The sequence below is a fragment of the Streptomyces sp. NPDC101191 genome (genome assembly GCF_044767915.1).
GTDB lineage: Bacteria > Actinomycetota > Actinomycetes > Streptomycetales > Streptomycetaceae > Streptomyces.
The window spans coordinates 953,176-1,064,312 of sequence record NZ_JBIWOU010000001.1 but is presented as its reverse complement, the minus strand read 5'-3'; the positions used below and the strand labels follow the sequence as shown (position 1 = coordinate 1,064,312).

Below are 111,137 nucleotides of genomic sequence, written 5' to 3'. Positions count from 1 at the left end.
CTCGGCGGGCGCGAGCAGCGGGAGTGACGGCCGGGTCGCCCGCGGGTGCTCGAAGGCGTCGTACAGCGAGTCGATCTCGGGCCGCAGCGCCTCACGCCCGCCGACGGCCCGCCACAGCCACTGCTCCTCCTGGTTGCCGATGTGTGCCAGGTCCCACACCAAGGGGGACATCAACGGCGAGTGCTGGGCGGTCAGTTCGGGCTCCTCCACGCAGGAGGTGAGCAGCTCCGTCCGGTCCCGCGCGGCGCCCAGCGCCGTCACCACCCGCAGCCGCAGCGCGTGCTCGTCGACGGGTTTCTCGTCGGGCGCGGTCTCCTGAGTGGTCATGAGGCCACCTCCTGCAGCTCGTCGGCCGGGCAGCAGCCCCGCGTCACGTACCGTTCGTGGAAGGCGGCGACCGCGGCCACCACCGAGGGCGAGGCCCCGATCCGGGGCAGCGCCTCCAGCGCCGCCGGGAACACCTCCAGTGCCGCCCTGTGCAGCGCCGGGTCCGTCAGTCCCTCCCGGGCGGCGATCCGCCACAGCGGATTGCGCGGTGCCGGATCCTGACCGGCGAGCGCCGCCAGCGGCTCGACGGCCCGGTGGGCCACCTCGGCGGCCAGGGGGTCCTCGAAGAGGGCGGTGGTCACCGCGATCGGCACCATCCACCCGTCGGGGCCGGACTGCGCGTCGATCATCCGCAGCTCCAGGTGTCCGCGCGGCCGGACCGGTGGGAAGAGGGTCGTCAGGTGATACCGCAGATCGTCGGCGTCCGCCCGGCGCGGCCCGCCCTTCCGCAGCCAGTCCCGGAAGGTCAGGGCCTCCGGCACCGCCCAGGGCCCGCTCGGCATCCGGACGCACATCACCGGCGTGTCCAGGACGTGCGCCGCCCAGGCGGCGCGCGGCTCCCCGTACGGCGCTCCGTCGGCGGCACCGTCCGGCGACGGGGCGAGCGCCCGCGAGGGGTCGAGCTCCTCCCACAGCAACTGCCGCGTCGAGCGCCAGCCGGTCCGGCGCCCGCCGTGCACGGGGGAGTTGGCGAACGCCGCCACCAGCACCGCGCCCAGCAGGTGCGCCAGGCGCCAGCGCCGCCGGTAGCCCAGCGGTCCCGGCCCTTCCAGACCCGCGTCGAGGCAGACCTGCACGGAGGCCGACTCGCACATCATCGCCCGCCCGGCGGGGCCGGTCCTGCCGAGGACCAGCTCCATGGCGTCGTAGCGGGGTTCGTGCAGCACCCGCGCGCGGCGCGCGTGCCAGGGATCGACCCCGTAGCCGCTGAGGCCGAGTCCGAGCGGGGCGAGCGCCCCCCGCACCGCCCGCAGATCGGCGGCGAGCGAGTCCAGGCACTCCATGAGGGAGGCGGCGGGCGGCGAGCTGAGCTCCAGCTGCCCACCGGGTTCGAAGGTGAGGGCCGACACCAGCGGCAGGGCCCGTACGGTGTCGATCGCCGCGGCCAGCCGGTGCGGCGGGACGGGAACGCGCGGGTCACGCAGCTCGTGGACGAGCCACTCCAGCTCGGCCCCGACCGTCCGCGGCGGTCCCGTCTTGAAACAGATACATCGCAGCAGATCCTCGGCATCCCCCTCGGTCAGCGGGGGACCGCCCCGGGGTATGCCGCTCGACGACGGTGTCGTCATCGCTCCACCTCCTGGGAAAGCGCTGATTCCACCTAAAGCCACCCGGCACGGGCGTGCAAGAGCGCCTCCGGCATCCCAGGAGGCAGCGCCGGGAAAACCCGTTGCCGCCCCGGAAGCCGGTCGATCATGCTTTCGGCCCATGAGCGCACGACTGCGGGCCCTCGCCCGACAGAACGAGGAGATCGTGGCCGCGGGCCACTACACCGCGCCGGACGGACGGACCGTCCCCCTCGCCGGACAGCTGGCCGCGGCCCTCGCCGGCACCCGGCTGCACGGCCCCGAACCGGTGCCCGTCACCCCCGGCACCGACCGGACGCCGACCCTGCAGGTCACCGGCGAGAGCAGCCTCGCCGCCGCCCGCCGGATGGTCCGCGCCGACGCCGCCACCCCCGTGGCCGTGCTCAACTTCGCCTCCGCCCGCAATCCCGGGGGCGGCTACCTGAACGGCGCCCAGGCGCAGGAGGAGGCCCTGTGCCGTTCCTCCGCCCTCTACGCCACGCTGCTGCGCGCACCGGAGTACTACGAGCACCACCGGGCCGAACGGGACGCCTTCTATACCGACCGGGTCATCCACTCGCCCGGCGTGCCCGTCTTCCGCGACGACGGCGGACGCCTGCTCGACGAGCCCTTCACGGTCGGCTTCCTCACCTCACCCGCGCCCAACGCTGGTGTGATCCGGCGCCGCACCCCGGAGCTCGCCGACCGGGTCCCCGCGGCCCTCGCCTCACGTGCCGAACGGGTCCTGGAGACCGCCGCCGCGCACGGCTACCGCCGGATCGTCCTCGGCGCCTGGGGCTGCGGCGTCTTCCAGAACGACCCCGCCGAGGTCGCGGGCACCTTCAAGGCGCAGCTCACCGGCGCAGGCCGGTTCGCCGGCCATTTCGGCGAGGTCGTCTTCGCGATCCTCGACCGCACGCGCGACCGGGCCACCCTGGGCGCCTTCCGGAGCGTCCTCGACCCGTCCTGAACACCCAGGGCGCTCGCGGACCACGCCGGGCTCGCGTCCGATACGAACGACGAGGCGGGCGTGCAGGCGTCGCGAGCGCGCCGGGGCCGCACGGAGACGGCCGAGGCCGTGCCTTCCGGATCATGGCGGCTGCCGCCCGAAGGGCAGAGCCTCGGACCAGCCGTACCGCTCGACCGGCCCTGGGACCAGCCGTACGGCTCGACCGGCCTTAGGCCCAGCCGTACCGCTCGACCAGCCTTAGGCCCAGCCGTACCGCTCGACCAGCCTGGCGACCACCCGGTCGAAGCGCGGCCGGTCGAGCGCGCAGGCCTCGCGCCGCATCCCCGACTCGTGCACCCGCAGCACCCGGTCCAGGTCCACCCACGACTCGCGGCCCTCGGCGTCCCAGGACCCCGCGCCGATCGCCACCCATTCGCGATCGTGGTCGTGCCGCTTGCTCGACAGCTGTACGGCGAGCAGCGTTCCCCCCGGCTCGCGGGCCACGACGAGCACCGGGCGGTCCTTGCCCCGTCCGTCGTTCTCCTCGAAGGGCACCCAGGTCCACACGATCTCCCCCGGATCGGGGTCCCCGTCGTGCGAGGGTGCGTAGGAGGTGCGGACCGGCCCGATCGCGTGGGGGTCCGCCTCGGTCGTCGTGTACGTCGGCATCGTCATCCCGGCACCGTAGCGTCCGCGCGTTCCGACACGCCCGGCCTGACGTGCAGGTTTCGTACCCCCGTGCGAGTCTGGGAAGAAGTTCTCCGACCACGGGAGGCACGATCGTGGGCAAGAAACAGACCCGGGTCAACAAGGGCGCCCGAACGGGCGGCCACGAACACCGAGCGGCGGTCGAGACCAAGACGAGCACGCAGTCGGCCATGCCCGGGGCGCCGCGCCCGGCCATCGACGTCGCGTCGCACCGCAAGGAACGCAGGTTCGGGCACAACTGACAGGCGGATGTCCGTAGTCGGGACGGTGCGTGGATGATGTACCTCCATTCACGCTCGTCCCTGGGGGGAACATGCGCACCGCCCGTCTCGCCGCGGCCCTCGGCATCGCCCTGATCGCCGGACTCACCGCCTGCACGTCCTCCCCGGACCCGCAGGCCGCGGCGACGCCCACCGTCACCTCGGACACCGTCCCGACGGCCACCACCACCCCGACGGAGACCTCGGGCCGCGGCGGAGGCCTTCCCGACATGATCGGCGGCAGCGTCGCCGGCGCGTACAGCCAACTGACCGGAGGCCTGCGGGTCGAGGACGTCTCCGGCAAGGGCCGGAGCGTCCCCGTGGACTCACCGGCGGCCGCCGACTGGAAGATCTGCACCCAGGAGCTCGCCCCCGACGGCACCGCCGTCCTGGGCGCGGTGAAGAAGGACGAGGACTGCTGACCGGTCCCACCCGCCCCACCGCGGCAGGCGAACGAACGGGGCCCGGCGCCAGGACGGCACCGGGCCCCGACTTCCGTCCGGGAGCGGGCGCGAGGCCGGGCACCGGGCCCCCGCCTTCTGTCCGGGAGCGGGCGCGAGGCCGGGCACGGGGCTTCGCCTTCTGTCCGGGAGCGGGCGCGAGGCCCGGCACCGGGGCGCGCCTTCTGCCCGGGAGCGAGCGCGAGGCCCCGCACAGGGCCCCGCCTTCCGTCCGGGAGCGGGCGCGAGGCCGGGCACAGGGCCCCGCGCCCTGTCAGGGACTACGCGTCGTCGCCGATCGTGATCTCCTCCGTACGCTGCGCGGGCACCACCTCCGCCGCCGCAGGCCCGGAGGGCGCCGGAGCGTCCGGCTTCATGTTGGCGAGGAGCTGACGGGCGAGCCCGAGTCCCGTCCCGCCCATGGTGAGCGCCTTGGCGAACATCTCCGACATGCCGTCGGCCCCGTTGAGCAGCACCATCTGGTCGACGTTGCCGAACGCGGACGCGCCCGCCTCCACGATCTCCGGCCACTTCTCGGCCAGCTGCTGCGCGACCACCGCCTCCTGGTTCTCGGCGAGGGCCGCCGCCCGCGCCTTGATCCCCTCGGCCTCCGCGAGCCCCTTGGCGCGCGTCGCCTCGGCCACCGCGAGCCCCTTCGCGTGGGCCGCGGCGGCCTCCGCCTCACCCGTCACCCGGGTGGCCGACGCCGCGGCCGCACTCGCCAACTCGGTCTGCTTGGCCTCGGCCTCGGCCGCCAGGATGCGGGCGTCGCGGTCGGCCGCCGCCAGCGTCCGCTTCTCGTAGGCGAGGGCGTCGGCGGGCTTGCGGACCTCCGTCTGGAGCTGCTGCTCCTTGAAGTGGGACTCCAGCTCGGCGACCCGCGTCTCCTGGACCACCACCTCCTGGCGGGCCCCCGCGTCGGCCAGCGGACCGGCCTGCCGGGCCTTCGCGGACGCCTGGTCCCGTTCGGCCTGATAGCCCGCCTGCAGGATCTCGCTGTCCCTGGTCGCCTCCGACATGCGCGCCGCGGCCTGCTGCTCCGCCTCGGTCGCCCGCCGGTTGGCCTCCGCCTGCGCGATGCGCGCGTCCCGCTGCACGGCCGCCGCGTGCGGCGCGGCCAGGTTCTTGATGTAGCCGGTCGGGTCCTCGATCTCGTGGATCTGCAGCGAGTCCACGATCAGCCCCAGTTTCTCCATCTCCGTGCCACAGGCGGAGCGGGCCTGACCGGTCAGCTTCTCCCGGTCACGGATCATGTCCTCGACCGTCAACCCGCCGACGATGGCGCGGAGATGACCGGCGAAGACGATGTGCACCCGCTCCGACATCAGCTTCTGCTGGTCGAGGAAGCGGCGGGCGGCGTTGGCGATCGACACGAAGTCGTCGCCCACCTTGAAGATGACGACACCCCGCACCTTCAGCGGAATGCCCTGGTGCGTCACGCATTCCACGGACAGCTGCGTCTCGTTGAGGTCGAGCGAGAGCTTCCGCACCGCCTGGACACCGGGCATGACGAGCGTGCCCCGTCCCGTGACGATCCGGAACCCCATCCCCTCGCCGAGGCCCTCCGTCCGGTGGTTCGAACCCGAGATGATCAGCGCCTCGTTGGGTTCCGCGACGCGCCACATCAGTTTGAACAGAGCGATCAGGAAGGCGACGGCGCCGGCGACGGCGCCCGCCAGTATCCAGAGGCTCATGGGCTGGTCCCCCTTCACCGGACCCGTGCGGTTCCGGTGAAGGGAGTGTGCGCCCGGGGCGGGCGCCGCTCAATGGATCGGTCAACTGTCGTACGCGGCTGTGACATACACGGTGCGTGGAGGGAGATGTTCCATGACCATCACGACCGTCCCCGTCTCGATCCGGTCCCTCCCCGAGGCCGAGTAGGCGAGGAAGTGTTCGGCGCCGCCCCGGATGCGGACGATCACCTCACCGACGAGGCCGGGCCCGACGGTGCCGGTCACCCGGCCGAGCAGTCCCACCATCGAAGCGTCGTCCATGAACCAAAAGGTACGTCAGATCCAGCCGTCCAGAGCGGTCATGAACCCGTCGAAGTCGTCCCGCTGGACGGTGTGCCCCGCGCCCGGCACCGAACGCAGCTCGAAGCCGTGCTCCTTCAGCCGCAGGGCGTGCCCGGCGGGGACCAGCAGGCTCGGCTCGGCCAGCACGACGAGCGAGGGCACCGCGGGCCGACGCGGCCCGAGGTCCCGCCCGGCGAAGGGCACCAGGCCGTGGGCCGAGCGCTCGTCCCAGACCCGTACGGTGTCGAGCTCGACGTCCAGATCCTCCTCGGTCCAGCGCGGGTTGAACAGGCGCACCTGCTCCCGGGTCAGCAGCTTCGCCTCGGTGAACATCTCCGGGCGGTAGCCGTGCCGGCCGCCCGGCAGCTGCCAGGCCGGGTCCACGTACACCGCCCGCCGCGGGGCGAGCCGCTCCACCGCCAGGGCGAGCGCGAGCGCGCCGAGCGAGTGCCCGATCGCCAACTCCGCCCCAGCGGGCAGGGATGCGACGAGATCGTCCGCGTGGTCCCGCGGGGCGTACCCCGCGGGACCCGTCGCCCGTCCGCTCGCTCCGTGCCCCCGCAGGTCGACCGCCACCGCCCGGTAGCCGCGCTCGGCGAGCGCCGGCCCCACCCGCCGCCAGGTGCGGTGGTCGGACATCAAGCCGTGGACCAGGAGCGCGACACGCTCCCCGGCTCCCCAGGTCCTGGTGTGCAGCTGCACGGGCGGTGCCTCTCTGCCAGGTGCGGGCGCGCGGCGGCGCTCAGCGCACGGTACGGATGGGGCGCACGGCGAGCGCCCCGAGCACCGACAGTACGGCGGCGACGAGGAACAGCGCCGTGTATCCGCCGCTCAGCGAGACGATCGTCGAGGCGACGAACGGGGCCACGATCTGCGGGCCGGCGTTGGCGATGTTCAGCACACCCATGTCGCGCGCCGCGTCCTCGGCCTTCGGCAGCACCATCGTCACCAGGGCGGTGTCCACCGCCATGTAGCAGCCGAAGCCGAGGCCGTTGACCACGGAGAAGGCCAGCATCGCGGTCCAGCTGTCCGAGACGGCCGGGATCAGCAGGGCGACGGCGGCCAGCACGGCGGACGCGCCCACGAAGAACTTGCGCCGGTCGAAGCGGTCGGAGAGCCAGCCGCCGAGGACGGTGGAGACCACCATCGCGACCGAGTTGAGCGGCATCAGGACCGCGACCGCCTCCTCGGCGCCGAGGCCGGCGGGCAGGTCGGTGTGGTCCTTGAGGATGTAGAGCTGGAAGCCCCCGACGGCGAAGTAGCCGAGGACGAGCAGCGCGCGGCCGATGAACGCCCACCGGAAGTCGTGGTTCTTCAGGGCGCTGCCGAAGGCCGCCAGCTGCGCCCTGACCGGCATCGGGGCCTTGGGGGCCATGCGCTGCTCACGGGCGCAGGAGGTGAAGAGGACGGCGGTGGCCGCGACGATCGCGCCGAAGACGAGGTATCCGGTGCGGTAGGCGTCCGAGAAGGCCGCGCCGACCAGGGCGCCGATCGTGGAGCCGACGGGCAGGCCCAGGCCGACCGCGGCCGAGGCCTTGCCGCGCGCGGCGAACGGGACCCGGTCGGGCACCACGGAGGTGATGGCGGCCTGGTAGAAGTTCATCACGGCCTGGCCGAGGCACCAGGCGATCGTCACCAGCAGGATCGTGTGCACGCTGCCGAGCAGCAGCATGACGGGCAGGGCGAGCAGCCCGCCCGCGAGGATCCACGGGTTGCGCCGCCCCGTGCGGTCGGAGAGCGCACCGGCAACCGGGTTGAAGACCGTCGCGAAGATGGCCGATACACCGGAGACCAGACCGAAGTTGGCCACCTTGTCCGCCGGCGCGATCTCCTCGATCTGGAGCGCGAGCAGCATGCCGGGGACACCTATGTACAGCGCGTACATCGCCGTGTTCCCGGCGAGCAGCAGGGGGAGCAGCCCCCGGGTCGGCCGGGGAGCGGCGGGGGAAGCGGTACCGGATTCCTCGGCGGTGCCGGGGGATGTGCCGGGGGAGGAAAGGGCCACGGTGCCCTCCTGGAGTGATCGCCCGATACGGGGGCGAGGAGCGGAAGGATGAACGAGGGGTTACACGTGTCAGTGACTCGTGTAAATCTTGTGTAGCACTGGAATCCGGCCATCCGCCAGACCCTGCGCCGGATCGTTCTGGAAAGATGCCGGATCGATGAGTCAGTCACCCAAGCACTCCGCCGGACGCTCCGTCCCCACCAGCGCCGACGTGGCGCGGCTCGCGGGGGTCTCCCGGGCCACCGTGAGCTACGTCCTGAACAACACCGCGGCCGTGAGGATCAGCGAGCCCACCCGCCGCCGGGTCCGGGAGGCGGCCGAAGAACTCGGTTACGTCCCGCACGCCGCCGCCCGCAGTCTCCGCGCCGGGCACAGCCGGATGGTCCTGCTGCCCACCGCCCACGTGCCGATCGGCCCGCTGTACAGCCGCTTCTTCAACGACCTCCAGTGGGCGCTGCGCCGCCTGGACTACACGGTCGTGCAGTACGGCAGCGTCGGCCTCGACGCCGACGAGGCGGCCCGGGCCTGGGCCGAACTGCGTCCGGTCGCGGTGGTCTCGCTCGGACAGGTCGAGCTGACCCCGTCCGGGGTGGAACTGCTCAAGCGCTCCGGCGCCAGGGCCGTCATCACGGTGGGCCCCCAGCAGGTGCCCGGCGCCCACGCCCTCGTCATGGACCAGTCGAGGGTCGGCCGGGTGGCCGGGGCCCACCTGGTCGAGCGCGGCCGCCGCGCCCTCGGGGTCGTGATGCCGGAGGAGCCCGGCCTGGAGATGTTCTCGGGCCCCCGCCTGGAGGGCGTACGGGCCGCGGCCGAGGAGGTCGGCGCCACCGTCGTACCTCTGCCCCTGGCGTACGAGGAGGAGGCGGCGAACGAGCTCGCCGGGCGCTGGCGCGAGCTGGGTCTCGACGGGGTCTTCGGCTACAACGACGAGTACGCCATGCTTCTGATGCGGGCGCTCCAGGACGCCGGGGTCCGGATCCCCGGGGAGACCGCCGTGGTCGGCTCGGACGACCTCGTCCTCGGCCGGCTGCTGCGGCCCCGGCTCAGCACGGTGCACATCGACATGGTCGTCGGCCGCGAGCTCGCCGAACTCGTCGACCGGGCGGTCCGCGAACCGGACGCCGCGCCGGAACCCCAGGAGCTGCTCGCCTCCCGGGTGGTGCACCGCGAGTCCAGCTGAGCGCGTCCGTCCCGGTCCGCCCGGCCGCCGGCGGGCCCTTCGCCTCCAGGCGGGTGCGGGCCGGCTTCTCGCATCGGGCGGGCGCGGGCCGGCTTCTCGCCTCCGGTCGGGCGCGCCCAGGCTCCGGGCCGCCTGCCGAGCGCGCGGGCGCCTCGGCTCCCGGCGGGTGCGTACGCCCCCGGGGGGCCGGCCGGGCGCGTACGGTCCGGGCGTCCCGCCTGCCGTGTACGGCCTGGGCGTCCCCCTGCTTCGTACGGCCCGGGGGCCCGCCTCCCGCGTACGGCCTGGGGGCCCGCCTCCCGCGTACGGCCTGGGGGCCCGCCTCCCGCGTACGGCCCGGGGGCCCGCCTCCCGCGTACGGCCCGGGGGCCCGCCTCCCGCGTACGGCCCGGGGGCCCGCCTCCCGCGTACGGCCCGGGGGTCCGGCCGGGCGCGTCGGGGTCCGCCGTCTTAGCGTCGGTGCATGAGTACACACCCGAAGCGGTTCGAGATCCTGCTGGTGTCCGAGCACGTGGAGGACCGCGGTGACGCCTCCGTGGAGGACAGCGCCGTCCGCTCGGCCGTCGTCGAGGCGACCGGGCGCACCGGCGAGACGGGGTATCCCATCTACGAGGGGCACGGCCTGGTGGCCGACATCGATCCCGACACGCGGACGGTGGAGGCCCTGCTCGTCGACGGCCGGGAGCTCGACTACGGCCTGACCGCGCTGATCAGGGGTCCGGAGACGACCCAAGGGGGCCGTTGACAGGAGCCGGAGAGGGGCGGAGACTCGGGCCGGCAGGAACGAAGAAAGGTTCACCAGGCGAACGCCGACTTCGTTCCCGCATCCGATGCCCGTACGCGAAGGTCACGTGGGAGAGAACCGATGAGCATCCGCGACGTCTACATCGTCGACGCCGTCCGCACCCCGATCGGCAAGTTCGGCGGGGCGCTCTCCTCGGTGCGCCCCGACGACCTGGCCGCCCACGTGGTGCGCGCCCTGGTCGACCGTACCCCCGACCTCGACCCCGCCCGGGTCGACGACGTGTACTTCGGCGACGCCAACGGCGCCGGCGAGGACAACCGCGACGTCGCCCGGATGGCCGTACTCCTCGCCGGGCTGCCCACGTCCGTGCCGGGCGTCACCGTCAACCGCCTGTGCGGTTCCGGCCTGGAGGCCGTCATCCAGGCCGCCCGCGCGATCGCCCTCGGCGACGCGTCCGTCGCCATCGCCGGCGGCGTCGAGTCGATGTCCCGCGCCCCCTGGGTGCTGCAGAAGCCGGAGCGCGCCTACCCCGCAGGGCACCAGCAGCTGCACTCCACGACGCTCGGCTGGCGCATGACCAACCCGCGGATGCCGGCGGAGTGGACCGTCTCGCTGGGGGAGGGCGCCGAACTCGTCGCCGACAAGCACGCCATCAGCCGCGAGCGGCAGGACGCCTTCGCCCTCGCGAGCCACCGCAAGGCCGCCGAGGCCTGGGCCAAGGGCCTGTACGACGGAGAGGTCGTCCCGTACGAGGGCGTCGAGCTCGCGCGCGACGAGTGCATCCGTGACAGCACCTCGCCCGAGGCGCTGGCCAAGCTCAAGCCCGCCTTCCGCACCGACGGCGGCACGGTCACGCCCGGCAACGCCTCCCCGCTCAACGACGGCGCCGCGGCCCTTCTCCTCGTCGACGAGGAGGGGCTCCGCGAGACCGGCCGCGAACCGCTCGCCCGGATCCGGGCCTCCGCCGTCACCGGCATCGAGCCGCAGCTCTTCGGGCTCGGCCCCGTGGAGGCCGTGCGGCGAGCCCTGGACAAGGCGGGCCGGGACTTCTCCGACCTGACGACCTTCGAGCTGAACGAGGCCTTCGCCGCGCAGGCCCTCGGCTGCCTCGCGGAATGGCCGGAACTCGACCCCGCCGTGGTCAACCCGCGCGGTGGCGCCATCGCGATCGGCCACCCGCTCGGCGCCTCCGGCGCCCGGCTCGCCGGCGCGGTCGCCCACCAGCTCGCGGCGGCCGGCTCCGGCACGGGCCTCGCCGCCCTCTGCATCGGCGTGGGACAGGGCCTGGCGCTCGTCCTGGAGCGCTGACCCGGTCCGCCGACCCGTCACCCGGACGCGCGAAGGACGGCCCGGACGGACATGCGAAGGGGCGGCCCGGACGCACCGGGCCGCCCCTTCGCCGCGCTCACTGGCCCTGCTGGGCCTGCGCCTCGGAGATCGACTTGCGCACCTCGTCCATGTCGAGGCCGCGGGCCTGACCGATGACGTCCTCGAGCGCCGCCTCCGGCAGGGCGCCGGGCTGCGCGAAGATCGCGACCTTGTCGCGGACGATCATCAGGGTCGGGATCGAACGGATCTCGAACGCCGCCGCCAGCTCCTGCTGTGCCTCGGTGTCCACCTTGGCGAACACCAGGTCGTCGTGGCGCTCGGAGGCCGCCTCGTAGACGGGACCGAACTGACGGCACGGACCGCACCAGGAAGCCCAGAAGTCGATCAGAACGAAGTCGTTCTCACTCACGATCTGGTCGAAGTTGTCCTTGGTGAGCTCTACGGTGCTCATTCTTCCTACCTCTCCGGGGCGGTCTCCTGGCGGTTTCCTCACGGTCCCCTCGGGGCCCGCCACGCACAACGGTGTATCGAGCCGCGCTATTCCAGGTCACGACCCCCAGACTGGAACCCATGACACTCGACTACGACGTGGTGGTTCTGGGCGCGGGTCCGGTCGGCGAGAACGTGGTGGACCGGGTCCGCGCGGCCGGACTCGACGTGGCGGTGGTGGAGGCGGAACTGGTCGGCGGCGAGTGCTCGTACTGGGCCTGCATGCCGAGCAAGTCGCTGCTGCGGCCCGCCATCGCCCGGTCCGAGGCGCGCAGGGTCGCCGGACTGCGCGGCCACGCCTTTCACCCGCTCGACGCCCACGACGTGCTCGCCCACCGCGACGCCGTCGTCGGCGACTGGAAGGACGACGGCCAGGCCGCCTGGGTCGCGTCCACCGGCGCCGACCTCTACCGCGGCCACGGCCGTCTGCACGGGCCGCGCCGGGTCGTCGTGGAGGGACCGGAGGGCGATCGTCACGTCCTCACCGCCCGGCACGCCGTCGCCGTCTGCACCGGCAGTCGCGCCGTCCTCCCCGATCTGCCGGGGCTGCCCGGCGCCCACCCGTGGACCAGCCGGGAGGCCACGAGTTCCGGCCGGGTGCCCGAGCGCCTGGTCGTCGTCGGCGGGGGAGTGGTCGGCGTGGAGATGGCGACCGCCTGGCAGGCGCTGGGCTCCCAGGTCACCCTGCTCGTACGGGGCGAGGGACTGCTGCCCCGGATGGAGCCCTTCGCCGGCGAGCACGTCGCCGCCGCCCTCGCCGAGCGCGGCGCCGACATCCGCACCGGCGTCTCGGTCGCCGCGGTGGTCCGCGACGGGGGCACCGGCCCGGTCACCGTGGTCCTGGAGGGCGGCGACCACGTCGAGGGCGACGAGGTGCTGTTCGCGACCGGCCGCCGGCCGCGCACCGAGGACATCGGCCTGGAGAGCGTCGGCCTGGAACCGGGCTCCTGGCTGTCGGTCGACGACAGCCTGCGGGTCCTCGGGCACGACTGGCTCTACGCGGTGGGGGACGTCAACCACCGTGCCCTGCTCACCCACCAGGGCAAGTACCAGGCGCGGATCGCGGGCGCCGCCATCGCCGTCCGGGCCACCGGGGACGGGGCGGTGGACACGACGCCCTGGGGGCCGCACAGCGCCACCGCCGACCACGCCGCCGTCCCCCAGGTCGTCTTCACCGACCCCGAGGCCGCCGCCGTCGGGCTCACCCTGGCCGCCGCCGAGGCCGCGGGGCGCCGGGTCAGGGCCGTGGATCTCGACCTGACCTCGGTCGCCGGTGCCGAGCTGTACGCGCAGGGGTACGCCGGGCACGCCCGCATGGTCGTCGACCTGGAGCGCGAGACCGTCGTCGGCGCCACCTTCGTCGGACCCGGCCTCGGCGAACTCCTCCACTCGGCCACGGTGGCCGTCACCGGCGAGGTTCCCCTCGCCCGCCTCTGGCACGCCGTTCCCTCCTACCCGACCCTGAGCGAGGCCTGGCTGCGGCTCCTGGAGGCGTACCGGGACGGGGCGGACCCGGCATGAGCCCGGGCGACCGGGCCAACGAGTACGACGCGTCCTGCGCGCGCTGCGGGGGACCGGTCCCGGCGGGGGCCGGGCTGCTGCGGCACGGGCCGAAGGCCTGGGAGGTCTACCACCCGGAGCACGCTCCCGAGCCGGGACCGCCGCCCCGGGGCGACCATCCGGGCTGGCACCGGCGGCGACTGCTGTCCCTGGACATCGGCGCCACCGGCAACCGGCCGGCCGTCGACCGGATCCGGTCCGCGGCCCTGCGGGGGAGCGACGGGACGGTGTGGGACGGGGTCTGGAACCCGGAACCCGAGGTCCAGGAGGCGGGTCCGGGATCCCGGGTCGGGCCGCCGGGTCCGGGGTCCCAGGCCCAGGAGCGGGGCACGGGAGCCGAGGTCCGGTATGCGGGTCGGGGGCCTGAGGCCCAGCGGTCGCGTCCGGGATCCGAGGCCCGGCCGTCGGGCACGGGATCCGAGGCTCGGCAGTCGGTTCCGGGATCCGAGGCCGAGGAGTCGGGCGCCCGGGCCCGGACGCGGGCTCCGGCCGGTGGCCCCGGCGGGGCCCCGCACAGCGACCCCGCCGCGTCCCTCGACGAACTGGCCACCCTCGCCGCCGACCACCTCGCCGCCGGGGAGCTGCTCGTCGTCTGGTTCGCCCCGTACGTCCTGACGATGCTCCACGCCGAGCTCCTCCGGCACGAACTCCCCTCGCTCGCCGCGCGGTTGCCCGCCGGGGTGGCCCCGGTCTGCGACCCGCTCGTGCTGGACCGGCACGTCGACCGGTACCGCCCGGGCAGTCGCTCCCTGCGGGCCGTGGCCGAGTGGTACGGCGTCCCGCACGCGAGCCCGGGCGATCCCGCCTCGGACGCCGGGGCGGCCCTCCTGGTCGCCCGGGCCGTCGCCGAGTGTCACCCGCCGCTGGCCAGGCTGTCCCGGCCGGCGCTGCACACCGAGCAGGTCCTCTGGTACGCGGAACAGACGAGCCGTCATCCCGGCGCGCTCGCCTGGCCGTTCGCACCGTCCGAGCCACTGCCGTGGGAGCCGCCGCCGACGGACTGAGCGGCAGTCAGGAGGCGGGGGTGAGCCGGGGGACCAGCAGTTCGGCCGCCGCGCGGGCCGCGTCGAGGGCGCTCCTGGTGTCCCGGCCGAGCGGGTCCTCGCCCAGGACCACGCGGGTGCTCAACCCGTCGAGGAGCGCGAGGAGTTCGGAGGCGCGGGCGGTGACGTCCGTCGGTGCGAAGTGCTTCCGGTCGACGCCCTGGGCGAGCAGCGCCTCCAGATCCTCCTGCCAGCCGCGGTCGAGTTCGGCCTGCGCCGTGCGCAGTTCCTCGTTGGCCGGAATGCGCGCCCAGAGTTCGATCCAGAGGGTCCAGCGCGGGTCGCGCGGACCCCGCGGCAGGTAGAGCCGGAGGAACAGGTCGAGCCGGCGGGGCGCGGTGGTCCGGCGGGCGAGCAGCTGCCGCCGCTCCTCGGCGAGGGCCTCCTCGCTCCACCGCAGGGCGGCGAGGAGGAGCAGGTCCTTGCTGCCGAAGTAGTACAGGATGTGGCCGCCGCTGGTCCCGAGGCGCTCGGCGAGCGCCGACATGGTGAGCGAGGCCAGGCCGTCCTCGGCGATCGCGGTCATGGCCTCCTCGAGCATCCGCTCCCGCGTGATGCTGCCGTCCCGCCGCCGTCCCGCCCGCGCCGCCGCTGCCACCGCTGCCCTCCTCGTGTCGACTCCGTCCACGGGGTCGACCCTAATCGCAACCGGGCCGGGTCTTGACGTGGCCGGATCCCTGCCCCCATCTTGAATGTCATTCAAGAACTTAGAACGGCGTTCAAGATCGGTGCGCACCCGGCGGCCGATCGGTATCCACGAGGGGAGTGCGGTGTGCTCGGACACGAGGCGGCGCCCGCGACAGCGGCCACGGCGGGCCGCGACGAGGTCTTCCAGGTCGAGGGCCACGGCATCGACCCCATCCCCGACAGCGAGCGGCACGGCGGGGCCAAGGACCTCTTCTGGCTCTGGTTCGGCTCGAACCTGACCTTCACCTACGTCATCAACGGCGCCCTCGCGGTCTCCTTCGGCCTCTCCTTCTGGCAGGCCACCGGCGTCGTCGTGCTCGGCGGACTCTCCTTCTTCGCCATCAGCGCCGCCGGGCTCAGCGGCGTCCGCACCGGCACCGCCACCCTCGTCATCTCCCGCGCCGCCTTCGGCGTCCGCGGCAACTGGCCGGCCGGCCTGCTCAACTGGGTCGTCAGCATCGGCTACACCATCGTCAACACCGTGGTCGGCACGCTGGCCCTCGAAGCCTTCCTCGCCGACCTCGGCTGGAGCGGCGGGCCCCTGCCCCGCGCCGTCGCCCTCGGTGTCACCCTCGCCCTGACCTTCACCGTCGCGCTGTGGGGACACGCCACCGTCCAGTGGGCCGAGCGCTGGATGGCCTACGTCCTCGCGGCCGGCTTCGCCGCCCTGCTCGCCTTCGTCCTGCCGGGCGCCGACACCGGCGCCCCGGCCGCCGCGCCCGGGGCGTCCGGCTGGAGCCTGGCCCTCGTCGTCATGCTGGCCGGCCCCTTCTCGTACGTGCCGATGCCCGCCGACTACACCCGCTACCTGCCCCGCACCACCTCCCTGAAGGCGCTCACCTGGAGCGGCGGCCTCGGCGGCCTGGTGTCCTCCGTCGCCCTCGGCATCGCGGGCGTGGCCGCCGCGACCCAGGCCGACATGACGGACGCCGTCGCCGGCACGGAGGGGCTGCTGCCCGGCTGGTTCCAGCCGCTGTTCCTCGCGCTCGTCCTCGGCGGCTCGGTCACCAACTCGATCATCACGCTCTACTCGTCCAGCCTGAACCTCCAGGTCCTCGGCATCCCCTGGAGCCGCGCCCGCGCCATCGTCATCAGCGCCGCCGTCACCGCCGCGGGCTCCCTCGGCGCCCTTTTCCTCGCCGACTTCACCACCTCGCTGCTTTCCTTCCTCTCCCTCCTGATCATCGTGTTCGCCCCGTGGGGAGGCGTCTTCCTCGCCGACATGGTGCTGCGCCGCTGCGCCTACGACTCCGCCGCGCTGCACGCCGGCGAGCACGGCACCTACTGGTACCGGGCCGGCTGGCACCCGGCCGGACTCACCGCGCTGCTCGCCGGAATGCTCTTCGCCGCGCTGACCTGCGACTCCGAGCTCTGGACCGGCCCGCTGGTCGCCCCGCTCGGCGGCGCCGACCTGTCCCTGCTCGGCGCCGTCGTCTCCGCCGCCGTCCACGTCCTCCTCGCCCGCCGCACCGTGCGGCCCTTCGCGGCCGCCTGACCGCGCCGCGCGCCGCGCGACCCGTCGCACCGGCCTGACGCCCGCGCCGGACGGCAGCATCGTGGCCGCCTCCCGCGCCGGACAGCAGCGTCGTGGCCGCCTCCCGCGCCGGACGGCCGCGTCACGGCCGCCTCCCGCGGCCATGTCACGCCGGTGCGGCCGGTCGCGCCCGCCCGAACGCCCGCCTCCCCTCGTACCGCAGGAGAAAGACCCCCATGAACCGCCCCGCCCCCGCCGACCTCCTCCTCACCCGCGCCCGCGTGCACACCGTCGACCCCGAGCTGCCCGAGGCCGAGGCGCTCGCCGTGCGTGACGGCCGGATCGTCTGGGTCGGCGCCGCCGCCGAGGCCGAGGCCTGGGCCGGCCCCGGGACCCGGGTCCTCGACGCCGGCGGCCGCCTCGTGCTGCCCGGCTTCGTCGACGCCCACAACCATGTGCGCCTCGGCTCGGACGACGCCTGCGTCCAGCTCGCCGGCGCCCGCGACCTGGATGAGATCCACGCCCGGATCCGCACCTGGCGCACCCGCCACCCTGAAGCGCCGTGGATCGAGGCCGAGGCCTTCGACTACTCCGCCGTCCCCGGCGGCCGGATGCCCACCGCCGCCGACCTCGACCCCGTCACCGGCGACACCCCCGCGATCGTGCTGAGCTACGACGTGCACACCGCGTGGCTCAACACCGCGGCCCTGCGCGCCCTCGACGTCCGCGCCGACCGTACGGACCTGCCCTTCGGCACCGCCGTCACCAACCCCACCAGCGGCGAACCCACCGGATTCGTCAAGGACTTCGCCGTCAAGGGGCTTTCGCGCGAGGGCCACCGGGCGCTGCGCGAGCTGGGTGTGCCGTGGGCCTCGGCCGACCGTCAGTACGGGCGGCTCGCCAAGAGCCTCGACGACGCCATCGGCTACGGCATCACCACCGTCGTCGAACCCCAGAACTCCCTCGACGACCTCGCCCTGTTCCGGCGCGCCCGCGAGGAGGGACGGCTCCGCTCGCGAATCGTCGCCGCCCTGTTCCACCCGCGCGGCACCGATGACGCCGACCTGGACGAATTCGCCGCGGCCGCAGGGGAGTTCGCCGACGACCGGCTGCGCGTCGGACCACTCAAGCTCTACATCGACGACGTCGTCGAACCGCGCACCGCGGCCCTCCTCGAACCGTACGCGGGCTGCGGCCACCACCGCGGCGACACCTTCTACCCGCCCGAGGAGTTCGCCGAGCTGCTCACCCGCCTCGACGCCCGCGGCTTCCAGTGCTTCGTGCACGCCACCGGCGACCGCGGCATCCGCACCGTCCTCGACGCCGTCGAGCGGGCCCGCGCCGTCAACGGACCCCGCGACGCCCGCCACCAGATCGTGCACGTCGAATGCCTCGACCCCGCCGACACCCCGCGCTTCGCCGAACTCGGCGTCACCGCCTGCATGCAGCCCCGGCACGCCGCCCCCGACATCGCGGGCCCCGGCCAGGACTGGGCCGAGAACATCGGCCCCGAGCGCTGGCACAAGGCCTGGCCGCTGCGCAGCCTGCACCGCGCCGGCGCCCTGCTCGCCCTGTCCAGCGACTGGAACGTCGCCGAGATGGACCCCATGATCGGCATCCACGCCGCCGTCACGCGCCGCCCGCCCGGCGGCGGGGAGGCCTGGACGTCCGAGGAGACCATCGACGTGGTCACCGCGGTCGAGGGCTACACGATGGGTTCGGCGCGCGCCAACTTCCTGGAACACGAGCGGGGTTCGCTCACCGTCGGCAAGCTCGCCGACTTCGTCGTCCTCTCCCGGGACATCCTGCGCATCGACCCCGACGCGATCCCCGGCACGGTCGCCGAGACCGTCGTCGTGGGCGGCGAGGTGGTGCACACCGCCGGACGGTAGGGATGCGCGGGAGCCGCCGAAACGGAATGGCGGGCTCGGATTTCATGATCGTAATGTCGGCGTCATGACCGACACCACCCACCCCGAGTCCGCCACCGCCGCGACCCCGGCCGCGCCCTTCGCCCCCGTCCTCACCCGCCACGCCGAGGCCGAGACCTGCGCCGATCCCAGCAGCGTCATGACCCTGCTCGCCGACTCGCACCAGACGGCCGGCGGGTTCACCAGCTACCGCTCGACCTTCGCCGAAGGAGCCGTGGGAGCCCCCGCCCACTTCCACACGAAGGCGACCGAGCTCTTCTTCGTCATCGGCGGCTCCCTGCGGGTCCTGGTCGGCGAGGAGATCACCGTCCTGAACGCGGGCGACTTCCTCGCCGTGCCGCCGCACACCCCGCACGCCTTCGCCGCCGCTCCCGGCTGCGAGGCGGACGTCCTGTTCGTCTTCACCCCGGGCATGGGCCGCTTCGACTACCTGCGCCTGCTCGGCCGGGTCATGCGCGGCGAGGCCGACTTCAAGAAGATCGCCGACTCGGCCGAGCACTTCGACAACCACTACGTCGACAGCCCCGTCTGGCGCGCCGCCCTGGAGGCCTCGGCGTGATCGACGCCGCCACCCACGTGCGCGTCGCCCGCCCCCCCCCGGGACCTCGCCGCCGCCGAGCGCTTCTACGTGGCGGGCCTCGGCCTGGAGGTCCGGTGGCGCAGCACCGACCGGGTGTCCGGTGAGCACGACCTGCTGATGGTCGGCCCGGCCGGCGGCGGCTGGCACTTCGAGCTGACGCACGATCCGGAAGACCCCGTGGAGCCGACGCCGACCGTCGACGACCTCTTCGTCGTCTACCTCGGCCGTCCGATCGAGGAGGCCCTGGTCGACCGCCTGACCGCGCACGGCGGCACCCGCGTAGCGGCACACAATCCCTACTGGGACGAGCACGGCGTCACCGTCGCCGACCCCGACGGCTACCGCCTCGTTCTCTGTTCGCGCACCTGGGAGTAGACCCGCGGTCGCCGTCCGCCGGACTGGTGGGCCCGCGGTCTCCGTCCGCTGGACTGGTAGACCCGCGGTCTCCGTCCGCCGGACTGGGTAGACCCGCGGTCTCCGTCCGCCGGTCTGGGTAGGCCTCCGCGCGCCGCCCGGCCGTGACGCGGCGCCGCCGGTACCTTCGGGCGGCATGGCGGACCCCCTCTACTACGTCGACCACTCGGACCTGCGCGAGGGAAGGCTCGCCGAGGTCAGGAGCGCGATGCGCGACCTCGCCGCGTTCGTCGAGGCCAACGAGCCCCGGCTGCTCGCGTACCGCTTCTTCGTCGACGAGCCCGGCGCGACCATGACCCTTCTGGCCGTCCACCCGGACTCGGCGTCCCTGGAGTTCCACCTGGAGCTCGGCGGACCGCGGTTCCGCGCCTTCGCCGAACTCATCCGCATGCGCTCCATCGACCTCTACGGCCGGCCGAGCCCGGCGGCCGTGGCCCGGCTCCGGCAGAAGGCGGAGATGCTCGGCGGAGGCACCGTCACCGTCCACTCGCCGGAGGCCGGGTTCGGTCGGCTGCGGCCCCCCGACCAGGTGAAGTGACCGGACTGCGCGTCGGCGGGACGGCCGGCCGCGGCCGGCCGTCCCGCCCTGGCCTCGGCGTCCGGGACGGCCGGTGGCCCTCGCCACCGGCCGTCACGGACGATCTTCGCCGCCCGGGGCGCTCAGAGCCGGTCGAGGATCTTCCGGAGCTGCGCGATCTCGGCGTCCTGCGTCCGCACGACGTCGTCGGCCACCTGCTTCGCGGCCCCGTCTGCGCCGTCCTTCTGCTCGGTCCTCGCCATCGCCACCGCGCCCTCGTGGTGGGCGATCATCAGCTCGGCGAACCTGCGGTCGAAGGCCTTGCCCTTCGTGGCGGCGAGGTCCTTCATCTCCGTGTCGGACATCATCCCGGGCATGCCGTGGCCGCCGTGCCCCGCGGACTCCGGCCTGCCCCAGGCCTTGAGCCAGGACCGCATCTTCCGGATCTCGGGGTCCTGGGCCTTCTCGATCGCGGCGACGAGCCGCTTGATCTCGGGGTCCGCGGCGCGGCCGTCGGCGAGCTCCGCCATCTCCAGGGCCTGCTCGTGGTGCGGGATCATCATCTGCGCGAACATCACGTCCGCGTCGTTGAAGGCCCCGGCGGAGGCGCCGGCCGAGGGGGTGGCGGAGGCCTGGCTGCCGTGCTCCGTGCCGCTCGTGGAGTCACCGGAGGCGCCGGAGCCGCCGCAGGCGGCGAGCAGGAGCGCGGCGGTGGCCAGGGCGCCGGTGAGCGCGAGCCGGCGGGTGGTGCGGCGGGCGGTGGGCGTGCCGAAGGTACGCATGGGTGTCACACCTCGTGTGCTGTCGTTGCGGATCGTGGATCGGGTTCGGTCGAGCGCGTCTGCGGGCGGCACGAGGCGCCCGCGGTGGCGTGTCGGCCTAGATCCGCAGAATCGACAGCTGGGCGAGGTCGGGGGGACGGGGCGGAGGGGCGTGGGGGCCCAGGGCCGGCAGCAGTCCGGCGAGCAGCGCGGCGGTCCGGTCCGGACGGCGTGCGAGGGCGGCCCGGACGAGCGCGAGGAGCAGCCAGGCCCCCAGGACGGCCACGCAGAGCGTGGTCATGTCCGTTCCGGTGCCGTCGGGGTCATGCGAGGTCGACTTCCCGTGGCCGCCGCCGTGGTGCCGCTCCGGGGCGGAGGCGCCGTCGGTGGTCTCGGCAGGGAGACCGTCGGCGAGGCCGGTGGCGGCGGCGACATGCGCCATCCCGTCCGTACCGCTCCCCGACGAGCCCTCCGGGTGGCCGACCGAGTGCATCACGAAGACGCCGAGGGCGAGCACGACGACGAGCAGGAGGTGCGCCAGGGCGCCTCCCGCTCGTGTACGGCTCTGCCGCTCTCGTCCCACGTGCATGGGCCGAGACTATCCGAATACCCCCGGCGGGTACGCGAGGCGCCCCGGCCCGGCGCGCCTCGCGCCCGTCCTCGAGGGTCTACTCGACCGTGTCGCCGGTCATGGCTGCGGCCAGCCGCAGATGCGGCGCGGCCTCGTCGGCCCGGCCCTGGCGCTCCAGGGTGCGGCCGAGCATCAACCGCGCGTAGTGCTCGACGGGGTCGCGCTCCAGGACGGCGCGCAGCTCCTCCTCGGCGCGGGTCAGCTGGGCCGAGTGGTAGTACGCGCGGGCCAGCAGCAGCCGCTGGGCCGCCTGGTCCGGGTGCTCGGCGACCAGGCCGCGCAGGATGCGGGCGGCCGTCAGGTACTCCTTCGACTCGAAGAACAGCTGCGCGCGGCTCCATCGGTCGGCCGCCGTGCCGAACTCGTAGTACGTCTCGTCGCTCACTGCTCACTCTCTCCGTGGTCGAGGTGGTCGAGGTGGTCGTTCGTCCTTCGCCCGGCTCAACACCCGATGCTTGTTGAACATTCCACCAATATTGCGGCGCGGGTCCGCCTCGTACCGACCCCCGACAGGAATAGGTTGAGGGTCATGAGCAATCTTGATCGCCAGGCCACGCTCCAGGTCTGCGGCGGCCGGGGTTTCGTCGTCGCCGAACCGGTACGGGAACTCCTCAGCCCCCGCCACGTCCAGCTCGGCGAATCGACCGAGGTCCGCCGGCTGCTCCCCAACCTCGGCCGTCGCATGGTCGGCGCATGGGCCTTCGTCGACCACTACGGCCCCGACGACATCGCCGACGAGCCCGGCATGCAGGTCCCGCCCCACCCGCACATGGGTCTGCAGACCGTCAGCTGGCTGCACGAGGGCGAGGTCCTGCACCGCGACTCGACCGGCAGCCTGCAGACCATCCGGCCGCGCGAACTCGGCCTGATGACCTCGGGCCGGGCCATCTCCCACTCCGAGGAGAGCCCCGCGTCGCACGCCCGCTACCTGCACGGGGCCCAGTTGTGGGTCGCGCTCCCCGACGCCCACCGCCACGTCGAGCCGCACTTCCAGCACCACGCCGAGCTCCCGCGGGTCACCGCCCCCGGTCTGACCGCCACGGTCATCCTCGGCGCGCTCGACGGCGCGGTCTCCCCGGGCACGGCCTACACGCCCCTCACCGGCGCCGACCTCGCCCTGACCGCAGGCACCGAACTGCGCCTCCCGCTCGACCCCGACTTCGAGTACGCGGTCCTCGCCATGTCCGGCGAGGCCCACGTCGACGACGTCCCCGTGCTCCCCGGCTCCATGCTCTACCTGGGCTGCGGCCGCACCGAACTCCCCCTGCGCGCGACCTCGGACGCCGGTCTGATGCTCCTCGGCGGCGAGCCGTTCGAGGAGGAACTGGTCATGTGGTGGAACTTCGTGGGCCGCACGGACGAGGAGATCCGCCAGGCGCGGGAGGACTGGATGACCGGCTCCCGCTTCGGGGAGGTCAAGGGGTACGACGGCGCCCGCCTGGACGCGCCCGAGGTCCCGGCGACCCAGCTGAAGGCCCGGGGGCGGGTGCGCTGACCTGGCGTTTCCGTTGAGCGTCGCGCGCGAACCCTTGACGAGGGCGCGGGGCCGACTCGGTGTCTTCACTGCGCGGTGTGCCGCAGGCTCTCGTCACTTCGCGCGCGGCGCGCTCGCCGGACTCGATGGCGCCTTCGACGTATCCGGCGTGCTCGCTGGCCGTCTCGGTTCCGGCCCAGTGGAGGGCGCCGACCGGTTGGGCCGGCATGGGGAAGTATCCGTCGGTGGTTCCCGGGGGCGCCAGCGCCGCGTAACCGCCCCGACGTGTTCGTCGAGGTGCCACGACTTCTCGTGCCGGCTCGCGGGGGCGAGAACCTCGGGACCGAGATGCGGGACAAGCCGGCGCAGGCGCCCGGTCGGCCGCCGCCCGGGCCCTCAGGACGGGATGTTCTGTTCCGCCCAGACCACCTTGCCGGTCACGGTGCGGCCGGAACCCCAGCGTCGACAGAGCATGTTGACGAGCTGGAGGCCGCGGCCGCCCTCGTCGCTCAGGTCCGCGTGCTGGATCTGCGGCAGGTCGGGGCCGGTGTCCGCGACCTCCACGACGAGGCGTTCGCCGCGCAGCAGGCGCAGCGCGCCGGGCCCGTTGCCGTAGCGGAGGGCGTTGCCGACGAGCTCGGAGACGACGAGTTCGCACACGTCCGCCAGCTCGTCGAGGTCCCAGACGGCGAGCTGGTCCCTGACCAGGTGCCGGGCCGCGGACGCGGCGCGCCCGTCCTGCGGCAGCGGCCAGACGCACAGGTCGTCGCCGACCCCCGGAGCGGTCGTCGCGGTGAGGAGCACGGCCTCGTCGAACCTGGCGGCACCGGCCGGCGCGCACCGCACCAGGGCATCGCCCGCGAGGTCCTCCGGGGACAGTCCGCGGGCCACCGAGCGCAGCAGTTCCAGTTGCTCGCTCACGTCCGCCTGCCGGGACTTGATGAGGCCGTCCGTGTACATGACCAGGCTGCCGTCCTCCGGCACCTTGAAGCGCACGGCGTCGTACGGGATCACTCCCGCACCGAGTGGCGCGCCGATCGGTACGTCCACGAACTCGGCGGAGCCCCGCCCGTCGACGAGCAGCGGCGGCAGGTGCCCCGCGAGGGCCATGGTGTACGTCGAGTCCGCGGGATCGTGCACCGCGCACAGGAACGTGGCGACCTGCTCGTCCTCCAGATCGCGGGTGGCCAGGTCGAGCCGGGCCAGGACCCGCTCCGGAGCCATGTCCAGTGTCATCAGGGTGCGGGCGACCGCGCGGAGACGGCCCATCGTGGCGGCCGCCGGGAGCCCGTGCCCCATCACGTCGCCCACCATGAGAGCCGTCCGCCCGCCGGGCAGCGCCATGACGTCGTACCAGTCCCCTCCCGCCCCGTGGTGGGCCGCCGAGGGCGCGTACTCGGCGTGCACCCGCAGCCCGGGTGTGACCGGGGTGACGCGCGGCAGCAGGGTGCGCTGCAGCGTCACCACGTGCTCGCGCTCCCGCCCGTACAGCCGGGCGTTGTCGAGGAACACGGCGGCCTGCGAGGCCAGCTGCTCCGCCAGCGCCTGATCCGTACGGGAGAACGGCGGGGATCCCGGGCCGCGCACGAAGTCGACGGTGCCGAGCAACAGCCCGCGGGCGATGAGCGGCACCGCGAGGTAGCTGTGGACTCCGGAGGCGCGCATTTTCGCCGCGGCGCTCTCCGTCGGCGCCACTCTCAGGTAGTCGTCCTCGCCCATCCGGCTCACCAGGACCGGCCTGCCCTGCCGCAGGCAGAAGCGGTGGAGCAGCGTCTCGTGATGCTTCTCGTCCCGGACGAAAGTCTCACCCACCGGAGTCGGCTCCAGGGAGGACAGCTCCTCGACGGCGGACAGCGCGGTGGCCCGCATCCGGGGCAGGCCCGTACCCGTCCACCGCGCACCCTCGTCGCCCCGCAGGACGCTCTCCAGGATGTCCACGGCGGCGCCGTCGGCGAAGCCCGGCACGGTGAACTCGGCGAGCTCCTGGGCCGTCCGCTCCAGATCCAGCGTCGTGCCGATACGGGAGGCGGCGGAATTCAGCCAGGCGAGCCGGCCGCGGGTCGTGAGCCGGTCCAGGGGGAACCCTTCGGCCGCGCCCCTGCGGAGCCGGCCGCGCGCCCCCGTCCAGCGGTGCGCCCCGCCGCTCCTCGTGGTGGAGACGCGCCTGGTCAGGCGCCGTCGCCCGTTGCCGCCGCGCACTCGTTCGGCCTCCAGACAGGAACTCGACGCCTCATGATGCACAGCATGCACTGGAATAAGCCGCGGCGCACCGGTCATGCGGAATCGGATGCGCCGCCGGCCGGACCAGCGCGCCCGGGGAACGGGTGCCGACGCGGGGCGCCCGGACGGCCCAGGAGGCGCGGCAAAGGCGCCGGGTGCCGCTACGGCCCAGAGGCGACGCCAGGGCACCGGCCCCGTACGGCCCAGCAGACGGGGGAGGGGCGCCGGGCCCCGTACGGGACGGGACACGCGGCGAGGGGCGCCGGGCCCCGTACGGGACGGGACACGCGGCGAGGGGCGCCGGGCCCCGTACGGGACGGGAGACGCGGCGAGGGGCGCCGCGCCGGGCCCCGTACCGCCCGGGAGACGCGGCGAGGGCACCGGGCCCCGTACGGGGCCCGGTGCCCTCGCCCGCACAACGGCGCGGCCGGTGCCGCGGCGGGCCGTCAGGTCCCGTCGGCGGGGTCGGGGGCCTTCGTGTGGCGGAGCAGCGCCGCGGCCGCCAGGGCGACCACCGCCGCGCAGCACAGGACCACCAGGGCCTGCGCCCACGCGAACCGTCCGCCGAGACTGCTGTGCAGCACGTCGACCGTGCGGGCGCCGGCGAGGACATGGAGGGCGATGAGCCCGATCGTGCCCGCCGCCGTCGCGGCCCAGGCGCTCGCGCTGTCCCGTACCGCGAGCCAGACCGCACACACCAGACAGAAGACGGTCACCACGACCGACAGGACGGCGGTGTTGCCGCCGGCGCGCAGGCCCGCCACGTCCGTCGGCAGGTGCACGAGCGCGCACGCGAACAGCGCGGCCGCCGCCGGCCAGCGCAGCGCCGAGCGCAGGGCCGGGGACGAGACGTGGCTGCCCGGACCCGTCGCGAGCGCGTGGTCCAGGGGCGATCTGGTCGACGTCCCCGGGGTGCGGCGCCGCTTCGGCGCCGGCCGGCCCGCGGGGACGGGCCCCGCGTCCACGCCGGGCGCCCGGGCCGTGCCCTCGCCGTCCCCGTCACCACGCCAGCGCCTGCCGTCGGCGCCGATGATGCCGACGAGCTCGACGACGTCCTCGATCGGCCGGCCCACGGCCGCGGCGCGCAGGGTGGTCTCGGCCTGGTGCAGGTCGTACCCGGACTCGTTGAGCAGAATCACCAGTTCCCGCACCTCGTCGAGCGGACGGGACACGGCCGCGGCGCGCAGCGCCACGTCGGCGGGGCTGGACATCTCGCCGGACGCCTTGAGCCGCGCCACGAGCGCGGCGACCTCGGTCACCGGGCGCTCGGTCGCCGCCGTCCACAGCAGCGTGCGGATCGCCTCGTCGCCGTTCTCGTCCTCGTCCTGTCCCTCGGGGTCCGTGGCGGGCGGTTCGTCGAGCGGCCCGGGTGACGGGGCCGGTTCCGCCGCCGGTGCCTCGGCCACGGCGGTCGCCTGTGACGCGGCCGCGTCGGACCCCCATGCGGCCGGGGATATGGACGTGAGGTCGGGGAAGGGGGACTCCGCCCGGGCCGGGAGGGGGTGGGGGAGCGGGTCGGGCCCTGGAGCGGTGTCCGGGGTCCCCGTGTCGTCGTCCGCCGGTTTGCTGTCGAAGCGGTCGGGGGTCATGACTGGTACTCCGTTCGTGGACACCCCGGAAGGCGTCCACAGTGCCGTGATTCGCGACGCGCCGGTAAGCGCGTTCTTGAACCACTAGGCGGCAGGGGACCGGGCTGCGCCATCCGGGAACGCGCCGGCTGCGCCGTCGGAGCGAAAATCGGTGGGAACGGCGACGTTGCGTGACGCGGGGGGCCTCCGTGTACGAGCCACCCGGTCCGCCCCGCGCCCTCCCCGCCAGGGCACGGAACAGGGCGGGCGGGGGCGGGGGGAGGCGGTGGGGTGTACGGGGCGAGAGGGCTACCACGTACCCGCCGGGAACGTGGGGATCCCGCCCGCCGGGACCGGGGTCAGGACACCGGAGGCGACGACCAGACCGCCCGGCCGACTTCCGGTGCCGGGGGCCAGGGGCGTCGCGGGCGCCCCCTGGCCGGTCCGGTCCGCGGGGGCCGGCCCCGTGTCCGCGGGCAGTTCGGCGAGGAGGGTGAGCAGGAGCAGCCCCGAACGGTTGGAGAGGATGTCCGCGGCTCGGACCAGCCGGGGGAAGTGCTGCGCGGGCAAGGACAGGGCCACACAGGCGGGTTGCGCGCCCAGGGTGAGCGGGACCGCCGCGCAGACCTCCCGGTCCGAGTACTCCAGCAGGTCGAACTGGCTGGCCTGGGGACCGTGTCCGTCGAGGACCCGGAACAGCACGTCGGGGCTGGTGATGGTCCGCCGGGTGAGCCGGACCGGGCGGTGCCGGGCCAGGTGGTCCATCCGTTCGGCGAAGTCGAGCTGGGCCATGAGGCTCTTGCCGACCGCGCTGGCGTGCGCGGCGAGCCTGAAGTCGACGTACGGGACCACAGCGGGGGTCGTCGGCCCGTCGGCGCAGTGCTGCACGTCGACCTCGCCATGGGTGTAGCGGCTGACGTAGACGGCGGCGCCGGTGGTGTCCCGGAGGTCGTCCAGGAGCCGCGCGAGGGCGTCGTGGCGCAGCACCCGGTCGCCGGCGGGAGCGGGGGAGAAGAGCGGGCCGACGGTGAAGGAGCCGTCGGCGAGCCGGGCGAGCAGCAGATGCCGGCACAGCCAGCCCAGGAGCGGGCCGAGCGGCACGCGGTCCAGTCCGGCCGCGCGCCCGATCTCACCCGGGCTCAGGGGGCGTTGGGCGGCGCGGACGGCGTGCAGCACGTCCAGGACCCGCATCGCCGCCGCCCATCGGTCGGGGACGTGGGGCGCGGCCGGTGTCCGCTCGGCGAGCGCCGTGACGGAGGAGTGCCGCATCGGCAGCGCGGAGAAGGCGGCGCTCCGGCCGGGCGGCAGCTCGCGCACCCCGGCCCGGGGAACGGGGGCAGGGCTGCCGGGCTCCGACGGCGTGGCGGCGAAGGCCTGTCGGGGGCGGCGGACGGTCGGGGGCAGCGGGACCATCCAGGCGCCCGGGCGGGAAGGCACCGGCTGGTGGGCGATCGCGAACACCTCCTTGGCGAGCGCGCCGTCGGCGGTCGGGACGGACCCGAGGTCCTCGTGCTCCCGGTGGCGCACCCGGCGCCGGACCCCCGCCAGCACGCGTCGTACACGGGGCGTCAGGAGGGGCCCGCTGTCTCCCGGTGCGTGAGCGGCGGCCGCGGCTGCGAACGGACCCGGCACCGGGGTGGCCGGGGTCCCGGCGCGGGCGGGGTCCGGCGGTGTGGGGCGGGCCGGATCCGTGGCCGGGACCGAAGGCGTGGCCGCGGGGTGGGTCGGATCCCGGGGTGTGGTCGTGGCGCGGGCCGGGGACGTCGCCGCGGCCGCCGGCCGGCCCTCCGCCTCGTCCAGCCTCCGGAGCCAGAGCGCGGCGTCGTGGAACTCCCCGCGCCGGGCGTGGTCGAGGAACAGGCAGGAAGCGGCGAGTGTCACCTCGGCCCCGGCGGCGAGCTGCCACCAGAAGGTCGCGCCCTCGCCGTCGCCGGCGAGGTGCAGGACGCAGGCGAAGACCAGGGCTCCTTCCGGGTCGGCGCCGAGGTGTTCGGTGAAGACCGCGAGCCGGGCACCGGCCTCGCGGGCGAGCACGACGCCCGCGCACAGGGCTTCGAGTTCCCGGCGGGCGTCGTCCGCGTCGGGGAGGGTCTCGTCGCCGTCGGCGCCCGCCGCGTCGTGCGGTCGCGGCGCGGGTCCGGTCAGGGCCAGGAGCCGGGCCCGGGACGCCGCCGCGTCGGAGCGGGGGCGAGGCGTGCCGGCCGATGCCGTGGCGAGGACGTCTTCCACGGACCGGAGGACCCCGTGGGTCTCGCTCATGAGCTGGCCTTCCCGTCTCCGGTGGGTGTGATCGGAATGCGAAGCTCCCGGGCCAGCCGGCGCTTCGCGCGGTTCAGGTGGGAGCGGATCGTGGCCGCGTCGATGTCGAGGATCTCGGCGGCCTCGGCGGTGGTCCGGCCGAGGAGGTAGCAGTGCCTGACCGCCTCACGCTGACGCTCCGGCAGCCGGCCGATGGCGTCGTGCAGGGCGAGGTTCTCGACCAGCGCGTCGAACGGGTCGATCCCGCCGGACCGTTCGTCCAGCAGGCCGCCCAGGACGTCGTCGTCGACCGGTATGGGGGTGCGCCGCCGCCGGCGCCCCTGGTCGATGATCCGTTTGCGCAGGACCGTCCAGGCGTACGCGGCGGGCTTCTCCATCACCGACACCCGCGGCCACTGCCGCATCAGATCCTGGAACGTCGTGTCCACCGCGGCCAAGGCAGCCGCCTCGGAGCGCAGGTCGACGTGGGCGTACGCGAAGAAGTCGTCGTGCCAGCGCGCGTGGAACCCCCAGTAGCTCTCGTGGAGCGCGGGGGGCCAGCCCGCCATCGGGGCGGGACACCGTGGCAGGTGTACCGCCCCGTCGGATTCCTCCGTCTCCTCCGTCCCGACCTCGCTCACCCGGTCACCTCGGACCGCGTGTCGTCCGCCGCGCCGGTGCGGCGCAGGGCTCCGGAGCTGATGTCGGAGAGGGCCGTGCGCACCGCGGCCGTCAGCAGCCGCCGTCCGCAGCGGACGACGTCTCCCCCGAACACCCGCATGACCACCGCGGCACCGACCAGCCACTCCGTCGTGCTGTGCTGCACCAGCTCTCCTCCTGTCGCGCGTGAGCACCGCCCGCAGCCCCCCTTCTCCGCGGCACTGGAGGCGAGCGCCTCCACAGGTATCAGCGACGCCCGGAGCCCCAGCGTGCACAGGAAAAACAAAGAAATATAACTGTCGGTAATCGCCTCCGGTCGATCAGTTTCGATCGCAGAGCTGCGGGCGTTGTCAGACCCCCCTCGTAACGTCGGCAGTACAGGGCTCGGGAGTCGCCCGGCCCCTCGGCGTAAGGAGCGGTCATGGGTGAGATCAGCGTGGACCGGCGGCACCTCGACCGCCTGCTCGCGGACACCGCGAGTGCGTTCGGCCACCCCTATCAGCAGGCGTTCGCCGAGCTGGCGGTCTCCCACCGCGGCCGGCCGGCCGCGACGATCGTGCCGCTGTTGCGCGCGGCGGCCGAGCGGGCGCTGCTGGGCTTCACCGCGACCGACCTCGCCGACCAGGCCGAGGCCATCAGCAGCGGAGCCCCGTACGAGCTGCGGATCCGCGTCACCGGACGCTAGGTCCTGTCGTCAAACTCCCGTCGTTGCCCGGAGGGGGGCAGGCGGGAGTTTGACGACAGGGCCTAGGTCCGTCCGGAACGGGCTCCTGGCCGGTGCCCCGGCAGTCCGGGCAGTCCATGCCCAGGCCGCACTCGGGGCACTGCCGGCTGTCGAGGAAGCCGAGGCCCTCGCAGGTCGGGCACGAGCCCCAGCCCTCGCACCTGCCGCACAGCCGGTGGCCGGGTGTCAGCGTCTCCTGCGTGGCCGCCCGGGGCGGGCGGACCCAGCGGGGGTGGATCCACACGACGGGGGTCATGCCCGAGATCCGCAGCGCGGTGCCCGCGGCGCCGACGCTCGCCTCGAACAGCTCGCGCTCGCCTGCCGGGCGCGTGGCCTTCAGGAAGGGATGCCCGCCGAATCCCTCACCCGGCTCGGTGCGCCAGCCCGCCGCGCGCAGGGCGTCGGCTGCCACCGGCGCCGCGGTCCCGTACGGGACGTCGGACAGGAGCAGGGACATCGCGAAGCGCTTGCCCGTCCTGCCGCTGACGGAGTAGCGGTCGTCGGTGCGTTCCTCGGAGCACGGCTCCCGGCCGGGAGCGACGGCGGCCGCGACCGCCCGCAACTCCTCCCGCAGCCGCTCGACCGTCCGCGCGAACTTCTCGGCGGCGCCCTCGATCTCCTCGCTCACGGCCACCTCCCCGCCCCCACTGTACGGACGCGCGGCGACGCCGGTACGGGATCGGGGCGAGCCGGGGGCCGCCCGGTGCATGACGGACCCTCAGCGGAGGGGGACGTGGGGCTCGAAGGGCGTCGAGGAGTCGCGCGGGAGGGATCCTGCCTCAGCGGGCGGACTTCAACGCCTGTTGATCGATGCCCAGTTCGCGTACGAGCGCGTCGTCGACCCAGTCCAGCATCGTCGTGCGGTTGAGCGATCCCTGGTACGACGTGGTCTGTACGGCCAGTCCGTCGAGCAGGGCAGTGAGCCGCCAGGCCGCGTCGGCAGGGTGCTCGCACACGAACTCGCCGGCCGCGACCCCCTCCGCGACGACCTCGGTCAGGGCGGCCTTCCACTGCTGGTCGAGGTCACGGGTGACCTTGCGCAGCGCGGGCTCGCGCAGGGCGGCGGCCCAGCCCTCGATCCACAGGCGCCAGCCCTTGGCCTGGCCGGTCGGCGCGTACCAGCGGACCGCCGCGCGCAGGCGCCGGGTGGCGCTGGTGCGGGGCTTGTTCAGGATCCCGCGCAGCTCGGCGAGGTCGCCCTCGGCCGCGTGCGCGAAGGCCTCGGCGACGAGGAGTTCCTTGGTGGAGAAGTGGTAGAGCACCAGGGAGCTGCTGACACCGAGCGCCGAGGCGACGTCCGCGATGCGCACGTTGCCTACTCCCCGGGCCTCGATCTGCTCGACGGCGACGCGCAGGATCTCCGCGCGGCGTTCCTCCACGCTCAACCGGACTCTGGCCACACCCGCACCCTACACAGCCACCCCGTGACGCTGCCGTGCGGCCGGGTCGGCGGAGGTACCGCCGACGGCGACGACCGCGGGTCGACGAGCGCGTCAGGGCTCATGCGTACCAGCCGAAGCGCTCGGCGATCACCGGCAGCCGGTCCGCGACCACCGCGTGGGCCGCGGCACGCGGCGTGGTTCCGTCCCGCTCGGCCCGGGAGAGGACCTGCCCGACGAGGGCGCGCATGGAGCGCCGGATGTGGGCGAAGGCCTCGGCCGCGTCGGCGCCGATGTCGCCGAACAGCGTCCACCACCACCAGGCGTTCGTCGCGGAGTTGACGACGACGTCCGGCAGGACGGCGATGCCGCGGGCCGCGAGGAGCTCCTCCGCCTCGGGAAGCACCGGCATGTTGGCCGCCTCGACGATCCAACGCGCCGTGACGGCTGCCTGGTTGGCGGCGTCGATCGCGTAGGACACGGCCGCCGGGACCAGGACGTCGGCAGGCACGGTCAGCCAGGCGTCGCCCGGCAGTTCGGCGTCGCCCGGCCGCAGCGCGGACCGGTCCACCGTGCCGTAGGAGTCGCGGGCGGCGAGCAGCGCCTCGACGTCCAGGCCCTCGGGGCAGGCGACGGTCCCCTTCACGTCGGCGATCGCGACGATCCTCAGCCCGGCCCGGGCGAGGAACCGTGCGGTCGCCCCGCCCATCGTGCCGAGGCCCTGGATCGCCACCCGCGTCCCCGCGTGCGTGACCCCGGCCCGGTCGAGAGCGGTCAGGACGGACTCGGCGACGCCGCAGCCGCCCGCCAGTTCGTCGAGCCCGATGCCCTCCACCTCCACGGCGAAGGCGTCCGCGAGGCGGCGGCGGGCCGTGGTCTCGTCGTCGAGCAGCGGGTAGACGGCCTGGATCGAGGAGACCAGACCGGCCTCCGCCGCCGCCCGGTCGACGAGGTCCTGGGTGAGCCCGAGGTCCTCGCCGGTGGTCCAGAACCGTTCGATGTACGGGCGCATCGCGCGCAGGTAGCGCACCAGCACGCCGTACGCCTCGGGGGCGCGGGGGTCGCAGTCGATGCCGCCCTTGGCGCCGCCGAGCGGCACGTACCGGGCCCGCGGGTCGTAGTGCAGGGCCTCCTTCATCGTCATCCCGCGGGCGAGCCCGGCGACCTCGTCGAGGGTGCAGCCCGCGCGCATCCGCAGCCCGCCGCTGGCCACGCCGCGCACCAGCCGGTCGATCACCAGATGGCCCCGGCGGCCGGTGACATGGTCGGTCCACGTGAGCGAGACGAGCGGGGCGGCGGGGGTGCCGGCGATCGGGGGTGTCGTCATCTCGGGGACTCCTCGGGGACGGTGACGATGGTGGGTCCTGGGGTGACCAGCGCTTCGGCCAGGGCGGCGGCGAGCTCGGCGGGCGAGCGGACCACGACGCCCCGCCCGCCGTAGGCGCGGGCGAGTCCGGGCAGGTCGACCGCCGGCAGGTCGACGCCCGTGGGGGCGTCCCCGCGCGCGGCCATCTCCTCGCGGATCTCGCCGTACCCGCCGTTGTCGAAGACCACGACGGGCAGCGGCAGTCCCGAAGCGGCGGCGGTGGCCAGCTCCTGCACCGAGAACTGCAGCCCGCCGTCGCCGCTGAGGGCGACGACCTGCCGCCCGGGGCACGCGGTCGTCGCGCCGATCGCGGCCGGCAGGGCGTAGCCGAGGGTGCCGAAGCCGGTCGGATGCAGATAGCGGCCCTCGGGGCCGACCGGGAGATGGGGGAGCGCTCCGTAGTAGCAGCACTGGGCGCTGTCGGAGGTGATGACGGCGTCCTCGGCGAGGACCCGGCGCATCGCGCGCAGGTACGGCAGCCAGCGCGCGTCCCGCGTCCGGGTCTCGTCGTCGCGGGTGGTGCGCAGGTCCGTGACGAGGGCGCCGAGGTCGGCCTCGTCGTCGGCCTCGGCGGTGTCACGGGCCCGCCCCCGGCACGCGGTGAGGAGCGCGGCGAGGGTGAGGCGCGCGTCGCCGACCAGCGGAAGGTCGGCCGGCGGCTGCGCGTACATCTGGGCCGGGTCGAGGTCCACACGGATCAGCGTGCCCTCCAGGGACGGCAGCGGACCCCACACGTCGGACTCCGCGAGGTCGGTGCCGACCGCGAGCACGACGTCGCGGTCCGCCAGCCACTTCTGTACGGCCGGACTGTGCAGCGACACGCCCAGCGACAGCGGATGGCGCTCGTCGACCACGCCCTTGCCGTTGGCCGTGGTCACCACCGGTGCGCCCAGCGCTCCCGCCAGCGCCCGGCACTCCGCGGCCGCCGTCCGCGCTCCGCCGCCGAGGACGAGGGCGGGGCGCCGCGCCCCGAGGAGTGCGTCCGCCGCCGCCCGGACACATGCCGGATCGGGTGCGGCGGGGCCGGTGGGCGGGGCGGGCCGCACCGGCCCGGCCGGCTCCGCGGACTCCAGGAGGTCGAGCGGCACCTCGATGTGCACGGGCCGGGGCCGGCCGGTGCGGAAGAGGGTGAAGGCCCGGGCCACCGCAGCGCCGATCTCGTCCACGGACGCCACGCGGTGGCTGAAGGCGGCGACGCCCCGCAGGGCCTCGGTCTGGCTGCGCATCTCGTGCAGCAGGCCGGTGGACTGCCGGGGGTGCCGCAGCGGCATGCCGGGTGAGACGACGAGCAGCGGCACGCTGTCGGAGTAGGCCTGGCCGACCGCCGCCGCGATGTTCAGCAGGGCGGGTCCGGTGGTGGTGATCGCGACGCCGGGCCGCCCGGACACCCGGGCGTACGCGTCGGCCGCGTATCCCGCGCCCTGCTCGTGACGGGGCGTCACATGGCTTATGCCGTATGCCGGGAGATGCCGGTAGATCTCCAGGTTGTGCGTCCCGGGGATCCCGAACGCGTCGGTGACCCCGTGCGCGGCGAGGGCGCGGACGAGGGCCTCGCCGCCGGTGAGACTGCCGGCGCCGGGGCCGCGTGACGGGCCCGCGGGGGCCGGGAGCGACGGCGCGAGACCGGACGGAGCCCGGCCGGCTACCGGGTGGCCCGGCGTGCGGTGGCCGGGTGAGGCGGGGGCGGTCGTGGGGTGGCCAGGTGTTGGGTGGGCGGTCGTGGGGTGGCCGGGTGTGGAGTGCGCGGTCGTGGGGTGGCCGGGTGCGGGGCGGCCGGCCGGAGGGCGTCCCGTCATCACAACCCCCGCACGAAGCCGAGCCGCATGGAGTGCGAGGGGCCATCGCCGGTCTCCGCCGGTTCGGCGTTCCGCCTCCCCTGCTCGGACGGGGCGCTCGCGGGAGCGCCCCGAGCCGCCGAGGGTCCGCACCGCCGCCCGGGGGCCGTGCGCGGCCGCCTCCTCGGCCCGCTGCTCGGCCGTGAACGGGATCGGCCCGGTGGGGAGGTCGGACATGGTGCTCCTGGTACGACGAGATACTGACTGAACCGTCAGTCAGTATCGGCGCGAGTGGGTGAGGCTGTCAACGGATCGGGGCCGCCCCGCCGGGCAGGGGTGCGAACGCCGTGGTCCACGGCACGGGTGCGGTTCCCGTAGGGTCGGAAGATGGCCAAGTACTTCGACGTCCACCCGCAGTCGCCGCAGCCGCGCACCATCGGCACCGTGGTCGACAGCCTCCGGGCCGACGCCCTCATCGCGTACCCCACGGACTCCTGCTTCGCGCTGGGCTGCCGGATCGGCAACCACGACGGACTGGAGCGGATCCGGTCCATCCGACGCCTCGACGACCGGCACCACTTCACGCTGGTCTGCGAGAACTTCGCGCAGCTGGGACAGTTCGTCCACGTCGACAACGACGTGTTCCGCGCCGTGAAGGCGGCGACCCCGGGCAGCTACACCTTCATCCTCCCCGCCACCAAGGAGGTGCCGCGCCGCCTCATGCACCCCAAGAAGAAGACGGTCGGCGTGCGGATCCCGGACCACGCCGTGACCCGGGCGCTGCTCGCGGGGCTGGGCGAGCCGCTGGTGTCCAGCACCCTGCTGCTGCCCGACGAGGCCGAGCCGCTGACCCAGGGCTGGGAGATCAAGGAGCGGCTCGACCACGTCCTCGACGCCGTCGTGGACTCGGGCGACTGCGGCACCGAGCCCACCACCGTCGTCGACTTCTCCAGCGGCGAGGCGGAGATCGTCCGGCGCGGGGCCGGTGACCCCGCGCGCTTCGAGTGACCGGGCGCCCCGGGCGTGCCGGTCAGCCGACCGGCAGCGACAGGCTCGGGAAGGCGAAGCGGTACGGGTGACGGTACTCGGCCTCGCCGCCGAGGATCAGGTCGGCCGCGCGGGCGACGCCGGCGGCCCGGGCCGTGCGGACCAGGAGGTCCGCCATGGCGCCGGGGTCGACCTCGCCGGGGCCGCCCGCGTCCACGCACCAGGGGGACTCGCCGGCGGGGCGCCCGCCGACGGGGTCCGGCGGGAGCGACTCCCGGGCGGTCCAGCCCAGCGCCGCCGCGTGCTCGCCGCGGGCCGCCTCGGCGACCTGGTACTCGGTGAACTCCAGGTGGAGCCGCGTGCCGGAGTCGATGCAGAACAGCATCGGGGCGCCGGCCCCGGCGATCCGCCCGTACAGCGGCAGGGAATGGGTGATGCCGAGCGCCCGCGTCTCCGCCGGGAGGGTGCGCAGGAAGGCCGCGAGGGTCAGGTGCAGGTCGTCCCAGTCGCGCGGGCCCTCGTGACGGGGCTGGTCGACGGAGAGCCCGGAGTCCTCCCAGGTCCCCAGGAATCCGGTGCCCACGCTTTGGTACCAGGCCTCCCACGTCGCGCTCGGCTCCAGGACCAGCTCCGGGCCGGCGGCGCCCGCGCGCAGCTCCAGGGTGGTGGCGCCGTGGCGCCAGCGGAGGAAGGGCCTGCCCCAGCGGGGATCGGCCCGCGGGCCGGGCGGCCGGGTGTGGCCGTGCGCGCCGAGGAAGCCCGCCTCGCCCAGCGCCGCCCGCAGCACGTCCGCGACCCTGCGGAACTCCACCGCCTGTGCGAGCGGGTCCGCGTCCGGCCGGCCCAGCGGCACCACGAGCGTCGCGAGATCCACGTGGACCTCGGCCGGAAGCCCGACCCGGTCGGCGAGTTCGGGCAGGGCGGCCCTGGACGGATCGATCTCCCGGGCCGCCGCCGAGAGGGTGCGGGCGGCCGTCGTCAGGTCCTCGGTGCTGATCATGGTGCATTGCTATCAGCCCGGACCGACACCCGGACGTAGACCCGACCTGCTGCGATGCGGGCGGGCCGGGTTAGTGTGCCCCTGAGGCGCACTGGACGAACGAAGCCGAACGAACCGTACGAAGCGGAAGAAACGGAGGCCGACCATGAGCAGGAACCGTGCCGGCCGCCCGCCGGGCACCCGGACCAACGAAGACGGGCTGACCCAGCGGCAGCAGCAGATCCTCGACATCATCCGCTCCCACACGCGTCAGCACGGGTTCCCGCCCTCCATGCGCGAGATCGCGGCCGCGGCCGGTCTCCTCAGCACCTCCAGCGTCTCGCACCAGATCCGGGCCCTGGAGAAGAAGGGCGTCCTGCGGCAGGACCCCCAGCGCCCGCGTGCCTACGTGCTCGCCGACAACGGGGCCGGGACCGGGGGCGACGGTCCCGAGGGCGGGGCGAGGAGCCAGGCCGAGATCCTCGGCGAGCGGCAGGCCGTGGTCGTGCCCCTCGTCGGACGGATCGCGGCCGGTGTGCCCATCACCGCCGAGGAGCTGGTCGAGGACAATCTCGTCCTGCCCGCCCAGGTCGTCGGCGCGGGCCGGCTGTTCGCCGTGACCGTCGTGGGCGACTCGATGCGGGACGCCCACATCGAGGACGGCGACCTCGTGGTCGTCCGCGCGCAGGACACCGCGGACGACGGCGACATCGTCGCGGCCATGCTGGACGGCGAGGCGACGGTCAAGCGCCTCGCCCACGAGGGCCCGCACGTGTGGCTGAAGCCGGCCAACCCCTCGTACGAGCCGATCCCCGGCGACGAAGCGGTGATCCTCGGCAAGGTCGTGTCGGTGCTCCGCCGCCTCTGACGCCGCGGAGCGCGGCGGGCCCCGCTTGCCGGCCCGGCCGTCAGCTCAGCGCGTCCGCGCCGGGAACGACCACGCCGTAGAGGTCCCCGATGGTCGCGAGCGCGCCGCGGTGCAGCTGCTCGGCGGAGACCTCGCCGCCGACGGTGCCGAGCGGGCGGGTCGCGCAGGCGTCGCCGACGACCGTGGGACGGTTGCCGCGCAGGAACGCGCCGGCCGTCGTGAACGCCACGCACATGTGGGTCATGAACCCGGCGATCACGACGTCCTTGTGCCCGGCGGCGTCGAGGTGCTCGCCGAGGTCGGTGCCGACGAAGGCGTCGGGCGCGGTCTTGACGACGACGCGCTCGCCCTCGACGGGCGCCACCCGCGGGTGGATCTGTCCGATCTCGGCGCGGATGTCGTACGGCCCGCCCTCGCCGCCGTCGTTGATGACGTGGACGACCTGCGCGCCGGCGGCCCGGGCCCGGGCGAGCAGCCCGGCCGCCTCGTCGAGGGCGGCCTCCCAGCCGGTCAGCTCCATCACGCCCCGGGTGTAGGTGTTCTGGTAGTCGATCAGGATGAGCGTGGAGCCGGCGAGCGAGGCCGGCGTTCCGTCGAAGCCGCTGAGCTCGCGCAGGGTGGCCGACGGCGTGGTGGCAGGCATGGAGGTCCCTTCCCAGGGTGTGGTCCGGATGCGGATCGGGCACGGCGGGTGCCCGTGCGGGCATCGCCCGCGCAGGCACCCCGCCCGTGCCTCCACGCTACGAACCACCGCGGGATGGCGGCAATGTCATGTGAGTTGCAGATCCGGACATCGCCGCCGCGCGTCCAGGACGCCGAACCGGCTCAGCGGCCGGGCGCACGCTCCCCGACGGGATCGGGCAGCTGGTCCCTGGGGTCCCCCACCGGCTCGTCCCCCGGCCCGCCCTGCGCGGACGCGCCGCCCGTGCCGGAGCGGCGGCGACGGTCGGCCAGACCGGTCAGCAGTCCGGCGAGGGGCTCGGTGTAGCGGGCGGTGAGCGGGCCGATGACGACCAGGATGAGCACGTACGCCGTGGCCAGCGGGCCCAGCGACGGCTCGATGCCCGCCGTGACCGCCAGTCCCGCGATGACGATGGAGAACTCGCCGCGCGCCACGAGCGTGCCGCCCGCGCGCCAGCGGCCCTTGCGCGAGACGCCGGCGCGGCGCGCCGCCCAGTAGCCCGTCGCGATCTTCGTGCCGGCCGTGACGGTGGCGAGCACGAGCGCCGGGAGCAGTACCGGCGGGATGCTCGCGGGATCGGTGTGCAGCCCGAAGAAGACGAAGAACACGGCGGCGAACAGGTCCCGCAGCGGGCTGAGCAGGTTGTGCGCGCCCTCCGCGACCTCGCCGGACAGGGCGATGCCGACCAGGAACGCGCCGACCGCGGCGGACACCTGGAGCTGCTGCGCGACGCCCGCCACCAGCAGCGTCAGGCCGAGGACCACGAGGAGCAGCTTCTCCGGGTCGTCGCTGGAGACGAAGCGGGAGATCAGGCGTCCGTAGCGGACCGCGAGGAAGAGCACGAGACCGGCGACGCCGAGGGCGATGGCGAGGGTCACGCTGCCCGCGGCGAGCCCGACGCCGGCGAGGAGGGCGGTGACGATCGGCAGGTAGACGGCCATGGCCAGGTCCTCGAGGACCAGGATGCTCAGGATCACCGGGGTCTCGCGGTTGCCGAGGCGTCCGAGGTCGCCGAGCACCTTGGCGATGACGCCGGAGGAGGAGATCCAGGTGACGCCCGCGAGGACGACGGCGGCCACCGGACCCCAGCCGAGCAGCAGGGCCATGGCCGCGCCCGGCAGGGCGTTGAGCGCGGCGTCGACGAGACCGGCGGGGTACTGCGTCCGGAGATTGGTGACGAGATCGGTCGCCGTGTACTCGAGGCCCAGCATGAGCAGCAGCAGGATGACGCCGATCTCGGCGCCGATCGCGACGAACTCCTCGCTCGCGCCCAGCGGGAGGAGGCCGCCCTCGCCGAAGGCGAGACCGGCGAGGAGGTAGAGCGGGATGGGGGAGAACTTCAGCCGACCGGCGATACGGCCCAGGAGGCCCAGGCCGAGGATGATCGCACCGAACTCTATGAGGAAGACGGCGGACGAGTGCATGGATCACTCCCTTTCGAGGATCACGGCGGCGGCGTCGACCCCTTCGCGGGTGCCGATGACGATGAGGGTGTCGCCCCCGGCGAGGCGGAAGTCGGGGCCGGGGGAGGGTATGGCGTCGGCGCGGCGCAGCACGGCCACGATCGAGACGCCCGTCTCGGTCCGCATCCGGGTCTCGCCGAGGTGGCGGCCGTTCCAGTGGGACACGGCGGAGAGCGAGATCCGCTCGGCGACCAGTCCGAGGTCGGTCGTGGAGAGCAGGCTCGGGCTGTGGTGGGAGGGCATGAGGGCGTCGATCAGGGCCTCGGACTCCCCGGCCGTCAGGCGTACCGACAGGGAGCATTCCTCGGGATCGTCGCGGCGGTAGGCGCTCAGCACCCGGGTCCCGTCACGGCTCGCGACGACCGACAGCCGGCGGTCCTCACGGGTCGTCAGGTCGTAGCGGACGCCGATTCCGGGCAGCGGCGTACGGCTCATGCGCGCGGCGGGCATGACGGAACTCCTCGGGGCGGGGGCGGGCATGCGGAAAGGAGACGTCCTGCGGAGCAGGCGTCTTGGTAATTACTTTACCCAGGCAACAAATGGGCGGATTGAGGGGGTAGCCCGTCCGGATCCGGACAACTCGGCACCTCTCCGGGATCTTGCGCCCTCGTCACCGCCGTGGTCGTATGTGCTGTCCTTTTCAAGATCACGACATGGGGGTAGTGATGACCGGACGCATGGACCGCCGTTCCGTCATACGCGGCGTGGCCACGGCCGGAGCCGGCGTCGCCGCGGGCGCGCTGGTGACCGGCGGGGGGACCGCGTACGCGGCGGGGGCCGGCGGCGACCCGTACGTGGTCAACGTCATGAGCCACAACGCCGATCCGACCGGAGCGACTCCGAGCGACGCGGCGTTCCGCGCGGCCGCCGCCGAGCTGCTCTCGGCCGCCAACTGGCAGAAGAACCCGATCTCCGGCACGATCCTGAAGAAGGTCCTGCTGATCCCGCCGGGCAACTACCTGCTGACGGAGCCCGACTCGCTCCTGCCCAACGTCGACGGCCGCGGGGGCGGCGGTGTGATCGACGGCATCGCGATCACGGGCTACGGCAAGCGCACCTCGCGGATCGTGTACGCGCCCACGGCCAACGACACCACGCTGTGGACCAACTACCGCCGCTACAAGAACATCCGGATCTCCGGTCTCACGTTCACCAGCAACAACCCCACCTCCAGCTTCTGTTACTCCTACTCGGAGGACGGCGGCTACGGCGCGCAGGACACCTGGTACACCGACGTGGAGTGGCGGGGCGACTGGAAGCGGGGCATCGGCCTCGACGGCCCCCTCGACTCCCCGCCGCCGCCGGCGCAGCAGGTGCCGCAGTCCGACCTCAACAGCGAGATGGGCTGGGACCACTGCCAGATCGGAGGCACCTACTCCGAGGCGTTCCTCGTCATGGGGATGAACACGGCCGCCACCCAGCAGGACCAGTTCCTCAACTACTGGTTCCGCGACTGCAAGGTGGAGTTCAAGTCCGGGGTGTTCGTGAAGAACGTCCGCGGCGGCTCGATGAACTTCATCGGCGGCTCCTACATCCTCACCGACGCGAGCAAGCCCGGCACCTTCTTCCAGCTGACGTCCGACGCCTCCACGCGGTTCGACTCGGTGCTGCGCCTGTACGTCCAGGGCATCCGCTTCGAGGTGCAGAGCAAGAGCCACAAGGTGATCGACTCCCGCTGGACGAGGGGCAACATCACCTTCGTGTCCTGCGACGACACCGCCCAGCACTTCCAGAGCTGGGCACCGGACGCGGTGCCGCACCAGTACGCCTTCAACGTCGGCGGCAACAGCGGCCCGATGGTCCGCTACGTCGACTGCGCGCTGATGGGCTCGCACAAGGTGGAGACCGGGACCGCGCCGACCACCTCGGGCAAGGTGCTCTACGACGGCTGCCGCTTCATCGACATGAACGCTCCGACGGGCTCGGGCGGCTTCCTGCGCTGGACCGGCGTCGCGCCCCGGCACGAGATGCGGGACTGCCTGGCGGGACCGACCTACACGGCGGACGTGAAGTACCCGGCCTGACGCAGCGCCCGGCCCCGGTCCCGAGGCCCCGCCCGGCCCCGGTCCCGAGGCCCCGCCCGGTGTCCCTTTCGGGAGGCACCGGGCGGTACGCTGCCGCGCGTAGCGATGGCGAGCAAAGGGAACGATTCGGCTCATGGGGCGTCAGACGTACGGCAACATAGCGGGCTTGGCGGCGGCGACGACGGCGGTGCTGCTCGCCGCCACCGGCTGCTCCGTCCCGGACGGCGTCGGCGCGGCCTCGGGAGGCCCCGACGCCAAGGGGAGGACCCCGGCATCCTCCTCCGCCCCGCCCTCGCGCGGCGGCGGCGCGCCCGCGCCGGACGCCGACGGCAGGCTGCCGGGCCTGCCGGGCACCTCCCTGGCCCGTACCCAGCTCGCCGGCCTGAAGGTCGCCCCCCAGCGGTCGATGACCGGCTACAGCCGTGACAGGTTCCCGCACTGGGCCGAGCAGGGCGAGAACTGCAACACGCGCGAGGCCGTCCTCGAACGCGACGGGTCCGACGTCCGGCGGGACGGCGAGTGCCGTGCGGTCTCCGGCACCTGGGTCAGCGTCTACGACGGCCGGACCGTCACCAAGGCGTCCGGCCTGGACATCGACCACATGGTGCCGCTCGCCAACGCATGGCGCTCCGGCGCGGACGGCTGGACGCAGGAGAAGCGCAAGGCCTTCGCCAACGACCTGACCCATCCCCAGCTCCTGGCCGTCTCGGCCGTGACCAACCGTTCCAAGGGCGACCAGGGGCCGGACGAGTGGCAGCCGCCGTCCCGGACCTACTGGTGCACCTACGCGCGCGCCTGGACCTCGGTGAAGTCGACGTACGGCCTGACGGTCACGCCCGCGGAGAAGGCGGAGCTCGTGCGCATGCTGGACACCTGCGGCAACTGATGCGCGGGGCGGTTGCGCGGAGGGGCGGCACGGTGGAGACCCCCGTACCCCGCGTGCCGCCCCTCCTCCCCCGATAGAGAGCAGCTCGGTTCCCTCACCCGGGCCCGGGAGTTCCTCCCGCCCCCCGACGGGAGGACCATGGGGCCGTGCCGGTGAGAGACGGTGGGCGCCGCGGCTACGGGGGTGTGACCGCGGCGCCGGGAACGACGATAGCGACCGGTGGTGCGCCCCCTGCAGCCGTCCGTTTGGGGGGCTTGCGGCCCCCACCGGTCAGCCCCCGTCCAGACTGTCCTCCCGGACCCGCACGGCGAGGTCGATCTTCGTGTACGCGGGCCGGCCGGCCTGCCGGTACTTGGCCTTGACCCGGTCCAGGTAGTCCTTCGCGGTGTGCACCGTGATGCCCGCCCGCCGGGCCGTGGACTTGAGGGTGAGCCCGGAGGCGTAGTCGAGCAGGACCTGCCGTTCGCGCGGCGAGAGCCGCGGCGCGGCGGGGCCGTCGTCGTGCGCGCAGGCGAAGGCGAGCTCGGGGGAGTGGGCGCCGAGGCCGGCGGCGACGTCCTTGACGGCGGCGACCAGTGTCGGAAGGTCGTTGTCCTTGGTCAGATAGCCGTCCGCCCCGGCCCGCACCGCGTCGATGATCCGCTGGCGGTCGGGGACCGTGCTGATCATCAGGACCCGGCTGCCGGTGTCCAGCAGGCGCCGGATGTTGTCGGCGGGCGCCGATCCGTCGCGCAGGACCAGGTCGAGCAGGACCACGTCGGGCGCCTCGTACCGGGCCTCTCCGTAGGGGAGTTCGGTGCCCCGCCGGGAGGCGAGCAGCTCGTCGACCGTGGCGGCCGTCGCCGTCAGGTCCAGTTCCGGCACACCGCCCAGCCAGGCCCGCATGCCGTCCAGGAGCATCCGGTCGTCGTCGACCACGGCCACCGTGATCAGCCGGGCCATCTCAGCTCCACCCGTACGCCCTCACCGGGCGCGGTGTCGACCACCGCCCGGCCACCGATCTCCGTCATCCGGGCGTGCACCGAGCCGCGCAGGCCGAAGCCGGGCGCGTAGGCGTCGAGGTCGAAGCCGGGCCCCCGGTCGACCACGGTGACCACGGCGCCGCCGATTCCGTCACCGGCGCCGGTCGCGGTGAGATAGGCGTGCCCGGTGCCCGCGTGCCGCCGTACGTTGTTCAGGGCCTCGCGCGCGGCGTCGGCGAACGCGGCGGCGACCTCCGGCGGCACGGCGGGCAGGTCGTGGTACTGCGCGGTGACCCGCAGCCGCAGGGCCTCCACCGAGCTCACCGCCTCCTCCAGGGCGGCGCCCATCCCGGGGTGGTGGACCTCGTCGGCGGTCTGCTGGATTAGCCTGCGCAGATAGGCGGCCTCCCGGGCGCAACGCTCCCGGACCTCGGGGGCGTTGGCGTCGATGCCGCCGGCCGCGAGGGTCGTGAGCGTGGCGAGAACGGTGTCGTGCAGCGCCCGGTGGTGGTCGAGCCGTTCGGCGTAGCGCGCCTTCTGCGCCTCGGCGGCCAGCGCGCGGGAGTTGGCGTCGTCGAGGAGCCGGCCCTGGCGGCGCAGGTACCACCACATGATCGAGGTCATGACGGCGGAGGACAGCACGGAGTTGAGGTGTCCTCCGAGGACCGCCCGGCTCGCGCCCACCAGGTGGTACCCGAGCAGGTGGGTCGCGGCGAGCGCGGCGACCGCGGCCAAGGCCTGGGAGCGGGTGAGGGCGATGGCCGCCGCGCCGCTCGCCGAGCCGCCGAGGAGCATGGCCCAGCCGATCGCCGGCGTCTCGCGCACCCCGCCCCACGCGTACAGGGCGAAGGGCAGCGCGCAGCCGACGACGAGGACGTCCGCCCAGATCTGCCGCGGGTCGAACCAGCCGCGGCGCAGCGCCGTCCCGTAGACCAGCGCGCTCAGGCCGACCGCGGCCGCGATCCCCAGGTACTGCAGGGGGTGGGCGTGGGGACGCTGGGCGACGGCGAGGACGCCGACCGTCAGATGGCTCGCCCGGTAGAGCAGGGTGGTGAGGATCATGAAGGACCGGGCGCGCTGGAGCGCGGAGCCCGCTCCGCCCGTTCGCCTCCACGCGTGCAAGCGCCATGAGAGTAAGGACCGCACCGGCAAGCGCCTTTCTTCCGCCGTGTCACGACTGTCCCCGTCGCCCCGCATTCTGCCCGGGCGGGGAGCCGTCGTCAGGGCCTCTACCAGCCGTTTCGTCGGCGGAGTGAAGGAGGTGTGCGGGAGATGTGCGGGGGGTCCGTACCGAAGGGTAACAGGGTGCTTCCCAAGCCTTGTTGGGCGTGGCATGTCCATGGTTACCTCGGGTAAGTCCACGTCCGGAGTCGGAAGAAGGAACCCCCATGCCCTCTCCCCGCCTGTCCCGCCCCCACCCCCGCACCCGCCGCGGACGGGTCCGCGGGCGCGTCGGTGGATCCCTCGCCGCCGCACTCGCCGTGCTCGCCGCCCTCGGCGGCGGAGTCACCGCCGCACCGGCCGCGGCCGACGCCGGCGGCCTGCGCGAGGTCATGTTCGTCGGGAACAACTGGGACGGCACCGCCGAGGTCATCGCCTCCCGGGGCGACTTCGGGCGCATCGGGCGGGTGAACGTGATCCCCGACCGCGAGGAGCGGATGCGGGAGATCTACCTCGACCCCCTCAAGCTGGCGTTCTTCCTCGGCGTGCGCAGCGGCCCGGGCGAGGGGCACGACCAGTTCGTCGACGACATGTACGCCACCCCCGACGGCTCCGCCATGGTCGTCTCCCGGCCCAGCTTCGCCGACGTCGTCTCCGTCGACCTGCGCACCGGACGGATCAACTGGCGCTTCCCCGTGGCCGGTTACCGCTCCGACCACATGGCCGTGTCGCCCGACGGCACCCGCGTCGCCGTTTCCGCCTCCACCGCGAACACCGTGCACGTCCTCGACATCGTGTCCGGCCGGCAGCTGGGCTCCTTCAAGACCGGCGACAAGCCCCACGAGAACGTCTTCACCTCCGACGGGCTGCTCTGGAACATGTCCATCGGCGAGGTCACCACCGCCCTCGACGCCCCCTGGCTCGACTGGACCAAGGGCGACCGGAAGATCACCGTCGTCGACGCGAACACCTTCAGGACCGTCCGCGTCATCGACATGCGCGAACGCCTCGACGCCTTCGGCCGCGGCGACCTCTCCGACGCCGTACGGCCGCTCGTCTTCACCCCCGACGAGAAGAAGCTCTACTTCCAGGTCTCCTTCCTCAACGGCTTCCTGGAGTACGACATCGCCGCCGACCGGATCACCCGCCTCAAGGCCCTCCCCGGCAACCCGGCGACGAACCCCGACCGCACCACCTGGGTCAACGACTCACGCCACCACGGCCTGTCGATGAGCCCCGACGGCACCAAGCTGTGCGTCGCCGGCACCATGGACGACTACGCCACCGTCGTCGACCGGGCCACCCTCCAGGAGGGCCCGCTGGTCGAGGCGAGCAAGCCCTACTGGGCGACGGTCAGCGGTGACGGCCGGTCCTGTGTCATCTCCGAGAGCGGCGCCGACCGCGTCACCGCGATCGACTTCGCCACAGGGCGGCGGATCGCCACCGTCGGCGTCGGCGACCACCCCCAGCGTGTCCGGCTCGCCCACGTGCCCGCCGACTGGACCGGGCCGACCGCCCGTTGACCCTCCGCACGCCGTGACACGGCGAAGGGGCCTGCCGGATGCGATCCGGCAGGCCCCTCGTCATGCGGTGCGGGAGGTCCGGCACGTCCTGGACGCCGGCCGGTCACCGGTCAGGACCTGGTCACCTTCACCTCGTAGAGCGAGTAGCCCCATCCGGTGGCCCGCTGCACGCCGTGGATCCGCAGGTAGCGGGCCGACTGCGACGGGAACTCCGCCGTGTCGTAGCCGCCGTTCCCGGAGGCCGTGGACCACGCGGTCCGCCAGTTGTTGCCGTCGTCCGACAGCTCGATCCGGTACGCCCGCCCGTAGGCCTGCTCCCAGTCGAGGGTCACCCGGCCCACCCGGCGCACCGAGCCCAGGTCGACCTGCCACCACTGGTCGTCCGACCACTCGCTGGCCCAGCGGGTGCCGGTGTCGCCGTCCAGGGCGCGGCCGGGGGAGTAGTTCACGAACGGGTTCCACCACTCCGAGGTGCTGGCCGACGTCGGCTGCCCCGCGGCGATGTTGACGCCCATCTCGTGCTTCTCGGTGGACTTCCAGGTCGTCAGGTACGACTCCGCGCCGTTCGCCAGCTCGCCGACGACGCCGGGGCCGCCGGGGGTGAGCCGGATCTGTTCGATCCAGTCGGGGACGAGACCGTTGTGGGCGGCGCCGTCCGTGTTGAGGTCCCAGGTGCGCTGCCCGGTGACCTGGCGGTCGAGCACCGAGCCGCCGTCGAAGCTCTTGAACGGGTACTTCACGGCGTTCGGGGCGTCCGGTCCGACCGGGCCGGGCCAGCCGCCGACGCCGTTCATGTCGGTGCCGTAGCCGAGGCCGACGCCGTACTTCCGGCGCAGCTCGGCCTTCTGGGCGGCCTCGCCGATGAAGCCCTGGGCGTTGTGCATGTACTCGGCGACGAAGCCGCCGAGCCGGTAGACCCGCTCGGTCCAGTCCAGGTCCATCCAGCTGTGACTGGAGATGACGCCCGGGTACTCCTCGGCCTCCAGGATGTCGAGGGCGCGGCCGGCCGCCTTGACGCTCATGTGGTCGAGCTCCAGCATCATGCCGCGCTGCATCATGCCCTTCAGGGCGTGCTCGCCGAGCCGGGTCAGGCCTCGGGTGTTGCAGCGGGCGTCGGAGGCGTACGAGGGCACGCTCACGCCCGGCGGCAGCTTCTCCGTCATCGCGGGCAGGACGGTGGCCAGGCCGATCGGGTTGTCGTGCTGCGGGCCGGCGCACTTCTCGGTGGCCCAGAAGGTGCCCGTGGAGAGGAACTGGCCGACGTTCACCGCGACGCCGGTGGTGCCGCTGTCGAAGCGGACGCCGCACAGCGCGTTGTCGAACTTGTGGCAGAGGAACATGCTGCGCACGCCGAGGGAGTACAGCTCGTCGAGACCCCTGTCGATGTCCGCCTGGTTGCACTGGGCGACGTCGAGGATCATCTTGCAGCCGAACGGCTCCGAGGTCTCGACGCCGAGCACCACGGCGAGCTTGCCCTGCTCGACCACCGAACGGGCCTGCGCCGAGTCGGTGACGATGCGGAACCAGCCCTTCCCCGGGCCGCCGTACATGCGGTCCACGTAGTCCTGCAACTCGTAGGACTTGCGGGCCTCCAGACGGATGGCGTCCATCTCGTCGCAGCCGCGGTCGCGCGGCAGGATCGAGCAGATCAGGCCGTTGGTGACCAGGTCGTTGACGAGCACCCGCTGCCCGCCCCGCCAGGCCCGCTCGACCCACGCGTAGTAGTTCTGCTGGTGGCTCAGGGAGTTGTTGGCCGGCCAGTCCTTGAAGGTGGGCCAGCCCACCGGGTCGTGCTTGCCGTTGTCACCGCCCGTGAGGTGCTCGAAGAGGGCGCCCGAGCCGTCCGGGTAGTGCTCCGGGCAGTCCTTGAGGGCCTCGGGGGCGCCGCCCTCGGAGAAGGTCTGGCCGCAGATCATGCGGCCGCCGAACCCCTCGTTGGACATGAGGTGGTTGTGCGCGTCGACGAAGCCGCGCACCTTGCCGTCGGCGGTCGTCCCCTTGAAGGGGGCGCCCGTGACGTTGATCTGCGAGTCGGGCGCCGGCCGGGCGGTCGGCTCCCACCAGGAGCCGGCGTCGGCGGCGGGGACCGGGCCCGCGCCGAAGACGACGGTGGCCAGGGCGATGAACAGGGACACGACGGCGAACCGGCCGCCCGCCCCGCGCGTTGTTGGTCGATTCATGGTCAGCGATGCCTTCGGTCATGGGGGATACCGGGCTGCGAGCCGTCCTGGGTGTTTCTTGCGGTAACAGTGGGCTCGCCAGAGGATCGCGAGGAACTACCAGCGAGTCAAGGGTCCGGGTCAAATGACCTGTTGGCGGTACTCAGCCCTCGATGAGCGCGACGAGGTGGTCGGCGGTCGTGTCGAGCAGGTCCGCCGCGGCCCGCTCGTCGCCGAGCACAAGATACTGAAGGGTGAGCCCGTCGATGGTCGCCGCGAGCACCCGCGCGAGCAGCTCCACGGGCACCTTCGGCGTCACCTCGCGCAGCACGCAGACCTGCTCGATGAGGACCGCGGCCGACGCAACGTACTGCTCGTACTGCGCGCGGGCGAGATGCTCGAAGCCCTCCTCGCGCAGCGCGTACTGGGTGAGCTCGTAGGTCAGCATGTGCTCGGCGGGGTGGGCCTTCACGTGGTCCCAGTACGTGCCGAGCGCGCCGCGCACGGTCTCGCGCAGCGTCGCCCTCGGCTCGACCGCGGACATCACCCGGGCCACGTAGTTGCCGGTGATCGAGCCGATCGCGGCTTCCAGGAGGGCCTGCTTGGAGTCGAAGCAGTAGTGGAAGACGCTCAGCGACACCCCGGCCTCGGCGCAGATCGACCGGGTCGTGGTCCGTGCCACCCCGTCCCTGGCCATGACCAGGACCGCCGCCTCGACCAGCTGCCGGCGTCGTTCGGCCGACGGCATCCGCGCCATGCTTCCTCCTCGCGTCGGGGCCACAGGGTAACCGCCCCGCCTGGGCGGGCGGCCGCCACCGCTCCCGCCCGCACCGGGAAACGTCACCCCCGCGCCCCCCCCCGCGCTGAAGCCGCGCCGAAGCCGCGCCGACCCCCGCGCCGAAGCCACGCCGAAGCCGCGCCGACCCCCGCTGATCCTGCGCCACCCCTGCGCCGAGCCCATGCCGACCCCGTGCCGGCCCCGTGCCGGCCCCGTGCCGGCCCCGTGCCGGCCCCGTGCCGGACCCGTGTCGACCCCGCGCCGGACCCGCTCCGACCGCGCCCCGGCATCCCGTGACCGGGCGGCGGCTCCCTCCCGGCGGCCTGTGCGCACTCGGCCGGCCGGCTCGGCCGGCGGGTGCTTCCTGCCGCTGACGTGGGTCGCGGTGGCCCCGCCACCAGCGAGAACGGCACCGGCGGGGGGTGCGGCACGAGGCCGCCCGGTTGCCCCTCCGTGAACTGATGGCTGCACAGACCTTGTCAGTGCAATTTCACATTACTATTTTACTGCTCACGCGGCGGCGCACCATGACCGTCAACTCCCGTGTGAGCCAGGGGAGTTCGCCGCGCATCCCCCACTACTCCCGACCAGGAGCCCAGGTGTCCCAGCGCAGAATCGTGCGTACCTCCCTCCTCGCCACCGCCGTCGCGGTGACCCTCGTCGCGTCCGCCGGACAGGCCGCGACCCAGGCGGCGCAGCCCGTCGCGAAGCCGGCCGTGCCGACCGCGTTCGCGGCCCCCGGCCCCGCCGCGAACCCCTTCGACGAGGTCGAGCACATCGACAACGCCCGTCCGGCCGAGGCCCGTCCGGCGCCCGCCCCGGGCGGCCTCACCCAGGCCCGCGTCCCCGGTCCCACCAAGGCGACGCCCAGGAAGAGCCAGGCCGCGGCCGACGCGGCCCCCGCCCTCGCCTCCGGCGTCCCCTGCACCCTCGACGGCATCACGGGCCTCTCGCCCGAGCAGTTCGCCGACTTCCTCGCCGACCCCGCGGTCACCTCCGACGGCTGTCTGCGCACGCTCGTCTGGACCTGGGACGCCCGCCTCGCGCCGGTCATGTCCGACGCCCACGTCCAGGCGGTCGCCCGCCGCATCTCCACCCTGGCCGGCACGCACGACGGGCGTAACTCCTCGCACCTGGAGGAGATGTTCACCTATCTGCACGCGGTCGCCTACCACGACTTCTCCCGCCCCGAGATCGACATCACCGACGCCCCCACCGTCGACGTGATCCGCCGGGCCATCGCCGACTTCGGCGGCGCCGCCCGCACCTTCGACGTCACCGCCTCCAACGCCCGCACCCTGCGCGAGGCCCTCTACATCGGCAGTGCGCCCGGCCTGCGCCAGTACCAGCTGGGCCTGATCGTCAAGGTGCTCGCCACCATGGACGCGCAGCACACCGCCACCCACCAGGACCCCACCTGGGGCGGCGCCGCGCTCGCCGCGCTGTCCGTCAACTACCTGGGCGTCTACCCCGGCAACCAGGACACCGCCTTCCACGCCGCGGCCAAGGCCGACCCGGCGTACCGCGCCGCCTTCAAGGCCTTCGCGGGGCACACCCACCTCAAGGGCACCGCCAACGCGTGGGTGGCCCGTGACGCCCTCTCCGAATACGGCCGCTTCGGGCAGATAGCGGGCCTCCGGGACGGCGTCGTCGCAGACCTCGGCGCCCTCCTCGGTCAGGTCGAGTCCGGCTTCGGCTACGGCAGCGAGCAGTGGGCCAAGCTCGTCACCTGGCTCAACTTCTACGACGCCTGCGCGCCGTACGGCGTGTGCAAGGCCGACATCGAGAAGCGGCTCTTCCCCTCCACGTACACCTACGACAACGGCGGCATCAAGGTCCGCACGGCCCTCGACCGGGCCACCGTCGACCAGCTCTACTACGCGAGCAAGCAGGTCAAGTCCCAGTACCACCGGGTGCTCAGCACCGACCAGCCGCTCGCGGGCGACCCCAACACCACGCTCAACATCGTCCTCTACGCCTCGCGCGCCGACTACGAGAACTACCACCCGATCCTGACCGGGTACTCGACCAACAACGGCGGCATCTACATCGAGAACGGCGCCACCTTCTACACGTACCAGCGGCGCGTGCCCCAGGACTCCAGCCTGACCCTGGAGGAGCTCTTCCGGCACGAGTACACCCACTACCTCAACGGCCGCTTCGCCGTCCCCGGCTTCTTCGGCGAGGGCCCCTGGTACCAGGGCGACCGCACCACCGCCATGGACGAGGGCACGGCCGAGTTCTTCGACGGCGCCACCCGGGACAACGGCATCGCCGTACGCAAGTCCCTGGTCCGCGGGGTCATCAACGACACGGCCGGCGGCGGCCCGCGCATGAGCGTGCGTCAGCTCCTGCACGCCACCTACGACGGCGACGGCTTCCGCTTCTACAACTACGCGGGCACCTTCTTCGAGTTCCTGTGGACCGAGCGCCCGAGCCTGCTCCGCGAGATGTACGGGCGGCTGCGCGCCGACGACGTGGCCGGCTACGACGCCTGGCGCGAGCGGCTCAGCGCCGACCAGGGCCTCCAGGCCGCCTACGACCGCTTCCTGGACGCCCAGATCGCCCAGGTCGACCGGCTCTACGTGCCGAACACGAGCTTCACGCCCAACGACCGGCTCCGCGACACGACGGCCGCCCAGGTCCGCTCCGCCTTCTCGGCGGCGACCTACAGCAACCCGGACTGCGTGGAGAACGGCGACCCCGGCAAGAAGCGCTTCGTGTGCACCGGCCGCATCACCGCCAACCTGTCGAACGCCTCCAGCGAGGACCAGGTCTTCAAGGACATGTCCGAGACGGTCGACTACTTCATCCTCGACCGGGCGGGCGCGGCCTCCAACAACCTCGCCGACATGAACTGCTCCTTCGGCCCGGTGGAGATCTGGTCCACCCGGACCGCCGGGACGTCGAGCTACCGCTGCGAGGGCCCCCTCCGCAGCTGATCCGGCGGCCGTCGGGCCCAGTTGACGCGTGCCCAGGCCGGAAGGCCTGGGCACGCCCTGAAGAATGTGACATATTACTGCCGTGCCCAAGAGACACTCCCTGGACGCCGTGATCATCGGTGCCGGCGTCGTCGGAGCCGCCTGCGCGTACTACGCGGCCCGCTCCGGCCTCACCGTCGCCGTCGTCGACCGCGGTCCCGTCGCGGGCGGCACCACGGGCGCCGGGGAAGGCAATCTGCTCGTCTCCGACAAGGAGGCGGGCCCCGAGCTCGACCTCGCGCTGCTGTCCACGAGACTCTGGCGCGAGCTGTCCGGCGAACTCCCCCCGGACATCGAGTACGAGCCCAAGGGCGGTCTCGTCGTGGCGCCCGACGAGACCACCCTCAAGGCCCTCCGCGCCTTCGCGGAGGGCCAGCGGGCCGCCGGAGTCTCGGCCACCGAGGTCCCCGGCGACGCGCTGAACTCCCTCGAACCCCACCTCGCTCCCGGCCACGCCGGCGGCTTCCACTATCCGCAGGACGCCCAGGTCCAGCCCGCGAAGGCGGCCGCCCGGCTGCTCGCGGCCGCCCGGGCCGAGACGTACCTCGGCGAAGAGGTGACGGACATCCTCCGCGGCCCCGACGGGGCCGTCCGCGGCGTCCGCACGCCGCGGCGCGAACTCCTCGCCCCCGCCGTGGTCAACGCCGCCGGCACCTGGGGCGGCGACGTGGCCCGCCTCGCGGGCGCGCACCTCCCGGTCCTGCCGCGCCGCGGCTTCGTCCTGGTCACCGAACCGCTGCCGCGCCTGGTCCGCCACAAGGTGTACGCCGCCGACTACATCGCCGACGTGGCCAGCGACTCGGCGGCACTCCAGTCCTCCGCGGTCGTCGAGGGGACCCCGGCGGGGCCCGTCCTCATCGGTGCGACCCGCGAACGCGTGGGCTTCGACCGGAGCCTGTCCCTCGATGCCCTGCGCCGGCTCGCCTCGCAGGCGGCGGCCCTCTTCCCGGTCCTCGCCGACGTCGACGTGCTCCGCGCCTACCACGGCTTCCGCCCGTACCTCCCCGACCACCTCCCGGCCATCGGCCCCGACCCCCGCGTTCCCGGCCTGCACCACGCCTGCGGCCACGAGGGCGCGGGCATCGGGCTGGCCCCGGCGACCGGCGCCCTCGTCGCGGCCGGCCTCACCGGGACCGAACCACCCCTGGAGTCCGGCCCGTTCGACCCGTCCCGCGACTTCGGCACGCCGGACGACGCCCCCGCGGCCGGTACCGCCGCCACCGACGACACGGAGAGCGCGAAGTGAACCGCACGACCGGGGGTCCCGGAACGCCCGACGCGGGACCCGCGCACCGGAAGGAGCCACCCTTGCCCACCGTCACCTTCGACGGACGTGAACTCCCGCTCCGGGAGGGTCAGTCCGTCGCGGCCGTGCTCTGGTCGGCGGGCATCCTCGCCTGGCGCACCACCCGGGACAAGGGCGCGCCGCGCGGCGTGTTCTGCGGGATCGGACAGTGCTTCGACTGCCTCGTCACCGTCAACGGGCGCCCCAACCAGCGCGCCTGCGTCGTCCCGGCCCGCCCCGGCGACGCCGTCACCACCCAGGAGGGGACCGGCCGTGCCGCACTCGGCTGCTGATCTCGCGGTCGTCGGAGCGGGCCCGGCGGGCCTGGCCGCCGCCGTCACCGCCGCCGACCTCGGCCTGGACGTGGTCCTGCTCGACGCCGGTGCGCGCCCGGGCGGACAGTACTACCGTCACCCCGCGCCCGCACTCGACGCGACCGGCGCCCGGGGCCTCCACCACGACTGGACGGCCTTCGCCACCCGTGAACGCCGGCTGCGGGCCCACGAGAAGACGGGCCGCGTCACCTACCTGCCGGACCACCACGTCTGGACGATCACGTCCGCCGGGCCCGACCGGATCCTCCGCGCCCGCACCGCGGACGACAGGTCCGTCACGGTGACGGCCGGCGCGGTCCTCCTCGCGACCGGGGCGTACGAACGTCAGCTTCCCTTCCCCGGCTGGACCCTGCCGGGCGTGGTGAGCGCCGGGGGAGCGCAGGCCATGCTGAAGGGCGGACTCGTGCTCCCGGGCCGGCGGATCGTCGTCGCCGGCAGCGGCCCCCTGCTGCTCGCCGTCGCGGCCTCGCTGGCGAGCGCGGGCGCGCGGGTGCCCGCGGTGGTGGAGGCAGCGGCGTACGGCGGCTACGCCCGCCACACGGCCACCCTCCTGCGCAACCCGGCCAAGCTCGTCGAGGGCGCTCGCTACGGCGCCGCGCTCGCCCGGCACCACGTGCGGCTCCTCACCCGGCACGCCGTGGTCGAGGCCCACGGCACGGACCGGGTCGAGGCGGTCACCGTCGCCCGGCTCGACCGGGACTGGCGTCCGGTCCCCGGCACGGCCCGCCGTGTCCCGTGCGACGCGGTGGCCGTCGGCCACGGCCTGGTCCCGGAACTCTCCCTGGCGACGGCGCTGGGCTGCGCGACCCGGACGGCGCCGGACGGGACGGTGGCCCTCGCGCTGACCGACGGTCTGCGCACCTCCGTGCCGGGCATCTGGGCGGCCGGTGAGACCGGAGGGGTCGGCGGCGCCTCCCTCGCCCTGCTCGAAGGAGAGCTGGCGGCCCACGACATCGCCGCGGCCGCGGGCAGGCCCGTCCCCCGCCCGCCCGCCCTCGACACCCTGCGCTCGAGCGGAGCCCCGCGCCCCGCGCGGGCGGACGACGTCGCCGGCCGGGGGCGCCGTCGCACCCGGCTCCGCGCCTTCGCCGAGGCCATGGCCTCGGCGCACCGTCCGGGCGAGGGCTGGGCGGACTGGCTGCGGCCGACGACCGACGTCTGCCGCTGCGAGGAGGTACCGGCGGCCCGGATCAGGGAAGCCGTGGACGAGCTCGGTGCCCGGGATCCCCGCACCGTCAAACTCCTGACCCGCGCGGGCATGGGCTGGTGCCAGGGCCGGATGTGCGGCCCGGCCGTGGCCGCGCTGTGCGGTGGGGGCGCGACCCCCGACCGCAGGCCGCTCGCCTGCCCGGTCCCCCTGCGCCACCTGGCCGGGCTTCCTCCGCAGAACGGCTGACGGATTGCGCGCCGCACTCTTGTGGCCGTAGTCCGGGATTCAGTAAAATGTCACACACTACAAAGGAGTTGCTGATGAGCGTCCCCACCTGGACCCCCGCCCGCCCCTGGCGCGGCATCATGGTCGCCACCACCCTCCCCCTCCGCGAGGACCTCTCCGTCGACTACGACGCCTACGCGGAGCACGTGCGCTGGCTCATCGAGAACGGCTGCGACGGCGTCGTGCCCAACGGCTCCCTGGGGGAGTACCAGACCCTCACCGCCGAGGAGCGCGCCCGCGTCGTCCGAACGGCCGTCGAGGCGGCCGGCGACGGAGCCAGGGTCATGCCCGGTGTCGCCGCCTACGGAAGCGCGGAGTCCCGGCGCTGGGCCGAGCAGGCCGCCGAGGCCGGCGCGGGCTCCGTGCTGCTCCTTCCCCCGAACGCCTACCGCGCCGACGAGGACACCGTCCTCGCCCACTACGCGGAGGCCGCACGGGCCGGGCTCCCGATCGTCGCGTACAACAACCCGATCGACACGAAGGTCGACCTCACCCCGGCGCTCCTCGCGCGCCTGTACGCCGCGGGCGACATCGTCGCGGTCAAGGAGTTCAGCGGCGATGTCCGCCGGGCCTACGAGATCGCCGAACTCGCCCCGGAGCTCGACCTGCTGATCGGCGCCGACGACGTCCTCCTCGAACTGGCCCTGGCCGGAGCCGTGGGCTGGATCGCCGGCTACCCCAACGCACTGCCCGCCTCCTGCGCCGAGCTCTACCGCGCCGCCGTCGCCGGGGACCTGACCACCGCGCTGCCGCTCTACAAGTCCCTCCACCCGCTCCTCCGCTGGGACTCCAAGACCGAGTTCGTCCAGGCCATCAAGCTCTCGATGGACCTCGCGGGACGCCCCGGCGGCCCGACCCGTCCGCCGCGCCACCCGCTGACCGGCGCCATCGGGACCGCCGTACGCTCCGCCACCGAGAAGGCCCTGGCCGACGGCCACCACTGACCCCGGGGAGACCCATGCGCACCCGTCACATCTACCACGCGGTCGACTCGCACACCGAGGGCATGCCCACCCGGGTGATCACCGGCGGCGTCGGGGTGATCCCCGGCGCCACCATGGCCGAGAAGCGGCTCCACTTCCTGGAGCACCTCGACCACCTCCGCACCCTCCTCATGTACGAGCCGCGCGGCCACGCGGCCATGAGCGGCGCGATCCTCCAGCCGCCGACCCGCCCCGACGCCGACTACGGCGTGCTGTTCATCGAGGTGTCCGGCCTGCTGCCCATGTGCGGCCACGGCACCATCGGGGTGGCGACCGTCCTCGTCGAGACCGGTATGGTCCCGGTCACGGAGCCCGTCACCAGGGTCCGGCTCGACACCCCGGCCGGCCTCGTCGCGGTGGACGTCCGCGTGGCGGACGGCGCCGCCGCCGCCGTCACCCTCACCAACGTCCCCGCCTTCTGCGTCGGCCTCGACCTCAAGGCCGAGGTCCCCGGCCACGGCACGGTCACCTACGACCTCGCCTACGGCGGCAACTTCTACGCCTTCGTGGAGCTCGACTCCCTCGGACTGCCCTTCGACCGGGCCCGCAAGGAGGACCTGCTCGCCGCGGGCCTCGCCCTGATGGACGTCATCAACGGCGGGCCCGACCGGCCGGTCCACCCCGAGGACCCCGCCCAGGGCGGCGTGAAGCACGTCTACCTCGCCGCCCCCGGCTCCGACGCCCGCCGGTCCCGGCACGCCATGGCCATCCACCCGGGCTGGTTCGACCGGTCCCCGTGCGGCACCGGCACCAGCGCGCGCATGGCCCAGCTGCACGCGCGCGGACTCCTGCCCCTGGACGCGGACTTCGTCAACGAGTCCTTCATCGGTACGGAGTTCACCGGGCGCCTGATCGCCGAGACGACGGTCGGGGGGCGGCCCGCCGTCGTGCCCACGGTCACCGGACGGGCCTGGATCACCGGCACCGCCCAGTACTTCCTCGACCCCACCGACCCCTTCCCCGCGGGATTCCTCCTGTGAGCCCGGACGAGGAGCGCACGACCGGGATCCGCACCGTCGACTACCACACCGCGGGCGAGCCGTTCCGGATCGTCGACCCGGTCGCCGCCGGCCTGCCCCCGCTGCCCGGCGACACCGTCGCCGAACGCCGTGCGGCCCTCCTCTCCCCGGGCGGCGACGGCACGGCCCCGCGGTCGACCCCGCACGACACCCTGCGCCGCCTGCTCGTCCAGGAGCCGCGCGGGCACGCCGGGATGTACGGCGGCTTCGTCGTGCCCCCGGACGACGACGGCGCCCAGCTGGGAGTGCTGTTCTGGCACAAGCACGGCTACTCGACCGCCTGCGGCCACGGCACCATGGCGCTCGGCGCCTGGGCGGTCGACTCCGGGCTGGTCGTCGCCCCCGCCGACCGGGACGTCCAGGTCCGCATCGACGTCCCCTCCGGGCGGGTCGCCGCGACCGTGCACCGCGAGGGCGGCCGCACCACCGGCGTCAGCTTCCGCAACGTCCCCGCCCGGGTCACCGGGCGAAAGGTGCGGGTCGGGACCAGCCTCGGCACGGTCGAGGCGGACCTCGCGCACGCCGGCGCCTGCTACGCCTCCGTCGCCGCCCGCGACCTCGGCCTCGCCGTCGACCGGAGGAACCTGCCGGAACTCGTCCGCGCCGGGCGGGAGATCAGGGCCGCCCTCGCGGGGCACCCGGCCACGCGCCACCCCGACGGGCCCCTGCTCTCCGGCGTGTACGGGGTGATCCTCCACGACGAGCTCCCGGACACCCCGAAGGGCCCGCACCAGCGGAACGTCACGGTCTTCGCGGACGGCCAGATCGACCGCTCGCCCTGTGGCTCGGGCACCTCGGCCCGACTGGCCCTCCTCGCCGACGAGGGCCGCCTCGCGGGGGACCGGGAGCTGACCCACGAGTCGGTCACGGGCACCGTCTTCACGGGACGCGTCGTACCCGGCCGACAGCGGGCAGGGTCCGCACGTCAGGGCCCCGGGCCCGCGCAGGGTGCCGGAGAGGCGCGGCGAGGGACCGGACCGGCGGCCGACCGCTCCGGGCCCTGGTCGGACGGGCTCGTCACCGAGGTGACGGGGCACGCCCATCGCACCGGTGAGCACCTCTTCACCCTCGATCCGGACGACAGTCTCGGCACGGGATTCCTCCTGTGAGCGGTGACCGCGTCCGGCAGCTCGACGCCGCGGCCGTTGCCCGGCTGCTCACACCGGCCGGGGCGGTCGAGGCGCTCGCCGACGTGCTGCGCGCCGGTCTCGACCCGGAGGCCGGCCGGCCGCGGACCGCGCTCCCGGTGCCGGCCGGCGAGCTGCTGCTCATGCCGGCCGCCACGGGCTCCTGGGCCGGGGTCAAGATCGCGGGGGTGGCCCCCGGCAACCCCGCCCGTGGCCTGCCCCGCATCACCGGCAGCTACCTCCTCCTCGACGGGCCCACCCTCCGCCCCCTGGCGCTGCTCGACGGCGCCGCGCTCACCACCCTCCGTACCCCGGCGGTGTCGGCGCTGGCGATCCGTCATCTCACCCCGCCCGCGCCCCCGTTGCGCATGGTGCTCTTCGGCACCGGTCCGCAGGCGTACGCCCATCTCGACGCGGTGCTCGCGGTACGGAACGTGGCCGAGACGGTCGTCGTGGCCCGTAGCCCGGAGCGTGCGCGGCGGCTCGCCGCGCACGCGCGGGCGCTCGGAGTGCCGGAGGCGCGGACGGGAAGCCCCGGCGACGTGGCGGGCGCGGACCTGGTGGTGTGCTGCACCACCGCCCGCACCCCCCTCTTCGACGGGCGGCTCGTCGCACCAGGCGCCACCGTCGTCGCCGTGGGCTCGCACGAGCCGGACGCCCGGGAGACCGACACGGCCCTGGTCCGGCGGTCCGCCGTGTACGTCGAGTCGCGGGCGGCCGCCCTGCGCGAGGCGGGGGACCTGCTGATGCCCCTGGCCGAAGGGGCGGTCGGTCCGGACCACGTCGCCGGCACACTGGCCGATCTGGTCGCCCGGCCCGAGGACACGGGCCCGGCGGATCCGGCGGCGCCGCGGCTCTTCAAGAGCGTCGGCATGGCCTGGGAGGACCTGGCGGTCGCGGTCGCGGTCCACCGCGCGGCGGAGGTGGAGGCGGTGGATGCGCCCGTCACCTCCGGCGGAGAAACGTGACATTGTACGCTGTCCCCCTGCCAGTTCTCGGAGGAATCAGCGTGGGTGACCTGAAGCAGCACAGTCTCATCAAGGCCCAGGAGCGGCTCCGCGACCAGGTCGGTCACGCGCTCCGAGCCGCCCTGATAGCGGGCGAACTCCGGCCGGGCAGCGTCTACTCGGCGCCGGGACTGGCCGCCGAACTCGGCGTGTCGGCCACCCCGGTGCGCGAGGCCATGCTCGACCTCGCCCGCGAGGGCCTCGTCGAGCCGGTGCGCAACAAGGGCTTCCGGATCACCGAGGTCAGCGAGCGCGAGCTCGACCAGTGCACCGAGCTCCGCATGCTGATCGAGGTGCCCACGGTCGGTCGGGTCACCGCACTCGCCACCCCGGAACAGCTGGAGGAACTGCGCCCGCTGGCCCAGGAGATCGTCACCAACGCGCGCGAGCACAACCTCATCGGCTATCTGGAGGCCGACCGCCGCTTCCACCTCACGCTGCTCGGCCTGGCCGGGAACGACCGGCTCGTCGAGACCGTCGGCGACCTGCGCAAGCGCTCCCGGCTCTACGGCCTCACGGGCCTGGACGAGGCGGGCAAGCTCGTCTCCTCCGCCGAGGAGCACATCGAACTGCTGGACCTGATGATCGCCGGTGACGTGGAGGCCGCCGAGGCCTGCATGCACCGCCACCTCGGCCATGTGCGCTCCCTGTGGGCCGAGGCCCGCGACGAACCCGTCGAGCGTCCGGCCGGGCGCCTCGGCCCGGTCGGCAAGGCCCGCAGGAGCTGACCCGCCGACGGGGCCGCGCGGACGCGGCCGGACGCTCCGCTCAGCGCACCGACTGCCCGTACACGTGGTCGACGGGCATCTTCATGAGGACCCGCCGGTCGGCCACCATCACCGACCGGTACTCCTCCCAGTCCGGGTGCTCCCCGGCGGCGAGCCGGTAGTACTCCACCAGCGCCTCCACCTCGGGTCCGTACGGGTCGGTGCCCGGCCCGGTCAGGGTCGCCGTCCCCTCGGCGGTCGCCCACGACCAGCCGTCCTCCGCGGTGACCTCCAGGGCGGCCCGCGGGTCACGCCGCAGGTTCGCCGTCTTGGCCCGGCCCTCGGTCATCGACACGTAGAGGGTGTCCGACCCGGGGTCGTAGTACGGCATCACGGGGGAGAGCTGGGGGCGCCCGTCGGCCTTGATCGTGGCGAGCACGCCGAGCCGGCTCCTGGCGAGGAGGGCGCGGGCGTCGAACGGTGTGGTGGTCATGTCCCTCACCAAGTCCCACACCCCGCCGCTTTGTTCCCGCGACCGCGATCCGCCGCGGGCGCCCCGGCGGGACCTCCGCGCGGCCGCCCGGCAACGGCATCACCCCCTGCGGTACCACCGCCACTGCGGGGACGCGTTCGCGACGGTCAGCGCCGCGACCCCGCTGGCCAGCCCGAGGACCGCGCCGGCGGCGACGTCGCCGGGATAGTGGACCCCGGTGTGGACCCGCGAGTAGCCCACGGCGCTCGCGAGGAGGCCGAGCGGGACCGCGGCGGGCGGGAGCACGACGCCCACCGCCGTGGCGAACGCGACCGCCGACGCCGTGTGCCCGGACGGGAAGGACGCCGAGGTGGGCATCGGCACATGGCGGTCCACGGTCACCCGCGCCGCCTCCCGGTCCGGGCGCCGCCGGCGCACCAGGCGCTTGCCGAGCAGATTGGCCGTGGCCGAGGCCACCGCGATGGCACCCACGCCGACCACCGCGGCCATCCGGGGACGCCCGGGCACGAGGGCGAGCGCCGCGGCGACCGAGAACGAGATCTTGGAGTGGTCGGCGGTGTGGGAGAGCCGGCGGAGGCTGCGGTCGAGGGTCGGCGTGGGGGTCGCGGCGACCGCCGCGTAGAGGGCGCCGTCCACGGCCCTCAGATCGGAGAGCATCGCGCGGACGGTGCCCACGGGGTCGCGCCGCGGGGGGCGCCCGGCCGGTTCCGCACCGCCGACCGGGGAGGGAACGGCGGACGCGGGCGTGGGGGACCCGTCCTCGGGGTCCGGTGCGGACCCGGACACGGGCCCGTTCGTGGGTGGCTGAGCCATGAGGTTCTCCTCAGCGGTGACTGAAGGCGAGGCCGACGATGCGTCGCCAGCTGATGGGATGGGCGGGCGGCGCCGTACCGGGACGGTCCCGGGGGACGACGACGCGCAGGGCGCGCGGCCGCAGCGAGCAGGTGACCGGGGTCGGCAGTGTGAGGGCCTCGCCGTCGACGGCCACGGGCAGCGTGTCGGCCTCGGAGGTGACCTCCACCCGGCGGGCGGTGAGCAGGTTCAGGCCGGTGGACGAGGCGCCGCGGACGGCGAGTTCGGCGGCCTGCGCCGCGCTCTCCACCCGGATGGCGATCGCGCCGAGCGCGCCGCTGTCCAGACGGGGCCGGTGGCCGCCGGTGCCGAAGGGATCGGGGGAGGCGTACGGGTTGTTGCTGACGAGGAGCGCCTGCTGGGCGGACAGCTCCGTGCTGCCGACACGGGCGTCGAAGCGCCGGCCGGCGTCGCCCGTCAGCAGGTCGGGCATCAGGTTCAGGGCCGTCTCCGCCTTGGCGTCGCGGTACTCGGGGCGCTGCACGACGTCCGCGTACACGCCGAAGGAGACGGTGTTGACGAAGGGTCGCCCGGAGACGTCCCCGAGGTCGACGCGGAGCTCCTCCCCGTCGGTCAGGGCGTCGAGGCAGCGGGCCGGGTCGGTGCGATCCAGGCCGAGGTCCAGGGCGAAGTGGTTGCGGGTGCCCGCGCTGATGACCAGGAACGGCAGATCGTGCTCGGCCGCCACCGCCGCCACGAGCGCCTGGGTGCCGTCGCCGCCGGCCACCCCCAGCAGGTCGGCGCCGTCCGCGACGGCCGCGCGGGCGAGTTCGGCCACGTCCGGGAACTCCCCGTCGGGCCCGGTCGGGCCGAGGAGCACCACCCGCGCGCCGAGCGCCTCCGCCTTCTCGACGAGCCCGAACCGGACGACCTTCCCGCCACCCGACCTGGGGTTCATCAGGAGGACGGCACGCTCCGGGCGTGCCGCGCGTCTCGCCCGGCTCCTGCGGTCCGGACGGCGCAGTGCGGTGCGGGCGCAGAGGAGGGCCGCTGCCCAGAGCGCCAGCGAGCTGAGCGCGGTCCGCCACAGGCCGTTGCCGAGGTAGAGCACCAGGACGCCCACGGGCGCGGCGATCCCGAGCAGGGCGCCCAGGAGCCGGACCGAGCCGCGGTGCGCGAGGAACCACCACGCGCCGACCGCGCACAGCGCCAGACCCAGGAAGCCGATGACGACGACGAGGACACCGCCGCCGCCGAACGGCACGAACAGGGCGACCACGGCGGCCACCGCGCACAACAGCGCGCACCGTGCGAGCATCCGCGCCCCGGCGCGCGCCCGGATCCGGTCCCGGCTGCGGGCCCGTAGACGCGCGCGCTTCCGCGCCCGCTCCGCCGCGTCTCCGCTCACCGTCGCCTCCCGACGTCCATGGCCCCAGCCTGCTGCCCGCAGACTTCTGACACCGCCTCACGGGGCCGTACGAGTGGCGGCGCGGGCCGGTACGCGGCAGTACGGCAGGTCCTCCCGCGTGTCCGTCCGGATACCGATTGTGGCACGGGCGGATCGACGACAAGATCGCTGGGATGCGTGATGAAGTGAAGCTCTGCGACGGGGTCGTCACCCTGTCACCCCTGGACCCCGCCGACGCCGCCCCGGCCGCCGCGGAGGCGGCCCCGGTTCCCGTCGACGCCGCGCCGGCCATCGCCGAAGAGGATCCGGCTCCCACGCCCGGCGCGTCCCGGTCCCGCCACCGCCCCCGCCCGCGGTGGCGCCCGCACGGCACCGGCCGGACCTTCGCGATCCGCGCCGACCGGCTCGTCGGCACCGTCGAACTGCGCCCGCCGGCCGCCGGCACAGCCCACGGCGACGTCGACCTGTCCTACGCCCTCCGCCCCGAGGCCCGCGGCCGAGGCTTCGCCACCCGGGCCGTCCTGCTCGCCTGCGCCCACGCACAGGCGGAGGGCGCCCGCCGAGCCGTGATCGTCACAGCCGCCGACGCCCCCGCTGCCTCCGCCGTCGCCCACCGCGCCGGCTTCGTCCGCCGCGGCCAGATCAGCCACGCCGACGGCGCCGTCTACGACTGGTACGTCAAGGACCTCGCGGGCACGTGCTGAAGCTCCGCGTGGCGGTCCCGCCGGCCGGGGCGCGGCCCCGGCCGCAGGCGCTTTCAGGCCAGGATGCCGCTTCCGTGCGGGGCGTACAGGTCGAGCAGCCGCACACGCGTCACATGCAGCCGATGGGCCAGGATCTGCCCCACCCAGAACGTCACGGACGCGCCGAACTCGGCGTCCGTACGGCACATCGAGCGCACCGCTGTCGCGTCGAACTCATGGGCCCTGACCGGCGTCATCGCCTCCGCGCCCGACTGGCACAGATACGGCGGGAACAGCCACGACAGGCCCACGAGCTCCCCGTGCCGCAGCGTCTCGATCACCGGTGAGCCACGCCCCGGCACCTTGGCGTCGAGCGTGACCGCGCCCGTCTTCACGATCCAGAAGCGGTCGGCACGGTCCTGCTCCTCGAAGAGACGGTGACCGGATTCGAAGTACACGTCCTCGGCGAAGGCCATGAGCCGTTCCCGGTGCTCCGGCGGCAGCGTGCTGACCTTGGGTGCGGCGGTGCTCATGGCGGACCTCCTCGGACCTGCGGCTGGGTGCGTCCGCCTCCAGTGTCCGTCGCCCCCGCCCGGTACGCAGTCGCCGCACCAGCCCGGTCACACGGACGCCGTACGCGAGGTCGTGCGGCGTCGACGGAGGGTGGCCGTGCGGTCGCCCTCCGTGCGGACGGGCCCGTCGGTCAGGCCCCGGGCGCGTAGTCGATCCGGACGGTCCGTTCCAGGTGGGCGTGGAAGTCCTCGGCGTCCGCCGTGCTGTCGTGCCGGGAGATCACGAAGGCCGGGTAGCCGGTGAAGTCCGGGTACGGGCGCACCTCGTCGCCCGGGAAGAGCATCTGCACCACGTGGTCGACGCGGGGATCGGCCCGGACCTCGTCCAGGCCGTGCAGCGCGGTGATCCGCCCGTACCCGCCGCACGGCACGATGTAGTTGGCTGCGGCGCCCACCGGGGCCGCCAGACCCTCCGTCATCGCGAAGGTCGGCGGCCGGCCGACCGCGATCCGTACCGTCTCCGCCGCCAGGTCGATCCCGGAGACGTGCGAGGCCACGTAGTGGGAGACGCCCGAGCCGCCGATCCGGGCGCCCATCTCCAGCAGGTACGGCCGCGTCCCGCCGCGCAGCCGCAGCTCGGTGTGGGCGGGGCCGTCGGTGATGCCGAGCGCCGCGTGCGCGGCGGTCACCTCGCGCACGACCGCGTCGCGCACCGCGTCCAGCAGCGGGGCGGGCGCCCGGTAGACGCTCTCCTCGAAGTACGGGCCCTCCGGCTCGCCCTTGTAGCCCACGGACAGCACCCGCACGCGGCCCCCGGCCGCCAGTGACTCGACGGCGATCTCGGGCCCGTCCAGGTACTCCTCGACGACCAGCGCCGCGTCCTCCACGCCCAGCTTGTCCGCGCACAGCCGGCGCACCCCGGCGATCGTGCCACGGAGCTCGGCCGGCGTGTCCGCCCTGGTCACGCCGAGGCTGGAGTAGCCGTGCGCGGGCTTCACCACCACCGGGAAGTCCAGCTCTCCGGCCGCCGCGAGCCACGGCTCCGCGTCGGGGCCGTCGACCCGTACGAAGCGCGGCACATGGAGCCCGGCCGCCGCGAGCCGTTCCCGCATCACCCGCTTGTCCTGCGCGCCGAGCGCCGCGTCACGGCCGATGCCTGGCAGACCGAGCAGCTCGGCCGCCTCCGCGACGAACGGCACCAGCGGGTCGTAGAGGGTGGCGATGCCCTGGAAGGGCCGGGACGCGTGGCGCTCGCGGAGCGCTCCGAGGGCGCCGGCCGGGTCGCCCTCCGGGTCCAGCGGCAGCAGCTCGACGACGCCGGGCGGCAGCCGGTCCGCCGGCACCTCCTCGTCGGGCCGGGGCACCAGAACCAGGTCGACTCCGGCCCGGACGGCCCCCTCGAAGATCCAGGGCAGGGACGCACGCTGAAAGACGAGGACGAGGGTAGGCCGCTCCGCCGCCGTCACGCCCGTCCGCCCTCGGCGGCGGCAGGCGCGACGGAGGCGCGGGCGCCCTCGCTGCCGGCGATCAGCACCAGGGACGGGGCGCTGCCCGTGGATCCGTACGGTGCCGGCGCGGACGTCCCGCCCGGCGCGGACGTCCCGTACAGGGCGAAGAGGCAGCCCAGGCGCCGGCCCTCGTGCGGGGCGCGGTCGCCCGGCCCGTCGGCGGCGAGGAGGAAGACGGTCTCGCCGGGCGCGGGCGCGGGAAGGGCCTTGTGCGAGTGCCCGAAGTGCGGCGGGCTGTCCAGGCCGGCGGCCAGCCAGCCGTCGAGGTCGGCCTCCAGCGCCTCGGCCTGCTCGTCGAGCGCGTGCCGCCGGTACCAGGCGGCGCCCTCCTCCCGGATCCGCAGCAGCAGCGCGCGGTCGGCCCGGTCCGGCGCGGGCAGCGTGCCGTCGTCGGACTGGCGGGCGCGGAAGCGGTTGACGAGCGGGATGAGGGAGTCGGCCAGCACGCAGCCCTCGGCGCGCAGGTACTCCGGGATGACGGCGGTGATGGGAGGCTCCGTCCTCGGCGTCGGCGTGGACACCGGCGAGATCGTGCGCGGTTCCGGGACGGGAAGGATCCAAGCAATCGAGGGCCTCCGAGGGCAAGGCCTCCGGGGTGTCGTCCCGCATACCGGTCACGGACCGCCGGTATCCAGCCACCCGGCCCGGTGACGGAGCGCGTCGGGCGGTCGCCCGGCCCGTCCGGTGCCCTCTCCCTCGGGCCCCGAGGCCGTCCGTGTCCGGCACCCGGCCTTCCGTCCCGCCCGCCCGGCGTGCGCCCGCCGAGCGGAGGGCGGAGCATGAACCTGGAGAGGAAGCGGCAGCCCGCAGCCGGTGTCCGAGGAGGGTGCCATGGGCGTCCCGGACGGAGGCGACGCACTCGTCGTCCTCGCAGACGTCGACAAACACTTCGGCGCGCTCCATGTGCTGCAGTCCATCGACCTCACCATCCACCGCGGAGAGGTCGTGGTCGTCATCGGGCCCTCCGGGTCCGGGAAGTCCACGCTCTGCCGCGCCATCAACCGGCTGGAGACGATCGACTCCGGCAGCATCACCATCGACGGCAAGCCGCTCCCGGCGGAGGGCAAGGCGCTCGCCGCGCTCCGCGCCGACGTCGGGATGGTCTTCCAGTCGTTCAACCTCTTCGCGCACAAGACCGTGCTGGCCAACGTCACCCTCGGACAGATCAAGGTCCGCAAGAAGGACCGCGGGAAGGCCGAGGAACGGGCCCGCACACTGCTGGAGCGGGTCGGGGTGGCCAACCAGGCGGACAAGTACCCGGCGCAGCTCTCCGGCGGCCAGCAGCAGCGCGTGGCCATCGCCCGCGCGCTCGCCATGGAACCGAAGGTGATGCTGTTCGACGAGCCGACCTCGGCGCTCGACCCGGAGATGATCAACGAGGTCCTGGAGGTGATGCAGCAGCTGGCCCGGGACGGCATGACGATGGTGGTGGTGACGCACGAGATGGGCTTCGCGCGGTCGGCGGCCAATCGCGTGGTGTTCATGGCCGACGGCCGCATCGTCGAATCGGCCACGCCCGACGAGTTCTTCGGCAACCCGCGCAGCGAGCGGGCCAAGGACTTCCTGTCGAAGATCCTCCACCACTGACCCGCTTCACCGGTCCCGCATCCCGGCCTCGCAACACCGGTCCCGCGGCACCGACCCGGTACCGCCCGCCGAATCCGAACCCGCCGAATCCGACCCCGTACCCGTCCCCCCGAACCGGAACCCGAACCCGAACCCGAGCCCGAGCCCTGATCCCGACCGACCCGAACCGAACCGAACCGAACCGACACCCGTGGGGTGATGACCATGAACCCGCTCAGGAACCGAAGGTTCACCGTGGCCGCTACCACCGCGGTCGTCCTGTCCTTCACCGGCGCCGGCTACGCCTCCGCCGTACCGGCCGACCACGGAGACGACAAGATCGTCGTCGGTATCAAGTTCGACCAGCCGGGCATCGGCCTCAAGACGCCGGACGGCAAGTACACCGGCTTGGACGTCGACGTCGCGACCTACGTCGCCAAGCAGCTCGGCCACGACCCCGCCGACATCGAGTGGAAGGAGGCCAAGAGCGCCGACCGCGAGACCCTGCTCCAGCGCGGCGACGTGGACTTCATCGCGGCCTCCTACTCGATCAACGACAAGCGGCTCCAGAAGGTCGACTTCGCCGGCCCGTACCTGCTCGCCCACCAGGACGTGCTGATCCGCGCCGACGACAAATCCATCACCAAGCCCTCGGACCTGAACAACAAGAAGCTCTGCTCGGTCACGGGTTCGACGTCCGCGCAGAACGTCAAGACGAAGATCGCCCCGAACGCGCAGCTCCAGGAGTACGGCGGCTACTCCGAGTGCCTCACCGGCCTGGAGAACGGGGTCATCGACGCCATCACCACCGACGACTCCATCCTCGCCGGATACGCCGCCCAGCCCGAGTTCAAGGGCAAGTTCAAGCTCGGCGGCTTCAAGCTGAGCAACGAGAACTACGGCATCGGCGTCCAGAAGGGCAGCGAGCTCAAGGCCAAGATCAACAAGGCGCTGGAGAAGATGGTCGCCGACGGATCCTGGCAGGCGGCCGTGGACAAGAACCTCGGCCCCGCCGGCTACCAGAACGAACCCGCACCGAAGATCGGCGTGGTCGTGCGGTGAGCGGGCCCTCGTGTTCGACTTCCTCGAAGGCTACGACCTGCTGGGAGCCTTCTGGACCACGGTCCAGCTGACGGTCTACTCCGCGATCGGCTCCCTGATCTGGGGGACGCTGCTGGCCGCCATGCGCGTCAGCCCCGTCCCCCTCATGCGGGGCTTCGGCACCGTCTACGTCAACATCGTCCGCAACATCCCGCTCACCGTCATCATCGTCTTCACCTCGCTCGGCCTCTTCCAGACCCTGGGGGTGAGCCTGGGCGCCGAGGACTTCACGACCATCAACTTCCGGCTGGCCGTCCTCGGTCTCATCGCGTACACCTCGGCCTTCGTGTGCGAGGCGCTGCGCTCGGGCATCAACACCGTCCCCCTCGGGCAGGTCGAGGCCGCCCGCGCGATCGGGCTCAACTTCAACCAGACGTTGCGGCTCATCGTGCTGCCCCAGGCCTTCCGTTCGGTCGTCGGGCCGCTCACCAACGTCCTCATCGCGCTGACCAAGAACACCACCGTCGCCGCCGCGATCGGCGTCGCCGAGGCCGCCCTGCTGATGCGCGAGATGATCGAGAACGAGGCCCAGCTGATCCTCATCTCGGCGATCTTCGCCTTCGGCTTCATCTGCCTCACCCTGCCCACCGGGCTGTTCCTCGGCTGGATCGCCAAGAAGGTGGCGGTGAAACGATGAAGACCAGAACCACCGTCCTCTACGACGTCCCGGGGCCGCACGCCCGCCGCCGCAACATCCTCTACACCCTGCTCTTCGTCGTCGGACTGGCCCTGGTCGTCTGGTGGGTCGTGGCGAGCCTCGCCGACAAGAACCAGCTCGACTGGGCCAAGTGGGCGCCGTTCTTCACCGACTCCCGGGTCTGGACCACCTACCTCCTCCCGGCCCTGCAGAACACCGTGATCGCAGCCGCGCTCGCCATGGTCATCGCCCTGCCCCTCGGCGCGCTCCTCGGCATCGCCCGGCTCTCCGACCACGCCTGGGTGCGCTCTGTCGCCGGGACCGTCGTGGAGTTCTTCCGCGCCATCCCCGTCCTGATCCTGATGCTCTTCGCGAACGCCGCCTACTCGGAGTTCACCGACGTCAGCCCGGAGAACAGGCCCCTGTACGCGGTCGTCACCGGCCTCGTCCTCTACAACGCCTCCGTCCTCGCCGAGGTCGTCCGCGCGGGCATCCTCGCCCTTCCCGCCGGCCAGACCGACGCGGCCAAGGCGATCGGCATGCGCAAGGGCCAGACGATGACCTACGTACTGCTGCCGCAGTCGGTCACGGCGATGCTCCCGGCCCTGGTCAGCCAGCTCGTCGTCATCGTCAAGGACACCGCGCTCGGCGGCGCCATGCTGGGCTTCTCGGAGCTCCTCGCCTCCGTCCGCCCGATGAGCGCCAACTACGGCGCGAACACCATCGCGTCCTTCACCGTCGTCGCCGTCGTCTTCGTGATCCTCAACCTCCTCCTCACCACCTTCGCCGCCTGGCTGGAGGGCCGGCTGCGCCGCGGCAGGAAGAGCACCGGCGCGGTCGTCGGCGCCGAGGCCGTGGAGGAGCTCGCGGTACCGGGGGAGCACCCGCCGACGGGAGGCGGCGAGCGTCCCTGAGGCAGGCCCACCGGACCGTGACTTCTTACGGTCCGGTGACCGAGTGCCCCGCCCCCTCACCTCGGCCCGCTTCCGTGCCGAGAATCAAGGACATGACCGCCGCACCCCCCACGCTCACCCCCACGGACCGTCTCCTCGCCGCGCTCGCCGGCCTCGTCGCCGGATTCGGCGGGCTCGCCGTCGCCGCGCTCGTCGCCGCCGTGGTGCGGCCCGAGGCGGGGCCCGTGCCCGCCGTGGGGGACGCGGTCGTCGACCGGACGCCGACCGCGGTCAAGGAGTGGGCGATCCGTACGTTCGGCGAGAGCGACAAGGCGGTCCTGGAGTTCGGCATCCTCGTGCTGCTCGCCGTCCTCGCCGCCGCCCTCGGTCTGCTCGCCCTGCGCCGGCCGGGCGCCGCGGCCGCCGGAGTCGGCGTGCTCGGCGTGCTGGGGGCGCTCGCCGCAGTGACCCGCCCGGACTCGCGCTCCTTCACCGACGCGCTGCCCTCGCTCGCCGGGGCGGCGGCCGCCGCGACCGTGCTCCAGGTCCTGGTCCGGCACCTGACCGCGCCGCGCTCCGGCGCCCCGGCACCGGACCGGCGCGGCTTCCTGCTGACCGGCGCCGGCATGGTGATCGGTGCGACCGGCGTGACGTTCCTCGCCCGCAGCGTGGGCTCCACCCGCTCCGAGCACGCCACGGCCTCCCGTGACGCGCTCCGGCTGCCCCGGCCGGCGTCGCCCGCCCCCGCCGTCCCGCCGGGGGCTCAGCTGCCGGTCGAGGGCATCAGCCCCTTCGTCACCTCGAACGGCGACTTCTACCGGGTCGACACCGCCCTCGTCGTGCCCCGCATCGACGCCGACACCTGGCAGCTGCGCGTCCACGGCACGGGCGTGCCCCGGGAGCGCGTCTTCACGCTGCGCGAGCTGATGCGCCGCGAGGTGATCGAGCGGGACGTCACGCTCGCCTGTGTCTCCAACGAGGTCGGCGGCTCCCTCGTCGGCAACGCCCGCTGGCTCGGCGTCCGTCTCGCCGACCTGCTGCGCGAGTGCGGGGTGCGCCCCCCGGCGGCCGGCGGCCCGGCCGACCAGCTGGTGGCCCGTTCCGTGGACGGCATGACCATCGGCAGCCCCGTCGAGACCGTCATGGACGGCCGCGACGCCCTCCTCGCCTTCGGCATGAACGGTGAGCCGCTGCCGTTCGCGCACGGCTTCCCCGTCAGGATGGTCGTTCCCGGCCTGTACGGCTACGTCTCCGCCTGCAAGTGGATCACGTCCATCGAGCTCACGACCTTCGCCGCGTACGACGCCTACTGGGTGCCGCGCGGCTGGGCGGCCCAGGCCCCGGTCAAGACCGAGTCGCGGATCGACACCCCGCGCGCCTTCAGCAGCGCCGGCGCCGGAACCGTCGCCGTCGCCGGGGTGGCCTGGGCCCAGCACCGGGGCATCTCCCGGGTGCAGGTACGGGTCGACGACGGGCCCTGGCAGGACGCCGAACTCGGTGCCCAGGACAGCCGCGACACCTGGCGCCAGTGGGTCCACCGCTGGCAGGCCGAGCCGGGCCGGCACACGCTCACCGTGCGGGCCACGGACGGCACCGGCGCGGTCCAGACCGAGAAGCGGCAGGGCACCATGCCCGACGGGGCCACCGGCTACCACTCGGTCGACGTGACCGTCGACGCGCGCTGAGCCCCACCGCCCTCCGCCGCCTCCCCCGTGGCCCCTGTCCCTTCGGCCGTCGCCCCATCGGCCGCCTGCGAGCGCGGAGTCCCGTGCCCCTCTGCGGATGAGCGGACGGTCCGTGCGGCGCACCATGAAGACATGGACGCCACGCCCGATCTCAGGGACGTCAGCGCTCCGGGCCGGCTCGCGGGGCCCGACGAGGGCGTCAGCACCTCGGAGCTGGCCCTCGCGGCCCGCAACCACGGCCTCCCCCTGGAGGCGCTGCGCTACGACACCACCCCGCCCGGCCTCCACTACGTGCTGGTCCACTACGACATCCCCTACGTCGACGGCGCGGCCGAGGACTGGCGCCTCACCCTCGGCGGCCGGGTCGCCCGCCCCCTGACGCTGGACCCGGCGGCGCTGCGCGAGCGGCCCGCCGTCACCCATCGGGTCACCCTGGAGTGCGCGGGCAACGGCAGGGCCCGTCTCGCCCCCCGCCCGGTCAGCCAGCCCTGGCTCGTGGAGGCCGTCGGCACGGCGGACTGGACGGGCGTTCCGCTGGCCGTGCTGCTCGCCGAGGCGGGCGTCGCCGACGGCGCCGTCGAGGCCGTCTTCACCGGCGCCGACCACGGCGTCGAGCGGGGCACCGAGCAGGACTACCGGCGCAGCCTGCCGCTGTCCGTCGCCGCCGACCCGTCCCGCGGCGTGCTCGTGGCGTACACGATGAACGGGCACCCGCTCCCGCCGCAGCACGGGCACCCGCTGCGGCTCGTCGTGCCCGGCTGGTACGGCATGGCGAGCGTCAAGTGGCTGCGGGACATCACGGTCACCGACACCCCCTTCACCGGATTCCAGCAGGCCGTCGCCTACCGCTACCGGCAGGCCGCCGACGACCCCGGTGAGCCCGTGGACGTCATCGCGCCCCGCGCCCTGATGATCCCGCCGGGCTTCCCCGACTTCATGTCCCGCACCCGTGTCGTCCGGCCCGGCGCGGTCCCGCTGTCCGGCCGCGCCTGGTCCGGCCACGCCCCCGTGGTCCGCGTGGAGCTGAGCACCGACGGCGAACGGACCTGGACCGACGCCGACGTGATCGCCGACCCGGACCGGCCCTGGGCCTGGGCCGCGTGGCGCCTGACCTGGACCGCGGTCCCGGGCGCGTACACGCTCACCGCCCGCGCCACGGACGCCGCCGGCCACACCCAGCCGCTCACGGCTCCCTGGAACCGCGGCGGATTCGGCAACAACCTGGTCCAGCGCGTCGAGGTCGTGTGCGTGGAGCAGTCCGCGAGCGGGCTGTCGACGGCCGACGGCCGGGCGGCCCCGAGCACGGACGGCCGCGACCCCGAGCGGGTCCGGCCCTGAGCGGCCCGGCCCTGAGCGGCCCGGTCCCCGACCGGTTCCGAACCCTGAGCGGCCCGGCCCCGAGCGGTCCGGCCCTGAGCGGTCCGGCCCCGAGCTGCCCCGACCCCGACCGGTTCCGAACCCTGAGCGGCCCGGCCCCGAGCGGCCCGGCCCCAGGGTGTGCCGGGTCACTCGAGGTCGCGGGCCCGCGGTGCGGGGCGGGGGCCGGGATAGAGTCGACCCGGGACGTCCACCGCCCGCCACCGCACGACCGAGGAGCATTCCGTGACCGACCCGGAGACCACCGCCCTGCAGCAGCAGATCGCCCGGGAGCTGGAGGTCGCCGAGACCTTCGACCCGAGCGCGGAGATCGAGCGCCGGGTCGCCTTCCTCGCCGAGCGCCTCACCTCCACCGGTCTGCGCTCCCTGGTCCTCGGCATCAGCGGCGGCGTCGACTCCACCACCACCGGACGCCTCTGCCAGCTCGCGGTCGAGCGTGCCCGCGCCGCCGGCCACGACGCCACCTTCTACGCCATGCGCCTGCCGTACGGCGTCCAGGCCGACGAGCACGACGCCCAGCTCGCGCTCGACTTCATCCGGGCCGACCAGGTCCTCACCGTGGACATCCGGCCGGCCAGCGACGCCGCCCTCGACGCGAGCCGCGCCGCCGGGGTCGCCTTCCGCGACGCCCACCACCAGGACTTCGTGCACGGCAACATCAAGGCCCGGCAGCGGATGATCGCCCAGTACGCGGTCGCCGGCGCCCACGACGGCCTGGTGGTCGGCACGGACCACGCCGCCGAGGCGGTCTCCGGCTTCTTCACGAAGTACGGCGACGGCGCCGCCGACCTCGTCCCGCTGACGGGCCTGACCAAGCGCCGGGTGCGTGCCGTCGCGGCCGAGCTGGGCGCCCCCGCCGAGCTGGTCTGGAAGACCCCGACCGCCGACCTGGAGACCCTGGAGCCGGGCAAGCCCGACGAGGACGCGCTCGGCGTGACGTACGACGAGATCGACGACTTCCTGGAGGGCAAGCCGGTCGGCGAGGCGGCCTTCGCCTCGATCGTGCGCCGCTACGAGCTGACCGACCACAAGCGCCGGCTGCCGATCGCTCCCTGACCCGGGCGCGGTTCCGCCCGCGCCGGCCACCCCAGGGTGACGGGCGCGGGACCATCCGGCCGTTTCCGCGTGGCGGGGGCGGCCGGGCGCACGGCCGGTGGTGTGCCCTGAAGGGACGTCAGCAGACGCCCCATCGAAGGGAGAACCGCCCGTGCTCGGGAACACCGCGGCATTCAGCAGCTTCTCGGTCGACGACCTCGACGCCGCCCGTCGCTTCTACGACGAGACCCTCGGCCTCCGGACGTCGCAGGAGGGGACCGGCGACATGCGGATGCTGTTCCTGACCCTCGCCGACGGGGCGAGGGTCTTCGTCTACCCGAAGGGCGACCAGCACAGCCCGGCGAGTTTCACGGTGCTCCACTTCGAGGTCGACGAGATCGGGTCCGCGGTCGACGGCCTGAAGGCGCGGGGGGTGGAGTTCCGGCGCTACCCCGGCTTCGAGTTCGACGACAAGGACATCTGCCGGGACCCCCGGGGCCCGGCCATCGCCTGGTTCACCGACCCGGCGAACAACGTCCTGGCCGTCCTGCAGCGGCAGGGAGCCGGGTCGGGGAGTTGACCCCCGTCGTCCGCCCCGGGTCACCGTCCCGCCTCCGATCCCGGTGGACGCCGCCGTCATGTGATCCACTGTCCTGGCGGGGGTGACACGAACAGGAGCACGTCTTGTCCACCTACCGCCAGCCCGGGCTCGTCCTCACCGACCGCCACTACACCGTCCCCCTCGACCACGAGCGCCCGGACGGCGAGACGATCGAGATCTACGGACGCGAGGTCGTCGCCGGCGACAAGGCGGACCGCACCGACCTGCCCTGGCTGGTCTACCTGGAGGGCGGACCCGGCTTCGGCGCCCGGCGCTTCATCGGCCCGCAGGCCTGGCTGGGCCGGGCCGTGGAGGAGTTCCGCGTCCTGCTCCTGGACCAGCGCGGCACCGGCCGCTCCACCCCCGCCAACCGGCAGACCCTGCCGCTCCGGGGCGCCCCGCGCGAGCAGGCCGCCTACCTCGCGCACTTCCGCGCCGACTCCATCGTCAAGGACTGCGAGCTGATCCGCCGCGAACTCACCTTCGGCGCCCCCTGGACCGTCCTCGGCCAGAGCTTCGGCGGCTTCTGTGCCACCCACTACCTGTCCACCGCCCCCGAGGGCCTCGCCGCCGTCCTCGTCACCGGCGGCCTGCCGTCCCTGCACGCCACCGCGGACGAGGTCTACCGGGCCGCCTACCCGCGCGTCCGGGCCAAGAACGCGGCCCACTACGCCCGCTACCCCGACGACGTCGAGCGGGTCCGCCGGATCGCCGCCCACCTCCACGAGCGGACGGTCACCCTGCCCGGCGGCGGCGCGCTGACGCCCGAGGCCTTCCAGTCCCTCGGCATCCTCCTCGGCGGCGGGGAGGGCAGCCACCAGCTGCACCTGCTGCTGGAGGACGCCTTCGTCCCCACCCCGGCCGGTCCCGCCCTCTCCGACGCCTTCCTCCAGAGCGTCCAGGCCCACCTGTCCTACGCCGGGCACCCGCTCTACGCCGTCCTCCACGAGGCCATCTACGCCCAGGGTCAAGGGCCCACCGACTGGGCCGCCGAGCGGGTGCGCGCCGAGTTCCCCGAGTTCGACGCCCGGAAGGCGCTCACCGGCGACGGTCCCGTCCTCCTCACCGGGGAGACCGTCCACCCCTGGCACTTCACCACGGACCCGGCACTGTCCCCGCTCCGCGAGACCGCCGAGCTGCTCGCCGCCCGCGGGGACTGGGCCCCGCTCTACGACCCCGCACGCCTCGCCGTGAACGAGGTGCCGGCCGCCGCCGTGATCTACCACGACGACATGTACGTGGACACCGCCCACTCCCTGGAGACCGCGCGGGCCGTCCGCGGCCTGCGCACCTGGGTCACCGACGAGTACGAGCACGACGGCGTACGGGCCGGCGGCCGGCGCGTCCTCGACCGTCTCCTCGCCCTCGCCCGCGACCAGCTGTGAGCGCGCCCGCGCGCCCCCGGGCGCGGACGTGCTCCGGAGGGAGCAATGCGCGCCGCCGGGGATAGGATTCGCCGCGCAATCGATCGGCAATCGGCGCACCAGGGGGTCCGTTGGCTCACCGCGAGATTCCGGCGGCCGGACGCGAGCTGAAGTTCCGGGCCCTCATGGCGCAGCTGCGCCAGGGCATGCTGGACGGGACCTGGCCGCCCGGGAGCAAGCTTCCCACCGAGCGGGCCCTGGCCGCCGGGAGCGGTGTCTCGGTGACCACGGTGCGCCGCGCCTACGAGGACCTCGTCGCGCTCGGTCTGGTCGAACGCCGCCAGGGCGCGGGCACGTTCGCCGCCCAGCGCCCCGAGGAGCACCCCGACCGCAGGGTGGTGGGCGTCCTCGTCCCCGACACGGCCTTCTACTACCCGCGGGTGCTGCACGGCATCGAGAAGGAGCTGGCCGCCGCGGGCGCGCGACTCGTCCTCGCCTGCTCGCACTACGACCCGGACGAGGAGGACGCCGCCGTCGAACGGCTCCTGACCGCCGGCGTCCACGGCCTGCTCCTCGTCCCCACCCTGCACACCGCCACCGACCCGGGCCGCCGGGCCGAGGAGCTGCTCGCCCTGCCCGTCCCCGCCGTCCTCGTCGAGCGGCGGCTCGCCGCGTACGGGCCCGGCGACCCCACCGAGCACGTGTGCACCGACCACGAGGGCGGCGCCTACGACGCCGTACGCCATCTGCGCGGCCTCGGGCACCGCAGGATCGGCCTCCTGGTCCGCTCCGACGCCCCCACCACGGCCCCCATCGAGTCCGGCTTCGCCCGGGCGATCTCCGACCTCGGGCTGCCGGCGCCCTGGCACGAAAGCGACGTGATGAGGGAGTGGAACCCGGAGCGCGCCGACCGGGCCGTGGCCGGGCTGCGCGCCGCCGGCGCCACCGCCGCCCTCTGCTTCGGCGACCGGGAGGCCACCCTCGTGCTCGGCGCCGCCCGCCGAGCGGGCCTGCGGGTCCCCGACGACCTGGCACTGATCTCCTACGACAACGAGTTCGCGGACGTCGCCGAGACCCCGCTGACGGCCGTGTCCCCGCCCAAGTTCCAGGTCGGCAGGCTCGCCGCGCAGACCCTGCTGCGCCGGCTCACCGAAGGCGACGCCTCGCCCCTCCACCAGGTGCAACTGCGGCCCCGGCTCGTGGTCCGCGCCTCCTGCGGGGCGACGCCCGGGGACGGCGTACGGGGAGGCGCGCAGAAAAGTCCAAGTCCTGCTCACTGATTGCTCATGGTGCGCTCTCGCGCCACCGGATAGAAATCCGTCCGAGCCCCGAGCTCCCCGCGCCGAGAGAGGACGGACATGACCACCCACGTCGACACCGAGATCGCCTGCCAGCCCGACTGCTGGGGGCGAGCCGCCGAGATCGCCGCCGAGCGGGTCGCGCTGCTGCCCCGTACCGGCGAGCGGATCGCCGTGGTCGGCTGCGGCACCTCGTACTTCATCGCCCGCGCCTACGCCGCCCTGCGGGAGTCCCTGGGCGCGGGCGAGACCGACGCCTTCCCGGCCTCCGACCCGACCCCGCTCGGCCGGGGCTACGACCGGATCGTCGCCCTCACCCGCTCCGGCACCACCACCGAGGTCGCCGAGCTGCTCGTCCGGGCCGCCGGCCGCATCCCGACCCTGGTCCTCACCGGCGTCCCCGACAGCCCCGCCGGACACCACGCGGACACCGTGCTCGACCTCGGGTTCGCCGACGAACGCTCCGTGGTCCAGACCCGGTTCGCCACCACCGCGCTCCAGCTCCTGCGGGCCGGGCTCGGCGTCGACCTCGGCCCGTCGATCGTGGACGCGGAGCTCGCCCTGTACGAGCCGCTGCCCGCCGCCTGGGAGCGGCACAACCAGTTCACCTTCCTCGGCACCGGGTGGACCGTGGGCCTCGCGGAGGAGGCCGCGCTCAAGCTCCGCGAGACCGCCCGCGCCTGGACGGAGTCGTACCCGGCGATGGAGTACCGGCACGGCGCGATCAGCATCAGCGACCCCGGCAGCCTGGTCTGGTGCATCGGTCCCGTCCCGCCCGGCCTGGCCGACGAGGTCTCCGCAACGGGAGCCCAGTTCGTCGCCGACGCCGTCGACCCGGTCGCCGCCCTGGTGCGGGCCCAGCGGCTCGCCGTCTCCCTGGCCGGCCGGCGCGGCCTCAACCCCGACCGCCCGCGGAACCTCACCCGCTCGGTGATCCTCGCCGGCGCCCGCTGAGCGGGCACCGGCCGGGGCCGCTCCGGCCCCTGCGGACGCCGCCCGGCCCGTATCCTGCGCCCATGATCGAGAACTCCGAAGAGGCCCCGCCGCAGCTGACCGAGATGCCCTCCGACTGGCAGCGCGCGCTCGCCGTCGTCGCCCACCCGGACGACCTGGAGTACGGCTGCGCCGCGGCCGTCGCGGGCTGGACGGACGAGGGCAAGGAGGTCGCCTACGTCCTGGTGACGCGGGGCGAGGCCGGTATCGACACCCTCGACCCGGCCACCTGCGGTCCGCTGCGCGAGCGGGAACAGCGGGACAGCGCCGCCGTGGTGGGCGTGGAGACCGTCGAGTTCCTCGACCACGCGGACGGCATGATCGAGTACGGCCTGGGACTGCGGCGCGAGATCGCCGCCGCGATCCGCCGTCACCGGCCCGAACTCGTCATCACCCTCAACCACCGCGACACCTGGGGTCCGGAGCCCGGTGGCTGGTGGAACACCCCCGACCACCGTGCCGTCGGCCGGGCCACCCTGGACGCCGCGGCGGACGCGGGCAACCGCTGGATCTTCCCCGAGCTCACCGCGCAGGGCCTCGAACCCTGGAACGGGGTCCGCTGGGTGGCCGTCGCCGGCTCGAACCTGCCGACCCACGCCGTGGACGCCCGCCCGGGCCTGGAGCGCGCCACCCGCTCGCTCCTCGCCCACCGCACGTACATCGAGGCCCTGACGGACCAGGACGCCGAGGAGTACGTCCGCGACTTCGTCGCCGAGTCGACCGGCCGCGCCGCCGGCCGCTTCGGCGGGCGTCCGGCGGTGGCGTTCGAGGTGTTCCCCCGCTAGCGGCCCGCGGTTAGGCTTCCACGTCGGCTGACTATTCGTCAGAAGTCTGGGGGCGCAAGGTGATCGACACGCTCGACCACGCCGTCCCGGAGGGCGAGGAGCGGCTCACCCTCCGGGTCGAGGACGGCGTCGGGGTGCTCACCCTGTGCCGCCCGGAGAAGCTCAACGGCTGGAGCTGGGAGGCCAGTCGGCAGCTCGGGGTGTTCGCCGAACGGATCCGTTTCGACGAGCGGATCCGGGTCGTGCTGCTGCGTGCCGAAGGCCGGGCCTTCTGCGCCGGTATCGACGTCACCGCGCCCGGCGGCGCCATCACCGGCCGGTCGGCGGCCGAACGGACCGAGAACTACGCCGAGGGCATCCGCTGGGTGCACGAGCGGTTCGCCGCCTTCGCCCGGCTGCCGCAGCCGATCGTCGCCGCCGTCCAGGGCTACTGCCTCGGCTTCGGCTTCGAACTGGCCCTGATGGCCGACCTCCGCATCGCCGCCGAGGACGCCGTCTTCGCCCTCCCCGAGACCGGCATCGGGGTCGCCGTGGACGCGGGCGGCGACCTGCGGATCGCCCGTGAGGCCGGAGCCGGCTGGGCCAAGTACCTGGCGCTCACCGGCCGTCGGATCGACGCCGGCACGGCCGCCCGGCTCGGCCTCGTCCAGCAGGTCGTCCCCGTGGCCGACCTGGCGCACGAGGCCGCCGGAACGGCCGCCGCCGTCGCGGCGGCCGCGCCGCTCGCCGTCCGCGCCGTGAAACGCAATGTCGACGCCTACGCCGACCAGGGCCTGTCCGCAGCGCTCGACCGCACCGCGCTCGCCGCCGCGCTCACTCTCACCTCCGAGGACGCCCGCGAGGGCTACATGGCGAAGGCGGCCCGCAGGCCGCCCCGCTTCGAAGGTCGCTGACTCACATGGTGGGGGAGGGCTTCAGGACGGCGAAGGGCGCCCCGAAGGGGTCCGCGAACCAGGCGATCCGGCCCACTTCGGGGACGTCCGCCGCGGGCATCAGGACCGAACCGCCGCTCTCCTGGACCGTCACCGCGGTCGCGTCGGGGTCCGTCACCATGAAGTACGGCACCCAGCGCGAGACCCCCGCCCCGGGCTGGAGAGGGGCAGCGCCGCCGAACGAGGCGTCCTGCTGGTCGCCCTCGGCCGTGGAGATCACCCGGTACGTCATGCCCGGCGCGTCCATCGCCGCCCAGCGCCAGCCGAACAGCGCGCCGTAGAAGGAGAGGGTGGCCTCCGGATCGCCGGTGTGCAGCTCCACCCAGAGCAGGGTGTCGCGCTCCGAGGTCCGGTCCAGGCCCTTGACCTTCCCCGGCTGCCACACCGCGAACTGGGCGCCGCCCGGATCGGTCAGGGCCGCCATCCGGCCCGCGTCCATGACGTCGAAGGCCGCCATCCGCACCGTCCCGCCGTTGGCCTCGGCCGCGTGCGCGGTGGCGTCGGCGTCGGGGGTGTGGAAGTAGACGGTCCAGGCGCTGCTCGCGCCCTCCTCGGTGAGCGGGCCGACCGCCGCGACCGTCCGGCCGTCCTGCTGGAAGAAGCCGTAGCCGCCGCCCTCGGGCCCGGCGGAGGCGAAGTCCCAGCCGAACACCCGCCCGTAGAACATGGCGGCGGCGTCGGTGTCAGGGCTGCCGAGATCGATCCAGCTGGGTGAGCCCGTGGTGAAGTCCGTACCGAGCATGAGGGACATCCCGTCCTTCCGGTGGGTGAAGATCTTTCGGTCACCATGGCCGATCCTCGTCCCCGCCCCCGGCCCGCGCAGCCCTGGCGGCCGGGTTTCATCCGCACGGCCTACCCTCCGTCGGCCGCCGCCCCGAACCGTCCGCGCCCCAGCTGGGTCCGCACCGGCACCACGGTCTCGTTGACGAGGGACCGCCGCTGCCAGTTCGCCCCGTCCACCACCAGCGTGTGCCCGCTGACGAACCGGGCGTACGGGGAGGCCAGGAAGGTCGCCGCCCAGCCCAGCTCGCGCGGCCGGCCCACCCGCAGGGCGGGCTGCCGGGCGCCCAGCCCGCCGGGAGCCCGAGCCAGGTTCGCCCGGATGTCCGCCACCATGTCCTCGTGCGGCACGAGTCCGGGCACCAGGCCGTTCACCTGGATCCCGTACGGTCCCCACTCCACGGCCAGCGTCTCCGTCAGGTTCTTCACCCCCGCCTTCGCGGCCGCCGAGTGCGCGTGGCCGGGGCCGCCCGTCCAGGCGTACGAGGCGCCGACGTTGACGACCGAGCCGGGCGTCCCCGCCGCCAGGTGCCGCCGACCGAACTCCCGCGTCACGAACCAGGTCCCGGTGAGCGTGATGTCCACGACCGCGCGCCAGCCGTTCGGCGACAGGTCCTCGGCCGGCACGGGGAAGTTGGCGGCGGCGCAGTTCACCAGGACGTCCGGCCGGGCGCCGAGCTCCGCCTCGCAGGCGTCGAACACGGCGGCGACGCGCTCCGGCTCGCGGATGTCGCACACCCCGGTCACCACCCGCGTCCCCGCCACCGCCGCCAGCTCCTCGCGCGCCGCCGCGAGGCGTTCCGGCGTCCGGCCGACGATCACCAGGTCGCCCCCCAGGCGCGCGAACTCGGCGGCGATCGCCTTCCCGAGCCCGGAACCGCCACCGGTCACCAGGACGACCCGCCCGGCGAAGGTCCCCGCGGGCAGGGCGGCCGCACCGAGCGGGGGAGGCGCCGGCAGGCCGGGCGGACGGGCGCTCATGTCGTCGGTCATGGGCGCATCGATAGCGCGCGGGCCCTGAGAACGGAAGGCCGACGACGCGTCGGCAGCGCCTGGCCGGGCGCTGCCGACGCGCCCCTGACACCGAGCCGCGGTCCTCCCGCCGCCGCGCCGCCCCGCCGGATCGGCAGCACGCCGCTCCACCCACCCCGCGCCGCTACACCGCCCCGACCCCGGCCTTGCGGTCCAGGTCCGCGAACAGCAGGTCGGCGTTGACCAGGGCGGCCGCCCGGTAGCCGCCGCTCGCCGCGTTCACGACCTGCTCCTGGGCGCCGATCACGTTCCCCGCCGCCCACACGCCGGGCACGCTCGTCCGGAACGTCTCGTCGACCGTGACGAAGCTGCCCAGCGGCGTCTCGTGCGTGGCCGCGCCGAGCGCGGTGAGCAGCCCGTCGCGGGGCGTCGTGCGGGTGCCCACGAACAGGACCTCGCGCGGCACGACCCGTCCGTCCGTCATCCGTACGCCGGTCAGCCCGGATTCCTCGACCACCAGGCCCGCCACCTCGCCGGTCACGACCGTCACGCCGGCTGCGGCGAGCCGCGCGGCATCCTCGGACGAGGGCTCCGGGGCGGTGTGCAGGAAGAGGGTCACGTCGGCGGACCACTGGGAGACCATCAGCGCCTGGTGCGCCGGCATGACGGGGTGGGCGATCACGCCGAAGGCCCGGTCACGCACCTCCCAGCCGTGGCAGTACGGGCAGTGGAGCACGTCCTCGCCCCATCGCTCGGCGACACCGTCGATCGCCGGGAGCTCGTCCGTCAGACCGGTGGTGACGATCAGCCGGCGGGCCAGGACCCGCCGTCCGTCCGCCAGCGTGAGGGCGAAACCCTCGTCCCCGAGCGGGACCGCGTCCGTGACGAGGCCGCTCAGCCGGTCCACGCCGTACGAGGCGATCTCGCGCTGCCCGGCCGCCAGGAATTCGGCCGGGCTCATGCCGTCCCGGGTGAGGTAGCCCTGCATGTGGGCGGCCGGTGCGTTGCGTGGCTCGCCGGCGTCGACCACGAGGGTCCGGCGCCGCGCGCGGCCCAGGACCAGGGCGGCGCTGAGCCCGGCCGCGCCGCCGCCGACCACCACCACGTCGTACGTCCCGGCCCCGATGTCCGTGCCGGTCCCGGTCTGTGTCTCGGCCGCCGCCTCGGACCGCGCCGCGGTCCCGGTCTCGCCGGAAGGGTTCTCGCTCATACCGCGAGAGTGGACCTGGCGCTGCTTGATTGACAAATGGAGTTGCTGTTTCTGCAATGGATCCATGACCGCCGAAGACGCACGCGATGACCGGCACACCCACCGACAGGAGGACCGGTCCCAGGACGCCCGGGAAGACGAACGCATCGACGAGGTGCTCAGCGAGGTCGGCCCCCGGCTGCGCCGCATCCGGCGGGAGCGGGGCGCGACCCTGGCCGAGCTGTCCACCTCCACCGGCATCTCGGTGAGCACGCTCTCACGCCTGGAGTCCGGACAGCGCAAGCCCAGCCTGGAGCTGCTGCTGCCGATCGCCCGGGCCCACCAGGTCCCGCTGGACGAACTGGTTGGTGCGCCGCCGGCCGGCGATCCGCGCGTCCGGGCGAAGCCCATCGTGCGGCACGGGCGCACGATGTACCCGCTCACCCGCCAGCCGGGCGGCCTCCAGGCGTACAAGGTGGTGCAGCAACCCGGCGCCGAGACGCCCGACCCGCGGGTCCACGAGGGCTACGAGTGGCTGTACGTGCTGTCCGGGCGGTTGCGGCTCGTCCTCGGAGAGCACGACGTGGTGCTCGGGGCCGGCGAGGCCGCCGAGTTCGACACCCGCGTGCCGCACTGGTTCGGCCCGGCGGGCGACCGGCCCGTGGAGTTCCTGAGCCTCTTCGGCCCGCAGGGCGAGCGGATGCACGTACGCGCGCGTCCGAAGAGCTCCTAGGGAGCCACAGCTGCGGGGGCGGCCGCGCGGACCACCAGTTCCGTGCTGCGGCGAGCCCGTCCAGCTCCCGCGTCGCCTCGGTGGGCGCTCGTCCTGCCGCTCACGGGGGGGTGCCGACGGCGAGGAGCGCCGTGCCGACGAGGCCCGAGACGTGAGCAGCGGCGGTGCGCACCGGATCCGGAGGAAGGGCGGGCACGGCCGGGAGGCCGGTGCCCCGGGCCCTCGCCCTTGGGGCCCTGGCGTGGAAGTCGAGATCGTACGCACGGGAGCGCATGGCCGACGAAATCGGCAGCGGCGCAAAGAGGGAGTGCGCGGCAGGTTCCGCGAAGCCAAGCGACCGCTTAGTATGCGAGCGACCCCGCAGGACGCACGACAGCACGTGGAGGCCCCGGATGCAGGCATGGCGAGTGCACGAGAACGGTGAGCCGGGCGAGGTGATGCAGCTCGACGAGACCGACCGGCCGGAGCCCGGACCCGGGCAGGTGCTGCTCAAGGTCCGCGCCACCGGCCTCAACTTCCCGGACGCCCTGCTGTGCCGGGGGCAGTACCAGGTGCGGCCCCCGCTGCCCTTCACCCCCGGCGTGGAGATCTGCGCCGAGACGGAGGACGGGCGCCGGGTCATCGCGACCCCCGCCCTGCCCTACGGCGGACTCGCGGAGTACGCGGTGGCCGACGAGGCGGCGCTGCTGCCGGCGCCCGAGGCGCTGGACGACGCCGAGGCGGCGGCACTGCACATCGGCTACCAGACCGGCTGGTTCGGCCTCCACCGCAGGGCCGGCCTGCGGGAGGGCGAGACGCTGCTCGTCCACGCCGCCGCGGGCGGCGTCGGCAGCGCCGCCGTCCAGCTCGGCAAGGCGGCCGGCGCCACCGTCATCGGTGTCGTCGGTGGTGCGGACAAGGCCGCCGTGGCCCGCGGGATCGGCTGCGACGTCGTCGTCGACCGGCACGCCGAGGACGTCGTCGCGGCCGTCAAGGAGGCCACCGGCGGTCGCGGCGCCGACGTGATCTACGACCCGGTCGGGGGCGCGGCCTACCAGCAGTCCGCCAAGCTCGTGGCCTTCGAGGGCCGGATCCTGATCGTCGGCTTCGCCAGCGGCACCGTCCCGGCCCCCGCCCTCAACCACGCCCTGATCAAGAACTACTCGATCGTGGGCCTGCACTGGGGCCTCTACAACCTCAAGGACCCGGCCGCCGTCCTGCGCTGCCACGAGACCCTCACCGCGCTCGCCGCCAAGGGGCTCGTCAAGCCCTACGTGAGCGAGCGCGTGGCCTTCGCCGACGCCGCCGACGCCGTGCAGCGCATCTCCGAGGGCACCACCACCGGCCGACTCGTCGTCCTTCCGGAAGGAGCCCGCGCATGACGGGATCCCGTCCCGACGCCGCCGAACTCGTGGAGCGGACCCGGCGGTTGCTCGCCGAGCACCCGCCCGCCACGACCGGGCGCGGCGACTTCCTGCGGGCCCGCTTCGACGCCGGTCTCGCCTGGGTGCACTACCCGAAGGGCCTCGGCGGACTCGACGCCCCGCGCTCCCTCCAGGCCGTCGTCGACGCCGAACTCGCCGCCGCCGGAGCCCCCGACAACGACCCGCGCCGGATCGGCATCGGCCTCGGCATGGCCGCCCCGACCCTCCTCGCGTACGGCTCCGAGGAAGTCAAGGAGCGGTTCCTGAAGCCCCTCTGGGTCGGTGAGGAGGTCTGGTGCCAGCTCTTCAGCGAGCCCGGCGCGGGCTCCGACCTCGCCGCCCTCGGCACCCGTGCGGTGCGGGACGGCGACTCCTGGGTGGTCAACGGGCAGAAGGTGTGGACCTCCAGCGCCCATGTGGCCCGCTGGGCCATCCTCATCGCCCGCACGGACCCCGACCTGCCCAAGCACCGGGGCATTACGTACTTCGTCTGCGACATGACCGACCCCGGTGTCGAGGTGCGGCCGCTGCGCCAGATCACCGGTGAGGCCGAGTTCAACGAGGTCTTCCTGACGAACGTGCGCATCCCCGACGCCCACCGCCTCGGCGAGATCGGCGACGGCTGGCGTGTCGCCCAGACCACGCTCATGAACGAGCGCGTCTCCATCGGCGGCGCCCGCGTCCCCCGCGAGGGCGGCATGATCGGCAAGGTGGCCGAGACCTGGCGGGCGCGCCCCGAACTGCGGACCCACGACCTGCACCGCAGACTGCTCGACCTGTGGGTCGACGCCGAGGTGGCCCGGCTCACCGGCGAGCGGCTGCGTCAGCAGCTCGTCGCCGGCCAGCCGGGTCCCGAGGGCAGCGCGACCAAGCTCGGCTTCGCCCGCCTCAACCAGGCCATCAGCGCCCTGGAGGTGGAACTCCTGGGCGATGAGGGCCTGTTGTACGGCGACTGGACGATGGCCCGGCCCGACCTGGTCGATTTCACCGGCCGTGACGCGGGCTACCGCTATCTGCGCGCCAAGGGCAACTCGATCGAGGGCGGCACGACCGAGGTGCTGCTCAACATCGTCGCCGAGCGGGTCCTGGGCCTGCCCTCCGAGCCCCGCAACGACAAGGACGTCGCCTGGAAGGACCTCGCCCGATGACGGAAACGACGCCCACGGCCGACCTGTTGTACTCCGACACCGAGGACGACCTGCGCGCCGCGGTCCGCTCCCTGCTCGCCGACCGCGCCGACGCGCAGACCGTGCTCGGCCGGATCGAGGGCGAACGCCCGTACGTCCCCGGCCTGTGGGAGGCGCTCGGCGGCGGGATCGGCGCCGCCGGACTTCTCGTCCCCGAGAAGCTGGGCGGCCAGGGCGCGAGCCACCGCGAGGCCGCCGTGGTCCTGGAGGAGCTGGGCCGGGCCGTCACCCCCGTCCCGTACCTCACCAGCGCCGTGGTGGCGACCGAGACCCTGCTGGCGCTCGACGCGGACGGCGGCCCGGCCGTGGAGCTCCTCGCCGCGCTCGCGGGCGGCGGGAGCGTCGCCGTCCTCGCGGTCCCGCTCTCCACCGCGCCGGGTGACGCCGGCGTACGGTCCGGGCCGGTGCCCGCCGTCGCGGACGCCGTGGCCGCCGACGTCCTCCTCGTCCCGCGGGCCGACGGGCTGTACGCCGTGCCCGCCGCCGACGCGGTGATCACCCCGCGCTCCTCGCTCGACCTGACCCGGCCGCTGGCCGTCGTCGACGCGGACGGCGCCGTCGGCACGCGCCTGGCCGATGCCGGGACCTCGGCCGCCGCAGTCCGGCGGGGGCTGCTCGCCGGGGCCGGACTGCTCGCCTCCGAGCAGCTCGGGATCGCCGAGTGGTGCCTGGAGGAGACTGTCCGGCACACCAGGGAACGGCATCAGTTCAACCGCCCGATCGGCTCCTTCCAGGCCCTGAAGCACCGGATGGCCCAGCTCTGGCTGGAGCTCGTGGGCGCCAGGGCTGCGGCCCGCGCCGCCGCCGACGCGCTGGCGACCGGCGCGCCCGACGCCGAGCTGACGGTGGCCGTCGCGCAGGCCTACTGCTCGAAGACCGCCGTGCACGCCGCCGAGGAGTGCGTCCAGCTGCACGGCGGCATCGGCATGACCTGGGAGCACCCCGCGCACCTGGCGCTGAAGCGGGCCAAGTCCGACCAGACGGCGCTGGGTTCGGCCGGCCGGCATCAGGACGCCATCGCGGCCCTGGTGGAGCTGCCCGCCCCCCGGTAAGGGGCCCATGTGTTCGCACCCCTCTACGTACTGTTTAATTGCGACTTGTTCGCAATAGCAGTTGATCTTCAAGAGGGGTGTGGACACCATGGCCGCCCGATCCGTCCGCCGCGCGACCGCCGCGATACTCACCGGGGCCACCGTCCTCAGCGCGGCGGCCTGCGCGAACCCCGGCGGCGCCGCGGGCTCCGGCGGCCCCGAGGATTCCGCGGTCGTCGGCATCGCCTACGAACCCGAGACCCTCAGCCCCCTCCTCGGCTACGGCAAGGACGGCAACTCCAAGATCTTCGACGGGCTGCTCGCCTTCGACGCCCGCATGGAGCTGCGCCCCGCCCTCGCCGCCGCCCTGCCCGCCGTCAGCGCCGACGGCCTGACGTACACGTACAAGCTGCGCCGGGGCGTGAAGTTCAGCGACGGACACCCCTTCACCGCCGCGGACGTCGTCTTCACCTATCGGACCGTCCTGGACCCGAGGACCAACAACGCCTCGCGTACCGAACTCGACGCGCTCAAGGACGTCAGGGCCGTCGGCGCCGACACCGTCGTCTTCACCCTCAAGTACCCCTACGCGCCCTTCGCCCAGCGCACCGTCCTCGCCATCGCCCCCGAGCACGTCGCCGGCCGGCAGGACGTCAACACCGGCCCGTTCACGACCAAGCCCGTCGGCACCGGCCCGTACGTCCTCACCGGCTGGTCCAAGGGCGAGAAGCTCACCTTCGAGGCCAACCCCGACTACTGGGGCGGCGCCCCGGCCGTGAAGAGGTTCGTCATGGCCGTCGTCAAGGACGACGACGTCCGCGCCACCCGGCTGCGCGCGGGCGACCTCGACGCCGCCGTCCTGCCGCCGGCCCTCGCCGCCGGGTTCAAGGGCGACGCGACGAAGAAGACGTACGCGGCCACCACCTACGACTACCGCAACGTCACCCTCCCCACCGACAACCCCGTCGCCGGCGACGCGGCGATCCGCCGCGCCCTCGACCTCGCCGTCGACCGGCAGGCCATGGTCGACAAGATCCTCGACGGCGCCGGCAAGCCCGCCTACGGACCCGTCCCCACCGGCAGCCCCTGGTTCGCCCGGGGCACCGAGCGCCGCCACGACCTCGCCGGGGCACGGAAGATCCTCGACGAGGCCGGCTGGAAGCCCGGCCCCGACGGCGTCCGGGTGAGGAACGGCGTCCGCGCCGCCTTCCCGCTCTGGTACCTCTCCGGCGACAAGCTCCGCCAGGACCACGCCCTCGCCTACGCCTCCGACGCCAGGAAGGCCGGCATCGCCCTCACCACCCAGGCCGGCACCTGGGAGGTCATCGAGCCCCGCATGAGGACCGACGCCGTCCTCGCCGGCGGCGGCTCGCCCGGCGACCCCGACTTCGACCAGTACCTCCTCCTGAAGTCCACCCTCGCCGGCGACGGCTTCAACAACATGGCCCGCTACGCCGACCGGACCGTCGACCAGGCGCTGGAGGACGGCCGCCGCACCGACGACCCCGCCCGGCGCCGCGCTGCCTACGACACAGTCCAGCGCCAGTTGCAGAAGAACCCCGGCTACACCTTCCTCACCCACATCGACCACCTGTACGTCGTCGCCGACCGCTGGGAGACGACCCCCGGCGGCGGACTCGGCACCCAGGTCGAACCGCACGACCACGGCCTCGCCTCCGGCCCCTGGTGGAACATCGAGGACTGGAAGCCGAAGAAGGCCGGAGAGAGCGCGAAATGAGCCGCCGCCTCCCCTGGGGGGCCATGGCCCGGATGGCCGGGCGGCGCGCCCTCGCCGCCGTCCCCGTCCTCCTCGCCGTCACCCTCGCGGTGTTCGCCGTCGCCGCCGCCTCCCCCTTCGACCCCGTCAAGGCCTACGCCGGCACCGCCGGACTCACCGCCTCGCAGGAGAACCTCGACCAGCTGCGCGCCAACCTCGGGGCCGACCGGCCGTGGCCCACCCGCTGGTGGGAGTGGCTCGGCCACGCCCTCCAGGGCGACCTCGGCGACTCCGGCGTCATGCGCCGGCCCGTCGTCGACGTGATCGCCGAACGGGTCGGCTGGTCCGCCCTGCTCGCCGTCACCGCCTTCCTCGTCGCGATCGTCCTCGGCACCGCCCTCGGCGTCCTCGCCGGACGCCGCCGCGGCGGCCTCCTCGACCGGGCCGTCAGCTCCGCCGCGTACACCCTGGAAGCCGCCCCCGCCTTCTGGCTCGGGCTGCTCGCCATCTGGTTCTTCGCCCTGAAGCTGGGCGCGCTGCCCGCCGGCGGACTCACCGACACCACCGGCGACACCGTCACCGCCGAGCAGGTCGCCCGCCACCTCGTGCTGCCCGCCCTCGTCCTCGGGATCTCCCAACTGCCCTGGTTCTTCCTGTACGTACGCCAGGGCGTCGGCGACGCCCTGGAGGAGGACCCGGTACGCGGCGCCCGGGCCCGCGGCCTCGCCGAACGGACCGTCCTCACCGGCCACGCCCTGCGTTCCGGGATGCTGCCCGTGCTCACGCTCGTCGGTTCCCGCGTCCCCGAACTCATCACCGGCGCCCTCCTCGTGGAGACCGTCTTCAGCTGGCCCGGCATCGCCGCCGCCACCGTCCAGGCCGCCGTCTCCGTCGACTTCCCGCTGCTCGCCGCCCTCACCGTGCTCGCGACCGCCGCGGTCCTGCTCGGCAATCTCCTCTCCGACCTGCTGTACGGGCTCGCGGACCCGAGGGTGGGCTTCGATGGCTGACCCCCGCACCCGGCGGATGCGGCTGTGGAGCTCCGCCCTCGTCGTCGGCACCGCCGTCCTCGCCGTCCTCCTCGTCCCGCCCGTCGTCCAACTCGACGAACAGGCCGTCGACCTGGGCCGGAAACTCCTCCCGCCCTCCTGGGAGCACCCCTTCGGCACCGACGACGTCGGCCGCGACCTGCTCCTGCGCTGCGTCTACGGACTGCGGGTCTCCCTCCTCGTCGGGCTGGTCGCCGCGCTCGTGGCGACCGTGATCGGCACCGGCGTCGGCGCGGCCGCGGGAGCGCTCGGCGGCCGCGCCGACCGCTTCGTGATGCGGATCGTGGACGGCTTCTCCTCCGTGCCGCACCTGCTCCTCGGCATCTTCCTCGTGGCCGTGTTCCGGCCCGGAGTCTGGCCGGTGATCGTCTCCGTGGCGCTCACCCACTGGCTGTCCACCGCCCGCATCGTCCGCTCCGAGGTCCTCTCGCTGCGCTCGCGGCCCTTCGTCGACGCCGCGATCTCCGGCGGCTCCTCCCGATGGCGGATCGCCGTACGGCACCTGCTGCCCGCGGTGCTGCCGCAGGCCGGGCTCGCCGCCGTGCTGATGGTGCCGCACGCCATGTGGCACGAGTCGGCGCTGTCCTTCCTCGGCCTCGGACTGCCGAGCCACCAGGCCAGCCTCGGCAACCTCGTCCAGAACGCCCGCTCGTCGCTGCTCGCCGGCGCCTGGTGGCCGACCCTCTTCCCCGGCCTCCTGCTCATCGTGCCCACCCTCGCCCTCGCCGGTCTCGCCGGAGTCTGGCGCGACCGGCTCAACCCGCGCCGCCGATCGGAGCTGATGCTGTGAACGAGCAGATCGCGCGGGCCCTCGAAGCCGTCACCGCCGAGCGGGCCGGCGACGCCGTCCTCAGCGTCCGCGGCCTCACCGTCCGCTTCCGGCAGCGCGGCGGACGCCAGGTCGCCGCCGTCACCGACGCCTCCTTCGACCTCGCGGCGGGGGAGTGCCTCGCCCTCGTCGGTGAGAGCGGCTGCGGCAAGTCCGTCCTCGCCTCCGCCCTCCTCGGCCTCCTCCCCGGCAACGCGCGGACCACGGGCACCGCGCTCCTCACGGACGGGCCCCGCCGGGCCGGGGCCGGCCGACCCACCGGCGCCGGCCGGCCCGCGCACCCCGGGGGCGGTGCCGTCCACCCGCCCGCCCTCGACCTGCTCGCCGCCGACGAACGCACCCTCGCCCGCACCGTACGGGGCAGGCGCGTCGGCCTCGTCCCGCAGAGCCCCGCCGCCCACCTCACCCCGGTGCGCACCGTGCGCGCCCACCTGGAGGAGACCGTACGGGCCCTCACCGGCACCCCCCGGCGGGAGCGGCGCGCGGCGGCCGAGGCGGCCGCCGAACGGGCCGCCTTCCCCGCCGGCCACCTCGACCGCCACCCCCACGAACTCTCCGGGGGGCTCGCCCAGCGGGCCGCCACCGCCCTCGCCCTCGTCGGCGACGCGCCGCTGCTGCTCGCCGACGAACCCACCACCGGACTCGACCGCGAGCTCGTCGACCGCACCGCCGACGAACTGCGCCGCCACGCCGACCGGGGCAAGGCCCTGCTGCTCATCACCCACGACCTGGCCGCGGCCCGCAGGGTCGCCGACCGCGTGGCCGTCATGTACGCCGGGCGGATCGTCGAACTCACCTCCGCCGCCCGCTTCTTCGGCGACCCCGGACCCCGCCATCCGTACGCCCGCGGACTCCTCGACGCCCTGCCCGAGCGGGAGTTCCGGCCCGTCCCCGGACTGCCGCCGGAACTCTCCGACCTGCCCGAGGGCTGCGCCTTCGCCCCGCGCTGCCCCCGGGCGAGCGCGGCCTGCGCCGTGCGCCCGGAGTTCGCGGCGGGGGTCGCCTGTCACCATCCCCTGGGAGCGTCCCGTGCTTGAACTCCACTCCGTCACCGCCGGATACGAGCCCCGCACTCCCGTCGTCCGGGGCGCCACCCTCACCGTCCCGCCCGGCGGATCCGTCGGCCTGCTCGGCCCCAGCGGCTGCGGCAAGTCCACCCTCGCCCGGGTGGCCGCCCTGCTCCACCGCCCGGACGCCGGCCGGGTCCTCGTCGACGGCACCGAGGTCCGGGGGTGGCGGCACCGCGCCCCGCGCGCACTGCGCACCGCCGTCGGGGTCGTCTTCCAGCAGCCCCGGCTCTCCGCCGACCCCCGGCTGCGGCTCGCCGACCTGATCGCCGAGCCGCTGCGCGCGACCGGCCGCCGCGACCTGGTGCCCGAGCGCCTCGCCGGGCTCGTGCCCGCGGTCGGCCTCACCGAGGACCTGCTCGGCCGCCGCCCGCACGAGGTCAGCGACGGGCAGCTGCAACGCGCCTGCCTGGCCCGCGCCCTGGTGCTGCGGCCGCGCTGGCTGATCTGCGACGAGATGACCGCGATGCTCGACGCCTCGACGACCGCGGCCCTGGTCGCCGCCGTCGAGACCTATCGCGCCGGGACCGGTGCGGGACTGCTCGCGGTCGGCCACGACCGGGTGCTCCTGGAACGCTGGTGCGACCGCACGGTCGAGTGGGCGGACCTCACGGGAGCCCTGGCCGACGCCTGAGGAACGGCCTGCTCCGGAAAGTCACCCGGATGGCCGCCCTGCCGTACCGCCGTCCGGATCGTCCCTTCCGTCACACTGTCCGCCGAACGCCGCAATTCCGGTGCGGCGCAAGGAGGGTGAGGGCGATGGCCATTTCCGTATCCGTGGTGCTGCTTCTGCTGATCCTGGCGGTGATCTTTCTCCGCAACGGCGGCCTGAAGGTCTCGCACGCCATCGTCTGCGCCCTGCTCGGCTTCTTCCTGGCGAGCACCAGCATGGCCCCGACCATCCAGAACGGAGTGGCCGCCACCGCCAACGTGGTCTCCAGCCTCAAACCCTGAGCTCGTCCCGCGCGCTGTTTCATGATCGTGAAGTGCCCGCGAAACAGAAGGCGCTTCCCTGTACATCTCCCGCACTCGGGCCTAGCGTCGGCCGCCGGCGCGACCTTCGTACGGACCCGAGGAGCCGCATTGACCACCCGACCCCCCAGCCGGCGAGCCCGCGCACTCGCGCTCATCGCCGCAGTGAGCGCGACCGCCCTCGCGCTCGCCACCCCCGTCGCCCTCGCCGACGAGATACCGCTCGCCCCCGGGCACCGGCTCGTCGCCCCCTACGAAGGCGCGCCCGCCACCGCCCGGCCCGTCCCGGCCGAGGCGCCGCCCCAGCACCCGTACCTCGCCCCCAACGGGCGCAGCGGCATGCACGCCGACGCCGCCGGCAGCGGTACCCACCCCTACTCCGGGCCGCTCGGCCGCGATCCGCGCGTCGACAGCGAGAAGATCGCCGCGCTCGGCGGCGAATGCGCCACCGTCACCTTCGACACCGGCGGCCGGCTCGTCACCGTGTGCGGCACCTTCCAGGGCTTCCTGCTCAAGCTGCTCGACCCCCGCACCCTCGACACCCTCGCCGAGCACCGGCTGCCGCAGCGCTCCTCCACCGTCGAGGCCGTCACCCGCCTCGACTTCGAGAAGATCTTCAAGGACACGTCCGGCGGTGCCTACTTCTACCTCGACGACCGGGACCGGGTCGTCCTGGCCGACTCCCGCCAGCACGTCCTGCGGATCGCACACCGTCAGAAGAGCGACGGAGCCTGGGAGTTCGTGGTCCAGAACGACTGGGACCTCACCCCGCTCGTCCCGCACGACTGCGTCAGCTGGACGAACCTCTTCCCCAGCGGCGTCTGCGACCCCGTCACCTCCGTCATGCCCGACTGGCAGGGGCGCATCTGGTGGGTCACCCGGCTCGGTCGCGTCGGCACCGTCGACCCCGCCACCGGAGCCACCCGCGCGATCCGGCTCGACGGCGAGGAGATCCAGAACTCCTTCTCCGTCGCCGAGGACGGCGTCTCCATCGTCTCCGACCACGCCCTCTACAGCTTCCGCGCCGACCCCGACGGCACCCCGCGGATCCAGTGGCGGCAGACCTACGACCGCGGCACCGGCACCAAACCCGGCTCCGTGAACCAGGGTTCGGGCACGACACCCGACCTCTTCGGCCAGAACGGCGCGAAGTACGTCGCCATCACCGACAACGCCGACGACCGCATGAACGTCCTCGTGTACCGGCGCGGCACGGACGTGGCCGAGGCCGACCGCCTCGTCTGCAAGGTCCCGGTCTTCGGCTCCGGCGCCTCCACCACCGACAACTCCCTGATCAGCTGGGGCGACAGCCTGGTCGTGGAGAACAACTACGGCTACGAGAACCCCGCCACCCTCACCTTCGGGCGCAGCGTCGTCGGCGGTGCCACCCGCGTCGACGTCCGGCCCGACGGCAGCGGCTGCGACACCGTGTGGCAGAGCGACGTCCGCTCACCCTCCACCGTGCCCAAGCTGTCCACGGCCAACGGACTCCTCTACTTCTACGAAAAGCGACCCCACGCCCTCGGCATCGACGCCTGGTACCTGACGGCCGTCGACTTCCGCACCGGCGCGCGCGCCTGGTCCCGCCTCACCGGCACCGGCCCCGCCTACGACAACAACTGGGCCCCGATCACCATCGGCCCGGACGGCACCGCGTACGTCGGCGTCTTCAACGGCATCGTCTCCGTCCGCGACGGGGCCTGAACCGCGTCCCCGCACGGGGCCGCACCCATGGGGGAGGCCGTCTGGTCCCGCGCGGGAGCAGACGGCCCTGACCCCGCCCCCGTACACACGGGTGCCCGGGACCCCCGCGGTCCCGGGCACCCGCCTCGCCGAGGAGCTGCGTCACACCATCTCGGGCATCTCGCCGACCGTCGTCCTCGTGTCGATCACGGCGAAGGCCGCGCCCTGCGGGTCCAGCAGTGCGGCGAAGCGCCCGAAGGGGCTGTCCATCGGGCCGAAGACCTTGCGCCCGCCGGCCGCCTCGGCGGCCTCGATCGCCTTGTCGCAGTTGTCGACGCCGAAGTAGATCTGGATGTACGCGGGGATCTCCGCCGGGAAGTCCTCCGCCGTCATCACCATCCGGCCGAGCACCGGATCGGCCCCCAGGTCGAAGACCCGGTAGTCGATCTTGTCGTCCTGCATCTTCTTCGAGCCGTAGCCGAAGACCGCCGAGTAGAAGGCGTCGGCCTTCGCCGGGTCACGCGTGAACACCTCCGCCCACACATAGGCGCCCGTGGCGCCCTCCAGCTCGAAGCCCTCGTGGGCGCCGGCCTGCCAGACACCGAACACACAGCCCGTCGGGTCCTGCGCGAGACACATCGAACCGAAGTCGCCCACCTGCATGGGCTCCATGAGGAGCGTGCCGCCGGCGGCCCTGATCTTCTCGGCGGTGGCGGCCACGTCCGGCGAGGCGAAGTACAGGCACCAGGCCGACTGCGGCTCGCCGTCCTGCCCGGGCATCGGCGGAACGACGGCCGCCACCGCCTTGCCGTTCTTGAAGGCCTGGGTGTAGTTGCCGAACTCCGATGCGGACTCACCGAAGGTCCAGCCCAGCACGTCGCCGTAGAACGACTTCGCACCCTCGAGGTCGGTGAACATCGCGTCGGTCCAGACCGGCGTGCCCAGAGGTCGTGAGGCCATGACGATGACTCGCTTCCAATCGTGACGTCCTTGTCTGCACGCCACGCTAACCACCTCCGGCCCGCCGCGCTCGGTGACGCACGGTGTCCGCCCGCGCGTTCTCGGCCCCCGCCACCGACGACGAGCACGCCCATACCGTCCGGTACGGGCCGCTCGTCACCACCACTGGGATGGTTGCGCACCGTCACCGAGGTCTCGCCCGGAGTCCGGCCGACCAGCGTCGACGAGCCCCCGCCGTCCAGGCTGAGGGCTTCCCACGCACGCCCCCTCCCCGGCCAGCAGCGCCCCCCTCCCAGGCCGGCAGCGCCGCCACCCCGCCACCCCGCCCCGCCCGCAGCGATGAACACCGCACGTCGGCTCAGCGGCGGAACTCGCGCGCCTGCGGGAACAGCTCCTTGACCAGCGCCCAGAACACCGGGAAGTCGGGGATGTCCTTCGCCTCGCGCGTCCAGCGCCCGGCTCCCGTGGTCCGCACCACGACCAGACCGTCCCCACGCCAGTCGCACCGGCGCACCCGCTCCCACGGCACCACCCTCCCCGACCGCAGCCCGATCCCGTGCCCGTACAGGCTCACCTCGCCGAACACCACCGCCTCGCCCGCCTCCAAGGCGTCCACCGCGGGCGGCATCGCGCGCCGCACCGTCTCGTCGAGCACGATCTGGGCCAGCTCACGGATCTGTGAGTCGGCGGGCCGCGGCACCGTCTCCTCGTCGAGGAACCCGCCGACCGTCACTCCGCTCCGGGCGCCGGTGCGCAGCCGATAGGCGTAATGGGTGCCCGCGTAGCCGCCGTGCACGTGGACGCGGGTGACGTCCTGGTGCATCGCCGTGACGCACCGCCAGGCCACCGCCCGCGCGGGCCCGCCCTCGCCGGGGCAGACCAGGCCCCGCTCGTACAGGTACACGTAGTCCCGGGGCCGCAGCGGCGTCACGCGGGTCCGTAACGACCGCCACAGCAGCCACCCCGTCGCCCCGAACGGCACCAGGAGAAGGGGCACTCCGAGCGGTGGACCGACCGCACGGCTCGCGAGGGCGGGGAGCGCGAGGGCCGCGAGCGCAACGAGGAGGACCAGCGCCGGCGCCCACGGGCGCCGCCGTGACACCCGCAGTCCGTCGGTATGACGGGCACGGAACCCCCGTATATAGGCTCCGAGTTCCGCCTCCCGCGCCGCTCGCGTCGCCGCCTCGTCCGGCGGCGGCACCGTCACCCGGTCGAGCCGCTCCATAGCGCACCCCCCCGACCGCATGATGACAGCGGCCGGAGCTGCGGACCAGGCCCGGCGCGCGGGCGAGTGGAGGCGCCGGGCGCGCCCGGAGGTGTCCGCCTACCGTGCTGCGGGCAGCCCCTGCGGGACGATGGGGTAGCGGTGGAACGCGGCCTCGGCGAGCGGGAGTCCGGGGCGCCAGAACTTCAGGACCTGCGCCGAGGGGACGAAGAGGGCGGTGGGCAGGGCGTCCGGTGCGAACCACTCCCAGCGCTCGATCTTGTCGGGCTCGGCGACGGCCGGAGCGCCGGTGTGGGCGTGGACCACCGTCGCCGCCGTCAGCCGGGTCAGCTCCGCCGACGCCTGCGTGTCGAGCACCAGGCCGATCACCGACACGTCGGCCGCGTCGGCCACGAGGGTGGTCTCCTCGGCGAGTTCGCGGACCGCCGCCTGCTCGATGGACTCGCCCGGATCCACCTTGCCACCGGGCAGCTCCCACACGCCCGAACGGTGCAGCCCGAGCAGCACCCGCCCGGCCTCGTCGGTCACCACCACACCGGCACCCAGAGAGGCCTGGGCGGCGGGTGGCTGGGCGTTGCGGTGCGCGGATGCGGGCGCGGTCATGACGTCTCCTCGTAGCGGTCGGGTGCTGCGACCAGCCAACACCATGACGGTGACAGGGGGGCGGGGTGGGCGGCGAGGCGCTGCGGGCGACGGCCCGGTGGGGCGTGCCGTCCTGCACGGGCTGCGGCCGAGGGCGGACCGGCGCGGGGCCAGGAGGTGTCCTGTCGATCAGGCCGGATCAGGGGCCGGACTCCGCGAGCCCGGCGTGACGGGCAGGACACCCTGGAGGACCGCGATGCCCAGGGGGCGGGATCCGGCCGGCAGGCGGTGGGTCGATCCGTCGGTGAGGTCGACGACCGTCAGACCGTCCCAGAAGCCGTCGCGGGTGAACCCGCCCGTGACGTACGCGGTCCGGCCGTCTGCGGAGACGGCGACGTCCTCGTGCGGGCCGTCCAGCGGGATCACGCGCTCGCTGCCGTCCGGCGTGCGCACCGTCAGCGACGGCCCCCGGTCGGTGTCCGGGTCGATCGGTCCCGTGCCGACCGTCAGGAGGGTGCCGTCGGGGGTGACGGTGACCCCGTGCTGGTGGGTGTCGGCCGTCATCGGGCGGATCTCCTGGCGTCCCGTGCGCGGGTCGACCACCACGAGCCGCTCGCCCTCGAACGGCAGCAGCAGGCGTCCGTCGGTGGGCGAGACGGCCGCGTAGTGCGGCTTCAGCCAGGAGCCGAGCCCGCCCTCCGTGCCGTACGGGGCGACCTCGATCCGGCGGGTGCGCAGGCTGTCGGCGTGGACCACGGTCACGTCGAAGGAGTCGTGGTTCGTCGTGTACACCTCGGAGCCGTCGCGCGAGACGTCCACGTCGAAGGGGCGCCGGCCGACCGGCACCCGGTCGGTGACGCGGAGGGCCGTCGTGTCGATCACCTCCAGGGTGCCGTTGCCGCCGGGCACGTTGACGCCCACGTAGACCCGGCGCCCGTCCGGGGAGAGCGCGATGCCCATGCCGCCGCTGCGGTACTCGCCGGTGGTCACGGGGCCGGTGGCGGTCCGGTACGGGACGAGCGCGAGGCGCGTACGGGTCCCGGTGTCGACCACGGCCACGCCCTCGGCAGTGGCGACCCAGGCCCGGCCGTCGGCGCCGACGACGAGGCCGTACGGAGCGGTCCCGACCTCGACGGACGCGAGCGGGCCCTGGGCGGGGTCGACGAACGTGACCGTGTCGGAGCCGAAGTCGGCGACGAGCAGGGTCCCCTCGGGGGTGGGGCCGGCGGGGGAGGGGGACGTGGTCGGCGGTGCGGACGCCGTGACCGGCCGGCTCTCCGCCGACTCGGCGGGGGTGCCGCCGCCCCGGGCGCAGCCGGCGAGCAGGGCGGTGGCCGCGGCCAGCACGGCGAGGGCGCGGGTTCGGTTCATCGGCGGGGCTCCCGGGGTGGCTGGTGGTCACGGCGCGGGACCGGGCCTGCAGCTCGGTCCGCCTCCGCCTCCCATGCTCCGTCCGCCTCGGCGGCCCCGGGGTCATCCGATCGGCCGACCCACCGGTCGCCACCCGACCGCCCCCCGGGCACCACGCGCTCCGCCGATCCGTTCCGAGGGGGCGGGGCCGGTCAGTGGGGGAGGGCGGCGGCGCCGCCGTGGGTGACCGCTCGGACCCGGATGCCCGCCCGGTCCAGCAGGCTCGCCGCGATCGTCGCCCGGCGCCCGGTGTCGCAGAAGGTCCAGATCTCGCGGTCGCGGGGCAGCGCGCCGACGCGTGCGGGCAGGTCGGCCAGGGGGATGGCCAGGGTGCCGGGGACGCCCCCGTCGGGGCGGGCCGGGCGCACGTCGAGGGCGGGCACCTCGTCGAGCCGCGCGGCCAGCTCCGCGGCGTCGGCCGTGCGGAAGGAGCGGAGCGGCCGGCCGGCCGCCGCCCACGCGTCCGTCCCGCCCTCGAGGACGCCGGCGACGTTCTCGTAGCCGATGCGGAGCAGTTGGACCATGGCCTCGGCCTCGCACGCCTCCTCGGGGGCGGGCAGGACCAGGACGAGGCGGGTGCCGAAGGGGACGACCTCGGCGACCAGGCTCGCGAAGCGCTCGTCCAGCTCCTCGCAGAGCGCCCCCGGCACGTGTCCCGCCGCGAAGGCCGCACGGCCGCGCCCGTCGACGATCTGCGCACCCTCGCCGGCGAGCCCCGCGACCATGGCGGGCGACAGCCGCCGTGCCACGGGCACGCCGCCGAGGACCGCGGGACCGGCGCGGTTGAGGGGTGCCATGTGGCGGTAGTACGCGGGGTACGGCGGCAGGCCGGTGGCGCGCGCCGCGACGTACGCGGTCTCGTCGCGCGGCGTCAGGGCCGGGTTGGCGCGCCGTTCGTCGCCGACCGTCGTCGTCCGGCCGTGCCCCCGGGTCACCGGACCGGCTGTGCAGGAGCTGCCCGCACCGTGCGTCGGCAGCACGCGGGTGGCGTCCGGCAGGCGCGTGAGCCGGTGCAGCGAGCGGTACTGCGCACGGGCCAGCTCCTCGGTGTGCGCGGCGCCGGAGAGGTCGGTGCGGCCCGCGCCGCCGACGAGCAGGCTGCCGCCGGTGAAGACGGCCGCGGGCGGGCCTTCGGGGTCGTCGAGGACGAGGTACGCCGTGTGTTCGGCGGTGTGGCCTGGGGTCTCCATCGCCCGCACGGTGACGTCCCCGACGGTGATCTCGTCGTCCTCCGCGAGCGCCAGATGGGCGAAGGCGTAGGGCGCACGGGCGGGACCGGCCACGGTGGCACCGGTCGCGGCCCGTACCTCCAGGGCACCGGAGACGTAGTCGTTGTGGACGTGGGTCTCCAGGGCGTACCGGATGCGCACCCCGGCGTCGGCGCACCGTTCGATCAGTTCCCAGCTGTCCCGCTGCGGGTCGACGAGGGCGGCCTCGTCGCCGCTGACGAGGAGATAGCTGGTGTCGCCGAGCGACGCGGTGGTCATGACCTCGATCTCGTGCACGTCCCGCACCTCCCGGCCCGCCCGCAGCTCCGCTGCGGTTCAAACGACGACCACCTCGACGGCGGCGACCGGATTGCACCCGTAGCCGCCGGCGTTCCACGGGGCCCGCGGCGGCTGGACCTCGCCGCGCGCGTCGGTCGCCCGGGCGAGGATCCGGTAGCGGCCGGGGGCGCGCGGGGTCCACGCGGCGGACCAGTCCGTCCAGGCGTACGGCCCCGAGGGCTCCGCCAGGACCGCGTCCCGCCACGGGTCCGCCTCCGCGTCCGGCTCGTCCTCGTGCACGGTCCGCACCTCGACTCGCCGCACCGCTTCTCCGTCGCCCGTCCAGGCATGCCCCCGCAGCACGGTCTCCCGGCCGCGCCGCAGGTCGTCGTCCTGCTCGGGAGAGGTGATCAACGACTTGACGCGCAGCCCGGCGACGGGCCCGCCCGCGGTGCCGTCGGCGTCGACGTACACGTACTCCTCGGTCTGGAACGGTCCCGCGAACGGCTCGGTGACCGCCCGCACCCCGGTCAGCCACTTGACGTCGGCCACGGCGAAGCGGCCGGGGACCACGAGCCGCACGGGAGCGCCGTGTTCGGGGGTGAGCGGCGCCCCGTCGAGCCGGGTGGCGAGCAGCGTGTCGGGGTGCAGCGCGACCGCGAGCGGCAGGCTCCGCTCGAACGCGGTCCGCCGGCCCCGTACCGTCCCGGAGTCGGCCCCGGTGAAGACCCACTCGACCGCCCCCGGCGCCACCCCGGCCCGCTCGGCGAGCAGCCGGAACGGCACCCCGGCGAAGCGGACGCAGCCGACCGCCCGCTGCTCCCAGGGCAGTCCGCGCGGCTGCGGGCTCATCCTGGAGCGCCCGTTGCCCGCGCATTCGAGGACGACGTCGAGCTCCCGGTGGGGAAGGGCGGCCAGCCGGGCGTGGTCGAGGGTGTACGGGGTGCGCACGGCGCCCTCGACCCGCAGCCGCCACGCGCCCGGCGGGGTGCGCGGGACGGCGAAGTGGTCGCGGACGAAGAGGGCGCCGGCCGGTGTGACCGGTGCGGCCAGAGCGGCCGACGGTGTCTGGGCGTTGTACGGGTCGGCCGTCACCGTCTCGGGGGACCAGGCGGTGGCGCCCGGCCCGCGGGGGAGTACGGAGGCGCACATGGTTTCTCCAGGCTACGCCCGGAGTTCCGTCATTTCTCGCGAATTACCTGATATGAGGCCAAAGCTATTGACATGCGTCGAATAGGGAGGAGACTCGTCCGTACACCGGACAACCGGAGAGAGCCGCACCCGCCGACGGAGACGTCCGAAGGCCCGCGTGACCCGATCTCGGCTCTGGCCAGGCCCCCGGCAGATCCTGGCGGCGACCGAGTCGTCGGCGACGACCGACGACCCGGGAACGACGAGGATCGCCGGGGACTGTCGTGTGTCCGGGCCCTTCGCGGGCGGGCCGCCCATCAGGCTCGCCGCCCCGCGCCCCGTGCCCCGTGCTCCCTTCGCGCTTTCCCGTGCCCCGTGCTCCCGTCGCGCTCTCCCCGCGCCCTCGGCCGGGTCGGCGTCATCCGGCTGCCGGACCCCCCTCCTCCGCCCGCCCCCTCCTGCGGCATACTGACCCCTCCTTGATCAACAGAATGTTTAAGGAGGAGTCTTGGGCGCCAGTTTCAAGACGGTCATCGAGGTGGGCCCGGCCCACCTCGCCCAGGCGGAGGCCCTCGGTCACGCCTTCCAGACGGCCATCGCACCCGCCACCGTCAACTACGACTTCGACCACATCCGCGATGCCGCCGCCGCATTGCCCGGCAGCGACATCGTGAAGATGGTCCGTGGCTGGGGGCTGCAGGAGGAGGCCCCGGTCCTGGTCATGGTGCTCTCCCTCAAGGAGGCGGTGCGCCAGGCCCTGCCGCCCGAGGCGGCGGAGGCCTCGTTCTGGGACACCATCGAACGCGAACTGGTGAGCGCCTTCACCGGTCTCGCCGACCAGGAGGGCCTGCCCGGGCTCTCGTACTACGAGGTGGGCGCCGACCGCACCCGCTACTACCGGGACGTCTTCTTCGCGCTCCAGGACGAGGAGACCGGCGCCTACCTGTACGCCGTCGCCTTCTGCATCGACGTCACCGTCGGCCTCGACAAGGCCCGCGTCGGCGCGCTGCAGATGACCGACATCGCCCCGTTCGCGATCCGCCTCAACGCGATCGTCGTCCGCCAGGAGCTCGCGCTCACCCCCGCGTGATCCCCACCTCGTCACGGCCCGCCGTCCCGGGCCATGGCCCCGCGCCTCTACCGAGCGGTAGCGTCCGTCCGCAACCGTAGCCCTGCGGAAAGGCGAAGCACCCGATGAACCAGCGGTTCGGCGACTACCAGAACGAGATCTACCTCAACGGGCTCTTCGGCACCCTGCCGAAGTTGCCGATGGCCTTCGCCGAGCTCGAACAGCGGGCCGAGGCCGCGCTCCCGGCCTCCCTCTGGTCCTACGTCGCCGGCGGCGCGGGCGACGAACACACCCAGCGCGCCAATGCCGAGGCGTTCCGGCAGTGGGGCCTCGTGCCCCGCATGATGGTCGGCGCCGCCCGACGCGACCTCTCGGTGGACCTGTTCGGAATACGGCTGCCGAGCCCCCTGCTCATGGCGCCCGTCGGCGTCATCGGCCTGTGCGCCCAGGACGGCCACGGCGACCTCGCCACCGCCCGCGCCGCGGCCCGTACCGGGGTACCGATGATCGCGTCCACCCTGACCGTGGACCCGATGGAGGAGGTGGCCGCCGAGTTCGGCGACACCCCCGGCTTCTTCCAGCTGTACACGCCGACCGACCGCGCCCTCGCCGAGAGCCTCGTGCGACGCGCCGAGGCGGCCGGCTTCCGTGGCATCGTCGTCACCCTCGACACCTGGGTCACCGGCTGGCGCCCCCGCGACCTCGCCACCGCCAACTTTCCCCAGCTGCGCGGCCACTGCCTCGCCAACTACACCTCGGACCCGGTCTTCCGGGCCCGTCTCGCCAAGGCGCCCGAGGAGGACCCGCAGGCCGCCGTCCTGGAGTGGACGGGGATCTTCGGCAACCCGCTGACCTGGGACGACCTGCCCTGGCTGCGCTCCCTCACCAGCCTGCCGCTCATCCTCAAGGGCCTCTGCCACCCCGAGGACGTCCGCCGGGCCAGGGACGGCGGGGTGGACGGCGTCTACTGCTCCAACCACGGTGGCCGCCAGGCGAACGGCGGCCTGCCCGCCCTCGACGCCCTCCCGGACGTCGTGGCGGCCGCCGACGGACTTCCCGTGCTCTTCGACTCGGGCGTCCGCAGCGGCGCCGACGTGGTCAAGGCCCTCGCCCTCGGCGCCACCGCGGTCGCCGTCGGCCGGCCGTACGCCTACGGCCTGGCCCTCGACGGTGCCGACGGCGTCGTCCACGTGCTGCGATCGCTCCTCGCCGAGACCGACCTCGTCATGGCGGTCGACGGCTACCCGACCCTCGCGGACCTCCGGGCGGAGGGGGCACTGCGCAGGCTCTGAGGACGCGGCACCCGGGGCGGCGCGGTGGGCCCGGCCCCGGGGGAGCGGCCCGGAGGGCCGTCGCGGCGGTTCAGCGCCGGCCGAGGACCTCCGCGATCCGGGAGAAGCCGTCCGTGCCGTGGCCGAGCCCCACCGTCCGACGGGCCAGTCCCTCGGCCGCGCGCAGCACCCCCGCGTCGATGCCATGGGCCTCCGAGGTGTGCACGATGTGGGTCATCGACGACACGGCGGAGGTCAGCGGATTGCCCTCGCCCGAGTAGCCGCCGCTCTCCACGTCCTCGGCCCACTCCTGGAACAGCGGCGGCAGGATCGCCCCGATGCCCTGGGCGAACGGGGCCAGTTCGCGCGGCGAGATGCCCTCCGCGCCGGCGACGGCCAGCGCGTGTACGTAGCCGGCCATCGACGTCCAGAAGATGTCGAGCAGCGCGATGTCGTACGCCGCGGCCCGGCCGACGTCCTCGCCCAGGTGGGTGTGGGTGCCGCCCAGGGCGTCGAGTACCGGCCGGTGCTCGCGGTAGAGCTCCCCGGGGCCGCTGTGGATGAGGACCGCGTGCGGCGTGCCGATGGTCGGGGTCGGCGTCATGATCGCGCCGTCGAGATAGCGGATGCCGTGCGCGTCGGCCCACCGCCCGGTGTCCCGGGCCCGGCCGGGGGTGTCGGCGGTCAGGTTCACCAGGGTGCGGCCCTTGAGCGCGCTGGCGACCGCTTCCTGACGCAGCACGGCGTCCGAGGCGTCGTAGTTGACCAGGCAGACGACGGTCAGCGGGCTCGCCGCGACGGCCTCCGCGGCGCTCGAAGCCCCGATCGCGCCCTGGGCGAGGAGCTCGCGGTCACGGCCCGGAGTGCGGTTCCAGACGGTGGTGCGCACTCCGGCGGCAACGAAGGCGCCGGCCAGCGCCCGGCCCATGGGGCCGAGGCCGATCACGGTGACGGCACGCTCCGGCGTGAGGAGAGGGGAAGAAGACATGGCGTGACTCCCTTGTCATGGGTGGAACGGGAACGGATACGGAAAACGGCACGGCCGTAGGACGAGAGGGACGGAAACGATGGGGCGCATGCGGGCCCGGGACACGGACGTGTGCGGTGTGACCGCCGCCGTCGCCGTGATCGACGGAAAATGGAAGACCCTGCTGCTGTGGTTGCTGGAGTCCGGCCCGCACCGGCCCGGCGAACTGCGCCGGAAGATCCCGGAGATCAGCGAGAAGGTGCTGACCCAGGCACTGCGGGAGATGGAGGCGGACGGGCTGGTGCACCGCGAGGTGCACGACGTCGTCCCGCCGAAGACCGTCTACTCGCTGACCGGCGACGGCCGCGAGCTCTCCGAGGCGTTGGCCGCGCTCTCGGCGTGGGGCCACCGCCGGCTCGACCGGCTCACCGCCGGACAAGCGGCCTCCTGAGGCTCCTGATGCCTCGTCACCCTCCTTTCCCCTGGCTGCCACCAGCCTCTCCCGGGGTGCGCGACGCGACAAGTACCCACAAAAAAGTGGGTATGGCGACGAGGGCCGGACGGTGTCCGGGCGGGGCCCGGCGGCATTCGGGCGGGTCAGGGCGGGGGGCCGAGGACGGCCGGGCGGAGCCCGGGAGGGTACGGGTGAGGGTTTCGGGCACGTGCGGGGGCGGGGTTGACCAGGACCAGGGGAGTCCGTGAAGTACGATGATCGCCGTACTACGATGACCGACGTAGTTTGGCCCGGAGGGGGAGACATGACGACCACCAGGACGGTCAGGTTCCATGCGCACGGCGGCCCGGAGGTGTTGCGGATCGAGGACGAGGCGGTGGGCGAGCCCGGGCCGGGCGAGCTGCGCGTACGTATCGACGCCATCGGTCTCAACCGTGCCGAGGTGCTCTTCCGCAGCGGCGTCTACATCGAGGCCGTCCGGGAGTTCCCCGCCCGTCTCGGAGCCGAGGCCGCCGGTGCGGTGGAGGCGGTCGGCGGCGGGGTGACCGGCTTCGCGCCCGGCGACCGGGTCAGTGTGGTCCCCGCGTTCTCCATGAACGCCTACGGGGTCTACGCCGAGCGCGCGATCGTGCCCGCGGCCGCCGTGCTGCACCGGCCCGAGGGGCTCGACGCGGTCGAGGGGGCGGCGGTCTGGATGCCGTACCTCACCGCCTACGGCGCGCTCGGGCAGGTCGGCGGCATGGGCGCGGGCGACACGGTCGTCATCACCGCCGCCTCCAGCAGCGTCGGACTGGCCGCGATCCAGATCGCCCGGCGCCTCGGCGCCGTGCCGATCGCCACCACCCGCACCCACGCCAAGAAGGCCGCGCTGCTGGCCGCCGGAGCGGCCGAGGTGATCGTCGACGAGGAGAAGGACCTGGTCGAGCGGGTGCGCGCGGCGACCGGCGGTCGGGGTGCCGAGTTCGTCTTCGACGCCGTCGCCGGGCCCGGCGTGCTCGACCTCGGGAGGGTCGTCGCCCCCGGCGGCACCCTGTTCGTGTACGGCGCGCTGAGCGGCGAGCCGACCCCCTATCCGGGCTTCGACCTCGGCATGCCGGCCCTGAACATGCGTACGTACACGCTGTTCGAGACCACCCGCGACCCGGAGCGGCTGCGGCGCGCCGCGGCGTTCGTCTCCTCCGGGCTGGGGTCGGGGGCCTTCCGGCCCGTCGTCGACCGCACCTTCCCGCTGGACCGGATCGCCGAGGCGCACCGCTACCTCGAGGCCGGTGCCCAGGTGGGCAAGATCGTCGTCACGGTCGACCACGACTCCCGGGACCGGCTCGGCGGTTGAGGGCCGGACGGGCCCCGGCGGGCCCGGCCGCCCTCGTCCTTCGGATCCGGCGCGGTGTCCGGTCTGATCGACGAGACGCCCCCTAGGCCGCCTCATTCGGATCTTGCCGGGCTCGCGGGGTCTGGCACGCACGCTCGCCGCGTTGTCGTCGGTCCACAACGCTCCGCGTTGCCTCCCTCCTCCGCCTTGCGATCGCACGCACCAGACCCCGCTCCCTGATCCGGCCTGATCCGAAAGAGGCGACCTAAGCGGTGCGGCGTTCCCGCCGCAGCCAGTGGCGGCGTCGGGGACGGTCGGGCAGCCAGCCGAAGGCCAGCGAGCTTCCCACCAGGCCGAGCAGCATCCCGACGAAGAAACCGCCCAGGTTCGAGGTCACCCAGCTCGCGAGCGAGGCGAGCACGCCGATCACCGAGTAGAACAGGCGCTGGCGGGGGTTGAACACGATGAGCAGCCCGCACACCACCATGATCATCGGCAGGACGTACCCCGCCAGGCTGTCGGCGCCGGCCGTGAGGATCACCGAGACGCTGGCCCGCTGGGTCAGCAGGATCTCCGCGCCGCCGAGCGCCAGGGCCGTCCCCGCTCCGAACGGGCGCCGGTGGCGCCAGCGCCGGAACGCCCGCCAGGGGTGCCGGCGGCCGGGCGCGTCCGCCATCAGCAGCCCTTCGAGCTGAAGCCCATGTGCAGGTCGGGCAGGGTGAACCGGGTAGCGGTCGTGGCGTAGTTGTTCTGCCGGACGTTCTTGATGTCGACCGTGTCCGCCTGCTGCCCGAAGGAGCCCAGCGGGCCCTTGATCGGGGGCTTCTCGAAGGTGCTGGCGTCCCCGCCGATCTCGATGTTGTCGAACGCGGCCAGCTTGCCCGAGATCTCGGTGGAGTCGGTGGTCAGCCCCGAGGCCTTCACGGGGGTGCCCTTGTTGCCGGCGGTGATGACCAGGTTGGTGCCGCCGAGCTCGACGCTCTGGCACAGGTTGGTGAGCTTCGCCTCGCGGATCGCGGTCACGATGACCAGGACCTGGCCGCCGGTGTCGCCCGCGTTAGGGCTTCCCTCGGCCATGTTGTCCAGTGCCCCGAACTGCCCGAAGCCCGTGCCCTCCAGACTGTCCGCTGTCACGGTGAACGGCATGCCGGAGATGGCGAACTGGGCGGCGAGCGCCCCCTGGGCGGTGAGGACCACCAGGGTGGCGGCGGCGAGGAAGGCGGGCACGCCCATGAGGGCGGCGCGTCGGTAGCGCACCCCGCCGCGTCTGTCGGAACCGACCTGCGGGAGGGGGGAGTCGGGCTCGGTGGTGCCTAAGGACAGAGCCATGCGGTGCTCCTGACAAGAAGAAGGAAACGGAGCGCGGCGACGTCCTGGCGCGGACAGTTCCCCAACCCGCCTGGGTCTTCCCGGACTCGTGCGGAGGCAGTCGTGCCGCAGGGAACCGAAAAGGACCGTACGCGCGGTGAGACATGTCGTCAACTGCCCGGTAACAAATGCTTGTTGACGATCACTCAGGCAGTCGGAGTGAGGGTTGTGGGTGGATCATCCGGCTACGGTGAACGGCGCCACGACCACGTGCACGAGCACGTCGAGGAGCTCGGACAGGTCCCTGCCGGCGTCCTCGAACCGGTCCTCGTCCACCGCCCGGATGACCGCCGCGTGGACGGCACCGACCACCGTGTCCACCAGCTCGGCCCGCGCCACCCCCGGTGGGCCCGGTGGGGCGTCCGCGAAGAACCGGCGAAAACCGGCCAGAAGTTCGACCCGTGCCTGACGGCCCGCCGGACCCACCGAACCGATCTCCACCGCCATCGTCGCGAACGCCGGGTTCTGTGCGAGCAGGTCGAGCAGCACCCGCAGTCCGGCCCGCACGGCGACCGGCCAGGCGACCGCCCCGCCCGCCTCGTCGTACGAGCGCTGCATGGCCCGGACGACCGTCTGGGTGCCGCCCCGGAACGCGGCGAGGACCGCGTCCTCCTTGCCGGAGAACAGCTCGTAGAAGACCGGGCGGGTCACTCCGGCGGTCCGGCAGATGTCACTGATCCGTGCGCCCGTGTACCCGTTCGCCGCGACCGTGCGGGCCACTCCGTCGAGCAGTCGCTCCCGCTGCCGGGAGGCGACCTCCTCGGGGGTGAGCCGGCGCGGTCCCGGGCGCAGCGAGCGCTCCGGCTCGCGGCCCGTGCGGGCTCCCGGTAGGACCAGTTCCCCCTCGGCGCCCCGAACGCTCGTCATCGGCCACATCCTTCTGCGGTTGTTGACGTCACATACTCGTCAGGATTACAACCCTGATGGGTTTTCCTCTCGGTGCGCCGGGCGGACCGGTGCAGGGGCACCCCCGTGGGACGGGACGCTCCTCCACCGCACACCGCGCCGCACACCGAGTATTACGCTCCACCCCGTATCGCGACACCGCCGCAGGAGATCCGTGGCGCCGGATCGTTCCGGCGGTGGGCGTCGCCGACCGTCGCAGCCGCGTCACCACGCACCTGTCACCCCGCACCCGAGTGCCCGTGCCCGTCCCCCGCGCGCGGCTCTCCCGGGTGGGGCCGGTGCGTGATCCCCAGCGCGGCGCGCACCCCTCGTGACGATCCTCTGCGGGCGCGCACGTGCGTGCCCGGGTACCCACGCAGACCATCGAGTTCTCTCACCCTCCGCCATCGTGCGAAAGGAACCCCCATGGACAAGCGTGCTCTCTCCGCGGCCTTAGGCGCCGCCGTCGCCGCCGTGCTCGCGGTGACCGCCTCCGCCTCCGCGACCGCCTCCGCCGGCAACGTCCTGACCACCGGAAGCGCGGGCGGCACCGCCGTCGCCTCCGGTGACGTCCTCTCGGCCTCGCTGGCCACCGGGACCAAGGCGAAGATCGCCACCACGGCGGGCGGCAGCACCGGCATCACCTGTAACACCTCCGCCTTCACCGCCACGGCCAACACCAACCCCGCGGCGCCCGGCACCGCCACCGAGACGGTCACGGCCCACACGCTCAGCAGCTGCACCACCAACATCGTCGGCGCGACCGGCGTGCAGAGCATCACCGTCAACAACCTCCCGTTCGCCGCGTCGGTCACCTCCGGCGGCTCGCTCACCGTCTCCGCCGGCGCCGCGGGCCCGATCCAGACGACCCTCAAGATCAACACGATCCTGGGCGTCACGACCTGCGTCTACCGGGCCGGCAGCCTCACGGCGACGCCGAACAACGCCGACAACTCGCTCTCCTTCACCGACCAGCTGTTCACCAAGTTCAGCGGACCGGGCACCTGCCCGGGCAGCGGCTACTTCACCGCGAAGTACGGCCCGGTGCTCGACACCAGCCAGGCGGGCAGCCCGGTGGTGTTCGTCAACTGACGTCAGGGCACCTGCTGTGACACCTCGCCGAGTGTGCTGCCGTCGAGCATGCTGCCCGTCGGAGGTGCGCCGCGTCGGGTGTGACGCCGTGTAAGGCGTGTGGTCCGGGAGAGTGCGCCGTTCCCGGACAGGGCGGCTCCGGAGCCAAAGGCCTACCGGGGCCGCCCCTTCGCCACGCCCTGCGATCAGACCCTCAGACGGGCCAGGACGGCCCGGGCGGCCCTGGCCACCGCCGCCCGGGTCTCGTCGGTGTGGTCCGATGTCTCGAAACCGTGGTGGGCGTGCGGCACGTCGACCAGGTCGACCTCCGCGCCCGCCCTCCCGGCGGCCACGAGGAACGCGTCGACGGTCGCCTGGAAGACGGGGTGCTCCAGGCCCGCCCGGGTCAGGACGACCGGCGGGCTCGAGGCCCCCACCGCGTCCACCGGACGGAACCGCTCCGGCACGGCGCGCCAGTCCGGCGGCGCCGCGAGCAGCGGATAGGTCAGCGCCACGCACCGCAGCCACGGCGGAGGAGCCGCCAGCCAGTCCGCCGCGAGCAGACCGCCGGCGGACAGGAACCACAGGGCGATCCGCTCGCCGTCGACGCGGGGGTCCGCCCGGACCAGCTCCACCGCCGCGGCGACGTCCTCGGCCGCGTTCGGATAGGCGTCGAGCCCGTACAGCCGGTGGTCCAGGGTCGCACCGACCGCGCCCAGGCCCGCCAGGTACGCCCCGTACCCGAGGAAGGTCGGTGAGTCGCGCGGCGTGGGCCGTCGGTCCGGCGAGACCGGTCCGCCGTGGACGAACAGGACGGCGGGCCACGGCCCTTCGGCCTCGGGGAGGTGCAGGTCGACCGTTCCCCGGCGCTCGCGCGGTCGCTCCGCCACGTCCAGCAGGAACGTCTCCGTTCGGGCGGACGGCGGGCCGTCCGGGACGGTCAGCCGACGCCCCTCGTCGGCCGCGGCCCGCAGCAGCACCTCGGCCAGCGGGCCCGGTGCGGAGAGCATCGGCCAGTGGCCGGTGTCGAGTTCGAAGAACCCGACCCGCGGACCGGCGAGCACGCGGAACTCGGGCGGACCCGAAGCGAGCAGCATCTCGACCATCGCGATCCCGGAACCGTTCGCCGTGCACAGCACACCCGTCACCGGCCGGTCGAAGGGGTTACCCCTGAGCCGCAAGGGCTGGGTGAGGGTCCGCAACGGCTGCGGCACGGCCATCCGGTCGAGCCGCGCCAGGTCCGCGGCCGACAGGCCCGCCGTGCTGCCCCAACGCGCCCACTCCCCGCCCGAGGGCGCCGGCACCGACCCGCTGGCCCCGCCGGCCCCGCCGGCGCGTTCGGCGACGGAGGCGTCGGGCACGAGCGCGAGGGGCGTGTCGCCGTCCCCCGGCATTCCGGCGTCCAGGTACACCACCCGCGCGCACCGCTCCGGCCGCCGGTCGGCGGCGCCGAGCACCGGATGGATCCCGTAGTCGTGCCCGACGAGCACGACCTCCTCGTCGGCCCCGATCCCGTCGATCACCCCCACGACGTCCTCGACGTGCCGTTCCAGATCGACGTCCGCGGCCGCGACCGCCGGCGAC

108 protein-coding genes and 2 pseudogenes (2 of these 110 only partly in view) are annotated in these 111,137 nt (G+C 74.0%); 59 read left to right on the top strand and 51 right to left on the bottom strand.

The features are described 5' to 3' along the window. Both egtB and egtA read right to left on the bottom strand, forming a co-directional pair. Positions 1-327: the 5' portion of an ergothioneine biosynthesis protein EgtB gene (egtB, locus tag ACIRQF_RS04725; RefSeq protein ID WP_404088842.1), read on the bottom strand. It extends 1,017 nt beyond the left edge of the window; only the first 327 of its 1,344 coding nucleotides appear in the window; its start codon is at positions 325-327; its stop codon lies beyond the left edge, outside the window. After that, positions 324-1,616 carry an ergothioneine biosynthesis glutamate--cysteine ligase EgtA gene (egtA, locus tag ACIRQF_RS04720; protein ID WP_404088840.1) on the bottom strand — a complete coding sequence of 431 codons (1,293 nt, stop codon included), beginning with the start codon at positions 1,614-1,616 and terminating at the stop codon, positions 324-326. Before egtA ends, egtB begins: the two co-directional genes overlap by 4 nt. 139 nt (positions 1,617-1,755) lie before the next feature. On the opposite strand from egtA, the gene ACIRQF_RS04715 reads away from it, so the two are divergent. Further along, on the top strand, positions 1,756-2,583 hold the full coding sequence (locus ACIRQF_RS04715) for a TIGR02452 family protein (protein WP_404088838.1): 828 nt from the start codon (positions 1,756-1,758) through the stop codon (positions 2,581-2,583). A 237-nt stretch (positions 2,584-2,820) separates the two neighbouring features. On the opposite strand, the gene ACIRQF_RS04710 is transcribed toward ACIRQF_RS04715, so the two are convergent. After that, positions 2,821-3,237, bottom strand: a complete 417-nt coding sequence (locus tag ACIRQF_RS04710) for a type II toxin-antitoxin system PemK/MazF family toxin (RefSeq protein ID WP_382485584.1) — start codon at positions 3,235-3,237, stop codon at positions 2,821-2,823. Positions 3,238-3,344: 107 nt separating this feature from the next. Between ACIRQF_RS04710 and ACIRQF_RS04705 the strand changes: the two genes are divergently transcribed. Both ACIRQF_RS04705 and ACIRQF_RS04700 read left to right on the top strand, forming a co-directional pair. After that, a complete protein-coding gene (locus ACIRQF_RS04705; RefSeq protein ID WP_376630742.1) occupies positions 3,345-3,512 on the top strand; it encodes a hypothetical protein in 168 nt (55 codons plus the stop codon). A gap of 71 nt (positions 3,513-3,583) precedes the next feature. Continuing rightward, the gene (locus ACIRQF_RS04700) at positions 3,584-3,952 is read left to right on the top strand and encodes a hypothetical protein (protein WP_404088835.1); all 369 of its coding nucleotides are present in this window, start codon (positions 3,584-3,586) and stop codon (positions 3,950-3,952) included. A 299-nt stretch (positions 3,953-4,251) separates the two neighbouring features. Here ACIRQF_RS04700 and ACIRQF_RS04695 read toward each other — a convergent pair whose 3' ends face one another. The 4 genes from ACIRQF_RS04695 to ACIRQF_RS04680 form a co-directional block, all read right to left on the bottom strand. Next, entirely contained in the window at positions 4,252-5,664 is a 1,413-nt protein-coding gene (locus ACIRQF_RS04695) for a flotillin family protein (protein WP_382485589.1), read from the bottom strand. Positions 5,665-5,745: 81 nt separating this feature from the next. Continuing rightward, positions 5,746-5,964 (bottom strand): hypothetical protein, encoded by a 219-nt coding sequence (locus ACIRQF_RS04690; RefSeq protein ID WP_376630736.1) that lies wholly within the window; start codon positions 5,962-5,964, stop codon positions 5,746-5,748. A 15-nt stretch (positions 5,965-5,979) separates the two neighbouring features. Continuing rightward, the gene (locus ACIRQF_RS04685; protein ID WP_404088832.1) at positions 5,980-6,687 is read right to left on the bottom strand and encodes an alpha/beta fold hydrolase; all 708 of its coding nucleotides are present in this window, start codon (positions 6,685-6,687) and stop codon (positions 5,980-5,982) included. A 40-nt stretch (positions 6,688-6,727) separates the two neighbouring features. Continuing rightward, a complete protein-coding gene (locus tag ACIRQF_RS04680) occupies positions 6,728-7,990 on the bottom strand; it encodes an MFS transporter (protein ID WP_389751323.1) in 1,263 nt (420 codons plus the stop codon). A 157-nt stretch (positions 7,991-8,147) separates the two neighbouring features. On the opposite strand from ACIRQF_RS04680, the gene ACIRQF_RS04675 reads away from it, so the two are divergent. The 3 genes from ACIRQF_RS04675 to ACIRQF_RS04665 all read left to right on the top strand — a co-directional run bounded on the left by ACIRQF_RS04675 (position 8,148) and on the right by ACIRQF_RS04665 (position 11,223). Then, positions 8,148-9,170: a LacI family DNA-binding transcriptional regulator gene (locus tag ACIRQF_RS04675; RefSeq protein WP_376630731.1), complete on the top strand. Its 1,023-nt coding sequence runs from the start codon at positions 8,148-8,150 to the stop codon at positions 9,168-9,170. Positions 9,171-9,633: 463 nt separating this feature from the next. Next, entirely contained in the window at positions 9,634-9,915 is a 282-nt protein-coding gene (locus ACIRQF_RS04670; protein WP_376630729.1) for a hypothetical protein, read from the top strand. A gap of 120 nt (positions 9,916-10,035) precedes the next feature. Continuing rightward, a complete protein-coding gene (locus ACIRQF_RS04665; RefSeq protein ID WP_389751327.1) occupies positions 10,036-11,223 on the top strand; it encodes a thiolase family protein in 1,188 nt (395 codons plus the stop codon). A 97-nt stretch (positions 11,224-11,320) separates the two neighbouring features. On the opposite strand, the gene trxA is transcribed toward ACIRQF_RS04665, so the two are convergent. After that, positions 11,321-11,695, bottom strand: a complete 375-nt coding sequence (gene trxA / locus ACIRQF_RS04660; RefSeq protein WP_376630725.1) for a thioredoxin — start codon at positions 11,693-11,695, stop codon at positions 11,321-11,323. 119 nt (positions 11,696-11,814) lie between these two features. Here trxA and ACIRQF_RS04655 point away from each other — a divergent pair, with 119 nt between their 5' ends. Together ACIRQF_RS04655 and ACIRQF_RS04650 are read left to right on the top strand one after the other, a co-directional pair. Beyond that, positions 11,815-13,254 carry a dihydrolipoyl dehydrogenase family protein gene (locus ACIRQF_RS04655; RefSeq protein WP_404088828.1) on the top strand — a complete coding sequence of 480 codons (1,440 nt, stop codon included), beginning with the start codon at positions 11,815-11,817 and terminating at the stop codon, positions 13,252-13,254. Next, on the top strand, positions 13,251-14,297 hold the full coding sequence (locus tag ACIRQF_RS04650; RefSeq protein ID WP_404088826.1) for a hypothetical protein: 1,047 nt from the start codon (positions 13,251-13,253) through the stop codon (positions 14,295-14,297). The genes ACIRQF_RS04655 and ACIRQF_RS04650 overlap by 4 nt, the downstream gene beginning before the upstream one ends. A 7-nt stretch (positions 14,298-14,304) precedes the next feature. Here the strand turns inward: ACIRQF_RS04650 and ACIRQF_RS04645 are convergent, their stop codons facing one another. Next, positions 14,305-14,877 carry a TetR/AcrR family transcriptional regulator gene (locus tag ACIRQF_RS04645; protein WP_404089532.1) on the bottom strand — a complete coding sequence of 191 codons (573 nt, stop codon included), beginning with the start codon at positions 14,875-14,877 and terminating at the stop codon, positions 14,305-14,307. A gap of 231 nt (positions 14,878-15,108) precedes the next feature. Here ACIRQF_RS04645 and ACIRQF_RS04640 point away from each other — a divergent pair, with 231 nt between their 5' ends. The 5 genes and pseudogenes from ACIRQF_RS04640 (at position 15,109) to ACIRQF_RS04620 (ending at position 19,960) form a co-directional block, all read left to right on the top strand. Beyond that, positions 15,109-16,518: a purine-cytosine permease family protein gene (locus tag ACIRQF_RS04640; RefSeq protein WP_404088824.1), complete on the top strand. Its 1,410-nt coding sequence runs from the start codon at positions 15,109-15,111 to the stop codon at positions 16,516-16,518. A 215-nt stretch (positions 16,519-16,733) separates the two neighbouring features. Beyond that, on the top strand, positions 16,734-18,389 hold the full coding sequence (locus tag ACIRQF_RS04635; protein WP_404088822.1) for an amidohydrolase: 1,656 nt from the start codon (positions 16,734-16,736) through the stop codon (positions 18,387-18,389). A gap of 64 nt (positions 18,390-18,453) precedes the next feature. Continuing rightward, positions 18,454-18,987, top strand: a complete 534-nt coding sequence (locus tag ACIRQF_RS04630) for a cupin domain-containing protein (RefSeq protein ID WP_404088820.1) — start codon at positions 18,454-18,456, stop codon at positions 18,985-18,987. Next, a pseudogene (locus ACIRQF_RS04625) lies at positions 18,984-19,383 on the top strand (VOC family protein). Before ACIRQF_RS04630 ends, ACIRQF_RS04625 begins: the two are co-directional and overlap by 4 nt. A gap of 175 nt (positions 19,384-19,558) precedes the next feature. Beyond that, complete coding sequence (locus ACIRQF_RS04620) at positions 19,559-19,960, top strand: hypothetical protein (protein WP_404088818.1); 402 nt, start codon at positions 19,559-19,561, stop codon at positions 19,958-19,960. Positions 19,961-20,082: 122 nt separating this feature from the next. Here ACIRQF_RS04620 and ACIRQF_RS04615 read toward each other — a convergent pair whose 3' ends face one another. The 3 genes from ACIRQF_RS04615 to ACIRQF_RS04605 all read right to left on the bottom strand — a co-directional run bounded on the left by ACIRQF_RS04615 (position 20,083) and on the right by ACIRQF_RS04605 (position 21,716). Next, the gene (locus tag ACIRQF_RS04615) at positions 20,083-20,721 is read right to left on the bottom strand and encodes a DUF305 domain-containing protein (protein ID WP_404088816.1); all 639 of its coding nucleotides are present in this window, start codon (positions 20,719-20,721) and stop codon (positions 20,083-20,085) included. A gap of 97 nt (positions 20,722-20,818) precedes the next feature. Then, positions 20,819-21,289, bottom strand: a complete 471-nt coding sequence (locus ACIRQF_RS04610; protein ID WP_404088814.1) for a DUF6153 family protein — start codon at positions 21,287-21,289, stop codon at positions 20,819-20,821. A gap of 79 nt (positions 21,290-21,368) precedes the next feature. After that, the gene (locus ACIRQF_RS04605) at positions 21,369-21,716 is read right to left on the bottom strand and encodes a tetratricopeptide repeat protein (RefSeq protein ID WP_382485278.1); all 348 of its coding nucleotides are present in this window, start codon (positions 21,714-21,716) and stop codon (positions 21,369-21,371) included. Between the two features lie 144 nt (positions 21,717-21,860). Between ACIRQF_RS04605 and ACIRQF_RS04600 the strand changes: the two genes are divergently transcribed. Further along, the gene (locus ACIRQF_RS04600) at positions 21,861-22,826 is read left to right on the top strand and encodes a pirin family protein (RefSeq protein ID WP_404088812.1); all 966 of its coding nucleotides are present in this window, start codon (positions 21,861-21,863) and stop codon (positions 22,824-22,826) included. Here the strand turns inward: ACIRQF_RS04600 and ACIRQF_RS04595 are convergent. The 6 genes from ACIRQF_RS04595 to ACIRQF_RS04570 all read right to left on the bottom strand — a co-directional run bounded on the left by ACIRQF_RS04595 (position 22,747) and on the right by ACIRQF_RS04570 (position 29,657). Next, on the bottom strand, positions 22,747-23,109 hold the full coding sequence (locus ACIRQF_RS04595) for an FAD-dependent oxidoreductase (RefSeq protein ID WP_404088810.1): 363 nt from the start codon (positions 23,107-23,109) through the stop codon (positions 22,747-22,749). The genes ACIRQF_RS04600 and ACIRQF_RS04595 overlap by 80 nt on opposite strands. 92 nt (positions 23,110-23,201) lie before the next feature. Next, on the bottom strand, positions 23,202-25,004 hold the full coding sequence (locus ACIRQF_RS04590; protein WP_404089530.1) for a SpoIIE family protein phosphatase: 1,803 nt from the start codon (positions 25,002-25,004) through the stop codon (positions 23,202-23,204). Between the two features lie 467 nt (positions 25,005-25,471). After that, positions 25,472-26,614: a hypothetical protein gene (locus ACIRQF_RS04585; RefSeq protein WP_404088808.1), complete on the bottom strand. Its 1,143-nt coding sequence runs from the start codon at positions 26,612-26,614 to the stop codon at positions 25,472-25,474. A 288-nt stretch (positions 26,615-26,902) separates the two neighbouring features. Then, complete coding sequence (locus ACIRQF_RS04580) at positions 26,903-28,852, bottom strand: IclR family transcriptional regulator C-terminal domain-containing protein (RefSeq protein WP_404088806.1); 1,950 nt, start codon at positions 28,850-28,852, stop codon at positions 26,903-26,905. Then, positions 28,849-29,400 (bottom strand): RNA polymerase sigma factor, encoded by a 552-nt coding sequence (locus ACIRQF_RS04575; protein ID WP_376636710.1) that lies wholly within the window; start codon positions 29,398-29,400, stop codon positions 28,849-28,851. The genes ACIRQF_RS04580 and ACIRQF_RS04575 overlap by 4 nt, the downstream gene beginning before the upstream one ends. 68 nt (positions 29,401-29,468) lie before the next feature. Then, positions 29,469-29,657, bottom strand: coding sequence for a hypothetical protein (locus tag ACIRQF_RS04570; RefSeq protein ID WP_389751361.1), 189 nt, complete (start codon positions 29,655-29,657; stop codon positions 29,469-29,471). Between the two features lie 255 nt (positions 29,658-29,912). Here ACIRQF_RS04570 and ACIRQF_RS04565 point away from each other — a divergent pair, with 255 nt between their 5' ends. Further along, entirely contained in the window at positions 29,913-30,176 is a 264-nt protein-coding gene (locus tag ACIRQF_RS04565; protein WP_376636712.1) for a hypothetical protein, read from the top strand. On the opposite strand, the gene ACIRQF_RS04560 is transcribed toward ACIRQF_RS04565, so the two are convergent. The 4 genes from ACIRQF_RS04560 to ACIRQF_RS04545 all read right to left on the bottom strand — a co-directional run bounded on the left by ACIRQF_RS04560 (position 30,163) and on the right by ACIRQF_RS04545 (position 34,756). Beyond that, positions 30,163-30,843 (bottom strand): hypothetical protein, encoded by a 681-nt coding sequence (locus tag ACIRQF_RS04560; RefSeq protein ID WP_404088803.1) that lies wholly within the window; start codon positions 30,841-30,843, stop codon positions 30,163-30,165. The two genes, ACIRQF_RS04565 and ACIRQF_RS04560, sit on opposite strands and share 14 nt — an antisense overlap. Positions 30,844-30,994: 151 nt before the next feature. Then, on the bottom strand, positions 30,995-31,615 hold the full coding sequence (locus ACIRQF_RS04555) for a TetR/AcrR family transcriptional regulator (RefSeq protein ID WP_382485316.1): 621 nt from the start codon (positions 31,613-31,615) through the stop codon (positions 30,995-30,997). 100 nt (positions 31,616-31,715) lie between these two features. Continuing rightward, positions 31,716-32,921 carry a Glu/Leu/Phe/Val dehydrogenase dimerization domain-containing protein gene (locus ACIRQF_RS04550; RefSeq protein WP_404088801.1) on the bottom strand — a complete coding sequence of 402 codons (1,206 nt, stop codon included), beginning with the start codon at positions 32,919-32,921 and terminating at the stop codon, positions 31,716-31,718. Then, the gene (locus ACIRQF_RS04545) at positions 32,918-34,756 is read right to left on the bottom strand and encodes a 5-guanidino-2-oxopentanoate decarboxylase (protein ID WP_404088799.1); all 1,839 of its coding nucleotides are present in this window, start codon (positions 34,754-34,756) and stop codon (positions 32,918-32,920) included. The genes ACIRQF_RS04550 and ACIRQF_RS04545 overlap by 4 nt, the downstream gene beginning before the upstream one ends. A 366-nt stretch (positions 34,757-35,122) precedes the next feature. On the opposite strand from ACIRQF_RS04545, the gene ACIRQF_RS04540 reads away from it, so the two are divergent. Then, entirely contained in the window at positions 35,123-35,743 is a 621-nt protein-coding gene (locus tag ACIRQF_RS04540; protein WP_376636718.1) for an L-threonylcarbamoyladenylate synthase, read from the top strand. A gap of 22 nt (positions 35,744-35,765) precedes the next feature. Here the strand turns inward: ACIRQF_RS04540 and ACIRQF_RS04535 are convergent, their stop codons facing one another. Next, entirely contained in the window at positions 35,766-36,722 is a 957-nt protein-coding gene (locus ACIRQF_RS04535; protein WP_404088796.1) for a hypothetical protein, read from the bottom strand. 145 nt (positions 36,723-36,867) lie between these two features. Here ACIRQF_RS04535 and lexA point away from each other — a divergent pair, with 145 nt between their 5' ends. Further along, on the top strand, positions 36,868-37,569 hold the full coding sequence (lexA, locus tag ACIRQF_RS04530) for a transcriptional repressor LexA (RefSeq protein WP_376636720.1): 702 nt from the start codon (positions 36,868-36,870) through the stop codon (positions 37,567-37,569). 40 nt (positions 37,570-37,609) lie between these two features. On the opposite strand, the gene ACIRQF_RS04525 is transcribed toward lexA, so the two are convergent. The 3 genes from ACIRQF_RS04525 to ACIRQF_RS04515 all read right to left on the bottom strand — a co-directional run bounded on the left by ACIRQF_RS04525 (position 37,610) and on the right by ACIRQF_RS04515 (position 40,164). Further along, entirely contained in the window at positions 37,610-38,212 is a 603-nt protein-coding gene (locus ACIRQF_RS04525) for a cysteine hydrolase family protein (protein ID WP_404088794.1), read from the bottom strand. 182 nt (positions 38,213-38,394) lie between these two features. Further along, complete coding sequence (locus tag ACIRQF_RS04520; protein WP_382485332.1) at positions 38,395-39,675, bottom strand: cation:proton antiporter; 1,281 nt, start codon at positions 39,673-39,675, stop codon at positions 38,395-38,397. 3 nt (positions 39,676-39,678) lie between these two features. Further along, the gene (locus ACIRQF_RS04515; protein ID WP_376636723.1) at positions 39,679-40,164 is read right to left on the bottom strand and encodes a cation:proton antiporter regulatory subunit; all 486 of its coding nucleotides are present in this window, start codon (positions 40,162-40,164) and stop codon (positions 39,679-39,681) included. A 203-nt stretch (positions 40,165-40,367) separates the two neighbouring features. Between ACIRQF_RS04515 and ACIRQF_RS04510 the strand changes: the two genes are divergently transcribed. Next, positions 40,368-41,738, top strand: a complete 1,371-nt coding sequence (locus ACIRQF_RS04510; protein WP_376636724.1) for a hypothetical protein — start codon at positions 40,368-40,370, stop codon at positions 41,736-41,738. Between the two features lie 133 nt (positions 41,739-41,871). Further along, the gene (locus ACIRQF_RS04505) at positions 41,872-42,624 is read left to right on the top strand and encodes an HNH endonuclease family protein (RefSeq protein ID WP_404088791.1); all 753 of its coding nucleotides are present in this window, start codon (positions 41,872-41,874) and stop codon (positions 42,622-42,624) included. Positions 42,625-42,894: 270 nt separating this feature from the next. Here ACIRQF_RS04505 and ACIRQF_RS04500 read toward each other — a convergent pair whose 3' ends face one another. After that, the gene (locus tag ACIRQF_RS04500) at positions 42,895-43,566 is read right to left on the bottom strand and encodes a response regulator (protein WP_404088789.1); all 672 of its coding nucleotides are present in this window, start codon (positions 43,564-43,566) and stop codon (positions 42,895-42,897) included. After that, on the bottom strand, positions 43,554-44,708 hold the full coding sequence (locus ACIRQF_RS04495; RefSeq protein WP_389751390.1) for a sensor histidine kinase: 1,155 nt from the start codon (positions 44,706-44,708) through the stop codon (positions 43,554-43,556). Before ACIRQF_RS04495 ends, ACIRQF_RS04500 begins: the two co-directional genes overlap by 13 nt. Positions 44,709-44,974: 266 nt before the next feature. Here ACIRQF_RS04495 and ACIRQF_RS04490 point away from each other — a divergent pair, with 266 nt between their 5' ends. Continuing rightward, positions 44,975-46,270 carry a YncE family protein gene (locus tag ACIRQF_RS04490; protein WP_404088786.1) on the top strand — a complete coding sequence of 432 codons (1,296 nt, stop codon included), beginning with the start codon at positions 44,975-44,977 and terminating at the stop codon, positions 46,268-46,270. A gap of 110 nt (positions 46,271-46,380) precedes the next feature. On the opposite strand, the gene ACIRQF_RS04485 is transcribed toward ACIRQF_RS04490, so the two are convergent. Further along, positions 46,381-48,450, bottom strand: coding sequence for a discoidin domain-containing protein (locus tag ACIRQF_RS04485; protein WP_404088784.1), 2,070 nt, complete (start codon positions 48,448-48,450; stop codon positions 46,381-46,383). A 142-nt stretch (positions 48,451-48,592) separates the two neighbouring features. Beyond that, complete coding sequence (locus ACIRQF_RS04480) at positions 48,593-49,186, bottom strand: TetR/AcrR family transcriptional regulator (RefSeq protein WP_404088782.1); 594 nt, start codon at positions 49,184-49,186, stop codon at positions 48,593-48,595. 620 nt (positions 49,187-49,806) lie between these two features. Here ACIRQF_RS04480 and ACIRQF_RS04475 point away from each other — a divergent pair. The 9 genes from ACIRQF_RS04475 to ACIRQF_RS04435 all read left to right on the top strand — a co-directional run bounded on the left by ACIRQF_RS04475 (position 49,807) and on the right by ACIRQF_RS04435 (position 60,107). Beyond that, positions 49,807-52,149, top strand: coding sequence for a collagenase (locus ACIRQF_RS04475; protein ID WP_404088780.1), 2,343 nt, complete (start codon positions 49,807-49,809; stop codon positions 52,147-52,149). 82 nt (positions 52,150-52,231) lie between these two features. Then, positions 52,232-53,434 carry an NAD(P)/FAD-dependent oxidoreductase gene (locus ACIRQF_RS04470; protein ID WP_404088778.1) on the top strand — a complete coding sequence of 401 codons (1,203 nt, stop codon included), beginning with the start codon at positions 52,232-52,234 and terminating at the stop codon, positions 53,432-53,434. Positions 53,435-53,496: 62 nt separating this feature from the next. Continuing rightward, positions 53,497-53,766 (top strand): (2Fe-2S)-binding protein, encoded by a 270-nt coding sequence (locus ACIRQF_RS04465; protein ID WP_382486067.1) that lies wholly within the window; start codon positions 53,497-53,499, stop codon positions 53,764-53,766. Continuing rightward, positions 53,747-55,204 (top strand): FAD-dependent oxidoreductase, encoded by a 1,458-nt coding sequence (locus ACIRQF_RS04460; RefSeq protein WP_404088776.1) that lies wholly within the window; start codon positions 53,747-53,749, stop codon positions 55,202-55,204. Before ACIRQF_RS04465 ends, ACIRQF_RS04460 begins: the two co-directional genes overlap by 20 nt. Before the next feature lie 74 nt (positions 55,205-55,278). Further along, entirely contained in the window at positions 55,279-56,187 is a 909-nt protein-coding gene (locus tag ACIRQF_RS04455) for a dihydrodipicolinate synthase family protein (protein WP_404088774.1), read from the top strand. Between the two features lie 14 nt (positions 56,188-56,201). Then, positions 56,202-57,206 carry a proline racemase family protein gene (locus tag ACIRQF_RS04450; protein ID WP_404088772.1) on the top strand — a complete coding sequence of 335 codons (1,005 nt, stop codon included), beginning with the start codon at positions 56,202-56,204 and terminating at the stop codon, positions 57,204-57,206. After that, positions 57,203-58,354 carry a proline racemase family protein gene (locus tag ACIRQF_RS04445; RefSeq protein ID WP_404088770.1) on the top strand — a complete coding sequence of 384 codons (1,152 nt, stop codon included), beginning with the start codon at positions 57,203-57,205 and terminating at the stop codon, positions 58,352-58,354. The genes ACIRQF_RS04450 and ACIRQF_RS04445 overlap by 4 nt, the downstream gene beginning before the upstream one ends. Further along, on the top strand, positions 58,351-59,340 hold the full coding sequence (locus ACIRQF_RS04440) for an ornithine cyclodeaminase family protein (RefSeq protein WP_404088768.1): 990 nt from the start codon (positions 58,351-58,353) through the stop codon (positions 59,338-59,340). The genes ACIRQF_RS04445 and ACIRQF_RS04440 overlap by 4 nt, the downstream gene beginning before the upstream one ends. Before the next feature lie 41 nt (positions 59,341-59,381). After that, positions 59,382-60,107, top strand: a complete 726-nt coding sequence (locus ACIRQF_RS04435) for a GntR family transcriptional regulator (protein ID WP_376636738.1) — start codon at positions 59,382-59,384, stop codon at positions 60,105-60,107. 40 nt (positions 60,108-60,147) lie between these two features. On the opposite strand, the gene ACIRQF_RS04430 is transcribed toward ACIRQF_RS04435, so the two are convergent. The 3 genes from ACIRQF_RS04430 to ACIRQF_RS04420 all read right to left on the bottom strand — a co-directional run bounded on the left by ACIRQF_RS04430 (position 60,148) and on the right by ACIRQF_RS04420 (position 62,689). After that, complete coding sequence (locus tag ACIRQF_RS04430) at positions 60,148-60,579, bottom strand: PPOX class F420-dependent oxidoreductase (protein ID WP_382486055.1); 432 nt, start codon at positions 60,577-60,579, stop codon at positions 60,148-60,150. A gap of 99 nt (positions 60,580-60,678) precedes the next feature. Continuing rightward, on the bottom strand, positions 60,679-61,236 hold the full coding sequence (locus ACIRQF_RS04425) for a phosphatase PAP2 family protein (RefSeq protein WP_389751631.1): 558 nt from the start codon (positions 61,234-61,236) through the stop codon (positions 60,679-60,681). Positions 61,237-61,402: 166 nt separating this feature from the next. Further along, on the bottom strand, positions 61,403-62,689 hold the full coding sequence (locus ACIRQF_RS04420) for a diacylglycerol/lipid kinase family protein (RefSeq protein WP_404089527.1): 1,287 nt from the start codon (positions 62,687-62,689) through the stop codon (positions 61,403-61,405). 263 nt (positions 62,690-62,952) lie between these two features. Here ACIRQF_RS04420 and ACIRQF_RS04415 point away from each other — a divergent pair, with 263 nt between their 5' ends. Beyond that, entirely contained in the window at positions 62,953-63,483 is a 531-nt protein-coding gene (locus ACIRQF_RS04415; RefSeq protein ID WP_404088765.1) for a GNAT family N-acetyltransferase, read from the top strand. Positions 63,484-63,536: 53 nt separating this feature from the next. Here ACIRQF_RS04415 and ACIRQF_RS04410 read toward each other — a convergent pair whose 3' ends face one another. The 3 genes from ACIRQF_RS04410 to ACIRQF_RS04400 form a co-directional block, all read right to left on the bottom strand. Then, positions 63,537-63,995: a cyclic nucleotide-binding domain-containing protein gene (locus ACIRQF_RS04410; RefSeq protein WP_376636742.1), complete on the bottom strand. Its 459-nt coding sequence runs from the start codon at positions 63,993-63,995 to the stop codon at positions 63,537-63,539. A 170-nt stretch (positions 63,996-64,165) separates the two neighbouring features. Further along, the gene (locus tag ACIRQF_RS04405; RefSeq protein ID WP_404088763.1) at positions 64,166-65,440 is read right to left on the bottom strand and encodes an ATP-grasp domain-containing protein; all 1,275 of its coding nucleotides are present in this window, start codon (positions 65,438-65,440) and stop codon (positions 64,166-64,168) included. Next, complete coding sequence (locus ACIRQF_RS04400; protein WP_404088761.1) at positions 65,437-66,003, bottom strand: hypothetical protein; 567 nt, start codon at positions 66,001-66,003, stop codon at positions 65,437-65,439. Before ACIRQF_RS04400 ends, ACIRQF_RS04405 begins: the two co-directional genes overlap by 4 nt. Before the next feature lie 310 nt (positions 66,004-66,313). Between ACIRQF_RS04400 and ACIRQF_RS04395 the strand changes: the two genes are divergently transcribed. From ACIRQF_RS04395 to ACIRQF_RS04335, 13 genes are all read left to right on the top strand, one after another. Continuing rightward, the gene (locus tag ACIRQF_RS04395) at positions 66,314-67,069 is read left to right on the top strand and encodes an amino acid ABC transporter ATP-binding protein (protein ID WP_376636745.1); all 756 of its coding nucleotides are present in this window, start codon (positions 66,314-66,316) and stop codon (positions 67,067-67,069) included. Between the two features lie 198 nt (positions 67,070-67,267). Then, positions 67,268-68,110: a glutamate ABC transporter substrate-binding protein gene (locus ACIRQF_RS04390; protein ID WP_376636746.1), complete on the top strand. Its 843-nt coding sequence runs from the start codon at positions 67,268-67,270 to the stop codon at positions 68,108-68,110. Positions 68,111-68,120: 10 nt separating this feature from the next. Next, positions 68,121-68,786 (top strand): amino acid ABC transporter permease, encoded by a 666-nt coding sequence (locus ACIRQF_RS04385; protein WP_382486045.1) that lies wholly within the window; start codon positions 68,121-68,123, stop codon positions 68,784-68,786. Next, positions 68,783-69,700, top strand: coding sequence for an amino acid ABC transporter permease (locus ACIRQF_RS04380; RefSeq protein ID WP_382486043.1), 918 nt, complete (start codon positions 68,783-68,785; stop codon positions 69,698-69,700). The genes ACIRQF_RS04385 and ACIRQF_RS04380 overlap by 4 nt, the downstream gene beginning before the upstream one ends. 92 nt (positions 69,701-69,792) lie before the next feature. Then, positions 69,793-71,364, top strand: a complete 1,572-nt coding sequence (locus ACIRQF_RS04375; RefSeq protein ID WP_404088757.1) for a molybdopterin-dependent oxidoreductase — start codon at positions 69,793-69,795, stop codon at positions 71,362-71,364. 132 nt (positions 71,365-71,496) lie between these two features. Beyond that, the gene (locus ACIRQF_RS04370; RefSeq protein WP_404088755.1) at positions 71,497-72,702 is read left to right on the top strand and encodes a sulfite oxidase; all 1,206 of its coding nucleotides are present in this window, start codon (positions 71,497-71,499) and stop codon (positions 72,700-72,702) included. A 264-nt stretch (positions 72,703-72,966) separates the two neighbouring features. Next, positions 72,967-73,797, top strand: a complete 831-nt coding sequence (nadE, locus tag ACIRQF_RS04365; protein ID WP_376636751.1) for an ammonia-dependent NAD(+) synthetase — start codon at positions 72,967-72,969, stop codon at positions 73,795-73,797. 151 nt (positions 73,798-73,948) lie between these two features. Next, a complete protein-coding gene (locus ACIRQF_RS04360; RefSeq protein WP_404088752.1) occupies positions 73,949-74,356 on the top strand; it encodes a VOC family protein in 408 nt (135 codons plus the stop codon). 104 nt (positions 74,357-74,460) lie between these two features. Further along, entirely contained in the window at positions 74,461-75,762 is a 1,302-nt protein-coding gene (locus ACIRQF_RS04355; protein ID WP_404088750.1) for an alpha/beta fold hydrolase, read from the top strand. Positions 75,763-75,872: 110 nt separating this feature from the next. Then, positions 75,873-77,021: a substrate-binding domain-containing protein gene (locus ACIRQF_RS04350; protein ID WP_404088748.1), complete on the top strand. Its 1,149-nt coding sequence runs from the start codon at positions 75,873-75,875 to the stop codon at positions 77,019-77,021. Between the two features lie 78 nt (positions 77,022-77,099). Next, entirely contained in the window at positions 77,100-77,993 is an 894-nt protein-coding gene (locus tag ACIRQF_RS04345) for an SIS domain-containing protein (RefSeq protein ID WP_404088746.1), read from the top strand. 62 nt (positions 77,994-78,055) lie between these two features. Beyond that, on the top strand, positions 78,056-78,817 hold the full coding sequence (locus tag ACIRQF_RS04340; protein ID WP_404088744.1) for a PIG-L deacetylase family protein: 762 nt from the start codon (positions 78,056-78,058) through the stop codon (positions 78,815-78,817). 59 nt (positions 78,818-78,876) lie between these two features. Further along, positions 78,877-79,710 carry an enoyl-CoA hydratase/isomerase family protein gene (locus ACIRQF_RS04335; RefSeq protein ID WP_404088742.1) on the top strand — a complete coding sequence of 278 codons (834 nt, stop codon included), beginning with the start codon at positions 78,877-78,879 and terminating at the stop codon, positions 79,708-79,710. Between the two features lies 1 nt (position 79,711). Here ACIRQF_RS04335 and ACIRQF_RS04330 read toward each other — a convergent pair whose 3' ends face one another. From ACIRQF_RS04330 to ACIRQF_RS04320, 3 genes are all read right to left on the bottom strand, one after another. Further along, complete coding sequence (locus ACIRQF_RS04330; RefSeq protein WP_404089525.1) at positions 79,712-80,491, bottom strand: VOC family protein; 780 nt, start codon at positions 80,489-80,491, stop codon at positions 79,712-79,714. A gap of 110 nt (positions 80,492-80,601) precedes the next feature. Then, a complete protein-coding gene (locus ACIRQF_RS04325; protein ID WP_404088740.1) occupies positions 80,602-81,522 on the bottom strand; it encodes an SDR family oxidoreductase in 921 nt (306 codons plus the stop codon). 163 nt (positions 81,523-81,685) lie between these two features. Continuing rightward, complete coding sequence (locus tag ACIRQF_RS04320; protein WP_404088738.1) at positions 81,686-82,711, bottom strand: NAD(P)/FAD-dependent oxidoreductase; 1,026 nt, start codon at positions 82,709-82,711, stop codon at positions 81,686-81,688. Between the two features lie 64 nt (positions 82,712-82,775). On the opposite strand from ACIRQF_RS04320, the gene ACIRQF_RS04315 reads away from it, so the two are divergent. The 11 genes from ACIRQF_RS04315 to ACIRQF_RS04265 all read left to right on the top strand — a co-directional run bounded on the left by ACIRQF_RS04315 (position 82,776) and on the right by ACIRQF_RS04265 (position 94,382). Beyond that, positions 82,776-83,423 carry a helix-turn-helix domain-containing protein gene (locus tag ACIRQF_RS04315; RefSeq protein ID WP_404088736.1) on the top strand — a complete coding sequence of 216 codons (648 nt, stop codon included), beginning with the start codon at positions 82,776-82,778 and terminating at the stop codon, positions 83,421-83,423. A 392-nt stretch (positions 83,424-83,815) separates the two neighbouring features. Beyond that, the gene (locus tag ACIRQF_RS04310; protein ID WP_404088734.1) at positions 83,816-84,784 is read left to right on the top strand and encodes an NADPH:quinone oxidoreductase family protein; all 969 of its coding nucleotides are present in this window, start codon (positions 83,816-83,818) and stop codon (positions 84,782-84,784) included. After that, positions 84,781-85,974: an acyl-CoA dehydrogenase family protein gene (locus ACIRQF_RS04305; protein WP_376636762.1), complete on the top strand. Its 1,194-nt coding sequence runs from the start codon at positions 84,781-84,783 to the stop codon at positions 85,972-85,974. Before ACIRQF_RS04310 ends, ACIRQF_RS04305 begins: the two co-directional genes overlap by 4 nt. Then, positions 85,971-87,065, top strand: coding sequence for an acyl-CoA dehydrogenase family protein (locus ACIRQF_RS04300; RefSeq protein WP_404088731.1), 1,095 nt, complete (start codon positions 85,971-85,973; stop codon positions 87,063-87,065). Before ACIRQF_RS04305 ends, ACIRQF_RS04300 begins: the two co-directional genes overlap by 4 nt. Before the next feature lie 88 nt (positions 87,066-87,153). Then, positions 87,154-88,782, top strand: a complete 1,629-nt coding sequence (locus tag ACIRQF_RS04295; RefSeq protein ID WP_404088729.1) for an ABC transporter substrate-binding protein — start codon at positions 87,154-87,156, stop codon at positions 88,780-88,782. Beyond that, positions 88,779-89,771, top strand: coding sequence for an ABC transporter permease (locus ACIRQF_RS04290; RefSeq protein ID WP_404088727.1), 993 nt, complete (start codon positions 88,779-88,781; stop codon positions 89,769-89,771). Before ACIRQF_RS04295 ends, ACIRQF_RS04290 begins: the two co-directional genes overlap by 4 nt. Beyond that, a complete protein-coding gene (locus ACIRQF_RS04285) occupies positions 89,764-90,600 on the top strand; it encodes an ABC transporter permease (protein ID WP_376636766.1) in 837 nt (278 codons plus the stop codon). Before ACIRQF_RS04290 ends, ACIRQF_RS04285 begins: the two co-directional genes overlap by 8 nt. Further along, a complete protein-coding gene (locus tag ACIRQF_RS04280) occupies positions 90,597-91,676 on the top strand; it encodes an ABC transporter ATP-binding protein (protein WP_404088724.1) in 1,080 nt (359 codons plus the stop codon). The genes ACIRQF_RS04285 and ACIRQF_RS04280 overlap by 4 nt, the downstream gene beginning before the upstream one ends. Further along, a complete protein-coding gene (locus ACIRQF_RS04275; protein ID WP_376636768.1) occupies positions 91,669-92,340 on the top strand; it encodes an ABC transporter ATP-binding protein in 672 nt (223 codons plus the stop codon). The genes ACIRQF_RS04280 and ACIRQF_RS04275 overlap by 8 nt, the downstream gene beginning before the upstream one ends. A 125-nt stretch (positions 92,341-92,465) precedes the next feature. After that, positions 92,466-92,660, top strand: a complete 195-nt coding sequence (locus tag ACIRQF_RS04270; protein WP_365339128.1) for a hypothetical protein — start codon at positions 92,466-92,468, stop codon at positions 92,658-92,660. A gap of 129 nt (positions 92,661-92,789) precedes the next feature. Then, positions 92,790-94,382 (top strand): hypothetical protein, encoded by a 1,593-nt coding sequence (locus ACIRQF_RS04265; RefSeq protein WP_404088721.1) that lies wholly within the window; start codon positions 92,790-92,792, stop codon positions 94,380-94,382. Between the two features lie 141 nt (positions 94,383-94,523). Here ACIRQF_RS04265 and ACIRQF_RS04260 read toward each other — a convergent pair whose 3' ends face one another. The 7 genes and pseudogenes from ACIRQF_RS04260 to ACIRQF_RS04230 form a co-directional block, all read right to left on the bottom strand. Further along, positions 94,524-95,321, bottom strand: coding sequence for a VOC family protein (locus ACIRQF_RS04260; protein WP_376636770.1), 798 nt, complete (start codon positions 95,319-95,321; stop codon positions 94,524-94,526). 137 nt (positions 95,322-95,458) lie between these two features. After that, positions 95,459-95,668: pseudogene (locus ACIRQF_RS04255) on the bottom strand (phosphodiester glycosidase family protein); the annotation flags it as partial. Positions 95,669-95,679: 11 nt separating this feature from the next. Continuing rightward, positions 95,680-96,546 carry a DUF6585 family protein gene (locus ACIRQF_RS04250; RefSeq protein WP_404088717.1) on the bottom strand — a complete coding sequence of 289 codons (867 nt, stop codon included), beginning with the start codon at positions 96,544-96,546 and terminating at the stop codon, positions 95,680-95,682. Positions 96,547-96,645: 99 nt separating this feature from the next. Next, a complete protein-coding gene (locus tag ACIRQF_RS04245) occupies positions 96,646-97,149 on the bottom strand; it encodes an NUDIX hydrolase (RefSeq protein WP_404088714.1) in 504 nt (167 codons plus the stop codon). 168 nt (positions 97,150-97,317) lie between these two features. After that, complete coding sequence (locus ACIRQF_RS04240) at positions 97,318-98,499, bottom strand: YncE family protein (RefSeq protein WP_404088711.1); 1,182 nt, start codon at positions 98,497-98,499, stop codon at positions 97,318-97,320. 191 nt (positions 98,500-98,690) lie between these two features. Continuing rightward, complete coding sequence (locus ACIRQF_RS04235; RefSeq protein ID WP_404088708.1) at positions 98,691-100,043, bottom strand: rhodanese-like domain-containing protein; 1,353 nt, start codon at positions 100,041-100,043, stop codon at positions 98,691-98,693. A 39-nt stretch (positions 100,044-100,082) separates the two neighbouring features. Continuing rightward, positions 100,083-101,177 (bottom strand): molybdopterin-dependent oxidoreductase, encoded by a 1,095-nt coding sequence (locus ACIRQF_RS04230; RefSeq protein ID WP_404088705.1) that lies wholly within the window; start codon positions 101,175-101,177, stop codon positions 100,083-100,085. A 487-nt stretch (positions 101,178-101,664) separates the two neighbouring features. Between ACIRQF_RS04230 and ACIRQF_RS04225 the strand changes: the two genes are divergently transcribed. Beyond that, complete coding sequence (locus tag ACIRQF_RS04225) at positions 101,665-102,246, top strand: Type-2Aa cytolytic delta-endotoxin (protein ID WP_403520902.1); 582 nt, start codon at positions 101,665-101,667, stop codon at positions 102,244-102,246. Positions 102,247-102,350: 104 nt separating this feature from the next. Continuing rightward, the gene (locus ACIRQF_RS04220) at positions 102,351-103,517 is read left to right on the top strand and encodes an alpha-hydroxy-acid oxidizing protein (RefSeq protein WP_404088702.1); all 1,167 of its coding nucleotides are present in this window, start codon (positions 102,351-102,353) and stop codon (positions 103,515-103,517) included. A 70-nt stretch (positions 103,518-103,587) separates the two neighbouring features. Here ACIRQF_RS04220 and ACIRQF_RS04215 read toward each other — a convergent pair whose 3' ends face one another. Further along, complete coding sequence (locus ACIRQF_RS04215) at positions 103,588-104,484, bottom strand: NAD(P)-dependent oxidoreductase (protein ID WP_404088699.1); 897 nt, start codon at positions 104,482-104,484, stop codon at positions 103,588-103,590. 79 nt (positions 104,485-104,563) lie between these two features. Between ACIRQF_RS04215 and ACIRQF_RS04210 the strand changes: the two genes are divergently transcribed. Both ACIRQF_RS04210 and ACIRQF_RS04205 read left to right on the top strand, forming a co-directional pair. Then, on the top strand, positions 104,564-104,914 hold the full coding sequence (locus ACIRQF_RS04210) for a winged helix-turn-helix transcriptional regulator (RefSeq protein ID WP_376636779.1): 351 nt from the start codon (positions 104,564-104,566) through the stop codon (positions 104,912-104,914). A gap of 307 nt (positions 104,915-105,221) precedes the next feature. Continuing rightward, on the top strand, positions 105,222-106,250 hold the full coding sequence (locus tag ACIRQF_RS04205) for a zinc-dependent alcohol dehydrogenase family protein (RefSeq protein WP_404088696.1): 1,029 nt from the start codon (positions 105,222-105,224) through the stop codon (positions 106,248-106,250). Between the two features lie 244 nt (positions 106,251-106,494). On the opposite strand, the gene ACIRQF_RS04200 is transcribed toward ACIRQF_RS04205, so the two are convergent. From ACIRQF_RS04200 to ACIRQF_RS04190, 3 genes are all read right to left on the bottom strand, one after another. Further along, positions 106,495-106,905, bottom strand: coding sequence for a DUF6114 domain-containing protein (locus ACIRQF_RS04200; protein WP_389751468.1), 411 nt, complete (start codon positions 106,903-106,905; stop codon positions 106,495-106,497). Further along, entirely contained in the window at positions 106,905-107,558 is a 654-nt protein-coding gene (locus ACIRQF_RS04195; protein WP_404088691.1) for a DUF6230 family protein, read from the bottom strand. Before ACIRQF_RS04195 ends, ACIRQF_RS04200 begins: the two co-directional genes overlap by 1 nt. A 216-nt stretch (positions 107,559-107,774) precedes the next feature. Then, positions 107,775-108,464 carry a TetR/AcrR family transcriptional regulator gene (locus tag ACIRQF_RS04190; RefSeq protein WP_376636783.1) on the bottom strand — a complete coding sequence of 230 codons (690 nt, stop codon included), beginning with the start codon at positions 108,462-108,464 and terminating at the stop codon, positions 107,775-107,777. Positions 108,465-108,908: 444 nt separating this feature from the next. Between ACIRQF_RS04190 and ACIRQF_RS04185 the strand changes: the two genes are divergently transcribed. Then, entirely contained in the window at positions 108,909-109,574 is a 666-nt protein-coding gene (locus tag ACIRQF_RS04185) for a Tat pathway signal sequence domain protein (protein WP_404088687.1), read from the top strand. Positions 109,575-109,759: 185 nt separating this feature from the next. On the opposite strand, the gene ACIRQF_RS04180 is transcribed toward ACIRQF_RS04185, so the two are convergent. Further along, positions 109,760-111,137: the 3' portion of an alpha/beta hydrolase gene (locus ACIRQF_RS04180; protein ID WP_404088684.1), read on the bottom strand. 131 nt of this gene lie beyond the right edge of the window; 1,378 of the gene's 1,509 nt are visible here — the last part of the coding sequence; its start codon lies beyond the right edge, outside the window — the gene reads right to left on this strand; the stop codon is at positions 109,760-109,762.

Bases quoted from the DNA above. Each gene is read 5' to 3' on its own strand.
- egtA (WP_404088840.1), bottom strand. From the start codon at position 1,616: ATGACGACACCGTCGTCGAGCGGCATACCCCGGGGCGGTCCCCCGCTG.
- ACIRQF_RS04715 (WP_404088838.1), top strand. From the start codon at position 1,756: ATGAGCGCACGACTGCGGGCCCTCGCCCGACAGAACGAGGAGATCGTG.
- ACIRQF_RS04710 (WP_382485584.1), bottom strand. From the start codon at position 3,237: ATGACGATGCCGACGTACACGACGACCGAGGCGGACCCCCACGCGATC.
- ACIRQF_RS04700 (WP_404088835.1), top strand. From the start codon at position 3,584: ATGCGCACCGCCCGTCTCGCCGCGGCCCTCGGCATCGCCCTGATCGCC.
- ACIRQF_RS04695 (WP_382485589.1), bottom strand. From the start codon at position 5,664: ATGAGCCTCTGGATACTGGCGGGCGCCGTCGCCGGCGCCGTCGCCTTC.
- ACIRQF_RS04690 (WP_376630736.1), bottom strand. From the start codon at position 5,964: ATGGACGACGCTTCGATGGTGGGACTGCTCGGCCGGGTGACCGGCACC.
- ACIRQF_RS04675 (WP_376630731.1), top strand. From the start codon at position 8,148: ATGAGTCAGTCACCCAAGCACTCCGCCGGACGCTCCGTCCCCACCAGC.
- ACIRQF_RS04670 (WP_376630729.1), top strand. From the start codon at position 9,634: ATGAGTACACACCCGAAGCGGTTCGAGATCCTGCTGGTGTCCGAGCAC.
- ACIRQF_RS04665 (WP_389751327.1), top strand. From the start codon at position 10,036: ATGAGCATCCGCGACGTCTACATCGTCGACGCCGTCCGCACCCCGATC.
- trxA (WP_376630725.1), bottom strand. From the start codon at position 11,695: ATGAGCACCGTAGAGCTCACCAAGGACAACTTCGACCAGATCGTGAGT.
- ACIRQF_RS04655 (WP_404088828.1), top strand. From the start codon at position 11,815: ATGACACTCGACTACGACGTGGTGGTTCTGGGCGCGGGTCCGGTCGGC.
- ACIRQF_RS04650 (WP_404088826.1), top strand. From the start codon at position 13,251: ATGAGCCCGGGCGACCGGGCCAACGAGTACGACGCGTCCTGCGCGCGC.
- ACIRQF_RS04645 (WP_404089532.1), bottom strand. From the start codon at position 14,877: ATGCTCGAGGAGGCCATGACCGCGATCGCCGAGGACGGCCTGGCCTCG.
- ACIRQF_RS04635 (WP_404088822.1), top strand. From the start codon at position 16,734: ATGAACCGCCCCGCCCCCGCCGACCTCCTCCTCACCCGCGCCCGCGTG.
- ACIRQF_RS04630 (WP_404088820.1), top strand. From the start codon at position 18,454: ATGACCGACACCACCCACCCCGAGTCCGCCACCGCCGCGACCCCGGCC.
- ACIRQF_RS04620 (WP_404088818.1), top strand. From the start codon at position 19,559: ATGGCGGACCCCCTCTACTACGTCGACCACTCGGACCTGCGCGAGGGA.
- ACIRQF_RS04615 (WP_404088816.1), bottom strand. From the start codon at position 20,721: ATGCGTACCTTCGGCACGCCCACCGCCCGCCGCACCACCCGCCGGCTC.
- ACIRQF_RS04610 (WP_404088814.1), bottom strand. From the start codon at position 21,289: ATGCACGTGGGACGAGAGCGGCAGAGCCGTACACGAGCGGGAGGCGCC.
- ACIRQF_RS04600 (WP_404088812.1), top strand. From the start codon at position 21,861: ATGAGCAATCTTGATCGCCAGGCCACGCTCCAGGTCTGCGGCGGCCGG.
- ACIRQF_RS04585 (WP_404088808.1), bottom strand. From the start codon at position 26,614: ATGACCCCCGACCGCTTCGACAGCAAACCGGCGGACGACGACACGGGG.
- ACIRQF_RS04580 (WP_404088806.1), bottom strand. From the start codon at position 28,852: ATGAGCGAGACCCACGGGGTCCTCCGGTCCGTGGAAGACGTCCTCGCC.
- ACIRQF_RS04575 (WP_376636710.1), bottom strand. From the start codon at position 29,400: ATGGCGGGCTGGCCCCCCGCGCTCCACGAGAGCTACTGGGGGTTCCAC.
- ACIRQF_RS04565 (WP_376636712.1), top strand. From the start codon at position 29,913: ATGGGTGAGATCAGCGTGGACCGGCGGCACCTCGACCGCCTGCTCGCG.
- ACIRQF_RS04550 (WP_404088801.1), bottom strand. From the start codon at position 32,921: ATGACGACACCCCCGATCGCCGGCACCCCCGCCGCCCCGCTCGTCTCG.
- ACIRQF_RS04545 (WP_404088799.1), bottom strand. From the start codon at position 34,756: ATGACGGGACGCCCTCCGGCCGGCCGCCCCGCACCCGGCCACCCCACG.
- ACIRQF_RS04540 (WP_376636718.1), top strand. From the start codon at position 35,123: ATGGCCAAGTACTTCGACGTCCACCCGCAGTCGCCGCAGCCGCGCACC.
- ACIRQF_RS04535 (WP_404088796.1), bottom strand. From the start codon at position 36,722: ATGATCAGCACCGAGGACCTGACGACGGCCGCCCGCACCCTCTCGGCG.
- lexA (WP_376636720.1), top strand. From the start codon at position 36,868: ATGAGCAGGAACCGTGCCGGCCGCCCGCCGGGCACCCGGACCAACGAA.
- ACIRQF_RS04525 (WP_404088794.1), bottom strand. From the start codon at position 38,212: ATGCCTGCCACCACGCCGTCGGCCACCCTGCGCGAGCTCAGCGGCTTC.
- ACIRQF_RS04520 (WP_382485332.1), bottom strand. From the start codon at position 39,675: ATGCACTCGTCCGCCGTCTTCCTCATAGAGTTCGGTGCGATCATCCTC.
- ACIRQF_RS04515 (WP_376636723.1), bottom strand. From the start codon at position 40,164: ATGCCCGCCGCGCGCATGAGCCGTACGCCGCTGCCCGGAATCGGCGTC.
- ACIRQF_RS04510 (WP_376636724.1), top strand. From the start codon at position 40,368: ATGGGGGTAGTGATGACCGGACGCATGGACCGCCGTTCCGTCATACGC.
- ACIRQF_RS04505 (WP_404088791.1), top strand. From the start codon at position 41,872: ATGGGGCGTCAGACGTACGGCAACATAGCGGGCTTGGCGGCGGCGACG.
- ACIRQF_RS04500 (WP_404088789.1), bottom strand. From the start codon at position 43,566: ATGGCCCGGCTGATCACGGTGGCCGTGGTCGACGACGACCGGATGCTC.
- ACIRQF_RS04490 (WP_404088786.1), top strand. From the start codon at position 44,975: ATGCCCTCTCCCCGCCTGTCCCGCCCCCACCCCCGCACCCGCCGCGGA.
- ACIRQF_RS04485 (WP_404088784.1), bottom strand. From the start codon at position 48,450: ATGAATCGACCAACAACGCGCGGGGCGGGCGGCCGGTTCGCCGTCGTG.
- ACIRQF_RS04480 (WP_404088782.1), bottom strand. From the start codon at position 49,186: ATGGCGCGGATGCCGTCGGCCGAACGACGCCGGCAGCTGGTCGAGGCG.
- ACIRQF_RS04455 (WP_404088774.1), top strand. From the start codon at position 55,279: ATGAGCGTCCCCACCTGGACCCCCGCCCGCCCCTGGCGCGGCATCATG.
- ACIRQF_RS04450 (WP_404088772.1), top strand. From the start codon at position 56,202: ATGCGCACCCGTCACATCTACCACGCGGTCGACTCGCACACCGAGGGC.
- ACIRQF_RS04430 (WP_382486055.1), bottom strand. From the start codon at position 60,579: ATGACCACCACACCGTTCGACGCCCGCGCCCTCCTCGCCAGGAGCCGG.
- ACIRQF_RS04425 (WP_389751631.1), bottom strand. From the start codon at position 61,236: ATGCTCTCCGATCTGAGGGCCGTGGACGGCGCCCTCTACGCGGCGGTC.
- ACIRQF_RS04420 (WP_404089527.1), bottom strand. From the start codon at position 62,689: ATGCTCGCACGGTGCGCGCTGTTGTGCGCGGTGGCCGCCGTGGTCGCC.
- ACIRQF_RS04415 (WP_404088765.1), top strand. From the start codon at position 62,953: ATGCGTGATGAAGTGAAGCTCTGCGACGGGGTCGTCACCCTGTCACCC.
- ACIRQF_RS04410 (WP_376636742.1), bottom strand. From the start codon at position 63,995: ATGAGCACCGCCGCACCCAAGGTCAGCACGCTGCCGCCGGAGCACCGG.
- ACIRQF_RS04395 (WP_376636745.1), top strand. From the start codon at position 66,314: ATGGGCGTCCCGGACGGAGGCGACGCACTCGTCGTCCTCGCAGACGTC.
- ACIRQF_RS04390 (WP_376636746.1), top strand. From the start codon at position 67,268: ATGACCATGAACCCGCTCAGGAACCGAAGGTTCACCGTGGCCGCTACC.
- ACIRQF_RS04380 (WP_382486043.1), top strand. From the start codon at position 68,783: ATGAAGACCAGAACCACCGTCCTCTACGACGTCCCGGGGCCGCACGCC.
- ACIRQF_RS04375 (WP_404088757.1), top strand. From the start codon at position 69,793: ATGACCGCCGCACCCCCCACGCTCACCCCCACGGACCGTCTCCTCGCC.
- ACIRQF_RS04370 (WP_404088755.1), top strand. From the start codon at position 71,497: ATGGACGCCACGCCCGATCTCAGGGACGTCAGCGCTCCGGGCCGGCTC.
- ACIRQF_RS04345 (WP_404088746.1), top strand. From the start codon at position 77,100: ATGACCACCCACGTCGACACCGAGATCGCCTGCCAGCCCGACTGCTGG.
- ACIRQF_RS04340 (WP_404088744.1), top strand. From the start codon at position 78,056: ATGATCGAGAACTCCGAAGAGGCCCCGCCGCAGCTGACCGAGATGCCC.
- ACIRQF_RS04330 (WP_404089525.1), bottom strand. From the start codon at position 80,491: ATGCTCGGTACGGACTTCACCACGGGCTCACCCAGCTGGATCGATCTC.
- ACIRQF_RS04325 (WP_404088740.1), bottom strand. From the start codon at position 81,522: ATGACCGACGACATGAGCGCCCGTCCGCCCGGCCTGCCGGCGCCTCCC.
- ACIRQF_RS04320 (WP_404088738.1), bottom strand. From the start codon at position 82,711: ATGAGCGAGAACCCTTCCGGCGAGACCGGGACCGCGGCGCGGTCCGAG.
- ACIRQF_RS04315 (WP_404088736.1), top strand. From the start codon at position 82,776: ATGACCGCCGAAGACGCACGCGATGACCGGCACACCCACCGACAGGAG.
- ACIRQF_RS04310 (WP_404088734.1), top strand. From the start codon at position 83,816: ATGCAGGCATGGCGAGTGCACGAGAACGGTGAGCCGGGCGAGGTGATG.
- ACIRQF_RS04305 (WP_376636762.1), top strand. From the start codon at position 84,781: ATGACGGGATCCCGTCCCGACGCCGCCGAACTCGTGGAGCGGACCCGG.
- ACIRQF_RS04300 (WP_404088731.1), top strand. From the start codon at position 85,971: ATGACGGAAACGACGCCCACGGCCGACCTGTTGTACTCCGACACCGAG.
- ACIRQF_RS04295 (WP_404088729.1), top strand. From the start codon at position 87,154: ATGGCCGCCCGATCCGTCCGCCGCGCGACCGCCGCGATACTCACCGGG.
- ACIRQF_RS04290 (WP_404088727.1), top strand. From the start codon at position 88,779: ATGAGCCGCCGCCTCCCCTGGGGGGCCATGGCCCGGATGGCCGGGCGG.
- ACIRQF_RS04285 (WP_376636766.1), top strand. From the start codon at position 89,764: ATGGCTGACCCCCGCACCCGGCGGATGCGGCTGTGGAGCTCCGCCCTC.
- ACIRQF_RS04270 (WP_365339128.1), top strand. From the start codon at position 92,466: ATGGCCATTTCCGTATCCGTGGTGCTGCTTCTGCTGATCCTGGCGGTG.
- ACIRQF_RS04260 (WP_376636770.1), bottom strand. From the start codon at position 95,321: ATGGCCTCACGACCTCTGGGCACGCCGGTCTGGACCGACGCGATGTTC.
- ACIRQF_RS04250 (WP_404088717.1), bottom strand. From the start codon at position 96,546: ATGGAGCGGCTCGACCGGGTGACGGTGCCGCCGCCGGACGAGGCGGCG.
- ACIRQF_RS04245 (WP_404088714.1), bottom strand. From the start codon at position 97,149: ATGACCGCGCCCGCATCCGCGCACCGCAACGCCCAGCCACCCGCCGCC.
- ACIRQF_RS04240 (WP_404088711.1), bottom strand. From the start codon at position 98,499: ATGAACCGAACCCGCGCCCTCGCCGTGCTGGCCGCGGCCACCGCCCTG.
- ACIRQF_RS04230 (WP_404088705.1), bottom strand. From the start codon at position 101,177: ATGTGCGCCTCCGTACTCCCCCGCGGGCCGGGCGCCACCGCCTGGTCC.
- ACIRQF_RS04220 (WP_404088702.1), top strand. From the start codon at position 102,351: ATGAACCAGCGGTTCGGCGACTACCAGAACGAGATCTACCTCAACGGG.
- ACIRQF_RS04215 (WP_404088699.1), bottom strand. From the start codon at position 104,484: ATGTCTTCTTCCCCTCTCCTCACGCCGGAGCGTGCCGTCACCGTGATC.
- ACIRQF_RS04210 (WP_376636779.1), top strand. From the start codon at position 104,564: ATGGGGCGCATGCGGGCCCGGGACACGGACGTGTGCGGTGTGACCGCC.
- ACIRQF_RS04205 (WP_404088696.1), top strand. From the start codon at position 105,222: ATGACGACCACCAGGACGGTCAGGTTCCATGCGCACGGCGGCCCGGAG.
- ACIRQF_RS04200 (WP_389751468.1), bottom strand. From the start codon at position 106,905: ATGGCGGACGCGCCCGGCCGCCGGCACCCCTGGCGGGCGTTCCGGCGC.
- ACIRQF_RS04195 (WP_404088691.1), bottom strand. From the start codon at position 107,558: ATGGCTCTGTCCTTAGGCACCACCGAGCCCGACTCCCCCCTCCCGCAG.
- ACIRQF_RS04190 (WP_376636783.1), bottom strand. From the start codon at position 108,464: ATGACGAGCGTTCGGGGCGCCGAGGGGGAACTGGTCCTACCGGGAGCC.
- ACIRQF_RS04185 (WP_404088687.1), top strand. From the start codon at position 108,909: ATGGACAAGCGTGCTCTCTCCGCGGCCTTAGGCGCCGCCGTCGCCGCC.